Here is a 114894-nt window from a genome sequence, read left to right as displayed (position 1 = left end):
AAATATAGCTTTACCGAAATTGAACCCACTACCGATACTAGCCTGATCCTCCCCAAAAAGGCCCTGAACTTGCTTAAAAATGGCCTTTCTGACCATAACGGCAATGTCCGCATCGCCTTTAGCCGTAGCAATGCCTTTTTCTATTATGCCAACCAGATTATTATCTGCCGCCTAATCGATGCCCGCTATCCCGATTATAATTCGGTGATTCCCCAAAATAATTCGAAAACTATGCGGGTGGTGCGCCAAGATTTTCTCAATTCACTCAAACGGATCGCCAATTATGCCAATAAGGTGACCAACCAAGTGAAGCTGACCATCTCTGAGGAACATCTCAAAATTGAAGCAGAAGATATCGATTTCTCCAATAAGGCTTCTGAAAAAATGCCCTGCTACTATGAAGGCGAAACCCTAAGCATCGGCTTTAATGCCAAGTTTTTGGTCGAAATGCTCAATGTGATCGGTGGCGATAATGTTTTGCTACATCTCGAGTCGCCCAACCGGGCTGGCCTCCTCCGTCAAGAAGAAGAAAATCCCGGCGAAGATCTACTCATGCTCGTGATGCCCGTGATTTTGAATTACTAGGCCATAAATAGGCTAAAATATACAGCAGTAAGCTCTCCGAGTTTACTGCTTTTCTTTTTTGGGGCTGCCCCGCCTTGCAGGCGGGTCGGGCTGTTTCGCAGCTCGCAGGTCTGCTCGGCCCTGCGGGCTTTTTCGCTTCGCTTCAAAAGCCCTGGGTCTGGCGCTGCGCGCCACTGCTGTCCATCCCTCAGCCAAGGCGCTGCGCGCCTTCTGGACCAACACCCTAGCGCTTTTCTAATATTTCTAAACGCTCTACCGCTAGGTTTTGCCCCCATTGCAAATGCAAACTGTAAACACCTGCCGCTATTTCTGACCCTAACTGAATCTTAGCCCCTTTTCCCGCCCCTACTTTTTGTCCCCGCAGGTTGTATAAGGTCCAGCTATCAATGGCTTGAGCAGCCCGCCAAGTTCTGGGCCCTTCCACAATCAACTCAATCTGGACCAAAAAGGGCAGCTTGGCCGCAGGCCAAGCCGCCCGCTCCATTTTGGCCAAACCCGCAGCTTCACCCGCCAATTGCAAGCCCTTGGGCTGGGGCAAAATGCTCAATAAACGGCCCTCCTCCCAAGGCAAAACCAATTGCTCCATTTGTTCGCCCTCATAATGGACCAAATAAGGCGAATAGGGCTTGCCTTGGGCCAAATAAGTACTGTCGGCCAGCTGTAGGGAATCCTGAAAATAGCCGCCCAGAAATAAGCCTTTTTCTCCCCAATAGGCCGCTTGGATATAAATATTGCTTGGGCTGTTGCTCTGCCCCTTGGCCCAAATTTGCCCAGCCGTATCTAGCTCGGCCCAAAAGTAATCATAGTATTTATAGGCCGTTTTGAAGAGGGGAGGAGCCGATTTTGGCCCCAATAATCCCGTAAAATGCCCCAAGACCATAAAGCGATCTGCTTTTTGAGGGTGGGCCAAGAGCAAAGCCGGCCGATCGGAAAAAACGCCCTGCCAAGGCCAAACCTTCTTGCTTTGGCCCAAACTATCGAGCTGCAAAAGCAGAAAATCAGAGTGTACGGGATTATTAAAGAGCAGCTGCTGCTCTATCATTAGGCTGTCTCTATATTCTATGGCCCAAATGAGCTGCTTGCCTAAGGGCAAAATGGCGCGGCCCCAGCTTTCTCGACTTTTTGGGCCAGCTCCCCAAGCTAAAAGTTTTCCCGTTTTTGTACTGACTTTGGCCCAAAAGGCCTGACTCATTCCCGCCCCATACAAATTTTGGCCCTGCCAAAGCAAACTATCATTAAAACTGCCCGACAAATAGAGTTGCTCTTGGCCCAAAGCCAACTGATAAAGACTATTGCTGCCCTTGGGCGACCAACTTTGCTCCCAAAGCCAATTTCCAGCAGCATCTAGACCAAAAATAAGCAGGCTTTGCTTGGCCGATTGGGCCAGTAAACTATCCGTTCTCCATAAGCTATCTTGAAATTGCAAGGCCCCAAAAACTTGGCCCTCTGTCCCCGCAACTAGTCCCCGCCAAGCCAAATTTTTGCCCTCAAAAGACCAGCTTTTGCCGCTAGAGGATTGCAAGCTTAAAGAAACTTGGCCCGCCTTGGCTTGAGTTTGAGCTTGCCAAACTTGCTCCTTGCCCAAAACTTGAGCGTCTATTTGGCTCTTTTGGGCCCAAATCACCATAGGAAACAGCAAAAAAACATAATTTAGATAAGATCTAAATAGCTTGAAGGGAAAGAAGAAGATAAACGTCAAATAGCGCATAATGGTTAATCTATTGGGGCAAATAACCCTATTTAGGGGTTTTGCTGTACTTAACAAGGATTTAAAGATGAGGGGATGAACTGGCCCAACGCCTAAAAAATTGTACTTTTGTGGGCCAATTTGGGCGGCGCAGCCGCCTGGGCCGAAGGCCCATCGGCTGAGGGATGGACAGCAGTGGCCCGCAGGGCCAGACCCAGCCGCCAAAGGCGGCGCAGGGCCGAGCAGACTTGCGAGCTGCGATACAGCCCGACCCGCCTAAAAGGCGGGGCAGCCCCAAAACAAAATCATAGTAGAGATAAAAACGATAGGATATGAAAAAGATGCAAATTTTGGCTTTGATTGTCATTGCCGCCGCTATTGGAGTATTGATTACGCAGGCTAGCGATTACCAAAGTTATGGTGATTTTTCGGTAGCCATGAAAGAAATAGACCGCAACCATCAGATTGTGGGGCAGTTGGTGGTCGATGATGCCCGCCCGATTGTGTATAATCCAGAAAAAGATGCCAATGCCTTTTCTTTTTATATGGAAGATGAGCAGGGGACGATCAAAAAGGTGGTGGCGCAGATGGCCAAGCCGCAAGATTTTGAGCGTTCGGAGCAAATTGTATTGACGGGGCGGATGCAGGGCAGTCAATTTATTGCGCATGATATGCAGCTAAAATGTCCGTCTAAGTATCAGGACCAGGCGCTGCAGAGCCAAAAAGCAAGGCAGGTAGTAAGTAAATAAGGAGGCTTGAAGAGCTTTCTATTTTAGTAAGTTGATTTAGGGAAGATGAATTACGAAGGAGAACATTTGTGGCCAGGAATCATTGGGCACGGCCTGATTGTTTTGGCATTTGTGAGTAGCCTGTTGGCCCTTTGGGCCTATGCTGGGGCCACTAATAGCCGATCAGATTTGGCCACAAGTAGAGATTGGAAACGGATTGGCCGCTGGGGCTTTGGCATTCATGGCCTGAGTATTTTTGGCGTGATTGGGCTGTTGTTTTACATTATGATTGCTCGTTATTATGAGTATGAATACGTTTGGGGGCATACCTCCGACAGCCTGCCCTTTCAGTATATTTTTTCGGCCTTTTGGGAGGGCCAAGAGGGCAGCTTTTTGCTCTGGATGTTTTGGCATGTGGTTTTGGGCTTTGTCCTGATGAGCCGAAAAGACAAATGGGAGGCCCCCGTATTGGCCGTTTTTGGGCTGGTGCAGGCCTTTTTGACCTCTATGATTTTGGGCTTTTATTTTGGCGAGGGAGACGATCGCATCGGCTCGAACCCCTTTGTGCTGCTGCGCAATGTGCATGAGGCCCCCATTTTTAATATGCCCAATTATTTGCAATCGATTGAGGGCACGGGCCTGAATCCGCTTTTGCAAAACTATTGGATGACTATTCATCCGCCCACCCTCTTTTTGGGCTTTGCCTCGACCTTAGTGCCTTTTGCCTTTGCGATTGCGGGGCTTTGGACCAAAGAGCATAAGGCTTGGATTAAGCCGGCCCTAACTTGGTCGCTTTTTTCTGGTGCTATTCTCGGTACGGGTATTCTGATGGGGGGCGCTTGGGCCTATGAGGCCTTGAGCTTTGGGGGCTATTGGGCCTGGGACCCCGTAGAAAATGCATCTTTGGTTCCTTGGATTATTATGTTGGCGGGCACGCATACGGCCTTGGTGGCCCGCAATAGCCCGCATTCGATACGCTCGACTTATCTGTTTTTTATTCTGAGCTTTATCTTGATTGTCTACTCGACTTTCTTGACGCGCTCGGGGGTTTTGGGCGAAACTTCGGTGCATGCTTTTACCGAAATGGGCCTAGAGTGGCAACTCATTCTCTTTATGGGGGCCGTGAGTATTTGGCCTTTGGTCCTTTATGTTAAGGCCAAAAAAGAGATTCCTAGCGTAGAAAAGGAAGAGAGCAGCTACTCCAGAGAGTTTTGGATGTTTGTAGGGGCTTTGGTCTTGCTGTTTTCTTCTATTTTGATTACGGCCACCACCTCTATTCCCGTTTGGAATAAATTGGCCGATGCCTTTTCTGCTCTTGTAGGTGGCGGCGATATTACCAATATTGCCCCGCCCGAAGATGAGGTGGCCCATCATAATCGCTACCAATTGTGGATTGGCGTATTGATTGGCTTTTTGTCGGGAATTTCGGTGCTTTTGCGCTATCGTAGCCGAGAGATTTCGGCTAGTTTTGGCCGCTTTTTGGGCTTGCATTTGGGCCTTGCCCTTGTTTTGTCGGTTGTGATTACCGTTCCCCTGATGCTTTGGTCTTCTATTGTGGCTTGGCAATATTGGTTGCTGGTGGGCAGTGGAATTTTTACCGTGATTACGAATTTAGACTATATCGTTTCGGTCCTCCGGGGCAATATTAAGGTGGCGGGAGCGCCCGTGGCCCATATTGGTTTTGGTTTGTTGATGGTGGGTGTCGTCTTTTCTGGCGCACTCAAACGGCCCATTTCAGAGGGATTTACCTCTATTGAGGTCAATGATATCAATCCGCAATCGAATAAGAATGTTTTGGTGGTCAAGGGGCAGCCGGTCCCTATTGCCGATGGTTATACGGTAGAATACAGCCGCGATTGGGCCGAGGGAAACCAGCAGTTTTTTGAGCTGAAGTTTACCAAAAAGGACCCTCAAGGCAACATCCTTGAGGAGTTTAGTACCTCGCCCAATGTGATTCGGGATTCTTTGCCCAAGGGCAAGTTTAAGTTCCGTGCGGCCAATCCCAACACCCGGCATTATTTCGAGAAAGATATCTTTACCTTGGCCATTCCGCATTGGGCTTTTGAAGACCCAGAGGCCAGTAAAGAAGAGGAAGAAGCCGCCAAATGGGAGTCGCATATTATTGAGCAGGGCGATACCTTTTTTACGGCCAGTCATTATGTCGTTTTTGACCAAATTGGGACCGAATTGCCCCAAAATGAGGCCTATAAGTTTCAGGAGGGCGATATTCCCATTACGGCCATTCTCAAGGTCTACGAGCTCAATTCGGATAGCTTTTATTTGGCCAAACCCTTTTTGTACATCCGAGATAATCGGCCTCTCAACATTCCTTTTGAGCTAAAGGAATTGGGCCTCGATTTCCGTTTTGCGCAGGTATTGCCCGAAAGCAAAGATCGGATGAAAATGCAGTTTGATGTCCGTAGCCATAGTCCCGAAAAAGCCTATGTGGTGGTCCAAGCTCTGGTCTTCCCAGGCATCAATTGGGTCTGGATTGGCTCCATCATGATGATGATCGGCCTGCTGATGGGCATGTTTCAACGGATGGGAAAAATAAAATCCAAAAAGCTAGAGATTTAATCTTTAATTGATAGAGCGCAAAAGGAGTAGTAATTTTTTACTGCTCCTTTTTTGTTTTTGGGGCCTCCGCAGAATATATGGTAGCGGCGGTTACTCCCTTCGGTCGTCGAACTGCGAACTAAAGTCCTTGTTGTCAGTTCGCAGCTCGCTGATGTTTTGGGGCCTCCGCCTCGCTATGCTCGTCGGCGCTACGGTTCGCAGCTCGCTATTCGCTCGGCCCTTCAGCCCTTTGGGCTTCGGTCTGGCCTGCGGCCACTGCTGCCCATCGCTAGGCCGTTTGGCCTTCGGCCATACGGCGGCTTTGCCGCCAGACCTAACTGGTTTAGTTGCAGACACAACTAGTTTAGTTCTGGACCTAACTGGTTTAGTTGCAGACACAACTAGTTTAGCTCTGGACCTAACTGGTTTAGTTGCAGACACAACTAGTTTAGTTCTAGACCTAACTGGTTTACCTCCAGACACAACTAGTTTAGCTCTGGACCTAACTGGCTTACCTCCAGACACAACTAGTTTAGCTCTGGACTTAACTGGTTTACTTGCAGACCTAACTAGTTTAGTTCTGGACCCAACTGGTTTAGTTCTAGACCTAACTGGTTTACCTCCAGACACAACTGGTTTAGCTCTAGACCTAACTTTTGCCTTCTTTCATTTTGTTGCGTTTTTTCTATTTTTAACAAAATGCTAACAAATGGACCTAAAAAAAGGCGCAAAACTTAGGTTTTGCGCCTTTTTCAGTGGCTTGGGCTAAATCTCTAGCTATTTGGGCCGTTATTTTTTGCGTTATGCAGGCGCGAAGCGCCGCAGGCCCAGCGCTGCGGAGGGGTGGCGCCTAGCGCCAGACCAAGGCGGCAAAGCCGCCGCAGGGCCGAACAGACCTGTGAGCCCCGCAGCATAGCGGCGGCCGGCTAGGCTTCGCCTAGGTCGGCCGCGGGCCCCAAAGCAATAGTTTAGAGTAAATCCTTGCCCCATTGGTCTACGGCAGCTTGGCGAATCTCCTTGATATGTTGTTCTGCGGAGAGGGGGGCCAAGAGGAGCAATTGAGGCTCATCGACCACCAGCATATTATCTAGATCGTAGAGGATGACGGGGCGGTTTTGGCTACTATAGAGCAGATTATTTTTGCTATTGCTCAGTTGGCATTGCTTTTTATCGAGGCCGAGGACCAGATTATTATCCTCATCTTTATTGGGGGCCACTTGTTGGAGGGCCTGCCAGGTGCCCACATCAGACCAGCCGATATCGGCCGGTAGGGTATAGATATTATCGGCTTTTTCGCTCACGGCATAGTCAATAGAAATGCTTTCTATTTGCTCATAGATGGCTGCGCTGCCCTGAGGAACGGCCAATTTATTTTGGAGTTGGCCATTATAATTTTGGAAAGCTTGATAGAGGCTGGGGCTATGTTTGGCCAACGCTTTTTGGATGCTTTGGACCGACCAGAGATAGATGCCTGCATTCCAGAGATGTTCGCCACCGGCCAAAAAGGCTTTTGCTTTTTCTAGCTGGGGTTTTTCGGTAAACTGCTTGACCTTAGAGATATTTCCCTGAGCTTGGGCATCAAAATGAATATAGCCGTAGCCCGTATTGGGGTAGTGAGGTTGGATACCGAGAGTGAGAAGTGCATCATTTTGCCCTACGAAATCGAGACCTTCCTGTAGTTTTTTAACAAACTCTGCCTCATTGAGAATCAGGTGATCGGAGGGAGCGAGGATCACCCGGGCTTGGGGGTTAATTTGCTCTAGGAAGCGCATCCCCATAGCGATACAGGGCGCTGTATTTTTGCGGGCGGGCTCCATAATGATATTCTGAGGGGCGAGACCGGATTGCTCTAGGGCCAATTGGCCATGTTCCTCAGAAGTAACGATAAAGATATTTTCCTTAGGGATAAAGGCTTCAAAGCGCTTGATTGTCAGTTGTAGGAGCGTTTGGCCCACGCCCAAAACATCTAGAAACTGTTTGGGTAGGCTATGGCGGCTAGCGGGCCAAAATCGAGTGCCGAGCCCCCCAGCCATAATAAAGACATAGTCGTTAGATAACTGCATATAAATAAGATCTGATTGTAGGGCCTTGGCCCAATTGACTAGTTTTATTCCTCCTCCTCTTCCTCTTCAAAAAAGCCATAATCGGCTTCTAGGCGTTGGAGGCTATAAAGAAGGCTAGTCTTAAAGTAATTTTTGAGAAAGTAAGCTTGGTATCGTCCGAGGGGATCTTTGCTATTATGTGGGAGGTCGGCTTCTAGGCGCCAAGCGAGTTGGGTATAGTCTGGAATACTATTGTCTAGGGCCATAATGCCTTGAATTTTGAGTGGGGAGCGGTCCACCTCCAGTTCAAAATTGATTTGTTGTTCGTTGGCTTGGGTAATAATAAGTTTGGCCGAAATCTGCTTGCTTTTCCAGAACATCATAGCGCCAGGGCCGGCTTCTGGGCCTTCAAAAGAGAAGGAGTAGCCTTGTTCTTTGGTCCAGGCCGACCAATTGGGCCAATTGGCTGGGGTTTGGAAGAGGGCCAATAGTTCTTTGGGGCTAGCGGCTAGTTGGGCCACCTCTTCGATGCGCCAAGATTGGGGCAGCATAAAGGCGAAAACGGCAGCAACTAGGGCCAAGACGGCAATCAGTACGATGAAGGTAAATAGTATAGACATAGGGCAAAGGTGCATACATAAAAAAGGGCCGCAGTATTGCGGCCCCTAAAGTTACGTTATTTATGGCTTTGCGCCAATTCTTCTATAGGTGCAAAAGCTCGTTGAAGTATATCTTCTAGCTCTTGATTGTGTTGTTTTTTGTATCCCGTAGCTGGAGAAGCACTAGATTTGCGGGCAATGAGGCCCAAATCGTAGTTGCGGTAGAAGGCCAAGAGATATTGCCAAGATCCCATGTTTGAGGGTTCTTCTTGTACCCAGAAGAACTTGGCGTTGGCATATTTCTTAATCAATTCATTGACCTGTGCCTGAGGGAAGGGGTAGAGCTGTTCTAGGCGAACGATAGCGATATCGTCATGTCCTTCTTTCTCTTTCTTCTCTAATAGGTCATAGTAGAGGCGGCCTGTACAGCAAAGTACTTTTTTGATTTTGCTGGCATCTTTTACGCTAGCGTCATCAAAGGTTTCTTGGAAACCGCCAGCGGTAAAGTCTTTGAAATCAGAAATACAACTTGGATGACGGAGCAAACTCTTAGGCGACATCAGGATCAGTGGTTTGCGGAAGGGGCGGGCCAATTGTCTGCGGATGAGGTGGAAGAAGTTGGCGGGGGTAGTTACATTGGCTACGGTCATATTGTATTCTGCGCAGGCTTGCAAGAAGCGTTCTAGGCGAGCAGAAGAGTGCTCGGGGCCTTGTCCTTCATAGCCATGAGGGAGAAGCATGACCAAACCGCTCATGCGCGCCCATTTACTTTCAGAAGAAGTAATGAACTGGTCAATAATAGTTTGGGCACCGTTGACAAAGTCGCCAAACTGTGCTTCCCAAACCACTAGGCTATCGGGAGAAGCCAAAGAATAACCGTATTCAAAGCCCAAAACGGCAAACTCAGAAAGTAGAGAGTTGAAAATGCGGAATTCGGCTTGTTCTCCTTCTTTTAGGTGGTTGAGGCGGTTGTATTGCTCATTGGTTTTTACATCATAGAGGACCGCATTGCGGTGCGAGAAGGTCCCGCGCTTCACATCTTGTCCACTCATGCGTACAGGATGTCCCTCCAAAAGCAAAGAGCCATAAGCTAAATGCTCGGCCATTGACCAGTCGCATTTGTTTTCATTTATATAACCTTGGCTACGTTTAAGAATCCGCTTAAACTTAGAGAGCATATTAAAGTCCTTGGGAATCTCTTGTAGGTTGTTGAGAATATAGGTCAATTGCTCTTCAGAAATAGCGGTATCGGGAGATTTTAGATAGTCTTCCCAAGAGGTTTTCTTTTGCAATTGGCTCCAGGCAACTTCTGGGGCCTGAAGTGTATAGTCTACTTCTTTTTGTTCTACTCGGTCAAAGCGCTCTTGCAAGAAGGTGTTAAATTCTTTATCCATTTGCTCGGCCATTTCTTTTTCGATAGCGCCCTGTTCGATGAGGCGATCGAGGTAGATCGAGCGAGGATCACGATGATTTTTGATAAACTCATAGAGTTTGGGCTGTGTAAATTTGGGATCATCTCCCTCATTGTGCCCATGTTTGCGGTAGCAAACCATATCAATAAATACATCGGTATTAAACTTCTGGCGATACTCTGCGGCTAGGGTAGCGGCAAAAATAACGGCATCGGGATCATCTCCATTAACGTGGAAAACGGGGGCTTGCACCAAGGCCGCAGCTCCAGTACAATAGGTAGAAGAGCGAGCGTCTTCAAAGTCGGTAGTAAATCCAACTTGGTTGTTAATAACAAAATGGATGGTTCCACCAGTATAATAACCTTCTAGTTGGCTCATTTGTACCACCTCATAGACCACTCCTTGTCCAGCAACGGCGGCATCTCCATGAATGAGAATAGGCAGAATCTTATCAAAGTCAGAGGTATAAAGAACATCGGCCTGAGCGCGGGCATAACCTTGAACCACAGGGCCTACAGCCTCTAGATGTGAGGGGTTAGGCACCAGCTTCATATGGACCTCTTTGCCAGAAGGGGTGGGATACTTAGAGGCATAGCCTAGGTGATATTTCACATCGCCATCGCCAAAGGTTTCTTCGGGCATGACATTTTGGAACTCACTAAAGATATGGTCATAGGTTTTGCCCATAATGTTTACCAAAACATTGAGGCGACCACGGTGGGCCATGCCAATTACCACTTCTTCTACGCCTTCTTCTGCGCCTTTGCAGATAATCGCATCTAGGGCGGGAATAGTCGTTTCTCCACCTTCTAGACCAAAGCGTTTTTGGGCCACATATTTTTTGGCCAAAAAGTTTTCAAAGCCAACAGCTCCATTGAGCTTCTCCAAAATGCGGCGCTTTTGCGAAATGCTCAGGTCATAAGCCTTTTGAGGCTGGCTTTTTTCCATGCGGTCACGGAGCCACATGCGTTTGTCGCGGTGTTCAATATGGCTGTATTCTACGCCAATATTGCCACAGTAGACTTCAATTAGTCGGTTGCGGATATCCTTCAATTTGGCATTGGGCATTCCGATTTCGGCCCCCGCCATAAAACTTTGCTCCAAATCTTCCTCTGTGAGGTTGTAGTTGGCCAAGTCAACATTAGGGAAACGAAAACGTCTGGGCCGTACGGGGTTGGTTGTAGACAAGAGGTGTCCTCTCTGACGATAACCGTGAATCAGTCCCAATACAGCAAATTCTTTCTGAAGTTGGCTAGTAGACAGCCCACCTTCAATGCTATCGGTAGGCCCTGCGGCCCCCTGCTCAATGGCAAAATCAAATCCTGCAAAAAATTGTTTCCAGCCCTCGGCCACCTCTTCGGGGTTCTCCTTATAGGTCTTGTACAAGTTGTCAATATAACCTGGATGGGCATTGGAAATAAAAGAGTAGCTCATTTTCAGCTGCTTTATGCGTTGTTGATAATCATGTAGGCCCTAAAACTAGGCCTAGTCAATATCTTGTAAATATAGAAAATCATTCTCCTATTAGTAAGGCCCTTTTTGCTTTTCTGTTCACAAAAACTATTCAGTTTCCAAGGGTTTAGCTAATAGCTAAATGAATATATAAAAATCTATTTATAGATAGAAGGGGAGGAGGATTTTATTTTGCTTCTTTTCTATGCTATTTGTTGCTTTTTTTGGGGCTGCCCCGCCCTGCGGGCGGGTCGGGCTGTGTCGCAGCTCGCAGGTCTGCTCGGCCCTGCAGGCTTTTTCGCTTTGCTTCAAAAGCCTTTGGTCTGCCCCTGCGGGGCCCTGCTGTCCATCCCTCAGCCTGCGGGCGCTTTGCGCCCTGCTAGGCGCAGAGTTACTCGGTTACGGCTTGTTGGGCTTTGCTGCGCTCTTCGGCCAAAATGCGTTCTTCTCTAGGCGAGGGGCGGCCATCTAGGCGGGCCCGAACGGCGGCTTGGCTATCATTGGGTTTGCGTTTGCCCAGCAGCAGTTGGTTGTTGCTTTTGGCGTTGCTTTGGCCCGAACGGCGGCTGAGGGCCTGATTACTTTGTTGTAGTTGGTTAGAAGGTACTACCTTCAGTTGGTCGCCTTCTTGCATGGGGGCGGTTTTGTGTTGGGCAAAAATGGCCGAACTGCCCAAAAGGAAAAGGGCAATAAATAGGTATTTCATGATATTCTTGTTTTGGTCCAAAATAATAATAAGGGCGGGCAGGGCGAGCGCAGCGAGCCGGCTGAGGGATGGAAAGTGGGGCGGCGAAGCCGCAGACCCAGCCAGCTTGCTGGCGCAGGGCCGAGCAGACCTGCGAGCCACGACAGAGCCCGACCCAAGGCCGTAGGCCGCAGGGGCAGCCCCAAAAATACAAAAGAATTATTCTTTGGGCGTTGCCTGATTTTTTAGTTCGAGCAAAAGCAGCTCTTCTCGCTTAGAGGGGCGGCCATCCTCGCTGCTGCGTTGCTTGACCTCTTGCAGCTGCCGCAGAGGCCTAGGCGCCTTTACCGATTGATTAGTGCCCTGCTGATACATTTGCATGGTTGGGGCCGAACGCAAACTTTGTAGCTTACTTTTGTCTAGTTGCACCGCCGAGCTCTTGATCTGCTGGCCTTTTTCAAAGGCTTCTTGTTTTTCGGACTTTTGGGCCCACAAACTTAGGCTGAGCAACACAAAAAATAGAGTGGATAGAATACGCATAAGGCAAATTTTTAACTGATGAAGCCCAAATTTTGGCCCCTTAGGCCTATGAAAATTAGGCAGAATATAAAATTACAAAATTAAAGTTTAATCTAGGCGCTAGCTCCTTTTTTTCTTTTTTGGCCCTCTTCCTACAGCAAATATCCTCCCAATTTAGCCTTAAAATTAAGGCTTGTAAAGCCAATGTTAATTTGGAAGCCCACTTAAAATGAAAGTTGAAATAAAATAATATTTTGCACTACTTAACTAAGCTTCTTGTTTATATTTCTATTTGCTACTTTTTGGCCTAAAATTTCTTGGCCCTTCTTTTTGGCCCAAGAATCTAAGGTCTTTCTTTGGGCAAGCCATTGTAAATGAATGTTTTTTAGTGGATTTTGGTCGGAAAAAGGGGGCTTGAGGTCGAGAGAACTTGCCCTAGCTTTGGGCTTGCCCTATCTTTGTGTCAACAAAAGGGAGGAACAACTCCCAAAAATAAACAGATACAAATATCTCCAACTCAAATTTTCACCCTTATGAATTTTCGTAATTTCTTTTTCGCCCTTAGTTTGTTTATCGGTTTTCAGTCCGTTTCTGCTCAGGCCAATTGGGCCCTATACAGCAATGAGGATTTGGCTATTGAAATCACGGCTATTGGGGAAGAAACGGCCAGTGGGGCCGAGGTAGTTTCTGCCTATCAAGAGGGCGTAGCTTTGACCAAATTATACAATAAATACGGTCTTGTCAATGCACAGGGCGTAGAAATTATTGCTCCTCGCTATGAGGAAATCCGTCCTTTTGAGAATGGCTATGCGGCTATTCGCAAGGGCAACAAATGGAGCTTTATCAATAAGCAGGGCCGCAAGATTAGCAGTTTCCGCTTTGATTGGGTGGGCCGTTTTGAGCAGGCTGCTGCTGCGGTTCAGATCAATGGAAAATGGGGCTTTATCAATGAGCAGGGCGCTTTGATTGTGGCTGCAGAATTTGAAGCGGTCCGCAGTTTTGGCCAAAATGGCTTGGCTATGGTCAAAAAAGATGGCCAATGGTACAACTTGAACCAAAAAGGCGAATTGACGGCTTTGCCCAGCAATTTGGAGCAGGGGCTACAAGCTAGCCGCTAAGCAAAGAACATAAGAACAAGCATAAGTATATTTAGGATTTGTAATGAAAAAGCCCGCAGCCAAAAGCTGCGGGCTTTCTATTTATACACCATCGCCACGCAATTTCCTAAAGCGTTTTCGGGCTTCTACGGTAAAGTAGCTGCCCATATGCTCCATGAGGATTTGCTCGTAGAGGGGCATGGCTTTTTCTGGTTCATTAAGTCGCTCTTCATAAATTTGGGCCATTTGAAAGAGGGCGTTATCGACCAAAATGCCCTCGGGGTAGTTGGCCACAATTTGCTCCAATTCGCTTAGGGCTTTGCTATAATCTAGTTTTTGCAAAAAGACCTTGGCCCTGGCAAAATGGATGTCGTCTTCTAGTCCATGCCCCTTATAAAGCAATTTGATGCTATCCATCTGAGAGAAGGCTTCTTCAAAGCGATGCTGAAAGATTTTTAGTTCGGCTTGGGCAAAAAGGCGCATGCTGTTGGCGGTTGTATCCAAATTGTAATGCTCCATAATAAAGACCGAAACATCGATGGCATCGTTGGAGATGAGCTCAGAGGTGGCCCCTTTTAGGATTTCGAGCTGGTCTTGGGCCCACTCAAAGTCGCCTTTATAATAAGAGAGTTTGGCATTTTTATAACGGGCCATTTCGCCCAAGGGGCTATCTTTTTGGTCCTTGTCTACTTGGCTATAGAGCAGGCTGGCCTCCCAAACTTCTTGGTTCATCAAGAAGTAATCGCCCAGCTGGATTTTGGCTTCGGCTAGGCGCTTGCGGTCCAAACGAGGCATTTCTACGGCTACTTTTAAAATCTGAATGGCTTGATCCAAATCATTGAGGTAGAGGGCTTCCAATTCGGCTAGCTGTTTCATGATGCCATAGGTGCCCGCATTTTGCCCAAATTCCTTCAAAAAGGCTTTATACTCGCCCTCCAAAGTCTGGAGTTGTTCTTCGGTATAGGCAAAGCCCTTGCTGAGCTGCTTGCGCTTGGTATACAGAATTTGCTCTTTGGCATTGATGTAATAAATAGAGGTTTTGCCTTTTTCCTCCACAATGTAGGCAAAGGCATCTAAGGCGGCCTGATATTGCTCTTCATTCAGGGCCATTTGGGCCAATTTATAGACCCTAGAGCCATTTTCCTGCAAACGCAAATCTAGGGCCCGAGCTTGCACTAAAGCACTCTCAAAGTCTTCTTCTTGCACATAAACCCAAACGAGCATTTCGGGATAGAGGCTGTTGTTTGCATCTTTCTGGCTTCTCCGAAAGAGCTCTGTTTTTAGTGCGTCATAGCTGCCGGTCATCTCGGGCAAATATCGCTGCAAAAAGGCTTGTATATTGGTCAAGCGACCCGGCACAGCCTCAATGGCATCCAAGTAGGCTTTTACCATTTCCTCGGCATTGCCAGCCAAACGATGGGCATTTCCCCGCTGATAGGCAAAAATCCCTGGCTGCCCCAATAGTTTTTCCCCTTTTTCATAGGTGGCCACCATCTCGGCATGCCGGTCTTGCTTCTGAAAAGCATTGGCCAGGCGACTGATCTGAATTTGGTTGCCCGTTAGTTCCTTAATGGCCCGCTTATACTCTTTTTCGGCCTTTTCCATTTCTTGCTGCCGAGCATAAAGCCGTCCATAATCTACTCGCCGTTCTAGTTTTTCTGGACTCGCCTTGATGGCCCGCTTAATTACTTTTTCGGCCGTTTTATAGTCTTCCAACTCAAATAAAGCGCTCAAATAACGCTCATAGTAGTAGTCGTGGCTGCGGTCTTTGTTGTGCAGCTCCTCAAAGCAAGCTGCCGCCTTTTCAAATTCGCCATTGCGGTAATATTGTAGGCAAAGTCTGGCTTTTTGGGCATTATTAAAGCTTTGCCCAAAAGTAGGAGAGATGGCCGAAATAAAAAGGGCCAAAAAGAGATACTTATACATAGTCGTTCAAGATTCATAATGAGTTGGGGCTGCCCCTCGCTTCGCTCGGGTCGGGCTGTGTCGCAGCTCGCTGTTCGCTCGGCCCTGCAGCGCTTTCAGCGCTTTGGTCTGCCGCCTTCGGCGGCCCTGCTATCCATCCCTCAGCCTGCGGCCCTTCGGGCCTGTAGGGGCCCAAATAGGCCCTTTGTCTAATGTAAGCCTTTTGCCGCAAAAATTGTTCTGAATGCTTTGCTTATAGTGGCCCTTTAGTTTTTTATTAAGGGCAGAGGCGCCCGCTTTTTACTAGAAATGCCAAAAAAGGCCTAGTTTCGTCTTATTCTTTCATGCTGGATGCTCCAGTGTACAAAAATAATTGCATGACCTTAGAAGAACGTAAAGAACAATCGACCACCAGAATATTTAAGGCCATTTTCCCCAATACCACCAACCATTATAATACGCTTTTTGGTGGGGCGGCTTTGCAACTTATGGATGAGGTGGCCTTTATTTGCGCTACCCGCTTTTGCCGAAAAAGAGTAGTGACCATTTGCTCGGATCGAGTAAATTTTAATCATCCTATTCCAGCAGGTACTTTAGCCGAATTTGTGGCCAAGGTGAGCAAGGTGGGGCGCACCAGCCTAGACATTGATGTCCGCATTTACCTAGAAGAAATGTATGAAGACAGCCGAGAGCTAGCCATTAACGGTTGTTTTAGTTTTGTGGCCATAGATGAGGACCGCAACCCTATTCCCGTTTTAGATTAAGCGCTAGAAAGTCGTATTATTTTGCCTTAGGGCCAAGCTTCATTTCGGCCTAGCGATGCGGCGGGGTGGCCGCAGGCCAGACCAAGGCGGCAAAGCCGCCGCAGGGCCGAGCAGACCTGCGAGCCCCAAAGCGTAGCGCAGCAAGCGCAGCGCAGCTGAGGCCCCAAAAAACAAAACCTATGATTTCCCCTAAACTAATTATTTGTACCACTTTATTTCTCTTGCCTCAATGGATTTGGGGGCAAGGATTGCTGCGAGTGTTTTTTCCGCAGGCCAGTTTTGAGACCTATATGCAGACTCCTTTTCGGGCCAAATTGACCAAGGCCAGCAATAACGGCATGCAGAACCCCAACCCTAAAGATGGCAGCAACTGGACCAGCTGTCGGGTAGGGCAAGGGCAGTTGGTGGGCACCTTTAGAGATATTAGTGCCTGTGCGGCTAGCTTGCATCTGGGCCGGCCTGTGAGCAAAGAAGAGCTCAGTAATTTTAGTTATGAGCAGGCGGCGGCTGTGCTAGAAGGACTTTGGGAAGATATTTGGGCCCCAACTATTCCGCATCAAGCAACGGCCAATATTTGTATGCATGTAAAGGTGCATTATGGCAATATGCGGCCCGTAGAGCGCGCCCTAAATAGCTTGGGCGCCAATTGTAAGGTAGATGGCGTTTGGCGAAAGTGGGAGCTGCGTTGGCTACAGCATCTGAGTTATGCCAACTCGGGGGCTACTTATATGGCCATTCGGGCCGAGCTCTCTAAAAGTAAGAATTTCAGACGGCATGTTCGTCGCTATTTTAAGCCCATAGAGGGCCCAAAAACAGAGGAGGAGCAGCTATTGGCCTTGGGCAAAAAATGCCTATTTTTTTATATGGACCATTTTTGTAGGCCGCCCAGCAAGAAAAACCCGCCTCGGCCTTGGAGCAGCTACCCCTAAACAAAAAATGACCCCAGCCAACATAAAGCTGACTGAGGTCGGAAGCGTAGCCCATAGGGGAATCGAACCCCTCTTTCCAGGATGAAAACCTGGCGTCCTAACCGATAGACGAATGGGCCATAAAATGGCGTTCAAAAAAAGAACTAAAAAAATAGCCCATAGGGGAATCGAACCCCTCTTTCCAGGATGAAAACCTGGCGTCCTAACCGATAGACGAATGGGCCATAATGGCGTTCAAAAAAAGAACTAAAAAAATAGCCCATAGGGGAATCGAACCCCTCTTTCCAGGATGAAAACCTGGCGTCCTAACCGATAGACGAATGGGCCATAACTTTCGTTGTAGCGGATGCAAATATAATAAGCTATTTGAGATCTCACAACTTTTTCTAAATATTTTTCAAATATTCCTCTAAACGTTCTTGGCTGTGCAGTTGCATTTTTTGTCTTAGGCGGTATCTATTGCGGAGGGCAGACTCTGGAGAGATGTCTAGAATATCCATAATTTCCTTTTGGTCTAGGCCCATATAAATCAGGGTACAGTAGATGAGTTCTTCTTGGCTGATGTTGGGGTGGGTACTTTCTAGTTTTTTGATAAACTCTTGATGCAGGAGTTGGATGCGGTTTTGCAGTTCGCTCCAATTGCCTTCTACTTTGAGTTTATGTTTAATTTTTTGTTGGAGTTGGAGCAATGGGCCATGGCTTTCCAGTTGTTCTAGCTCGTCTAAAATCTCTTTGAGCAATCGTTTTTGCTGAGCAATTTGGATCAGGCTAGCCGAGAGTTCTTGTAGCTTAAATCGAGAGCGTTCTTCTTCGGCTTGTATGAGGGCCTTGTAATATTGGTCTCGGCTGAGGATAGATCGGCAGCGGGCGAGTAGTTCTATGGGGTCTGCGGGTTTGCGCAGAAAGTCGGCGGCGCCAGCATCTAGGGCCTCCCGCAAAGATTCGGGGCTAGTCATGATGCCGGTATACATAATAACGGGAATATTTTGCTGTTGAGGGTGGGCTTTGAGTTTTTGCAAAAAGCTAATGCCATTGGTGCCAGGCATCTCCCAATCGAGCAAGATAAGGTCAATGGCGTAGCGTTCTAGTAGTTTGTCGGCAATGGCTGCAGAGGGGGCGGCTAAAATCTTATAGGTTTCTTCTTGCTGCATGAGTTGTTCTACAGCAAGCAGACGATTTTGGGGGTTATCGTCTACAATCAGAAGACTATATTGGTACTCAGAGGGCATAAAGAGGAGTAGTTAGTTGTTCATAAAGGGACTCGTCGCTATTATAAATAGCCTGTTGTAGAAGGCTGCACCATTGTTGTAGGGCCAATTCATTTTCTGTTTTGGCCTGCAGCTGTTCCACTATTTTTCGCAAAGCGGAGGCTTCATAAACACTCAGGCTGTGAAGCTCGCTGAGGTAAGGCGAAAGGCAGTTTTTCAACTGATGCAAATGCTCCTGCATAAAGCTTTGGGCATCTGTGGCCGGAGAGGGGGCAATGGCCGTTTGCTTATGGGGCTGCATGCTTTCTGGAACGGGCACCTGAGCTTGTTCGCCAAGCGGAAGGCTAAGGCGGAAAATACTGCCTTTTTGCTCTTGGCTCTCAATGCTAATTTGTCCTTGCATACATTCGGTAAACTGCTTGGCTAAGATCAGCCCCAAACCCGAAACGCTTTTACTTTTGGTCTGTAGCTTTTGGGTCTGAAAGAGCTTACGAATGGCTTCTTTGCTCATGCCTTCGCCCTCATCTTCTACCTCAATATACAATAGATTTCTCGCCTCCCAACTACGAATATAGATATTTCCCCCTTCTGAGGAAAACTTAATGGCATTGGTCAGTAGGTTGCGCAAAACGGTCCGTAGCATATAGGGGTCGGCTTTGGCATAGGCCGATACATAGTCCTGGTAAATGTTTAGGTTTTTAAGTAAACGCATGCTGCTGAGCAAACGCAAGCTTTCTTCTACAATGGGCCGAATATCAATGTCTTGGCTGTCGGCTTCTAGTTTGCCCGTTTGCCCTTGTATCCAACCCAAGAGGTTTTCAAAAATCCAATAGGCCTGCTGAGAAGATTCATCCAAAATCTGAAAGGAGGTTTTGAGCTCTTGCCAACGGTTGTTTTGTATGTAGGTTTGCATGAGCTTAGAAAAACCAGTTAAGCTATTAAATGGCCCCCGCAAATCATGGGCAATGACCGAAAATAAGAGGTCTTTGGTTTCGTTCAGTTCTCTTAGCTCTTCCGCATTTTCACTAATAATTTGCTGCTTACTCGCAATGGTGCGGTTTTGCTCACTCAAACTGATGTTTTTCTGACTCACTTCTCGGCTTTTCTTATTGAGCAAAACCACAAATACTGCCAGCAGAACCAACAAACAAGCAATAACCGATAAAATCCACCACTGTATGCGCTGCTCTTTCTGCTCTTGGGCCAAGGCCTGCTCTTGCTGGGCTAGCTTTTCTCGGCTGTTGTAGTTTCGCCATTCGGCATGAAAACGCAACATGCTCTCGGAGGCTCCCGGCGTCTGCCGCTTGACCAAATCGTAGAGCTGTTCGTAGGCCGCCGCCATGGCCGCATAGTTTTCTTCTTCTCGATATAAGGAGATTAGGGATTTCCAAAGCAACTCTTTTTCATCAAAAAAGGAAAGGGCTTGGCTTTTCTTTAAGGCGTCTTTCCAAAGTTTTTCGGCCTCTTTTTTATCGCCTTTTTCTCTAAAAAGTAGCCCTAGACTGTAGTAGGATTTTAAGAAGTAGGAACTCAGCTGCGGATAGGGCTCTGCCAATTCTATAGAGCGTAAAAAATGATGCTCGGCACTGTCCATCTGCCGCTGCAAATGAAAGGCTTCTCCCAAAATGTAGTGCTGGGCAATGGGCAAAAACTCTAGGTCGTAACGCCCTGCCAATTGCCCGCCTGAACGATGCTCCATAGAGTTTCGGGCAAATTGCTCGGCTTGCGGCCCCTTTTTCTGGACCAAGGCCAAACGCCCCAAATAAAAATAGGAATGAGCCAGTAAAAAGGAGTCCTTAAATTGTTCTCTAGACCTTAACGCTTTCCGAAAATAGCTTTCCGCCAATTTGTACTCGCCCTTTTGCTCTGCCAATAAAGCCAAGTTGTTATAACAGGTCTCTATTCCCCTTGCCCCAGTCTCCTTTTTGGGGTCAAAAATGGCAATCGCTCCCTCATAGTAGGGCCGGGCTTCTTCATATTTTTTGAGGTCGTAGTATAGGTTGCCAATGTCAATCAATGAAAAACCCGCCGCCTCTTCTTCCCCCGCATTTTTCATCAAAATGTAGCTGTTGGTAAATAGCTCCGCCGCCCGATAGGTATAGCCCCAATGCCGATAACTATGCCCCATATTGTTGTAAATTCGAGCCAAAGCAAGACTGTCTTTGAACCCTTTGGCCTTGCTCTCCGCAAATCTCAAAATATCCATGGCCTTTCGCCGATCTTTCCGATATAAGGCATTCGCCTCGGCCAAATAGAGGTCCAACTCTTGCTCCCAAACTAAACTGTCTTGCCCCAGCAAAACAGAAGCCCACAAACAACAGTACAAGATGTATCTTAACCTTCTCATGTTTTTTTATTTTTTGGGGCCTCCCGCCTTCGGCGGGCGGTTACTCCCTTTGGTCGTCGAACTGCGGCCTAAAGGCCTTGTTGTCGTTCCGCAGCTCGCTGTTTTTTTGGGGCCTCCCGCCTTCGGCGGGCGCTACGTTCCGCAGCTCGCTGTTCGCTCGGCCCTGCAGCCCTTTGGGCTTTGGTCTGGCCCTTCGGGCCACTGCTGCACATCGCTAGGCCAGCTAAGGCCTAGCCAATTTTTCTTCTCTTGAGCTTATTGTATAGCTAGCTAAAATACATTTTTCTATGCGATTATCTTTATTCTTCCTCCTTTTCCCGCTTTTCCTTTTGGCCCAAAAAGGCCCCTACGCCCCCTACGGAGGAGTCTTTACCCCCAAAGGCCAACTCAAAGCGCTTTTGGTTCCCGTCTATTTTACCGACCAAGCCCAAACGAATCCCAATTTTAAAAATAAAGACCATTATTTGGCCCAATGGGATAGCCAAAACCTCAATATGCTGCCCAATCCTATTGACCCCAAAACAGGCCGATGCCCCAGCTTTATGGCTAATGATAGTAGCGATTTTGAAGCCGAGAATTTAAGCAAAATGGGCTTCAATGCCTCTTCGCTCTTTTTTCTCCAATCTCAAGGGCAGTTTCAATTTACGGTGGAGGTTTTTAAGGATAGTAGCGGCCAAGCCGCAGCTGTGGGCATCAACCCCAGCGGTGGCCGCAGCTGGTCCGATATGAACCGCAAAGCCCTTTTTGCCATGATGGCCGCCAACCCCAATTTGCCGCTTAGCCATTTGGACCAAAGAACAAATCGCCCCAATTTCCAGTTCGATAACCAAAATACAGCCCCCGATAGCTTAATCGATTATGTCATTTTTGTCTACCGCTACTCCCCAAATTGGAGCCAGCAACCCGCCCCCGGCATGAACCGCTGGCTGGGCTCTGGCGGCGGTTTTGCTAGCCCTGGCAGCATTGGGCTCGAAAGCTACCAAGGCTATAGCATCCAACAAGGGTTTACCATGATGTGGGGCTCCAATGTGTTTGTCCATGAATTGGCCCATAGCCTCTTTAATGCGCCCCACTTTTTTGGGGCCAATCAAACAGTAGGCGATTATTTTAGACGGCCCGCTATTGGCTGGGGCGCCACCAGCACCATCCCCATTTTTCAGCTTTTTAATGCCTGGGAAGCTTGGTATATGGGCTATTTGCCCAATTTGCGCAGCCTAGAGCTAGATTTTGGCCAAAAAGAGGTTTTGGCCCTAGGCGATTTTTGTACCGAACAGGAGGCGCTCCGCATTCGGCTGCCGCAGGGCCAGGGTCAATGGCTCTGGCTAGAGCTGCACCAAAAACTACATCCTTTTGATGAACACGCTTGGGCTGGGCAGCAGCTGGGCCAATTGCAACTGAGCGGAACCCCAGCAGGACTCTACGCTTATGTAGATGATACGGGCATCGATAGCCTGCAACAAATTGTTCGGGCACTTTCGCCAGCTTGCAATGCGCTCTATCCTATTAATGCGGCTGGAAATTACGATTATACTTATATTCAAGAAGAGCCTAAAAGCAATGCTTGGGGCAATCCACTTTATCGCTTTCAGCGATTAAGGCCCAATGCGGTTAGTGGGACCAATCCCTTTTTCTTTTTTCGGGCCGATTTGAATCAAGATGGCCGAATTGCTTACAACCGCAATTATAATGGCGCCAGAAATGAGGGGATGCCCATTATTTATGAGCAAAATGATACGGGGGGGTATAGCGAACTCTACCAAAGTTTTGGCATGCAGGCGGTAGCACCTTTGCCCCAAGGCTACCGAAACCAAGCCTTTGGTCCAGGCGATCAACTTTGGGCGGGGGGCAACCCCGCTTTGGTCCACTATCCCAAATATGATTTTAGAAAGGATCTTCAGGCGCCTTACCGCTTACAGGATGTCCATATTAAGGTCTTGGCCACAGAAAACCAGCGCTATATTTTAGAAATTGAGCGCAAAGCCATTGAGTTAAAGGAGGGCCAAGATTGGGCGGGAGAAATTGTGTTGCCCAATTGCAGTGAAGATGAACAAGTAGATCTCATTTTGGCCAAAAAACAAGTTTTGCAATTGCGTCCTTCAGGCACCGCCAATCGGAGTCGACAACAAGCCAATGGCAGCTTTGTGGGGCCTACGGTTTTGACTTTAGCGCAGGGGAGCAGCTGTTATTTGGCCAAAAAGTCTAGACTCTATATTGCTAAAGGTTGCGAACTGAAACTAGAAAAGGCCGCCAAAATCATTTTGGGACCCAAAGCTAAAATTATCATTGAAAAAGGGGGAGCGCTAATGGCCGAAGAGGGGCAAATAGAATTGGGCCGCAGGGCTAAAATCATCAAAAAGTAGAGTTGGTCCAAGCCTTTGCTGGCCAGAAGAAAGGGCTGCCTTAGGCTTGTATAGATAGATCATGGCGCAGCCGAACGGCCCTCTCGCTGGCTGAACAGCCAGCGAATCGGCTGAGGGGCTGTAGCAGGGCCGCCGCAGGCGGCAGACCAAAGCCCGCAGGGCTGCAGGGCCGAGCAGACCTGCGAGCTGCGCAATGGCCCGACCCGCCCGCAGGGCGGGGCAGCCCCAAAAAGAAATAGTGAAAGCTACCCCCATAGCTTTTCAGTGCGCCAATTATTGGGGAAGCCCATTTGTGAGAGTTGCTCTGGTTTTAATGGAGCCAAAAGGTGGAGTAAGGGCAGAGATATCGTTGGGGCATAAAAAAACCCGCCAAAGGTGCGCATCAGAAGCCTAATCTTTAAATGAACAGGTTGAAAGTCCGGAGGCAATAACCTTATAAAAATTAAAAATATAGACAGCTTCGAGAGGCGAGGCGGGTGTTGATAGTTTAAAAATACAAACTTTTTGAAAATAATTCCATTAAATCGCATTTTATTTATTCCCCCAAAGCCTGATAACAAAGCTCATGAATTCTAGTCCGAATATCTAAGCGGATAAGCTGCATATTTTCGCTATCGGGATAAGTTCTATTGGATAAAAATATATAAATCAGCTCATTATCGGGGTCGGCCCAAGCGCCAATGCCGGTAAAGCCCAGATGGCCAAAAGTATTGGGCGATGCTTGCTTGGCTACATTAATGGAAGCGTTGGGGTCGGTAATCTCTTTGCGATCAAAGCCCAAGCCTCGGCGAGAGCGGGGACTATATTGCTTAGTAAATAGGGCAATTGTGCTCCCTTTGAGGTATTGACGGCCCTTATAGCTGCCTCCATTGAGCCAAAGCTGATAAATGGCGGCCAGCTCTTGGCCCTGAGAAAATAGTCCCGCATGTCCAGAAACCCCAGCCAGCATAGCCGCGCCCATATCATGTACATCGCCCTGGACCTTTTGGTAGCGGTAGTATTTATCTTCTTCGCTGGGAATAATCTGGCTTTTGCTAATGTTTCGATTTAAGGGGTTGAAGCCCGTGTATTCTAGGCCCATAGGCGCATAAAAATGCTCCTGTACATATTCATCTAGGGTTTGCCCACTCACTTCTTCCACCAAACGAGCAAATAAATAGAAGCCCAAATCGCTGTATTTATAGTTGGTCCGCCCCCGAAGGTTTTGCTCAATAATACGGTCCCACAAATAGGGCTTTACCTTATCTTTATGGAAATATAGCCCCTCGGCAATCCGAACCTGATAAGGACCTTGAGGTTTTTTGCGATAGAGGCTATCCATTGGGCGCTTATTCTCATCCAAGGTTTTGGCATAAAAGGGAATCCAAGGCTTGAGCCCCGCCTGATGCGCCAAAACAGCCCGAATTTTCAAATTGGCTTTATTGCTGCCTTTGAGCTCTGGAATATACTGGCCCAATGGAGCATCCAAATCAATTAAGCCCCGCTCATAAAGGTGCATGAGGGTCATGGTGGTAGCGGCTACCTTGGTCACAGAGGCCAAGTCATAAACATCATCTAAGCGCTGTGGACGTCTTTTGGCGTAGGTATGATGACCGTAGGCCTTATGAAAAACAATTTTTCCCGATTTAGCCACCAAGATTTGGCAACCTGGGGTGGCCTTTTTGCGAATCGCTTCTTCGGCAATTTTATCAATCTGATTTAGAATGTCGCTGCGCATGCCCATAGATTCGGGACTCTCGGCATGGGGCATACGGAAAATCTGCGTTTTTACGCCTAAGCCCGCTCTTAATTTTTTGCTGGCCGAAACAGGCAGTTGGCCCATAAAAGATTGTGCGCCAACCATAGCTCTTGCGGCCTGAATTTGGGCCGAACGATCGTTTACATAAGCACAAGAAAGGTAGGGAACTTCTTCAAAGTAGCCCAAGCTATAAGGGCTGCCAAAGGCGATAAGGACCACCTTGGTCTTTTTACTTAGCTTTTTGACAAAGCGCTCCACAGAAGTGGATACCCCAAAACGATCTTTTTGCTTCCGACGAAGACGGTCAAGGGCTATAAAGACAACTTCTTGCTGCCCCAATTGCTACAATAAACGCCGCTCTTGTCCTGCCGAAATGCTTGTGCCTGCATAAAAATGCTGCTGAATCCCATAGCGCTGTAGTTCTAATTGAAAGCTGTTTTTACGGCCAGAACCAATGCAAAGACTCGCTAGTTTTCGTCCCTTGATTTGACGAAGGGGGAGCAGGCTATCGGGATTGGCTACTAGGGTCAAACTCTGCCCCAATATTTTTTTGTATAAGTCTTGAGCCGCCTGATTATTGATGTTTTTGACCACATTTTTGGTCGATACGGGCTTGTAATTTGCCAATCCCGCTCGATATTTGGCCCTTAAAATCTTGCGGATGCGCTGCTCGAGGTCCTCCCAGCTCAAATCGCCTTTTTTCAGGGCGGCCAAAATCATTTTTTTAGATTGTGCCACTCTTTGAGACATTAATAGGATGTCATTTCCCGCTTTTAGGGCTTCTACATCGGCTTGGCCGGGCCCATAATGTTTGGCCACTCCTTGCATATTCATGGCATCGGTAATCACTAGGCCCTTAAAGTTGAGCTCTTCTTTGAGGAGCTTTTGGATGGTGGCATAAGAAAGGGTGGTGGGCCGCTTATCTCTAGGGTCTAGGGCCGGAATATTGAGGTGGGCCACCATAATAGAGCCCAAACCTTGGGGAATCAATTGCCGAAAAGGGTAAAGCTCTAGGCTATCCAATCGACTTCTAGGGTGTTTGATTTGAGGCAAATCGTAATGAGAATCGACATCCGTATCGCCATGTCCCGGAAAATGCTTGGCGCAGGCCATTAGCCCGTTGTCTTGCATGCCTCGCATATATTGGTAGGCCTTGGCGGTCACCTTGCGTTTTTGCTCGCCAAAAGAGCGGTCGCCAATCACGGGATTTGCGGCATTGTTGTTAATATCAACCACTGGCGCAAAATTGATATGAATGCCAATATGCTGGGCTTGTCGGGCCACTTCTTTGCCAAAATCATAAATCAGGCGATTGTCGGGCAGGGCTCCAAAAAGCAATTGTCGGGGGTAATTAATGATAGAGTCTAGCCGCATAGCTAGGCCCCATTCGCCATCAATGGCCACCAAAAGCGGGACTTTAGGCGCCCAAGCTTGGTATTTATTACAAAGGCTAGCGGCTCGAGTGGGCGGGCCTTTAAAGAGCACGACCCCGCCCAAATGTTCCTTTTGGATGAGGCGTTTCATGCGGGCCTCATCATTTTTGCCCTGCAAAGGGTAGGCGGCCACCATAAAAAGTTGGCCGAGTCGCTCTTCGGGGCTCATGCTTTCCCACTTCTGATTAATCCAAGTTTCTTCTTGGGCCAAAATGCGGTCTTCTAGGGCTTGCAATTGCTTTTGTTGAGGAAAAAGCTGGGGGCCAAGAGCGGGCGCATTGGGCGGCAGGCTCGATTGGCACATCAAAAAACTAAAAAAGAGGAGGGAGATAACAGCCAGATAGCCAATACGAAAGGGCATAAGTAGGATGATTTAAGGCGATGAATATTTTTTTGGGGCCTCCGCTGCGCTGCGCTTGCGGCGCTACGTTTCGGGGCTCGCTGCTCGCTCGGCCCTTCAGCGCTGCGCGCTTCGGTCTGGCCTTCGGCCACCCCTCCACATCGCTAGGCCGATAGCCGCTTGGCTTTGGCCGCAGTAGGAGAGGGGGCGGAGATTGCTTTTAGCGCAAAATAAGGCAGTGTAAGGAGTTTTGGAGAGCAGAGGAAGGAAAAACTTTGTTTTGGGCGCAAAAAGGGCCGAAGAAGGGGCCAAAAAGCGAAGAAAAAGGGCGAGCGGCCTAGCTGCCCGCAAGGGGGGCCGCAGGCCAGACCCAAGCGGCGGCTTTGCCGCCGCTGCGGGGCCGAGCAGACTTGCGAGCCCTGAAGGGGAGCGGCGGGCGCAGCCCGCAGGCCCCTAAAAGCAATTGATAATCAGCTATAAAGCGTTTTTTGAAAAAAGCCCCCTAAAAAGTTTAAAAAACTGCCTAAAAGTTTAAAAATCATTTTAATAAAACTAGAATTAGTATTACCTTTGCAAACGCTTAGGCAAACCCTTAGTCCAACTAAGGGCAGTTATTTATTGTCTCTGTTTATCTGTAAAAATAATTATTAGATGCCAACTATTAATCAATTAGTACGCAACGGAAGGAAGCTTATCGTCAAGAAGAGCAAGGCCAGAGCGTTGGACGCATGTCCTCAGAAACGCGGTGTCTGTACTCGTGTATACACGACTACACCCAAGAAGCCTAACTCAGCTTTGCGTAAAGTAGCCAAGGTACGTTTGACCAATGGTATCGAGGTAATTGCTTACATTCCTGGAGAGGGTCACAACTTGCAGGAGCACTCAATCGTATTGGTACGTGGTGGTCGTGTGAAGGACCTTCCTGGTGTACGTTATACAATTGTACGTGGTGCTTTGGATACTGCGGGTGTAAACGATCGTAAGCAAGCTCGTTCACGTTATGGTACCAAGCGTCCTAAGGCTGCGAAGAAGTAATTCGCACTTAGACGAAGATCCTTATTTGTTGAGGTAAACCCTAGAAAAGCTGGGGTTGAAGAGTGGACCAGCCCTTAGGGGGCAGTTACTTTTCGAAGTTCACGCAACGACATTAAAATTTAAGAAATGAGAAAACGTAAACCGAAGGTGCGGCAAATCGAGCCCGATCCGCGCTATGGAGACAACACGATCACAAGATTCGTGAATATGATGATGTTGGATGGCAAGAAGAGCACGGCATTCCGTGTATTCTATGATGCCATGGACATTGTAGGCGAGCGCTCTGAGGGTGAGGAAACTGCTCAGGAGGTATTTCACAAAGCGCTTAAGAACGTAATGCCTCAGGTAGAGGTGCGTTCTCGTCGTATTGGAGGGGCTACCTTCCAAATTCCCACAGAAATTCGTCCGGGTCGCCGGATGTCTATTGCCATGAAGTGGATGATCAAGTACGCCCGTGCGCGTTCTGGTAAAGGGATGGCAAACAAACTCTCTCAAGAAATTTTAGCTGCAGCTAAAGGTGAAGGCCAGGCTGTGAAGAAGAAAGAAGATACGCACCGCATGGCTGAATCTAACCGTGCATTTGCCCACTTCGCACGCTAATCAACTCTATATATTTTATTTTAACCTTTTTCAAAAGCCACCAAAGTCATGGCAAAGAAAGACCTAGTATTCACTAGAAACATTGGTATTGCTGCACACATTGATGCCGGTAAGACCACTACCACTGAGCGGGTATTGTTCTACACTGGTTTGACTCACAAGATTGGTGAGGTTCACGATGGTGGAGCTACCATGGACTGGATGGAGCAAGAGCAGGAGCGTGGTATCACGATTACTTCTGCAGCGACGACCACCAGTTGGAATTGGAAAGACAAGTCTTACCACGTAAACATTATTGACACACCCGGTCACGTAGACTTTACGGTAGAGGTGTCTCGTTCTTTGCGTGTATTGGACGGACTCGTATTCCTTTTCTGTGCTTCTAGTGGGGTACAGCCTCAGTCTGAAACTAACTGGCGCCTAGCCGACGGTTTCAAAGTTCCTCGTATTGCATTTGTAAACAAAATGGACCGCACAGGTGCTGATTTCTTCGGTACTGTTCAACAGATGCGCGACATGTTGGGTGCCAATGCTGTTCCTCTTCAGGTGCCTATCGGTTCTGAGGATGATTTCAAAGGTGTAGTAGACCTTATCACGGGTCAAGCTATCGTTTGGAATGAGCACGATATGGGTATGACTTATGAGGTTGTAGATATGCCTGCTGACTTGGAGGATACTGTAGCCGAGGCTCGTGAGCAATTGCTAGAAGCTGTTGCTGATTATGATGAGTCTTTGTTGGAGAAATTCTTTGAGGATCCTGAGTCTATCTCAGCTGAAGAAATCCGTGCAGCAATTCGCTCTGCTGTATGTGATATGAGCATTATTCCTGTAATGTGTGGTTCTGCCTTTAAGAACAAAGGGGTACAAGCGGTACTAGATGCAGTATGTGCATTTTTGCCTTCTCCTTTGGATGTAGAGGAAGTAAAAGGAACTAACCCTGATACAGAAGAAGAGGAGCTCCGCCCCGCTTCTTATGACGCTCCTTTTGCTGCTTTGGCCTTTAAGATTGCCACTGACCCCTATGTAGGTCGCTTGGCTTTCTTCCGCGCCTATTCTGGTGTACTCGAAGCTGGTTCTTACATTCTCAATACTCGTTCTGGTAAGAAGGAGCGTATCTCTCGCCTTTACCAAATGCACTCTAACCAACAGAATGCAATTCCTGAGGTAGGTGCTGGTGATATTGCTGCTGCTGTAGGATTTAAGGATATCAAAACTGGTGATACCCTTTGTGCTGTAGACAACCCGATCATTTTGGAAAGTATGACTTTCCCCGAGCCAGTAATTGGTTTGGCGATCGAGCCTAAAACTCAGAAGGATGTAGAGAAGTTGGGTATGGCTCTGGCCAAACTCATGGAGGAAGATCCTACTTTCCGTGCTACATATAATGAGGAAACTGCTCAAACCGTAATTAGCGGTATGGGTGAGTTGCACTTGGAAATCATCGTGGACCGCCTCAAGCGCGAGTTCAAAGTAGAGGTGAACCAAGGTGCTCCTCAAGTAAACTATAAAGAGGCCCTAACTACTTCTGTTACTCACCGCGAACGCTTGAAGAAGCAGTCTGGTGGTTCTGGTCTATTTGCCGATATGGAGTTCGAACTCGGACCTGCTGATGAGGAGTTCCTCGAAAGCGAAGAGTTCAAGTCTGGTAAGGCACGCTTGCAATTTGAGTGGGCTATCGTAGGGGGATCTATCGATAAGGCTTATGTCAACCCCATCACTAAAGGCTTTGAGTCTATGATGGATAATGGCGTATTGGCTGGTTACGGTATGGACTCTATGAAGGTTCGCGTTTATGATGGATCTATGCACAACGTTGACTCTAAGCCTATCGCTTTTGAGCTTTGTGCTAAGGAAGGTTTCAAGGCTGCTGCTCGTCAGACTAAGCCTGTAATCATGGAGCCCATCATGAAATTGGAAGTAATCACTCCTGAAGAGTACACCGGTACCGTTATTGGTGACCTTAACCGTCGTCGTGGCCTCCTAAAAGGTCAGGAATCTCGCGGTGCGGCCATCGTTGTAAAAGCCGATGTACCTCTATCAGAAATGTTTGGTTATATCACTGAACTACGTACCCTAACTTCTGGTCGTGCTTCTTCTACCATGGAGTTCTCTCACTATGCTCAGGCTCCTGAGGGAATCGCCAAGAAGGTAATCGAAGACGCCAAGGGTGTCGCTGGTTAGTCATAAATTATAAAAGCCGCCGCTTTCCATTTGCTGGAAGGTGGCTGGCTTTTTTTTGTTTTTTTGGGGCCTCCGCTGCGGCTACGCCTTGCGGCGCTACGTTTCGCAGCTCGCTGTTCGCTCGGCCCTCGCTATGCTCGGTCTGGCGCTTCGCGCCACTGCTGCACATCGCTAGGCCAAAACAGCCGGTACCCAAATCAACAGCTATTAGAAATCTTATTTATCTATTTTTTTAAATCATGTAAGAGGCATGAATCAAAAAATCAGAATCAAGTTACGTTCCTACGATCACAATCTCGTGGACAAGTCTACTGCTAAGATTGTACAAACTGTTCGTAACACCGGCGCAGTTGTTACCGGTCCGATTCCGCTGCCCACCGAGAAGAAGGTATTCACTGTTTTGCGTTCACCGCATGTGAATAAGAAATCACGGGAGCAATTCCAACTGCGTACTCACAAACGCTTGATCGAAATCTATAGCTCTACTGCAAAGACAGTAAGCGCCCTAGAGAAGCTGGAGCTTCCTTCAGGGGTAGATATCCAAGTGAAATTGATGTAAGCAGAATTTGTTAATCTAGAATTCCAAAAAGTTAAAGAACCGTGGAAGGATTAATTGGAAGAAAAATTGGAATGACCAGCATCTACACTGAAGGCGGCGCAAACGTTGCTTGTACTGTAGTAGAGCTGGGGCCCTGCACCATTACTCAGGTGAAGACGCAGGAAACAGATGGTTACGATGCTCTGCAGCTAGGCTTCGGCGAGCGCAGATCAAAAAATGTTAGCCAACCTTTGAAAGGTCACTTTGAAGGCCAAAAAGCCCATAAAGAAGAGGGTGCTAAGGCGGCAAGTGCTGTAAAACAAAACAAGCGTGGACAAGAGGTAACAGTTTACCCTCGTCACTTGGTAGAATTCAGAGAGTTTTACACAGAGAAAGCGCTTGGCGAAACCCTAACTGCCGAGGAGGTATTTGCTGAAGGCGATACAGTACAGGTAGTAGGTACTTCAAAAGGAAAAGGATTTCAGGGTGTTGTAAAACGCCACGGATTTGCTGGTGTGGGTATGCGTACGCACGGTCAGCACAACCGCGGACGTGCACCTGGAGCGATTGGAGCTTGTTCTTACCCTGCAAAGGTATTCAAAGGTATGCGTATGGCTGGCCGTATGGGTGGCAAGCGTGTAACTGTGAAGAAGCTCAGCGTAATGAAAATGTTTCCTGAGAAAAATATTTTGCTAATCAAAGGAGCTATTCCTGGTCACAAGGGCTCTATTGTAATCGTGAAGAAGTAAAATGAAACTAGAAGTATTAGATATCAACGGAAAAGGCTTGGGTAGAGAGGTAGAACTCTCTAGTGATGTCTTTGGTTTGGAGCTGAAAGAAAATCACGAGCACGTAGTTTACTTGGCTGTAAAGCAGTACCTTGCTCATCAGCGCCAGGGCACCCATAAGTCTAAAGAACGTGCAGAGATTGCAGGTTCTACGCGCAAGCTACACCGCCAGAAAGGTACGGGTGGAGCGCGTAAGGGTAGCATCAAGAACCCTTTGTTTAGAGGAGGAGGACGTGTATTTGGTCCCCGCCCTCGTAACTATGGCATTAAGCTAAACAAAAAAGTTGGCCGTTTGGCTCGTAAAGCTGCTTTGAGTAACAAGGCCCAAGACAACCGTATTTTGGTGGTTGAGGACTTGAAGTTTGATGCGGCTAAGACCAAGAACTACATCAAGTTTTTGGAGGCTTTGAATATTGCGGACAAGAAAAGTTTGTTGTTGGTAGATGCTCCTGTAGCGCCTGCAGCACCTAAGGCTCCTCGTTTGCAAAAGGGCCGTGGACGTAAAGCGGCTCAGCAAAAAGAGTTTAATCAGGCTTATGTAGCGGATTTGAAAGCTTATGAAGCAACTGTAGCGGAATATGAAAAAACGCTAGAGGAGCAGGATAAGGTTTATGATGAGGTGTTCACGAATGTGGCCTTATCTGCCCGCAACCTCTCTCAGGCTGATGTAATCAATGCTCGTGACTTGAATGTTTATGAGACAATGAATGCAGAATGCTTGGTAATTACGGAGAGTGCATTGGCTGCTATTACAGCTCTTTTGACTAAATAATATTATAAAGCTTGCTAAAAAACGGCTAAAATGGCAAAGAAAGCAATCATCATTAAGCCGCTTCTTTCTGAGAAGAGCACTGAGTTGGCTGACAACCCAATTTCTACGAAGTACACTTTTGTGGTGGCAATGGACGCTAACAAAATTGAGATCAAGAAAGCGGTTGAGGAGCAGTTTGGTGTAACTGTAGACGACGTAAACACTTCTATTCGCCCAGGTAAGCGTAAATCACGCGTAGTAAAGGGACGTATGGTAAGTGGACGTACTAGCCCTTATAAGAAAGCAGTTGTTACTGTTGCTGAGGGAGAGTTCATTGAAGGTTTCTACGGTATTGACACGGAAGAGGAGTTGGAAGAAGTAGATGGAAATGAAACTGAGGCTGCAGAAGCCTAGAGTTTAAGAGAGACAGACATTTTATTTTCTGCGTAAAGCAGGCGGCGGAGCCGCCGCAGGCCTAGTTGCCTGTAGCGGTGCCGGCTTTGCCGGCAGCCCGAAAGGGCCGAGCAGGCTTGCGAGCTGCGGAAGGGAACGGCCTGAGCGAAGCGAGGGCAGGCCCCAAAAAAGATAGAATAGTCTGGAAATTATATTATTCACCTATAGTTTGCGAAACTGATAAATTCGTAGTTTAACATGCCAGTTAAGAAGTATAATCCGATTACGCCTGGTACTAGAACTCGGCTTGGGAACACTTTTGCGGAAGTGACCACAGACAAGCCAGAGAAGAGCCTGATTCGTAAGAGCTCGAAGTCTGGGGGTAGAAATGGACAAGGACGCATGACTGTTCGTCACAGAGGTGGTGGACACAAGCGTCGTTATCGTGTAATTGACTTTAAGCGTAACAAGGATGGGATTCCTGCTACTGTAAAGAGCATTGAGTATGATCCTAACCGTACAGCTTTTATTGCTTTGTTGGTATACGCTGATGGAGAGAAGCGCTACATTTTGGCGCCTCACAAATTGAAGGTAGGCGATGTTCTATTGTCTGGGGTAGAGATTGCTCCTAACTTGGGGAACAGCTTGCCTTTGAGCAAAATTCCTTTGGGAACAACTATTCATGCTATTGAGACTCGTCCTGGTAAGGGAGCCACATTGGTAAGAAGTGCAGGTACTTCTGCTACTTTGGCTGGTCGTGATGGCAAGTATGCGATCATTAAGATGCCTTCTGGTGAGACGCGCTTGGTTTTGTCTGAGTGTAGAGCTACAGTGGGTACAGTATCTAACCCTGACCATGGTTTGCAGGTATTGGGTAAGGCTGGTCGCAAGCGTTGGTTGGGCCGTCGTCCTCGAGTACGTGGTGTAGCCATGAACCCTGTAGATCACCCCATGGGTGGTGGTGAGGGCCGTGCTTCTGGAGGTCATCCTCGTTCTCGTGGCAACATTATGGCCAAGGGACAGAAGACGCGCAAGACCAAGAAGTACTCAGATAAGTTTATCATCACGCGTAGAAAAACAGGTAAAAATAAGAAATAGATATGGCACGTTCACTGAAAAAAGGACCATACGTTTACCACAAGTTGATCAAAAAATTGATCAAGGCGAAGAGTTCAAAGAAGAAAGGGGTGATCAAGACCTGGTCACGTTCTTCTATGATTATTCCTCAGATGGTAGGCGAGACCATCGCTGTGCATAATGGTCGTACATTTGTACCCGTATATGTAACAGAGAATATGGTAGGTCATAAGTTGGGAGAGTTTGCTCCTACACGTACTTATCGCGGGCATTCTGGAAACAGAAAGAAATAGCCCAGGATCTAATTTTAATAAAATAAAAGCAGCATAAAGTCATGCAATATAATAATGAGACGGTACAGGCGACGGCGAAGTTGAAAGGCTGTCGGATGTCTGCGCGCAAGATGCGTTTGTCTGCGGATATTGTCCGTGGTCTACCTGTATCAAAGGCTTTGGGTATTGTAAAATTTACCCGTAAGGAAGGTGCTCGTCATTTGGAGAAGATGCTATTATCTGCAGTAGCGAACTGGTCTGTATTGACTGGTGAGGAGGCAGATGAGTATGGCTTGGTCGTGAAGGCTATTTGGGTAGACCAAGGGCCTCAGCTCAAGCGTTTTCAGCCTGCGCCACATGGTCGTGCGCACCGTATTCGTAAACATTCTTGTCACGTAAGTTTGGTGGTAGAGAATACCGTAGCTCTTCCTACTGATTTTGTAGTAGAGGAAGAAGTGGCAGAAGAAATTGAAGCATCAAACGATTAAAATCTTAAGTCAAAACTTATGGGACAGAAAACTAATCCAATAGGTAACCGTCTAGGGATTGTACGCGGCTGGGATTCTAACTGGTTTGGCGGCAAGGACTATGCGGAGAAAGTAGTAGAGGATGAGAAGATCCGTGCCTATCTACGTGTTCGCGTAGAGAAAGGTGGTATTGCACGTATTGTGATTGAGCGTACGCTCAAGCGCGTAACTGTAACTATTCATACATCACGTCCTGGTATTATTATCGGTAAGGGTGGTCAAGAGGTTGATCGCATTCGTGAGGAGTTGAAGAAGTTGACAGGCAAAGAAGTGCAGATCAACATTTTTGAAATTCGCAAGCCTGAGTTGAACGCACAGATTGTTGGTGAGACTATCGCTAAGCAGTTGGAGGCGCGTATCAATTACCGTAAGGCAACAAAAATGTCTATTCAATCAACTATGCGTGCAGGTGCCGAGGGTATCAAAGTGCGTTTGTCTGGTCGTTTGAATGGTTCAGATATGTCTCGTTCTGAGGAGTATAAAGAGGGGCGTTCTCCTTTGCATACTTTCCGTGCGGACATTGACTATGCTATTGTTGAGGCACAGACTGTATATGGTAAGATTGGGGTAAAAGTATGGATTTGTCGTGGAGAGATTTATGACAAAGTAGACTTGTTCCCTACTCAGCAGAGCCGTAGCGGACGTGGCGGACGCGGTGGACGCGACAATAATCGTCGTGGTGGCCGTGGTAGTCGTGACAACCGTCGTGGTGGTCGTGACAACAACCGTCGTGGCAGAAAGTCTTAAAAAACCTCCTGTAAATAAGGAGTTTTGCAAGAAAAAACTTATTTTTGCAGCCACTTTTGGCCTTCCTTATGAGTATAGGGGAGGCCAAATAGGGCTAATTTTATTTGAACGTAGCACAATACATTAATAATGTTACAACCGAGAAGAACCAAATACCGCAAGCAGCAGAAGGGCCGTATCAAAGGTATTGCCCATCGCGGTTCTAAAATTTCTTTCGGGACATTCGGCATTAAAACCTTGGAAGAGGGTTGGATTACCAACCGTCAGATTGAGGCGGCTCGTATTGCGATGACTCGCTATATGAAACGTGAAGGAAAGGTATGGATCCGAATTTTCCCCGATAAGCCTATCACTAAGAAGCCCAACGAAGTACGTATGGGTAAGGGAAAGGGAGCTTTGTCTCACTATGTTGCTGTAATTAAGCCAGGTCGTGTTCTATTTGAAATCGATGGAGTTAAGCGATCTATTGCTGAAGAGGCTTTGCGCCTAGCGGCTCAAAAGTTGCCCGTCAAGATGAAGTTTGTCGTGCGCAACGATTATGTAGAACAATAATAGATTTATAGGTAATGGACAAGATTAAGGCAACGTCTATGACAGACGAGCAGCTGAGAGAAGCCCTTGAGCAAGCAGAGACTGCTTTGCACGAGATGGTTTATCAGCACAATGTTTCTGCTTTGGCCCGTCCTAGCGATCTTAAGCTGGCTCGTAAGAACATTGCGAGAATCAAGACGGAGCTTCGTGCTCGTGAATTGAAGCAGCTAGAAGAAGCTGGCGACCTCAAGCGGGATCGCATCCGGGCTCGTAGAAAGAAGAAATAGGAATAGAAAAATTTTAAATCTAATCTAATGGCAACAGAATCAACACGCAATCTGCGCAAGCAACGTGTAGGTATCGTGACCAGCAACAAGATGGATAAAACCATCACTGTTTCTGTTGAGCGCCGGGTGAAGCACCCCATCTATGGTAAGTTTGTAAAAACGACCAAGAAGTTTAGCGCTCATGATGAGAAGAACGACTGCAACACAGGCGATGTCGTTCGCATTATGGAAACTCGACCCTTGAGCAAAAAGAAGCGCTGGAGACTGGTTGAGATTATTGAACGTGCGAAATAATTATATTTTATCATGATACAAGCAGAAAGTAGACTGCGAGTAGCTGATAACACGGGAGCCAAAGAAGTACTTTGTATTAAGGTGCTTGGTGGCTCTAAACGTCGTTATGCCTCTATCGGTGACATCATTGTAGTTACGGTAAAGGATGCAGCTCCTGGCGGTCAGGTAAAAAAAGGCGTTGTTTCTAAGGCGGTAATCGTACGCACGAAGAAAGAAATTCGTCGCCAAGACGGTTCTTATATTCGCTTTGATGACAATGCAGTTGTTCTCCTCAATGCCTCGGAAGAGCCAAGAGGAACTCGTATTTTTGGCCCAGTAGCCCGTGAGTTGCGCGAGCGCGACTTTATGAAAATTGTTTCACTCGCTCCTGAAGTACTATAATCATGGCAAACAAAAAGCAAACTAAGGTGAAACTACACGTTAAAGTGGGAGACACCGTAAAAGTGATCTCTGGAGACGAAAAAGGCAATACTGGTAAAGTAGTAAAAACCTTTCCTCTAGAGCAACGTGCAATTGTAGAAGGCCTCAATAAGGTGAAAAAACATATCCGCGCTACTAACGAACGCGCAGGTGGCATCATCGAAAAAGAAGCCTCTCTTCACGTTTCTAACCTTATGCTCGTAGACGCTGAAGGCGTAGCTAGCAAGGTGAAAATGGAAATTCAAGACGGCAAAAAGGTCCGCATTTCTAAGAAAACAAATCAAGTTATTTAATAATGAGCTATCAACCTAGATTAAAGCAGAAATACCAAGAAGAGGTGGTTGCTAAGCTGAAAGAAAAGTTTCAGTACAAAAGCATCATGCAAGTACCCAAGCTGGAGAAAATCTGCGTAAGCCAAGGTGTAGGAATGGCTACCTCTGACAAAAAGTTGGTTGATAATGCTGTCGAGGAGCTAACTCTTATCACTGGTCAGCGTGCCGTGAAAACTAGAGCCAAGAAGTCTATCTCAAACTTCAAACTCCGTGAAGGTATGCCTATCGGCGCTCGCGTAACGCTACGTGGCACCAATATGTATGAATTCCTCGATCGCCTAATCAATGTTGCTCTCCCTCGTGTACGTGACTTCCGTGGTATTAGCAACAAAAGCTTTGATGGTAGAGGTAATTACACCCTAGGTGTAACAGAACAAATTATCTTCCCTGAGATCAACTTGGACAAAATTCCTCGTATCACAGGTATGGATATCACTTTTGTCACTTCGGCTCCAACAGATGAGGAATCTCTAGAATTACTCACTCTTCTTGGACTACCCTTTAAAACTAAAAGCTAATTATGGCCCGTAAATCCGTAATCGCAAGAGAAAAGAAAAGAGAGCGCCTAGTGCAAAAATATGCCGCTCGCCGCGAACAACTCAAAAAAGAAGGTCGTTGGGACGAACTAGATAAGTTGCCCAAAAACTCTTCTAAAGTCCGCTTGCACAACCGTTGCAAATTAACAGGACGCCCCAAAGGTTATATGCGCCAATTTGGCCTCTGCCGTGTGAAGTTCCGCGAAATGGCTCTAGCTGGCAAAATTCCTGGTATAACCAAGGCTAGCTGGTAATTTCTACTCTCTACGCTTTCGAACTAGAATTCAAAATTTATTCATCAGCTAAAAGATCTCTCTTCACTGAGATAATTTTAGCGATAACATTGCAATCATGGCAGTAACAGATCCTGTTGCGGACTACCTAACTCGAATCCGCAATGCCCAGATGGCTAAACATCGCGTCGTCGAAATCCCAGCCTCTAATCTGAAAAAAAGAATTACTGAAATTCTTTATGATCAGGGCTATATCCTCCGTTACAAGTTTGAAGAAACTTCTAACAAACAAGGAGTTATCAAAATCGCTCTCAAATACGATGCTTCTTCTAAGCAACCCGTTATTCGTAAAATGAAGCGCGTTAGCCGCCCAGGCCTCCGTCACTATGTGAAGGCCGATGAGCTACCCCGCATAATTAACGGCCTAGGCTTGGCAATCATCTCTACCTCTAAAGGGGTAATCACAGACAAAAAAGCTCGTGAAGAGAATGTAGGTGGTGAAGTACTCTTCTATATCTACTAAGCCCTTTTCTCAGATTTAATAAGATTTAAAAAATAATAGCATGTCTCGTATAGGAAAACTGCCTATTGAAATTCCAGCGGGCGTAGAAGTTAATATCAAAGGTAATCTCGTAGAGGTTAAAGGCCCTAAAGGCCAACTCTCTCAAGAAATTGCCTCTTCTGGTATCTCTGCCAAAATTGAAGATGGTCAGGTACTAGTATCTCGCGCTACCGAGCAAAAACGTCATAAAGCTATGCATGGCCTCTATCGCCAGCTGATCGCTAACATGATTGAAGGAGTTTCTCAAGGCTATAAAGTAGAACTGGAATTGCATGGTGTGGGTTACCGCGCTAGCAATAAAGGCCAACTCCTAGAATTGGCCCTAGGTTACTCTCACCCCGTTATGTTCTACCTCCCAGAAGAAGTAAGTGTAACTACAGAAACCAAAAAAGGTACAGCCCCCTTGGTGACTCTAGAGTCTTTCGATAAACAACTTATCGGCCAAGTAGCTGCCAAAATCCGTAGCTTCCGCAAACCCGAACCCTACAAAGGTAAAGGTGTACGCTTCAAAGGAGAACAAATCCGTAGAAAAGCCGGTAAAACCGCTGCCAAATAATCGCAGCCTCCTTCATCTAATTTTTTCATTTTTTGCGAACAGTTTTATAGCTCTCTATTATGGCTTCAAAACAAATGACTCGTCGTCAGCGCATTCACAGAAGAATCCGCAAAAAGCTTAAAGGTACTGCCGAGCGCCCACGCATGACAGTATACAGAAGCAACTCTCATATATATGTCCAGCTTATCGATGATATCGCTGGCACAACCTTGGTCTCCGCTAGCTCTAAAGAAGACGGAATTGATGGCCAAAATGTCAATAAATCTGAAAAAGCTCGCCTCGTTGGTGCCCTAACCGCTAAAAAAGCAATGGAAAAAGGGATCAGCACGGTTGTCTTCGATCGTGGTGGCTATCTCTACCACGGCCGCATCAAAGCCCTCGCTGAAGGCGCTCGCGGTGCACAAAAAGAAGATGGTAGCAATGAGCTCCTTCAATTCTAAATCATCTAGCGAAAACCAATATTAACCATGGCAAAGAAATCTAATCGCGTAAAGCCAGTAGATACTGAATTCCAAGATAAATTGGTCGCCCTCAACCGTGTCTCTAAAGTGACCAAAGGAGGCCGTACCTTCAGCTTCGCCGCTATCGTTGTAGTTGGAGACGGAAACGGACAAGTAGGCCACGGCCTCGGTAAAGCCCGCGAAGTCTCTGCAGCTATCACTAAAGCCGCAGATGAAGCTAAAAAGAATCTCGTTAAAGTGCCCGTACTAAACGGAACTATCCCGCACGAACAACACGGTAAGTTTGGCGCAGGTAAAGTACTTATCCGCCCCGCTGCCGACGGTACAGGGGTAATCGCTGGTGGTGCTATGCGCGCCGTCCTAGAAGTAGCCGGCGTCCATAACGTACTCGCCAAATCTCTCGGTTCTTCTAACCCTCATAACGTAATCAAAGCTACTATCGACGCTTTGCAAAAACTACGTACGCCAGCTCAAGTAGCTAAAACTAGAGGAATCAAACTCGAAAAAGTTTTTAACGGATAGTCCTTAACCTCTCTGATATCATGAAAAAAGTACGTATCACGCAAATTAAAAGTGTTATCGATCGTCCTAAAGACCAAAAAGCAACTATGGTGGCCCTAGGTCTGCGCAAAATCAATCAGTCTTCTGAGCAAGTTGTAACTCCTCAGGTAGCCGGAATGATCAATAAAGTTAAACACTTGCTAAAAGTAGAAGAGCTCTAATTTAAGCTCCTCCTTTTCTCATCAGTAAAACATTTCACATAATGAAACTGAGTAACCTCAAACCCGCTAACGGTGCCGTAAAGAATCGCAAACGCGTCGGACGTGGGACTAGCTCAGGCCGTGGTGGAACTTCTACTCGCGGTCATAAAGGTGCAAAATCTCGCTCTGGATTCAAAAGCAAAAGAGGCCATGAAGGTGGCCAAATGCCTATCCAAATGCGCCTGCCTAAACGCGGATTCAAAAATACTGCCCGCCGCTATCAATCTTACCAACCCGATAGCTTCACTGTAGTAAATTTGAACGACCTCCAAGATGCAGCCAACAAAATGAATACGACTACTGTCGATATCAATACGCTAGTCGCTGCTGGCCTCATCAAAAAGAATGAACAGTTCAAGGTCCTCGCTGAAGGTGAACTAACTGCCGCTCTTCAAGTTTCTGCCTTCCGCTTCTCTAAAGCTGCCAAAACAGCTATCGAAGAAAAAGGAGGTAGCTGCATGCTTATCGTTAAAGCTAACCAAATCCAAGGTGTCGCAGAAGCTGCTAAGCTCTCTGCCGTAGGCGCCAAAGAATTGGCCGAGCACTTTAAGCACGTTAACGAAGATGATAAGTTGCACGTTATCGCTGAAGGTAGCCTCAAAACTAAATTTGACCTCCAAGCTACTAAGGTAGACGATGAAGTCAAAACTCAAATCGAAGCCTTAGGCGCAGCAGTCTCTCTGCTCGGCTAAAATCGGTACAAGCCCAAAGGAGAAATTCTACTTTCTCCTTCTTTTTTGTACCCCAAGTGTCTAATGCTTTAGCTCCCCTTATTAAGGTTTTTTTGGGGCCTGCCGCTTTCAGCGGCCGCTCCCTTGCGCAGCTCGCAAGCCTGCTCGGCCCTCAGCGCTTTTAGCGCCTCGGTCTGTGGCTCCGCCACACTGCTTCAGGCAGCTAGGCCATTGCATACCGCTCCGCAAAAACAGAAAACCCCCAAAAACAGGGAGAAATACTTACTAAAATAGCCGCATTAGCCCAAAGCTTTGCTGCCCAGGATAAAAAACCCCAGCCTATTTTTCAGAATAGGCTAGGGGTTACTAGGGCTTTTATACCCCTTTTTGTCCTTTTTCGCAGATATAAAGCCCCACTAAGCGCTATTTATTTCCTTCCCTAAAATAATTCTCTTAATTTAGGGGCCGCAAAAGTCAATCTAGACACCTCTTTTAGACTATAACAGAGCTGATCCATGAAATCCTTTATAGAAAAAATGAAAGAGATCTGGGCTATCCCAGAACTCAAGAACAGAATCTTGCTTACCCTAGGTTTGCTTGCAGTCTACCGCTTCGGTAGCTTCGTCATTCTTCCCGGTATCGATACCGCCGAAATTCAAAAACAACTCAGTAGCGGAGGAGATGATGCTCCCGGCCTGCTAGACCTACTCAACACCTTCTCAGGTGGGGCCTTCTTTAACGCTGCCGTTTTTGCCCTAGGTATTATGCCCTATATCTCGGCATCAATTATCGTCCAATTACTCGGATTCGCAATTCCTTACTTTCAGAAATTGCAAAAAGATGGAGAAGCCGGCCAACGCCGACTCAACCAAATTACTCGCTATATCACTATAGCAATTACCCTAGTGCAAGGCTCTGCCTACCTCAACTATATGCATGCCTCTTTCCCAGAAGCTATATCTAGTGAAGTAGGTCTACCCATTTTCTGGTTCTCTAACATTATTATCCTGACCGCAGGTACCGTATTCTGTATGTGGCTAGGAGAACGCATTACCGATAAAGGTATCGGAAATGGTATCTCACTTCTCATTACTGCAGGTATTATCGCTACCCTCCCTCAGGCTTTTGTCGGAGAAATGAACCTCAAGTTTAGCGCAATGGCCGGTGGCCCGGTAATCTTTATCGTAGAACTCGCCCTCTTCGCTCTTGTCGTTCTAGCTTCAGTCGCTCTGGTTCAAGCTGTTCGCAAAATCCAAATTAAGTTTGCTAAACATATGGTGGGCCGTGCCGACGGCGCTAGCCGCGTCGCCGCTATGGGTGGCCAGTCTGGCCTCGACCATATTCCAATCAAACTTAATGCAGCAGGAGTAATGCCTATCATTTTCGCCCAAGCCCTCATGTTTGTTCCCGGTGCCATCGCTGGCTTCCTCGGAGCTCCCGCAGGCGCAGATACTATCTGGGGCCAATTGGCAGACTTTACCTCTATCCCTTACAATGTCCTCTTCTTCTTTTTGGTCGTTATCTTTACTTATGTCTACACCGCGCTGATCGTTAACCCACAGCAACATGCAGACCAACTGAAACGCCAAAATGCTTTCATCCCTAACGTCAAGTCTGGGGCCGATACGGTAGAGCATATTGATAAGGTCGCCTCTCGTGTTACTCTTCCCGGATCTGTCGCCCTCGGCGCTATCGCTATCTTACCCGGTATCGCAGCTGGCGTACTCCAAATTGACCTCGGATTTGCTATCTTCTTCGGAGGTACTTCACTACTCATTATGGTAGCCGTAGTCCTCGATACCCTACAGCAAATTGAAGGCCACCTAGCCATGAACTCTTATGGCGGATTTATCCAAGGTGGACGCCTCAGAGGCCGAAGAGAAAACCCCGCCGTAGATGCTACATCTACTACGGAAAATCCCGCTGGTTAAAACATCAGCTTGAATAAACAGTCTAATTATTAGGTATTTACCAAGAATTTAAAGATATTTGCAGTCCGAAAAAACAGTCTAATGGGAAAAAAGAATCTTATTCGTCAAGACGGCGAAATTACTGAAGCGCTTTCTAATGCGATGTTCCGCGTAAAGCTAGAAAACGAACACGTAATTATTGCTACCATCTCAGGAAAGATGAGAATGAACTACATCCGAATCCTCCCTGGTGATAAAGTAGCCGTCGAAATGTCTCCCTATGACCTTAGCCGCGGACGTATTATCTATCGCTACAAGTAGTAAAAGTAACCTTAATCATGAAAGTTAAGCCTTCTATCAAGAAAAGATCGGCCGACTGCAAAATCGTCCGCCGCAAAGGAAAAGTTTACATTATTAACAAAAAGAACCCTAAGTTCAAGCAACGTCAGGGATAATTTAAAACATATATTATGGCTCGTATAGCAGGTGTTGATCTACCCAAGAATAAAAGAGGTGTTATCGGCCTAACCTATATTTATGGTATTGGATCTACTCGCGCTAAGCAAATCCTAGCTAAAGCGCAAATTGATGAAAGTACTAAAGTAAAGGATTGGTCAGACGATAATATTAAAGCAATCCGCAACATCCTTTCTGATGAGTTCCTCGTAGAAGGACAACTCCGCTCAGAAGTACAGATGAACATCAAACGCCTTATGGATATCGCTTGTGTTCGCGGACTCCGCCACCGTCGTGGTCTTCCCGTTCGTGGACAACGTACCCAGACTAACGCTCGTACTCGCAAAGGAAGACGTAAAACCGTTGCGAACAAGAAGAAAGTGGGTAAATAATTCTAATTTTTTGTCAAGCTTAATATCTCAAGGCAGTTATGGCTAAATCATCTAAGAAAGTCAAAAAGAAAAATGTAAAAGTAGAAGCACAAGGCCGTGCTTATATTCAAGCTACTTTCAACAATATTATTATCAGTATTACCAATAAAGCAGGTCAAGTTATCTCTTGGTCTTCTGCTGGTAAGCAGGGTTTCCGCGGTTCTAAAAAGAATACGCCTTATGCAGCGCAGGTTTGTGCTTCAGAAGCAGCTCGCGAAGCTTATGACCTTGGCCTACGTAGCGTAGTTGTCTACGTTAAAGGACCTGGTTCTGGCCGTGAAGCCGCTATTCGTGCCATCGATGGTGCTGGTGTTCGTGTAACTACTATCCAAGACACAACTCCACTTCCCCACAATGGCTGTCGTCCACCCAAAAAGCGCCGCGTATAATGCCTCCTGGCATTGGCTTTTATTCAAAAAACAACCGTTAAATCTTAGGAAACAATGGCAAGATATAGAGGACCAAAAACAAAAAAGTCTAGAGCTTTTGGTGAATCTATCTACGGATATGATAAATATTTCGAGCGTAAGAAATACCCCCCCGGCCAACATGGCCTAGCTAAACGCCGTAAGCAAAAATCTGACTACGGTAAACAGCTTATGGAAAAACAAAAGGTCAAATATGCTTATGGTGTGCTCGAACGCCAGTTCCGCCGCATGTTTGAAGCCGCTAGCCGCAAATCAGGCGTTACCGGCGAAATCCTTCTCCAAATGCTAGAAGCACGCCTCGATAATGTAGTCTACCGCCTAGGTATCGCTCCTACTCGTCGCGCAGCTCGCCAACTCGTTACTCACGGCCATATCGCCGTTAACGGTGTTGTTACTAACGTACCCTCTTACTCTGTTCGCCCAGGCGAAGTTGTAGCCGTACGTGGTAAATCTCAAGGCCTAGTTACTATCCAAGAGTCTGTTGCTGCCAATAGCAAAGAAGCTCAAAAATATAGCTGGCTAGAATTTAACGCCGAAAAACTAGAAGGTTCTTTCGTTGCTTATCCCAACCGCGACGAAATTCCAGAGCCTATCAACGAACAACTTATCGTTGAACTCTACTCTAAATAATCTGCATCTTATGCAGATCGCTAGCTTAGGACAACCCCCAAGGGTTCGTCCTAAGCTTTCTTTGTTGCCTTCCTACACTTTCATAAGGCTCCTAGTCTGATTATTTTATCTAATCGCCACATCTCTATTTTATTTATGAGCTTGCTGAACTTCCAAAAACCTGATAAAATTCTTCTCCAAAAGGCCGACGACTTCGAGGGCTCTTTTGAGTTCAAACCGCTAGAACCCGGCTTTGGCCAAACTATCGGTAACTCTCTACGCAGAATTTTACTCTCTTCTCTCGAAGGTTTTGCCGTTTCTGCCGTCAGAATTAAAGGGGCCGAACACGAATTCTCTACTATCGAAGGCGTGGTCGAAGATGTTGTCGATATCGTACTCAATCTAAAACAACTTCGCCTGAAGTACCTTCTAGATGATCCCGATATCACCTCTGAGAAAATTTACCTCAGTGTGTCTGGAAAAAATCAACTTCTCGCCTCCGATATCAACGAACATACTAACGTTTTCCAAGTTACTAACCCCGATTTGGTGATCTGTAACCTCGATGACGAAATTACTTTCGAAATGGAACTTACCGTAACGAAGGGCCGTGGATATGTTCCCGCTGAGGAAAATATGCCCAAAGATGCTCCCATCGGCTATATTCCAATCGACGCAATTTATACGCCTATCAAAAATGTTCATTATTCTGTATCCGCTAGCCGCGTAGGCCAGCATACCGATTATGAAAAATTGAACATCGATATCAAAACTGATGGCGCTATCCACCCAGAACAAGCCATCAAAGAAGCCGCCAAAATCCTTATCCAACACCTGATGCTCATCACCGATGAGAATATCAAGTTTCCCGATGAAACCGATAAGGAAGACAATATCGTCGATGAGCATATTCTGCACATGCGCAAGTTGCTCAAAACTTCTTTGGAAGATCTCGACCTTTCTGTCCGCGCCTATAACTGCCTCAAAGCCGCCAAAATCAATACCTTGGCCGACCTCGTGCAGTACGAAACTCACGAACTACTCAAGTTCCGCAACTTTGGTAAAAAATCTCTAGTCGAAATCGAAGAGCTGCTCCAAGACAAAAGCCTTACTTTTGGTATGGACCTCAGCAAATACAAACTCGACGAAGAGTAAATTATAATCTTTCATTTTTGTAGTAACCGAGCCCTTCGCGCTTAGTGCTACGATGTTAAAATTACCATCATGAGACACGGTAAAAAGTTTAACCACCTTAGCCGCAAATCTGGCCACCGTAAGGCCCTTCTCCGTAATATGGCTATCGCCCTTATTACGCACAAACGCATCAAAACTACTTTGCCCAAGGCCAAAGCCCTTCGCAAGTTTATTGAGCCTATCCTTACTCGCGCCAAAGATAATACTACGCACTCTCGTCGTGTTATCTTTAGCTACCTCCAAAATAAAGATGCTGTCAATGAGCTCTTTGATCAAGTAGGTCCCAAAATCGCTGAGCGCCCCGGCGGATACGTACGTATCCTCAAAATGGGTTTCCGCCCCAGTGATGCCGCCGATGTAGCTATTATTGAGCTAGTGGATTATAACGAAACCGCTGAAGCTACTCCAGAAGCTGACAAAAAACGTACTCGCCGTCGCCGCAAAAAGAAAAGCAGCGAAACTACCGAGGCCGTAGCTACTGAAGAAACTACAGAAGAAGCCACCGAAGAGGCGGCCGACAATGAAGAAGAAAAGACTGAAGAATAGGTCTAGCCCTTCTCATCTCTCATATAAAACCCTTTTTCCTTTTGGAGAAAGGGTTTTATTTTTTTGGGGCTGCCCCGGCCAAAGGCCGGGTCGGGCTGTATCGCAGCTCGCAGGTCTGCTCGGCCCTGCAGGCTTTTCGCTGCGCTTCAAAAGCCTTGGGTCTGCCGCCTGCGGCGGCCCTGCTGCCCATCCCTCAGCCTGCGGCGGCTTCGCCGCCTGCTAGACGCAGAACATCAAACGGCCGAAGCAATAGGCCAAAAGCTAGCCCCAAAAGAGGAGCGGCCTAGCGATGTGCAGGGGGGCGGCGCAGCCGCAGACCAAGGCGCTTTGCGCCGCAGGGCCGAGCGAATAGCGAGCCCCGAAACGTAGCGCCGCAAGCGTAGCGCAGCGGAGGCCCCAAATTATTCATCAACCTATAAATTTTAAAAAATGCGTTTAGTCATTCAAAGAGTGAAAACTGCCCGAGTAGATGTGGCCGGCAAAACCGTAGGCCAAATTGATCAGGGGCTTTTTGTGCTGCTCGGTATTCATCAAGAAGATAGTAGCAAAGATGTCGATTGGCTCATCCAAAAGCTAATTAAAATCCGTATATTCAATGACGAGCAAGGCAAAATGAATTATTCTATTCGAGATGTTCAAGGGCAGCTCCTTGTTGTGAGTCAATTTACGCTTTATGCGGCCTGCAAAAAAGGCAATCGCCCCTCCTATACTCGAGCTGCTAGGCCAGAGCAAGCCATTCCGCTCTATGAGGAATTTATTGCCAAAGCAGAGGTGGAATTGGGCCAAAAAGTAGCCACTGGGCAGTTTGGCGCCGATATGCAAATTGAACTAAACAACGATGGGCCTGTTACCATCATTTTAGATAGTAAAACTCCCGAAATTTTTTAACCTCCCCCTCCCAAAACTTAATTTTATGAGAAAATCTTTCCTCTTTTTCCTTTTTGGCCTCGGGCTACTTTATGCGGGCCTGCAAAGTAGTAGTGGCGGACGAGCCGCTGGCGGCAATGACAATAGTGGTTCGCCCTTATCTAGCGCCACTTGTTCGGCCTGCCATGGGGCGGCCTCCTCGAATACCGTAGTGAGCGTGACCTTATTGGACCAGAGTGGAAATGTCGTGACCGAGTATATTCCGGGCGAGCATTATTCCATTTTTGTCAATGTGAATAACCCCAACTATAGCCAATATGGGGCCCAGGCCGTTATTTTGGATGCGGCCAACAATCAGGCGGGGACATTGGATAGCGTGATTACGCCAAACACGCAGATCTCAACCGTCAATAACAGAAGCTATTGGGAGCATCAGGGCCGCTCGAGTACAGGCAACTTTACGGCTGCTTGGACCGCCCCCGCAGCAGGTACAGGAACCGTAACCGTTTATGCGATGGGCAATGCAGTAGATAGCAGCGGCAGTACTTCTGGGGATGCCCCTTCTAGTCCAATTAGCATCAGTTTTACGGAGGTGGTGAGCAGTGGTTTAGCTAGTTTGCCTAGCAAAAGCCTAAGCGTTTGGCCAAATCCTAGCCCCAATGGGCAGTATTTTTTCCGTCAAACTAGCGATGCCCCATTGCAGTCGCTACGGATATTTAATAGCCAAGGGCAGCTTATTCGCCAAGAGCAGCTCCAAGGTTTTGAGGGACAGATTTCCTTAGAAAATGAGGCCAAAGGGCTTTATTATTTAGAGCTGCAAACGGAGAAAGGGCGTTGGCAGAAAAAATTGGTCCGTTAAAAGAAGCCTAACCGACTAAAACGAAAGCAGTCCTCTAGCTTAAAGGCTAGGGGGCTGCTTTTTTTTGGCCCAAAAGAAGAACAAACAGCGCTTTGAAAACTGCTTAAAAATGTGTTTTTTAGGGGTCTTAAAGCAAAAAAATATGATGCATCAGAGAATGCGAAACAATGCTAAAACGCTTAGCCGAGAACTCAATTGGTTAAAGTCGGTATTGAAACTTCGCTATAAAATATCTATAGAAAGCCAGCGGCCCAACCAAGACATCTATGAAATCTTGCCGCCAGACATTAGCCAAGACAATTCGGTTTATGCGCAGTGCATACGGCATTTTGCCATGAGCTCTGATGAGCGTTTAGTCTTGATTTTAAGTCTTTGTCCGCATATTCGGCCCGAGATTTTGGATCTTTTTTTTACTAAAAACAAGAGCTACGAGCGCATTTACACGCAATTTGGGGGTTTGGTGGGCAAGCGCCACAGCGGATTTCTTCCCACAGGAGAAACGGCGGCCTTTATCATTGCGGGAAACAATGTGGCCAAGCGCATAGAAGTCTTAGAGCTTTTTCGGCCCAGCCACTATTTTTCTAAACTAGGCATTCTCAAGCTCGACCTACAAAAGGGCCAATACCGAGAGCCCGTATTGAGTAACCCTTTAGAGATTTCTGAGGAATACCTGATGCGGCTTACGAGCGGGCAGCCCTACAAACCTGATTTTAGCACAACTTTTCCGGCCAAATTGCTCAGCACACGTTTAGATTGGGCCGATTTGGTCCTAGACCCCCATGTTTTGGCCGAGGTTTCTGAAATTACGGCCTGGCTAGAGCATGAAGATAAAATCATGAACGATTGGGGCCTTAAAAAGCTACTCAAAAGAGGCTATCGGGCCCTTTTTTATGGCCCTCCAGGTACGGGTAAAACCCTAACCGCTTGCTTATTGGGCAAAAGTATGGGCCTAGATGTCTATAGAGTAGACCTCTCTCAGGTGGTCTCTAAATATATTGGAGAAACCGAAAAAAACATGGCCAACATCTTCGATCAGGCCGAAAACAAAAACTGGATCCTCTTTTTTGATGAGGCCGATGCTCTATTTGGCAAACGGACCAATGCCTCCGATTCTAAAGATCGACATGCCAACCAAGAGGTGGCTTATCTGCTCTAAAGAGTAGAAGACTACTCTGGGGTGATTATTTTGGCCACCAACCTCAAGGCCAATATGGATATCGCCTTTACTCGCCGCTTCCAATCCATGATCTATTTTCCCACGCCCAACTACGAACAACGCCTCCGCCTTTGGCGCAATAGCTTTGAAGGCCTACAGCTAGAAGATGATGTAGATTTTCACCAATTGGCCAACGACCATAAAATTGCAGGGGGTAGTATCATTAACATCCTGCGCTATTGCTCGCTCTCGGCCCTAAGTAGAGGCCAAGATAAAATAGCCATGGAAGATATAGAAGAAGGCTTGCGCAAAGAATTACGCAAAGAAGGGAAAACACTCTAAATATTAAATTAAAAGCCTCGGAATACAAGCCTTATATAATAAATTACTAATTTTAAGTTCTGTGCTACACCTACCTAACACTATTGAACCAATCACACTGCTAAGCAAAAAAGAAACAGCCCTATGAGCAGTTCCTCTAAAGGATTACAAGAGTTCGCACGCTCCATTATCCGTACCAACCTATTTAATTTTAGCATTCTCGCAGCTATCGTGATCAATGGTCTCCTCATTGGTATCCAAACCTATGAATGGGCTCCAGAATGGTTGCATTATGTGCAGCTCTTTATTCTCTTTGTCTTTTTTGTAGAGATCTGGCTGCGCTGGGTGGGTAGAACAAGCACAAAGCAGTTCCTCTCCGATGGCTGGAACTATTTCGATATCATTATCCTGGTGCTGGGCGTCGTTCCCGAAGTCGCCGATATTATTATGGCTAGCGAAAAAAGTGGCCAGAATAGCGTCTGGGCCACCCTGCGGGTGCTCCGAGTCGTGCAACTTACCCGATCTATCCGAGCCGTAGAAGAAATGCAGGTGCTGGTGGCCGTTTTGGTCCGCTCCGTTCGCTCGCTTTCCTATATCGCGGTCCTCTTTTTCTTGATAATGTACATCTATGCCATCATCGGCGTTTCGCTCTTCAAGAATCCAGATTATGCCGAATCAGACCACCTAGCGCTGACTATCAGCAACCCCGATCCCTATAAGGATATGGGAGAGGCCTTTTTTACGCTCTTTAGAATCCTAACTGGAGAAGACTGGACCGACCTGCGCTACAATATGCTCGATAATGAGTATACCAAAGCCAATGGCCGAAATGTGGTCGCCCCCGATGTGCCCAACTGGGTCAAAACACTCTATCATGTCTCCTGGATGATTATCGCCGCCTACCTCCTGATGAACTTGGTCGTCGGTGCTATCGTCAATAATTTCCAAATGGTCCTCGATGCCAAAAAAGAAAAAGAAGAGGGCGGAAATGGTGGAGATGGCGGAGACAAACCCAAACGAACTCGCATCAATAAAAGACCCAAGGTCTAAATAAGGCCATCTTTTGAAAAAAACCTTATCTTTAAGATATACAAAAGCCCAGACGCTATAGGTGTTGGGCTTTTTTTTGGCCAACTTTGTTCTTATTTTTTGGGGCCTCCGCCTCGCTGCGCTCGTCGGCGCTACGCTTCAGGGCTCGCAAGCCTGCTCGGCCCTGCGGCCTGACGGCCTGGGTCTGCGGCTTCGCCGCCCCCTTTCGCATCGCTAGGCCGTTTGGCCTCCGGCCATAGGGCCAAACATCAGACTTTTGCCTAAATTACACTAGCCGCTAACTTTCTTTGAATACCCAATTTTATATGATGCTCATGAAAAGCTTTTATCGCCTACTTCTGCTCTTTGCTTTCAGTTCTATGGCTCTCCAAATGGCCCAAGCTCAAGGTAGCCTTATCCGAAAACTCCCTATGTATCTCAATACTGCCGCCGATACTATGGCCTTTTGGGAACACCGAAACTATGCCTACCAAGATGCTATTACTTATTATAGCATAGAAACCGCTATGGAGGTTAAGGACCGAGTGCATCGCCTAGACCTTAGCAATGACTCTTTGGTTAGCCTAGGCGATAGTATCCGAGAGTTTCGCCATCTGTTCTTTCTCAACCTAGAAAATAATTACCTCAAAGAATTACCCGATGGCCTCTTTGATTTACCCTATCTAGAAGAGCTCCGCCTCTCTAATAATCAACTCCAATATCTGCCCGAAAAAATTAAGGGCCTGCGCAACCTGCGCCGCCTATACATTGATGGCAACGAACTCCGTATGCTGCCCAATAACTTGGCAGAAATTAGAAAACTGGCCTTCATCGCCGCAGAAAATAATCAACTGCAGTCTATTCCAGAAACCCTAGGCAAACTCAAACGCCTGCGTAGCCTACTGCTAGATAAAAACCAACTACAGTACCTGCCCGAAACCCTTAGCGGCGCCTCGGCCCTAGAGGTCCTTGCCGTAGATGATAACCGCCTCAAAAAATTACCCGAGGCCCTCATCTATCTCAAAAAATTGACCTTCCTTTTTGCCGCCCATAACGAATTGCAAGAACTACCGCCCCAAATTGGTAGCAGCCGCAACCTCGTTAAACTCTGTGTAGAACATAATCAACTCCAAAGACTCCCAGAAAGCATTGGTCAACTCCAAAAACTAGAGCTGCTCCGCCTAGAACACAATCAGCTGAAACAATTACCCAAAAATTTTGGCCAACTCAAAGCTCTGCGCAAACTCTACCTAGACTCTAATCAATTGACTGTTTTGCCCATAAACTTTGGCGAGCTAAGGGCCCTAGAAAATCTATACCTCAACGATAATCAATTAACTAGCCTGCCCTCAGGGATCGGAAATTGTAAAGAGCTCCGAGAACTCTTCCTTAATAATAATGCAATGACTAGCCTGCCCGATAGTATGGGCACGCTCTACCAACTGGAAGAACTCTATATGAATGATAACCAAATTGCTAATCTACCTAGCAGCTTTGGCGGCCTAAAAAACCTTAAACTCCTCTTCCTAACCAATAATAAAATTAACCGCCTAAGCGAAGATTTAGATTGTAGCGGCTGGAAACGCCTATCCGCTATTTATCTAGAAAATAATGCCTTCCAAAAATTACCCAAGGCCCTAGAAACCGCCCCCCAACTCCAAACACTCTACCTAGATGGCAACCTGATTAGCGAAGTCAATGACTCCATCATTATTAAAATGCCCAAAATTGAACATATTAGCCTAAATGATAATCAACTCTCCGAATTACCCGATAATATGGGGAGCTGGCCCATTCGCCACCTGGCCCTAGAACGCAACGGGATCATGGACCTACCCGAAAGTGTTCGCTACTTTAAGAATTTAGAACTCTTGGACCTAGCAGGAAATAAAATCACCAAAAAACGTCTCAAGAAAATTCAAGAGAATATCGCCTCAGAGTTCGTTATGGCTAAACAACCTATTCTAACGGGCCTAAGAGAACAAATTAAGCCCACTAAAGAAGAGGAAAAAGCGCTCCGCCTCCGTAAAAAAGAAAAACGCCTAGAAGCTAAGCGCAAAGCCAAAGAAGAAGAACGAAAACGAAAAGAAGCCCAAAGAGAATGGGAACGAAATAGAGGAAGACGCTAAATGAAAAAGAGGCCGCCAGATTACTGGCGGCCTCTTGCTGTTTTAGACCCATAAAATTAGTCTACAAGATAATAAAGCGAACGCTTGGCAAATGGACCACTGCCCTCTATCTGAAAAATAGCTCTTTGCTGCTGAGCATCCCAAGCCAAAACATAACTAAAGAAAATGCCTTTGATGTCTTCGGCTTGCTTGGCCTTTAGGTTCTTGATGCTTGCCGCATCAAGAGGCTCACCATAAAATAAAGGATATTTAGTGTAGGCCTTTTTCGCCTTGGCCATTTTTGTTAGTTCCTCTACCTGATCCATGATGGCCTCCGCTACCGTTTGCTTTTTTACTATGCTTTGTCCCTCATTGCCCTTAAAGGTCCAACTAAGCTGCTGCTTTTGTATCCAGTTAATGGCTTCTTGCTTGGGGTCTAGCTGCTTTTTGCTTTCTACCGGAATCCAAAAGGTTTCTACTTCTTCAGCTAGTTGTCCCTTGGCATCAAAACGACCCACAATTGGCGCCATAGAAATCGGGTAGATCTCTAATTGCTTACTTTTGCTGTTGTAGGCGTAGCAAAGAAAAAGCTTAAAATGCGTAATATGACTGTTGCCGTAAGTAGTAGGGACCAATTCAACAATTTCTGTAAAATCTTTGGGGTCAAAGGTAACAACAGTATCTATTGTCGCTATCTTTTTAGCTACTTGGGCCGGACTAAGCAGATGCTGTAGCTGAGGATCTTTATAGCACTTGTTCTTGGCCTGCCCCCAAAAGTCTTTTGTGGCTATCTTGCCCGCAAAACTATGAAAGCTGAAATCCTCATAGCTGTTTTTTAAACTTAAGGGCATCTGATGCTTGACCACCAAGTTTTGACTCATGCCCCCAGATAGTTTCATGTTCTGATAGCCCACCTTTGTATGAAATTCTAAGGTGGTCGTTTGCGCCCAACTAATATCAGGGTTTTGCTTAATTTTATTCAAAATATCTTGGGCATAAGTTTGGGCAAAGCTAGCGCAGAACAGCGCTGTTAAAAGCAGTTTGTACATAGGGATTTATTTAAATTATAAATAGGGAGTTATGTCTTTTTTAAGTAGCTTCCCCCCAAAAGTTACAGGCGCAAATAAAAAAAAGCGGCAATTATTTTTGCCGCTTTTCCATCTGACTACTTTTGAATAAAGTAAATTGGACCATTATGGGCAAGAGGAGCATGCCCTTCTATTTCCATAATTAACTGCTCTTTTTTCTTGTCCCAAGCCAACAAATAACTAAAGTAAAGTCCCTGGATATCTTTGGCTTTTAGCTTTTGGAGCAGCTTTAATCGCTCTGGGCTAATGGCTTCTCCATATCGCATAGGCGCCTCTGTTTTGGCCTGCCCAGCTTTGACCTTTGCTGGCAAATTAGCCAATTGTCGCATCCCTACTTTGGCCAAGCCTTCCGTATCTTTAAAGTAACAGCCCATTTCCTGCCACTGAATCCATTCTAGGTTTTTCTGATTGGGATTGATCTTCTGCTGAAGGTTTACAGGAATCCAAAACATTTCTTCTTCACTAATGAGTTTGCCCAAACTGTTAAATGAGCCATCTACAGGAGCAATGGAGATCGGGTAGACCTCAAAGTTTTCTGTTTTGCTGTTGTAAGCATAGCAGACAAATAATTTGAAGTGACTAATGTGATTCGCCCCTTTTGTGGTCTGATGAACATGCACAATTTCTTTTCCCGTCTCTTGGTCAGAAACGATCATGGTATCAATAACCGCTAGCTTTTTATTCAACTCTTCTACCGAAATTAACTGGCTGAGCTGAGGATCTGCATAGCATTTGTTTTGGGCCTGCCCCCAAAATGCTTCTGTCATCATTTTACTAGCAAATTTATGATAACCAAAGTCCTGAAAACGCCGATCTAGTCGTCTGGGCATTTGATGCTTGATGACAACATTTTTTCTCGAATCCTTGGAGAGCTGTATGGCTTTGGCGGCTTGCCCCAACTCTGTATGAAAACTAATTACTGTAGTTTGATGCCAACTAATGTTAGGATTCTTTTTTAAGTTCTCAATTACATTTTGAGCGTTCATTTCTAAATTTAATGCTAGAAATGTGAAAACAAAAAATAACTTGTACATAATCTAGGAGGTTTTTGATATGTAATATTTAAATTCATCTATATAAGCCGAATCCTAGACTAAGGTTACAGGCCTCAATAAAAAAAAAGCTAGTTAGCGCTTTTAAACTAACTAGCTTCCAATAGCTTAGCCACCTGAAAAAAATAAAATATTTTATTCTTCTTCTGCCGCCTGTACCTCTAAAAGCAACTCCAAAATAGAAATAGCCGCCTGAGCTATCTGAGTGCCTGGCCCAAATACACCCACTACTCCCGCTTCATAGAGTGCCTCATAGTCTTGGGCCGGAATAACACCACCCGCAACAACCATAATGTCCGGACGACCCAAAGCTTCTAGGGCCGCAATGCTTTCAGGCACCAAGGTTTTATGCCCACCCGCCAAAGAGGAAAGGCCCAAAATATGGACGTCATTTTCCGCCGCCTGACGAGCAGCTTCTTCTGGAGTCTGAAATAATGGCCCCATATCCACATCAAAACCTAAATCGGCAAAACCAGTTGCTATGACTTTGGCCCCACGATCATGCCCATCTTGGCCCAATTTGGCAATCATAATACGAGGACGGCGACCCTCTGCTTTGGCGTATTGGTTGGCCAAGGCCTGCGCCCGCTCAAAGTATTCATTACCCGATGCTTCCTGAGCATAAACTCCAGAAATGGTGCGGTTGGTGGCCTGATAACGACCAAAAGTTTTTTCCATGGCCGCCGAGATCTCGCCCAAACTAGCCCGCAAACGCGCAGCTTCTACCGCCAAGGCCAAAAGGTTGCCTTCTCCGCTTTCTGCCGCTGCCGTGATTTTGGCCAAAGCTTCTTGCACGGCCGCCTCATCTCTACTAGCTTTCATGGCTTCCAAACGCTTGAGCTGTGCCTCTCTTACGGCTTTGTTGTCTACTTCCAAAATGTCTAAGGGGTCTTCTTTTTCCAAACGGAATAAGTTAACGCCCACCAGTTGCTCACGCCCGCTATCAATTCTAGCTTGCTTGCGAGCCGCCGCTTCTTCAATGCGCATTTTGGGCAAACCGGTTTCTATGGCCTTGGCCATCCCCCCCAATTCTCGCACTTCCTGAATGTGCGCCCAAGCTTTATTGATCAATTCTTGAGTCAAATATTCTACATAATAAGAACCTGCCCAAGGATCAATGGCATCGGTTACTTTGGTCTCTTCCTGTATGTAAATCTGCGTTTCCCGAGCAATTTTAGCCGAGAAGTCCGTAGGCAAGGCAATGGCCTCGTCAAAGGAGTTGGTGTGCAGGGATTGTGTACCTCCCAAAACGGCCGCCATGGCCTCAATACAGGTCCGAGCCACATTATTATAAGGATCTTGCTCGGTCAAACTCCAACCCGAAGTTTGACAATGCGTTCTGAGCATCAGTGATTTAGGATTCTTTGGCTCGAATTGCTTGACCAATTTGGCCCAAAGCATCCGACCCGCACGCATTTTCGCAATTTCCATGAAATGATTCATCCCAATGCCCCAAAAGAAGGATAAACGAGGCGCAAAATCATCTACTTTTAAGCCCGCCTTAATCCCGGTCTCAATATATTCCAATCCATCGGCTAGGGTGTAGGCCAATTCCAAATCTGCCGGAGCTCCCGCCTCATGCATATGATAACCACTAATCGAAATGGAGTTGAATTTGGGCATTTTGCTAGAGGTGTAGGCAAATATATCCGCAATGATGCGCATAGAAGCCGCCGGCGGATAAATATAGGTGTTGCGCACCATGAACTCTTTCAAAATATCATTCTGAATGGTCCCACTCAGTTTTTCCTGCGCCACGCCCTGCTCTTCTGCCGCCACAATGAAAAAGGCCATAATAGGAATTACCGCCCCGTTCATGGTCATCGAAACCGACATCTGGTCCAAGGGAATCTGATCAAAGAGGATCTTCATATCTTCCACGCTATCAATGGCTACGCCCGCCTTGCCCACATCGCCTTTTACTCTGGGGTGGTCCGAATCATAGCCGCGGTGGGTGGCCAAATCAAAGGCTACAGAAAGGCCCTTTTGCCCCGCCGCCAAGTTGCGGCGATAAAAGGCATTCGATTCCTCCGCTGTCGAAAATCCCGCATATTGCCGAATGGTCCAAGGCCGCAAAGGATACATGCCCACATAAGGCCCTCCAATAAAAGGTGCCTTGCCAGCCCCAAATTTATGATGCTCGTTTCCCGCAATGTCTTCCTCGGAAAAACGAGTTTTTAAAGGGATTTGCTCGGCATTTTCCCATGTCGATGAAGCCGCTTTTTCTTGCTTGTAGTAAGGCGTTTGCGCACAAATGTCTACGTCTAAATAGTTCATAGCTATTATTTTTTAAGGGCGGTAATCTGCTTAATTGTTTGTTGGCCTTTTTTTCTGCTGCTATTTTGGGGCCTCCCGCCTTCGGCGGGCGCTACGCTTTGGGGCTCGCAGGTCTGCTCGGCCCTTCGGCGGCTTTGCCGCCTCGGTCTGGCCTGACGGCCACCCCGCCGCATCGCTAGGCCGTTTGGCCTTCGGCCATGGCTGCCAAAGGCAGCTATTTTTTGGCTAGCTAGCCAGCAAATTAAGGATTTTAGGCCAAAAAATTAAGCCGGCCAAGCCTAAAGTGGCTAGGGCAAAAATCAATACGGCCGCCGCAGCCATGTCCTTGGCTTTCTTGGCCAAAGGATGAAAATCAGGCTGAACCAGATCAACTACATATTCTAAAGCGGAGTTGAGGGCCTCTAGGGCCAATACACCCCCAATAGCCAAAATAATAAGGCCCCATTCCCAAGGCGATAGGGCAAAGTAATAGGCGGCTAGCAAAACCGTAATGGCCGCAATAAGATGCAAAATAGCGTGGGGATGCCGACCCGAAAAAAAATCAAAAAGGCCCGCAAAGGCATAGCCAAAGCTGGCCCAACGGGCTTTTATATAGTTTTTCATGCTTTTGGTCCCTAAGATAGGGGAGAACAGCTTTTTTTATGGACCAAAAAGAAACAAAAAGCCTTGTTTAGCGCTTAAACTGCTGGTCCAAAACAAAATATATAGGTCCTACAGGCCCGAAGGGCCGCAGGCTATAGCCAAATTTAAACGCACTCACTTTTATAGTTTGCAGCAATTTCCCGCTAGTCGGTCCTATTTTTCTCGACCATAGCGAAGGCTATGCCCTCAAAAAATAGCTGGCCTAGCAGAAAATTCATAGCAAACTATGGTCAAAGCAGCGCGATTAAATCTGGCTGAGGGATGGACAGCAGTGGCCGAAGGCCAGACCCAGTTTTTTTGAGCGCAGCGAAAAAAAACGCAGGGCCGAGCGAATAGCGAGCTGCGAAACAGCCCGACCCGCCCGCAGGGCGGGGCAGCCCCAAAAAATAGAAATCAATCCATTAGAGCACCTTTGAAAATAAGTTATTAACTTGAAGGGTTCTATCAAAACAAACCACTATGCTAGCTCGAATTATAGGTTCTTCTATCTTTATTATGCTCTTTCTTTCTCTAGAGTTTTATGTTTTTTATGGCCTCAAAGGGCATTTTAAAGATCAGTTTAAGCTCTGGATGAAAATCAGTTATTGGCTTTCTGCTGCGGCGCCAGTGGCTTGGCTATTTTTTATGGGCCGTGCAGCCTCCGCCCAACCCCTAAGTAGCTTGCAATTGGTCCACCACCTGATGATTGGAATTTGGGTGACCTTGCTGGTGACCAAGTTGGTCTATGCTGGCTTCCTTTTTATTGAGGATTTTTATCGCTTTACGCATTATGGGGGGCAAAAACTGGCCAAATTGAAAGATGCAGAACGAGAAGTGAACCTGCAAAGTCGCCGAACTTTTATGCGCCGTTTGGCCCTTTTTGTGGCGGCGGTTCCCTTTGCTTCTTTTCTCTATGGCATTAGCCGCGGAAAATATGCCTATACCGTGGACAAGGTAAAAATTAAGGACCCCGAACTGCCAGAGGCCTTCCATGGCCTGCGAATGGTCCAGATTTCTGATGTGCATGCGGGCAGTTTTGATAACCGAGAGGCCGTGGCCAAAGGTCTGCAAATGATACAGGACCTAGAAGCGGACCTGATCGTCTTTACGGGCGATTTGGTGAATAATCGCGCCCATGAAATTGTTCCTTATATCGACCTTTTTGCCAATTTGACGGCTCCCCTCGGTAAGTTTTCTGTATTGGGCAACCATGATTATGGCAGTTATGTCCGCTGGCCCTCCGATGCGGCCAAGGAACAAAATCTCGATAAACTCAAGCAATATCAGGCCGATATGGGCTTTAAAATGCTAAATAACAGCGCCCTAGTACTGGAAAAAGAGGGGCAGCAAATTTGTTTGGCTGGAGTAGAAAATTGGGGCCATGGTCCCTATCCCAAAGAAGGCGATTTGGCCGGCTGCTTTGGCGAAGAAAATAATGGATTGTTTACCATTTTGCTCTCTCATGACCCCACACATTGGCGGCATAAGGTGCTAGAACATCCCCAAAAAGTGCATCTGACCCTCAGCGGGCATACGCATGGCATGCAATTAGGCGTGAAAATTCCTGGCTTCCAATGGAGCCCCGCCAAATGGCGCTATAAAGAATGGGCCGGACTTTATGAAGAGTTGGGCCAACGCCTCTATGTAAATAGAGGGTTTGGCTTTTTGGGCTTCCCCGGTAGAGTGGGCATGCTACCCGAAATTACCCTTTTTGAACTCACTAAGGCATAGGAATTTGCTCGCTATAAAGCAAAATTTCTCCTCTACCATTAAAGCCAGGAAAATGAAAGACGCACTTCTTGTTTTTAACGTCTAGCTCATAAGGAAACTTAATTTCTTTTTGCTTCTTCTTATCGTAGATAAGCAGATAATCCTCATGTCTTTCGATGATTTTAGCATCTATTGTCTCTTTAAGGGTGGTGAGGTAAACCATGCTGTCTTGCAAAAGAATACGCCCATTATTTAGATGCTGGATGATAGCCCGCTCCTGTATATGTATAGGGGTTTTATCTGAGGAAGGGTTCTGCAGTTTGCATTCATAAATTGTCCAATGGCTGTCCTGAATAATGTTATTCTTTGCTAGCTTTTTACTGCTCTGACAAGCGAATAGAAGGCTGGCCAAGAGAAAGATGCTTAGGATCTGTTTCATAGAATTACTTTTAGCTTGCTGTTTTGTTCTTGAGCTAAGATAGTTTTTTTTTGATTGGCAAAGATTTTTTAAAAGTATAGTATGGAAAATTACCTCTACACCTTTTGTTGTTTATTTTTTACTTTTCCTTTAGCCGCTCAAGAAAGTTGGATTGTCCAATTCGCCTATGGCCAAGAGATAGAGGAACAGAACTGGCCCAGCCATTGGGACCTAAGAGTGCTTCGTCCTTTGGTCCCCGCGCTCAATATTTGGGAACTGCAACTAGGACCAACTGCCGCCCAAGAACTAGCCGATTGGCCTAGGGTGGTGGCCCTACAAAAAAATCATTCATTGCGCTCTCGCCTGATTCCTAATGATCCCGATTTTAATCAACAATGGCATCTGGAAAATAATGGCAGTAATGGCGGCTTAGTCGATGCCGATATTGATGCCACCACCGCTTGGGATTTGGCGCAGGGCGGCCAAACGGCCTTGGGGCAACAGCTCGTTTTGGCTGTTATTGATGATGGAATAGATACGACGCTAACAGAATTGCAAGGCCGCCTTTGGACCAATACCGCCGAAATTCCAAACAATGGCTTAGATGATGATAGAAATGGATTTATTGATGACTTTAAAGGCTGGTCTAGCTTCAAGCAAAATGATGAGATTTCAGGCGGAACCTTTGGCGCTAGCCATGGTAGTCCCGTCAGTAGCTTGATTGCAGGCCAAGCCAATAACAATAGCTTAGGCACTGGCATTGACTGGTATAGCCAATTGCTGACGGTGGTCGGTGGCGGCAGCAATGAGGCCGAAGCCATAGCCGCTTATGCCTATCCCTTGGCCCAAAGAAGAGCCTATAACCGCTCTAGCGGCCAAAAAGGAGCCCTAATCGTTGCCATAAATGCCTCTTGGGGCGTAGATGAGGTGCTGGCTACTGATTTTCCCGTCTTGACTAATCTTTTTGACTCTTTGGGGCAAGCGGGTATTTTGGTCGTGGCTTCTACCTCTAATGCAAATAATAATGTGGACCTAGTAGGCGATCTGCCCACACATAGCCCCAGCCCTTACCTGATTGCGGTGACTAATAGTAACCGCAGCGATCAAAAGGTAACCGCCGCTGGTTTTGGTCGCCAAAGTATTGATTTAGCCGCCCCCGGCGATGGCCTATATACCCAAATGAAAGGCGGAAGCATGGGCAGTTTTTCGGGTACTTCGGCAGCAGCGCCCTTAGTCACTGCAGCGATTGGCCTGATTTATAGCCTGCCTTGTCCCCGCCTGGCTTATCTGGCCCAATTGCAGCCCGCAGCCACCGCCCTTTATGTCAAAAATGCCATTTTAGCAGGAGTAGATAGCCTGCCCCAACTCGATACTTTTTGCCTTTCTGGCGGTCGCCTCAATTTAGCCCAAGCCCTAGCCGCTGCGGAATATAGCGATTGCCAATTGCCTGGCTGCACGGCCCCCTATAATCTATCTTTTTTGTCTAATCAGCCCGATAGCCTGCTGCTTTCTTGGAGCAGCCAAGCCGATAGCAGCTTTTTGCGCTACCGCCTTTTGGGCCAAAGCAATTGGCAGTTGCTCAGCACTACAGATAGCTTTTTGCTTCTGGACCAACTGCAGCCCTGCCAAACTTATGAGCTCGCCCTTTGGTCGAGCTGTAACGGTCAAGCTTCTGCCGATACCAATTATGTTTTTTGGGAGAGCCAAGGCTGCTGCAATGCCCCGCAACTTTGGCAACTGGATAGCAGCGGCAGCGATTTCTTGGCCCTCTCTTTTTCAGAGATTGCCGCCGCCCAAAGCTATACACTAACTTATGGCCCAATAGGGCAGGGGAGTAGCCAAACGCTCCAAAGTAGTCAAAACAATTTTACCTTGCCCAATCTAGATAGCTGCCAAGCCTATGAGATTCGCCTTTGGTCCAACTGCGCTAGCCCTAGCTTAGATAGCCTAAATCTACAATTGAGTACGGCGGGCTGTGGCAGTTGCCGCGACCTAAATTATTGCGCTCCTTTTGCCAATAACAACTTTGAATGGCTGAGGGAGTTGCAATTAGGAGACAGCAGTTATGCTTCTTCTCCCGCCCCAAATGGCTATGCGGCCTACGATAGCAGCTTCTTTTTGCAAGCGGGCCAAACTTATCCCATGCACTGGAGCTGGGCCACGGGCAGCAGCCCTTTTCCCAATTGGCGGCTGGGCTTTTGGGTAGATCTGGACCGCAACGGGCAGTTTGATAGCCTCGAATTGGTTTGGAGTTCTCCCACAATTAGCCAGATGCAAACGACTTATGTAGACCAATTGACCATTCCCGCTCATTGGCTGGGCAATTACCGCAGCCGCTGGCAACTCAAATGGGGTTCTGGCGCCTTTAGCAGCTGTGGCGATACGGGCTTTGGCGAGACCAAAGATTATTGTCTGCAGGTTGATCTGCCCGATGGCCTAATTCCCATTGCCCAAGCCCAAATGCAGCTTTATCCCCAACCCGCTCGGCAGGCCCTCTACCTCAAGTCGCCCCCAAATCTAGGCGAGCTCTGGATCATCTACGACCTACAGGGCCGCCAACTAGCCAGCGGACAGTGGTCGGGCCAAATCTCTTTGGACCAATGGCCTGCAGGACTTTATATTTTGCATTGGCCCAATTTAGGCCTACAAAATCGCTTTCTGAAGGAGTAGGTTTTGGGGCTGCCGACGAGCGAAGCGAGGCGGCGGTTACTCCCTTTGGTCATCGAACTGCGGACTAAAGTCCTTGTTGTCGCTTTGGGGCTCGCAGGTCTGCTCGGCCCTTCGCAAAATTTCGCTACGCTCATTTTGCTCGGTCTGGCCTGACGGCCACCCCGCCGCATCGCTAGGCCGATACTGTAGGTTGAAACCTACAGCAAGGACGGTATTGCTTCGCAATGTTTTTATGGAATGCGGGTTTTAACCCGCATTGAATTGTACCTCAGGGCTAAGACTCATCAGCAAACAAGGGCTTTAGCCCGCCAGTTTGCACAGACCCACAACCATGGGCTTCAGCCCATGGCCCTAAACAGCTTCCTGTCCCTAGGGCAGGAAAGGGTGTAGATTGGGTATAAAGGCGGCGCAGCCGCCGCAAATGGCCGAAGGCCAAACGGCTGAGGGGCTGTAGCAGGGCCGCCGAAGGCGGCAGACCAAAGGCTTTTGTAGCGAAGCGAAAAAGCCTGCAGGGCCGAGCAGACCTGCGAGCTGCGCAATGGCCCGACCCGACCAAAGGGAGGGGCAGCCCCAAAACAAAAGTCGAACTATCTAGAAAAGCCTGCTTTTTATCGAAGTTGTTGCAGAACTCTTATCTTTAGTCTTAAATTGAAGCAAATAAAAGAATCCCTTATGCGTCAACTTTATGGAGTTTTAGTTTTGCTCATCTTGGGGGGCAGCCCTCTTTTTGGGCAAGATAGTCTTGATTTGGCTGCTTGTATTGATTATGCCTGGCAGCATAACCCCCAGATCAAGCAGGCGGGTATACAACAACGGCAAGCCGAACTGAACCGCAAACAAGCGAGTTAGGCCTTTTACCCTACCTTAAATGCCTCTTTTCGGCATGGTTTGAACCTGGGCCGCTCAATTGATTTTACCTCTTATCAGTATGTCAATCAGAGCACACAGTCTTCTCAGCTTTCGCTCAATACCAATTTTCCGATTTATCAGGGTTTGCGTTTGCGCAATCAGCTCAAGCAAAGCCGATTGGATGTTCAGGCGACTGCGCAGGACTTGGAGCAGGCCAAACAGACCAACGCCCTTTCTGTGGCTCAGGCCTATTTGCAGGTTTTGCTGGCCGAGGAAAACTTGCAGGTGTTGCAGGCCCAAAAAGCCCTAACCGAAGAGCAATTGGCCCAAACCCTTAAGCAGATTAAGGCGGGCAATTTGCCCGATAACAGCCGTCTGGAGCTAGAAGCGCAGCAGGCCAGAGATGAACAGGCTATTGTCAATGCAGAAAATACCATTGAGCTGGCTTATGTCAATCTTAAGGTCCTCATCAATATGCCCATAGATGAAAAGATCCGTCTGAAGGTGATTGAGCTGCAGTTGCCCGAGGCCAGAGCGCTGGAAACCCTAGATGAGCTTTATCTAGAGGCCGCAGCCAATATGCCCAATATGGCCGCCAATCGCTTGAGAGAAGAAAGTGCAGATTTGGCTATTAAGGTGGCTGAAGGGGCCCTTATGCCTTCTTTGGGGGGCTATGTTTCTCTAACCTCCAACTACTCTTCGGCAGCTAAGGAACGTACCACCGAGCAAACTACTCAAACCCTCTTTTTAGATGTCAATGGCACCCAAGTCCCCGTAGAATTTCCTACAGTGCGGACCATAGAAGGGGGAACCACGCCTTATTTTGAGCAAGTGGGCAATAACCTCTACACCAACCTAGGCATTAGCCTTTCGGTCCCTATCTTTAACGGTTTTCAGAGCCGTATTGCCATTGAGCGGGCCAAACTCAACTTAGAATTGGCCAAACTGAATAGCAGTCAGGCCCAAAATCAACTCAAAGCCGATATCCAAAGAGCTTTAACCGATGTCAAAGCGGCCCGAAAAAACCTAGAAGCCGCCCAAAAGAGCCTAGCCGCTACCTCGGCCTCTGCGGCTAATACCCGCAAACGCTTCGAGCTGGGTATCGTCAATAGCTTTGAGCTGAGTTCTGTGCAAAATATGCTGACCTCCGCCGCTTCTTCGGTGGTGCAGGCCAAATATGATTTACTTTTCAAACTAAAGGTCCTTGATTTTTATAGAGGAATTGGACTGAATACCCCCCAAGAAAATTAAAATGCTATGGCAAAGAAGAAAAAGGGCATTAGTCCCATTATCTGGATTGTTGGTCTATTGCTGATTGCTACGGCCCTGATCGTAATTTTCCGTAAGGATAATAAGGCCAAAGCCATTCGAGTGGTGCTAGAAGCTGCCGAAAAACGACAAATCGTGGAGTCGGTTTATGCTAGCGGTAAGCTGTTTCCCGCCACGGAGGTCGAAATTACCTCTAATGTATCGGGAACAATCGTCGAGCTTTTAGTAGAAGAGGGCGAAAATGTAAAAGAAGGGCAGCTATTGGCCAAAATTGACCCCGAAGCCCTGGCCTCGGTGGTGGAAAGAGCCTCGGCTAGCGCTAAGTCAGCTAGGGCGCAATTGGGCAATATCAAGGCCCAAAAGGATCAGCTTTTGGTGCAGTTGGCCCAGGCCAAAGCCAATTATGACCGCAATAAAACCCTTTTTGATGAGGGCGTGATTTCTAAGGCGGAATTAGAAACCATCGAGACCAACTTCCGCTCTACAGAGGCCAATATTGCAGCCCTAGACGAGAGTATCCGCTCGGCTAAATTTAATGTGGAAAGTGCCGATGCCACGGTGCGAGAACAGCAGAAAAATCTCTCGCAAACCTCTATTTATGCGCCTATGGCGGGGGTGGTCTCTAAGCTCTACAAAAAACAAGGCGAGCAGGTGGTGGGAACCATCCAGATGGCGGGAACGCCCATTCTGAAAATCTCTAACCTCAGCTCTATTGAGGTCCGCGTAGATGTAAATGAACGCGATATTTTACAACTCAACCGAGGCGATTCAGCCGATATTGAGCTAGATGCTTACCCCAACCGCAAGTTTTTGGGCCTAGTGACGCATATCGCCAATACCGCCACGGGCCTGAGCACCATGGCCCTCACTTCAGACCAAGTGACCAACTTTGAGGTCCGCATCCTGATGTCGCAAGAGAGCTATAAGGACCTACAACTAGATCCCAATAAACCACCTTTTAGAGCTGGACTTTCAGCTTCTGCCGAGATTCGCACCAATAGCATTTCCAATGCTTTGTCGCTGCCTATTGCCGCGGTCACTAGCCGAGAAGATGAACAGGCCGAAGAACAACTGAAGAAAGGGGAGGAGATTGGCCTAAAAGAGTATGTTTTTGTCCAAATGGCCGATTCTGTCCGCCTTCAAGAGGTGCAAACGGGCATCCAAGACGACCGCTATATCCAAATTACTAAGGGCCTAAAGACAGGCGAGCAGGTGGTGGTCGCTCCCTTTGATGCTATCTCGAAAAAATTGGAGCAGGGCAGCATTATTGAGGCGGTGGCAGAAAAAGAACTCTATAAAAAGACAAAGGAGAAGTAGGAGGATTTGGGGCTGCCCCGGCCTGCGGCCGGGTCGGGCTGTGCCGCAGCTCGCAGGTCTGCTCGGCCCTGCGGGCTTTTTCGCTGCGCTTCAAAAGCCCTGGGTCTGGCGCTTCGCGCCACTGCTATCCATCCCTCAGCCAGTCGCTGCGCTCCTATGCGGCGGCTTCGCCGCCTGCTAGACGCAAGAGAAAATCTTTGCGTATTATCCCGCTTAAAGCTCAAAAAATGAAGGCTTAAGGGCTTTTTTGCAGATATAATTTGCTCGGCCCTTAAAAAAATGTTTATTTTTGCAAGCATTTTTAGGGGCCTTTTGGGCCAAATAGAGCAGAAAAACCCCAGAAAAAAGCGCCTTTTGAGAGAAAGGAAGAAAGAAAATTATTTACATAAAAATCTGTTCAACCAACGCTAAGTAGAACAAAGTTATGGCAGTATTAGGAAAGATTCGCAACCAGTTTGGTTGGGTGATGATGGGGCTAGTGATTCTCGGGATCGGTGGCTTCCTCTTTATGGATGTAAGCTCGGTGGGCCGCGGAATGGGCGCTCAGCAGCGAATTGTAGCAAAAATTAATGGAGAGGATGTCCTTCGCGAAGACTTTGATGTCTACATTAAAAATTATGAAGGGGCCCAAGCTAGCCAAGAGCAAATCCGCGAACAGGCTTGGAAGGACCTCTTGAGCAATGTCATTTATAAGCAACAGGCCAAAAAATTGGGCATCGTTGTTACAGATGAAGAATTGACGGACCTCTTTACTGGGCAAAATATTAGCCCTTTGGTGGCCCAGCAGTTTGCCCAAATGGGCGCTGGCGTAGACCGCAATATGATTGAGCAGCAACGCAATGCTTATTTTCAGGCGAAAGAAAAAAGTGCCTCTGAGCTAACTAACCAAGAAATTCAGTTCCTGAATGCTTGGGAGGCCCTAGAAAAATCAGTAGCCGATGAGCAGCTCTCTGCTAAGTATATTGCTATGCTCCAAAAAGGAGTTTATGCCCCCGCTTGGATGGTCAATGCAGAATATGCCCGCAAAAACAGAACTTATGACTTCAACTTCAGCCGTGTACTCTATGCTGATGTAGATAATGCAGAAGTAAGCATTTCTGATGCAGACCTTAGCGCCTATATTCAGGCGAACCCCAAGGCCTATGAGCGCAAAGCCAATGTCTCTATCGAGTATGTTGTTTTTGATGTACAGCCTTCTGCTGCAGATACTGCCAACTTTGAAAAAACTTATGCCTCTATGGTGGCCGACTTTGCCAAAACTTCTGGCCAAGGCGATACCACTTATGCACAAACTAACCGCATCCAGCTAGATCCTATTTATTATACAGAGGAAAAATGGCAAGATGCAAGTATTAAGGATACTCTCTTTAGTATGGATAAAGGCCAGGTTTATGGCCCTTACTACGACAATTTGGGCCAAATCAAAATGGTCAAGGTGATGGATCGCAAGATTATGCCCGATTCTGTGGCTTGCCGCCATATTATGAAGCCCGTCAACCGCCGCGATATCAATACGATGCAGGCCGCTTATGTAGAGCTCGACTCTTTGCGCAAGTTGCTTGTTGCTGGTACCGCCAATTTTAATGACTTGGTTGCTGCACATAGCATGGATATGTCTACTAAAGACAAAGGAGGTAAAATGGGTTACCGTGGCCGTGGCGATAGCTATGGCGCTCCTTTTGAAAACTTCATCTTTGATGTAGGGCAAAAAGATAGCTTTGAGATCATTCAGACGCAAAATGCTATGCACTTGATCCAAATTACAGATTATAAATTTGGAGAAAATAAGGTAGGTCTTCGTCTAGCTTATAAGAGTGAGCCTATTTTGCCTTCTGCCGAAACAGAAAGAACAGCAGAGGCCAAAGCCAATGAGTTTATGGCTAACAACCGTACGCTAGAAGAGCTCAAGGCTGCCGCTAAGAAAAATCCCAATCTTCGTTTGAGCAATGCTGCTGGTCTAGAAATCAATGACTATGTATTGACTCAAGGTTTGCAAGGTGCTGAGGCTGCCGAAATCATCAAGTGGGCGCATAAAGAGGCCAAAGATGGCGAAGTAGCTGGACGCATTTATCCTTTTACTGACCCTAAGTACAATACGATTGCTGCAGTGGTGGTCCCTGCCTTGGCTAAAAAATCGCCTGAAGGCTTGGCTAGCATTGAAGACAATAGCGTTCGTGCAGAAGTAGAGCGCATTGTTCGTAATGAGAAGAAAGCCGAGATTATCCTCAAGAAACTAGAAGGCGTAACTTCTCTAGAAGCTATGGCTGGCAAATATAGCAGCGCTAAGGTAGAAACAGCCAATGGCGTACGCTACGATGCCCCCTTTATCCGTGAAGTGGGTGGGGTAGAGCCTAAGCTTACTGCTGTTGCCGATGTATTGGAAACAGGAAAAGTATCTAAGCCTTTTGCTGGAGAGCAAGGTGTTTACATGATCCAATTGATCAATAAGCAGGATGGTCCTTCTATGGAAAATATGCCCAATGCAGTACAACAGAAGCGCAACTTTGTGATGCGTAGCTTGTTGCCTGCAGCCGCAGCTAGTCCTGCTGGTTTCCGCGAAATGCTTTTGGGCGCTATCCAAGATGATATGAACATCAAGGATAATCGCGCAGATATGTACTAGGCCATTTTTGAGCCGATAGTGACAAAGCAGCCAATTCTCTAGCTAGAGGGTTGGCTGCTTTTTTGGTCCAGCAAGGCAAGGCGGCAAAGCCGCCTTGGGCCCTTTGGGCCAATGGCCCAGCGCTGCGCAGCCGTGGCCGCAGGCCAGACCCAGCCGCCGAAGGCGGCGCAGGGCCGAGCAGACCTGCGAGCGGCGCAGCCTAGCGGCGGCCGCCCCAAAATAAAGGGCGGCCGCGGGCCCCAAAAAAAGAAAAACTTTGTTCAGCTTTTGGCCCTGAAAAGCAGGGAATCACTCCACAAAAGGCCCTAAATATTAGTAAGATTGATAATTCTGGGCTATATTTGTAACAGCCAAGCTCAACCAAGCATTGGCTTTTTCTGTTAATAGGCAGATCAGAAAATATTTTTTAGCGGCCTTTAGCCAATCCACCCCTCAAAGCATACATCATTTTGGCTACCTATTCGATTCGTGACCTTGAAAAACTGTCTGGCATCAAAGCCCATACGATTCGGATTTGGGAACAGCGATATAATATAATTGAGCCCAAGCGCACGGCAACCAATATTCGGTATTATACGGATGAAGATTTGCAGTACTTGCTCAATATTGCGTTCCTGAACCGAAACGGTATGCGTATTTCTAAGATTGCCCGTTTGACGCAAACAGAGGTTTTGGAGCGGGTAGAAAATATTGCGGAGGAGAGCGAGGAGCAGAGCAATTTATTGCAGCGGCTCACCATGGCGATGATGGAATTTAATGAGCTGGAGTTTGAGCGAATTTTGAACCAGGAAGCGGAAAAGTCGGGCTTTGAGGCTTTATTGACCAAGCTTTTGCTGCCCTTTTTGGAAAAGCTCAGTTTGCTTTGGCTAACGGGGGCGGTGCGTATTGTGCATGAGCAATTTGTGCATCATTTGATTCGGCAGCGCTTGGCCCATCAGTTGTATTTGTTGGGGCATGAGCCTGCAAAAGAAGATCGGCCAAGGGTGTTGTTATTTGAGCCCTTGGGCGAGCAACAAGAGATTTTATTGCTATTGTACCATTATTATTTGCGCTCTAGAGGCTGTGCGAGCTGCTATTTGGGCAGCCAGATTCCGCCCAAGGAGCTAGAAGTGGCGGTAGAGCAATTTAAGCCAACTTGTATATTTACCACCAGCTCGACGAACAACGGGCAGTTGTCTCCACAGGAGTTTTTAGGGGCGCTTTGTCAGCGTTATCCCGATATTCAGATATTTTGCTCGGCCCAACCCATTATGCACCCTTTAGAGGCGGCTCCCAACCTCAGTTTGTTTGAGGATTTTAGTGAATTTATCGACTTTTTGTCAGAACTCTCCTAATTATGCAGCTAGCGGCTTTTCTGCAGTTTTTGCGCTACGAAAAGCGCTATTCAGAGCATAGCTGTCGGGCTTATGCTACAGATTTGCGGCAGTTTAATGCCTTTTTGAAGGAGAAATATGAGCTAGAAGAGGCCAAAGCCGTCAATTTGGGCATTTTGCGCTCTTGGCTGGTAGAGCTGATGCAGCAGGGCCGAGCAAGCAGCACCATTCACAGAAAGGCTAGTAGTTTGCAGCGCTATTTTAAGTTTTTGATGCAGGAGGGCCAATTGCAAGAAAACCCTATGCAAGCCCTACAGCTGCCCAAAAAAAAGGCGGCCCTGCCTCACTTTTTGGCCGAACAGCAATTGGCCAAGCTCTTTAGTGGACCTTATTTTGAGGCCGATTTTCCAGGCCAAAGAGACCGCCTGATGTTGCAGCTTTTTTATCATACGGGCATGCGCCGAGCCGAATTGTTGGGCCTGCGCTGGACCGATTGGGATGAAGGGCTCGAACAACTGAGAATTTTGGGAAAAGGCCAAAAAATGCGCATTATTCCCATTTTACCCCAACTCAATACCGCCCTAGCCGCCTTTAAAGGCCTAGCTGAAGAGAGTTTAGCCAATTTTGACCCCAAAGGACTCATTATCCTCAATGACCAAGGCCAAGCTCCCTACCCCAAATGGGTGTATAATAAGGTGCGGCAGTATTTGGGCCTCGTTACTACCCAAGAAGAACGCAGCCCGCATAGTCTGCGCCATAGTTTTGCCACCCACCTGAGCAACCAAGGGGCCGACCTACAAGCTATTAAGCTGCTTTTGGGCCATAGCAGCCTGGCCGCCACACAGGTCTATACCCACAACTCTTTAGAACAGCTCAAGAAAGTATATGCCCAAAGCCACCCTAAAGCCAAAAAAAAGAAATAATTTTGCCCGCTAAACTAGAGTATACTATGACGGATCTTGCAAAACAACAATTTCAACTCAAACTCAAACTCGAAATCATCTTCTGGGCACTTACGCTCTTGTTGGTGGGCCTGCTCACTTACCCGCTTTTTAGCATTATGCAGGACTGGAGCTTTGTCTATGCCAATGCCCTCTTTATTATCATTTTTGTTACCTATACCCGCCACCTTTTTTTGCTCAAATATAGCTTTCTGGCCTATGCGCAATGGGCCAAGTTTGTAATTATTTTTGCTAGTATTCCCCTGATTTTTAAGCTAATCGAATATACCTTCAATTTTCAGGACTTTATGGAGTCTGAAGGCCTGCCTAGCTTTACCCCCTATTTTTATCCCGAGGTAGGCATCAAACAACAGCAACAACTTCTAGATTATATGAAGGGCGAGTACCTCTTTTTTGGCGTGGCTAGCATTATCGCAGCCATTCTGCTCCCTTTTCGCCTGCTCATTTCCTATTGGCGGGTGTACAATAAACAAGGAACAGTATAAAACTGCTGTTTTTTTGGGGCCTCCCGCCTGCGGCGGGCGCTACGGTCCGCAGCTCGCAGGTCTGCTCGGCCCTGCGGCCTGACGGCCTTGGTCTGCGGCTGCGCCGCACTGCTTCCCATCGCTAGGCCAGTCGCTTCGCTCCTTTGCGGCGGCTTCGCCGCCTGCTTGCCGCAATAAATAGAGCAGCAGTTGGCCAACTTATAGCTAAGTTTTCAGAAAAAGCTGTAACTTATTTTGCGTTTTAATCGTTTTGAGTTTGTAAGTACTACCCATTCTATGAAAAACAAATTTGTTGCGGCCATTTTGGCCTTCTTTCTCGGCTTTATCGGCATTCATAAGTTTTACCTGAATCGCCCAGTGCAAGGAATTCTTTATCTGCTGTTGTTTTGGACCGGAATCCCGGGCCTCATTGCCCTCGTTGATTTTATTATGCTGTTGTTTATGTCTCAAGATACCTTTGACCATAAGTACAACTATGATACTACTGCAGGGGTGGGCCGCATGTTGGTCCGAGAAAAACAAGCGCTTTACCGCGAAAAACTCCAACTAGAGCGCCTGCGCCTAAAAGAAGAGCGAGAAAAAACTCAAAACCGCCTGAACAATAAAAAAATTGCGGTCAAAAAGATTACGGGCGAGCAGGCCGATACCCTAGCCGCTTGGCAAGACCTACTCGATAAGGGAATTATTGACCAATACGAGTTTGAAGAAAAGAAAAGAGTCATTTTAGGCCGAGACGATTAAACCTAATGGCCCTAAAACCGTCATAAATAAGCCAGTAGATATATAAGCCAAAGCAATTTTAGCTGTTAATGTTTAATTAACTATTGTTTTAGTTCAATCTTTTTCAGTAGTTTTGGCTGCGCTCTACTAAAAGTGTATCATTTTTGTACATACATTTTCATTACTTACTTAAATTTCACAGCATGAAACAAATCATGATGCTTTTCGCTATGCTAATGTTTGCTGGCATGGCTCACGCACAATGTCCTCACGCTGCAGCCAAGGCTGCCAAGTCTGAAGCTACAGCAACTACAAAAACTTGCACAAAATCTAAGAAAGCTTGTACCAACAAAGCCGCTTGCAAAAAAGGCGACAAAAAAGGTTGTTGCAAGTCTAAGGCTTCAGCTACTGCTGCTGCCAACACAAAGTCTTGCTCTAAGGCTGCAGCTGGCAAATCTTGCTGCAAGTCAAAAGCTGCTGCTACTGCTACCGCTAATGGTGGTAAGAAAAGCTGCACAAAGTCTAAAAAAGCTTGCACTAAATCTGCCGCTGCTTGTACCAAGGGAGGCAAAAAGTCTTGCTGTAAGTCTAAGGCCAAAGCTACTGCTGCTGCCGCTGCTGACAAAAAGACCAAAGCTGCCCAAAAAGGCTAAGCTTTTGTGCTAAATAATCTTGAGGCCGGCTCCCAAAGGGAGCCGGCTTTTTTTTGGCCCAAAGGGCCTTTTGGCTGGCCCATTGGGCCAGGGCCAGGCCTAGCGCTGCGGAGCGGGTGGCCGAAGGCCAGACCGAACAAAACGAGCGCTAGCGAAGTTTTGTGAAGGGCCGAGCAGAGCTGCGAGCCCCGCAGCATAGCGCCGCAAGGCGTAGCCGCAGCGGAGGCCCCTAATCCAAGGGCTTAGTGAGCAGCAGAAAGAGCAGAAATGGGGCCCCAAACAGAGAGCTAATGAGATTGATGGGCAGCAATTGCTCGAGGCCAGGAAGCTGGGCCAAAATTTGGCAGGCCAGCAGCAAAACCGCCCCCAAAAGGGCCGTAAAAGGCAGTAAAACTTGATGGCGCTGGCTGCCTAAAATCAATCGGGCCAAATGCGGTACGGCCATGCCCACAAAGCCAATAGGGCCACAAAAAGCCGTGATGCCCCCAGCCAAAAGAGAAGAAATGAGAAGAATTTGCCAGCGCAGGCGGCTGGTATTGAGGCCCAAAGAACGGGCTTCGGTAGAGCCTAGGAGCCAAATATTGAGTCCCTGAGCCAGTAAAAAGGCCAAAAAGAGGGCAAAAAAGACCAAAGGCGTGAGCAAGGCCAGCTCGCTCCAGCCCAGGCGGTTGAGGTCGCCCATGCTCCAAAAAATAAAAGACTGCAATTCTTCTTTGGGGCTAAAATATTGGAGAAAAAGAATAAAAGCATTGGTAAAACTGCCTAGCATCAGGCCCATCAGGAGCAGATGAGCGGGCCGTTGGCCCAGGCGCCAAGCTAAAAGCAACAAAATAAAGAGGCAAAAGGCGGCCCCGCTGGCTGCGGCCGCTAAAAGTCCCCATCGGCTAGCGGCCCAAAATGAGCTTAGGCCCAGTAAGCTGCCACCCATAATCCAGAGCGCCGCTCCTAGTCCAGCTGCGCTACTAATACCCAAAACAAAGGGGCCCGCAATGGGGTTTCGGAAAAAAGTTTGCAGTAAAAGTCCACTAACCGACAAGCCCGCACCGGCCAAAATGGCGGCCAGACTTCGGGGGAGGCGCAGCTGCCAAATGATACTCGCCAGCCCTTCGGTAGATTGAGGGCCAAGAGAAAGCCCTTGCCACAATTGGCTGATGGAAATAGGGCTAGAGCCCAGCGCCAAACTTAGGGCGAAGAGCAGCAGCAGGGCCAGAAAGAGCGAAAAAAATCGGTTAAAATGCATCATCCGCCCAATCATAATAATAATGAAGCTGCCAATTGGGCAAAAGCTCTGGGTGGAAAATATGGATCAGGTCGCCAAGCACTTCATCGGGATAAATAGTGCCTGATTCAAAGAAACCGTGGCGACCTGTGCCACAGAAACGATAGCCATAATAATTATAGATCTTTTTTTGCTGAAAGGCCTGGAAAAGGGCATATCGGGGGTTATTGGCCCTTAGCTCCTCGAAGCTCCTGTAACTCCCCACATTAAGCCAGTAATCGGCCTTTTGTCCTTTGGCCAAAACGGCCTCAAAATCTAGGGGAACCCCCTCTTTTCCGGGCAAGTCCTTCCAGAGATAATTGGCTTGTGCATCGGCTAGATATTGGGCCATAAAGCTTTTTCCTCCAGCCAAATACCAGCCACCGCCAAACTGGCTACCTAGCAAAACTGAAGGCCGTGTTTGGGCCTTTTGGGCTAGTTGTTTTAATTCTTCGTAGGCGGCAAAACGCTCATTTACAAAGTTTTGGGCTATCTCATCTTTTTCGAAGAGCAGACCAAACAAGCGAATCCATTCCATCTGGGCGAGGGGAGAGGCTTCTGCATATTCTTTAAGGCGAAGCTCGGGAATATTTAGGTCGGCTAGTTTGGGGTCGGCTTTGGCCCCATAACCAACCACCAACTCCGGCGATAGCAAAAGCAAAGCCTCATAATTAAGCTGTTCTCGGCCCAATTCGGGGAGATACTTAACATAAGGGCTTTCAAAATCTCTAGCATCAGAAATGCCCACTACACTTTTACGCTCATCGAGGAGTTCGATCATGGCCCAGGCGGGACTGCTTTTGCAGACCACTCTTTTTAGGGGGTAGGGCAAATACTGGTAGTTTTCCAGCCTTTTGCTGATTTTCAACGTCCTAGGATAAAGGCAAAAGCGCTGTTCGTCAATTTCTACTAAATATTGTCCATTTTCTATGGCCCTGACCTTAAACCCTTGGGCCTGCCGAAGCTCTAGAGAAGAAGAGCTTTGCGTTTCTTCCTGACTAGAAGTTGGTGCTTCTCCTTGGCAAGCAAAAAGTAAAAGGGCTAAAAAAGGGAGAAAGTATCGCATAAAAGGCTTTTATGTAGAGAAATACTAAAGGCCCAAAGTTAGGGAAAAAGCGGGCAGTCTAAAAAACTAAGCTTTTGTTAAACTGTTTTTGAAAAGGGGAAAATGAGTCAGAAAAATAAACTAAAAACTTAGTCTTAAGTAAAGCAATTATTAACAGCTAGTTAGCTGCTGACCAATGAAAAAAGGGAAAACGAAAGACTTCAAAATATAATTGATCTTCGCTAAAGATAGGGGCCAAATAAAGTCTAAGAGCCTGTTAAATGCCTAGCAAGACTTAACAAAGGCTTAATAATGGGCTTGTATTCTATAATAATTTGCCTATTTTTACCGAACTGAAGCTATTGTTCTAATTACACAATTTTAAATCTATTTTATGTTTAACCAAAAACTTACACAAGTACTGGTTGCACTTGTCTTCTTGCTTTCTGCAGGAAGCTTGTCTGCACAAACAGTTCTATGGGGTGCTGGATCTTCAGATCCCCAAATTGACTCTATTGGCCGTTTTGCTGCCGATACGATCACTGGCCTAGATGGTTTGGGCTGGACCGTAGATAGCGTTGCTGGTGAATGGGTCTACTCTGTAGACGGAATTTCTCAGGGGGCTTTCTCTTCTGGTACTCCCGGCCTAACTTCTCCTTCTGTTGGAGATGGTGTGGCTTTCTTGGATTCTGATTTCTGGTATGGTGAAGGGGTTGTTCCTCAAATAAGTACTATTACCTCTCCTGCTTTTGACTTGACTGGATACGAGGATTCTATTGTTGTTCTTGAGTTCTATGCTGGTCTTCGTGACTTTCAATCTACAGATAATAGCGCTGGCTTTTCTGTAGATGGTGGTACAACTTGGACAGATTTTGACGTGATCGCTGCTCTTGGTATTCCTAATGGTGATGCTGGTGAAGGTATGGTTACCTTCAATGTATCTAGCATTATTAATGCGGCTACTAGCTTGACTAACTGCCACGTTCGCTTCTCCTTTGAAGGTGATTCTTACTACTATGGTGTAGATGATGTTACCGTCCGCACTTCTGAGGTAACCTATGACATTGCTATTGATGATGAGTACAATCCCCCCAAAGTGGTAGGTTCTACTCAGTTGCCTCTACGTATGGTAAATGCCGACGAAATGGGCTGGGGTGCCAATATCGTAAACAACGATATCGGAGATATCAACGCTGGTGAAGCTATGCTTTATGTGACTGTCTCTGAAGTAAGTAGTGGTACTGTTGCCGTTATGGACTCTATGGCCGTTCCCGCTATCGCTCCTGGTACTGATACTGCACTTTATATGCCTGGATTTAGCAACGGTTGGATGCCCACTGCTGCTGGTGACTACCGTGTAGATTACTCTGTATCTTATAGCGCTAACATGCAAACGGATACCACTAATGATGTTTATACGGACTTCTTTACGATCACTGCCGATGATTACCTTTCTAAGGTGGGCCGTGACCTAACAGGTTTCCCCACTGCTGACAACGGTACGCTTCCAGGTGTGCGTACTGCAGATGGTTTCCTACCTGCAGAGCACGAATGGGGTTCTATGTACTACATTCCTAACTATACAGTCACTAATGGTGATTCTATCGTTGCGGATTCTTTCCTTTATACTGGAGCTACTGCCAATGCAGCTACAGGTGTAACTGAAGCTGTTGTTCAAGTTCGTCTCTATAAGTTTAATGATGATGATGGAAGCGGTTTCTGGACAGTTCAGCCTACTGGCCCTTCTGATCCCGAATTGCCTATTCAAGCTTTGGGTGTAGATACTTTCGCGCTTGATCTTGCTCCTACTTTCCGCCAACGTGCCGTTGCACTTAGCAACCTAAACGGGGGAACTGGCGCTGTTCTACAGCCCAACTCTTTCTATGTAGCTACGATTCTTTGCAGCGACCAAATTAACGGTCTGCGTAACGCCGATAATACTACTCGTCATATCTTTATTGGTAACTCTGAAGATAAGTATGACTTTACTATCGACTCTATGCCTAACTACTTCATTCCTGCTTCTATTGTTCGTTCTGCCTACATCGATCCTACTGGAACGGTAACTGGCCTACAGGACAACCAATGGTATGGCGCTGGTTATGCTTCTGGTATTGTTCCTTCTATCGGTCTTACTTTGACTGATGCAATCACAATCAACGTAACTGCTAACGAAGCAGTAACTACTGAGTTCAACATCTTCCCCAACCCCGCTACTGAGCAGATTTCTGCCAAAGTAGAGTTGACGGAGATGAACAGCAATGTAGAGTACATCATCACTGATGCTACTGGACGTGTTGTAATCAAAGAACAAAAGGCTGATCTTCAGTCTGATGTAGTGACTTATGACGTAAGCCAACTACCTGCTGGCGTTTACTTCTTCACGGTTCGTACCGCTCAAGGTGCTAGCTCTCAGAAGTTTGTTAAGCAGTAAGCTTAGTTAAGCTATAATTTTTTGCAGCTCAGACAGTCTTTCTGTTTGGGCTGCTTTTTTTTGCCCTTTTTTCTTTTTTTTGGGGCTGCCCCTTCCGCCGGGTTGAAACCCAGCGCAAAGCGGTATCGCTTTGCGAAGCTATACAAAATGAGGGTTAAAACCCTCATGAATTATCGGACGGGTCGGGCTGTCTCGCAGCTCGCTGTTCGCTCGGCCCTGCAGCGCTTTCAGCGCTTTGGTCTGGCCTGCGGCCACTGCTGCCCATCCCTCAGCCGCGTCGCTGCGCTCCTTTGCGGCGGCTGCGCCGCCTTTTCTTGGTCCAAAACCTTTTCCTTATGTCTATTGCTGTAAATGCTCGTTTCTTATTGGCCAACAAACTAGAGGGCATCGGCTGGTATAGCTATGAAATTCTCAAACGCTGGGTAGAACAGCATCCCGAAGAAGAGTTTGTCTTTTTCTTTGATCGCCCCTATGATCCTCAGTTTGTTTTTGGGCCCAATGTGCGGCCTGTGGTGCTTGGCCCTCCGGCCCGACACCCCATTTTGTTTTATCTCTGGTTTGAGTGGAGCCTGCCCGCCGCCTTTAAAAAATATGGCTGCGATCGCTTTTTTTCTCCCGATGGCTTTTTGTCCTTGCGGGCCAAAATTCCCACGCTTTTAGTGATTCATGATATTGCTTGGAAGCATTTTCCAGATTTGGTCCCTTGGGCCCACCGCAAACATTACGAATACTTTATGCCCAAATTTATTGCGGCTGCCCAAAAAATTGCCACGGTCTCTGATTACTCCAAACAGGATATTTTGGCCCAGTTTCCGGCAGCCCAAGGCAAAACCTTCTATAGCTACAATGGCTGCCACCAAAGCTATCAGCCTTTGTCGGAGGCGGAACAAGAGGCGGTTCGGCAGCAGTATGCGGAGGGCCAAGATTACTTTTTGTACCTCGGTTCTATTCATCCCCGCAAAAATATGCTAAGGCTTTTGCAGGCTTTTGAGGACTTTAAAGCCAAAACCAACTCGCCCATTTTGCTTTTGGTGGCGGGCCGCCTAGCTTGGCAAAATGATGAGCTCAAAAGCTATTTGGACCAAATGAAGTACCGCTCTTCGGTCCGTTTGCTGGGTTATTTGCCCCAAGAAGAGCTGCCCAAAGTATTGGGGGCGGCCTATGCGCTGCTCTACGTCTCTTTATTTGAGGGCTTTGGTTTGCCCTTATTGGAGGCGGCAGCGGCGGGGGTGCCTAGCCTGGGCGCCAACACCTCCTCTATGCCCGAGGTGGTTGGAGAGGCTGGCCTTTTGGCCGATCCTTACTCTCTAGCGGAGATCAGTGCGCAAATGCAGCGGCTGGTCCAAGACCAAGCCCTCTACCAAAAACTGAAAGCTGCCACGGCCCAGCAAGCCAGCCGTTTTTCTTGGCAACAAGCCGCCGAAGAGCTCTGGACCGAACTGATGGCCCTGAAGGTTTAGGCGGCGAAGCCGCCCTTTGGGCGCCCCAAAGGGGCGCTTTTTTCGGCCTAGCGATGGGGAGCAGTGCGGCGCAGCCGCAGACCGAGGCGCTGTAAGCGCCGAAGGGCCGAGCAGGCTTGCGAGCTGCGGACCGTAGCGGCCGCCGAAGGCGGCAGGCCCCAAAAAATCATTAAAATGAGCATTCTAAAAAAAAGATGAATAGAGTTCTGTATTTTTGAGAAAAAGAAAAGATGAAATACCCCCTATTCTTGGGCCTTTTGCTCTTATTTTGCGCTTGTGAAAACAGCATGAAAGACGTAAAGCGCTTTGAGGGCATGGCCAATTCGAGTGTAGAAGAAGCCACCGAAGTAGAGATGCTATATAGCGATTCGGCCGTGGTTCGGATGCGTCTGCAAGCGCCTTTAATGCAAGAAGACCGAGATGAAAAAGAGCCCAAACGCATCTTCCCGGATGGGGTAGAGGTAGAGTTTTATGGGCGTGATAAGCAGATTAGCAGTCAGTTAACGGCCCTTTATGCAGAATACTCGGAGAAAAAACGCTTTATTGTGCTGCAGGATAGCGTAGTGATTCATAATAGCCAAGGCGAGCAACTCGAAACCGAGGAGCTCTTTTGGGATGAGCGCAAAAATGAAATCTATTCTGATAAATTTGTTAAAGTAACTACCCCCACCGAAGTCATGCAAGGCTATGGTTTCCGCTCAGATATTGAGTTTAAGAACTGGGAAATTGATTCGCTTAGTGGTATCTTTGAAAGCAGTAGTTTGTTGAAAAACCCCGAATTTTAGGCCTAGGCCAGATTATATATATTATGTATACACAGCTTTTACTCATCTTAGCCTTTCTTTTTGCATCAGGCTTTTTCTCTGGAATTGAAATCGCTTATGTATCGGCCAACCGTTTGCGGATTGAGCTAGAAAAGAAAAAGGGCAGCCGCCGAGGGAAAATCTTGGCCCAATTGATTGAGGAACCTTCCGAGTTTTTGGGCACCACCCTGGTCGGTAATAATATCGTGCTGATCATCTTTTCCATTTTGGCCGAGGAGTTTATCTTGACCGAAAGCTATATGAATTTGGCCGCTAGTTTTCCGGATACCACCGCCCAACTATTGTTGGTCACGCTCTTGAGTACCCTAGTTGTTTTGGTGTTTGGAGAGCTAATGCCCAAGGTCATTTTTCGGGCCACGGCCACGGCTAGCCTCTTCTTTTTTGCCCTGCCATTTTCTATCATTAAGTGGTTGCTTACGCCCGTGGTTTGGGTGATGGTCCAAAGCTCTTATGCGCTTTTGCGCATCTTTTTGGGCATTCAGCCCGAAGATGAAGAGCAGGTATTTACCAAGCTAGACCTAGAGCATTTTATGAAGAGCATCAAGCCCTCCAATTTGGAAGGCATTGACCAGACGCTTTTCCAAAATGCCCTCTATATCAATAATGTGAAAGTGCGGGATTGTATGATTCCTCGCAACGAAATTCAAAGTATCGAAATCAATAGCACGATAGAGGATTTGCGAGAGAAGTTTATTAGTTGCCGCAACTCTAGAATCATTGTCTATGAAGATAATATTGATGAAATCAAGGGCTATGTGCACCACCAAAAGCTACTGGAAAAACCCGACAGCATCCAAAGTATGCTCTTCGATATTCCAATTGTGACCGAGTTTATGCCCGTTCGAGACCTGATGAACTCCCTGATCAAAAATAAGGTAAATATTGCTTGGGTGGTCGATGAGTTTGGCGGCACCTCGGGCATTGTGACCTTAGAAGATATTTTGGAAGAAATCTTTGGCGATATCTCTGATGAATATGACCCAGAGCCCGAGCATCAGCAAATTTCTGATTCGGAGTATTTGCTAGCGGGCCGCCTAGATATTGATATGATCAATGAAGAGTATGAACTCAATCTGCCAGAAAGTGAAGACTACCATACCCTTTCGGGCTTTTTGGTCACGCAAATGGAGGCCATTCCCGAACAGGGCGAAAGCTTCCACCTCCAAAATTATGAGTTCATTTTTGAGCAGGTAAGCGACACCCGGATTGAATTGGTCCGCCTGATTCGACTCTATGAACTGGAAAATGAAGATTAAGATAAAGGGCATTCAAACCATTGCGGCACAGTAATAGTCTATAAAGTAGAAAAATAACTCCCCCTTTATTAAAAAAAATAGGACTATGAAAATCAATTTGCTGAGCGCTGCACTCTTTGTTTTTGGCGCCTCTCTGCTCCTGAGCTCTTGCTTCAAAAGAGATAATGCCGACTGGACCTTTACGCAGGATAATGCCGTTTCTTCAGAGCTCTTTCAAGATGTCTACAAACAGGTAGATGAAACCGCCCAATCTGATGGTAACCTCAAGAGCTGCGCTAATGTGACGCTCTCCGACACCTTGGGCAACTTCCCCAATACTGTAACAATTGATTATGATTCGGCTTGCTTGGGCAGCGATGGCCGCCTGCGCTCCGGAAGCATTCAGGCCGTATTTACTGGCCGCTGGAGAGATGCAGGAACTACCGTTACTATCGATCTGCAGAATTATAGCGTAAATGATTATGCCATTGAAGCCGATGTAACCGTGACCAATAATGGCCGCAATACCGCCGGCAATATGTCTTATTCTGTAGAGGTGGATAATGGCCAAATTATCGACCCCGATGGCAATACCATTTCTTGGGAAGGAACCACTAGCTACGAATGGACCGAAGGCGAAAGTACTACCTTCTTTAGCGATGGCCTAGCCGGTATCCGCGATGATGTCTATAGCATTACAGGCAACTCTTCTGGCGTAAACCGCAATGGCTCTGCTTATACCTCAGAAATTACCGAGCCCCTAATCCGCCGCCTCAATTGTAAGTGGATTACCGCCGGAGAAATTGAATTGACGCCCAATAATGGCGACCCTAGAGTGATTAACTTTGGTAATGGCGATTGCGATGCCGCTGTCACATTTAGCTTTAATGGCATTAGCTTTAATTTCCTATTGCCTTAATTAAGGACTGAAATCGTACCTATTAACGGCCAGTGCTATAAATTAGTGCTGGCTATTTTTTTGGGGCTGCCCCTTCCGCCGGGTTAAAACCCAGCGCAAAGCGGTATCGCTTTGCGAAGCGATACAAAATGAGGGTTAAAACCCTCATGAATGATCGTCCGGGTCGGGCCATTGCGCAGCTCGCAGGTCTGCTCGGCCCTGCAGCGGCTGCGCCGCTTTGGTCTGCCGCCTTCGGCGGCCCTGCTACAGCCCCTCAGCCGCGGGCCTTCGGCCCTTTTAAAAACGGTATTGCTGCGCAATTATTTATGAATGAGGGCTAAGCCCCTCATGAATTTAACCGCCGAAGAAGAAAGCCAAAAGAAGAAAAACTGTGGAGCGGCCTAGCGATGCGAAAGGGGGCGGCGAAGCCGCAGACCAAGGCCGCAGGCCGCAGGGCCGAGCAGACCTGCGAGCCCTGAAGCGTAGCGCCTGCCGCAGGCAGGAGGCCCCAAAAAAAATAAAGAGAGCTCCCAAAAAAGAAAAAAATCAACCTATTTTTGCCCCGCTTGTTAAAATCAAAAAGCAAGACGAAATATGGCATATAAAAGCATGAAACAGGCCCTCCTGGATTTAGAACAAACAGGGCAGTTGGTTCGGATAAAACAAGAGGTAGACCCTTATTTGGAAATGGCAGAAATCCATTGGCGGGTATTTGATGCTAAGGGGCCGGCTATCCTTTTTGAAAATGTGAAGGGCAGTAAATTCCCCGCTGTATCTAATTTATACGGCACTTTTGAGCGAACCCGTTTCTTGTTTCGCCATACTTTGGCCAAGGTGCAAAAGGTCATTGAGCTGAAAATTGACCCCATGCAGCTCATGAAAAAGCCAGGCCGTTATCTCGGTACGCCCTTTACGGCCCTAACGGGCCTGCCCCGAAAAGCTTGGCGCAAACCCGTAAAATATGGCGAGTGTAAAATCTCGGACCTGCCACAAATTCAGGCTTGGCCCATGGATGGCGGGGCCTTTATTACCCTGCCGCAGGTGTTGAGTATGCCGCCCAAAGACCGCAATGTGATGCACTCTAATTTGGGGATGTACCGCATTCAGCTGTCGGGCAATGACTATAAAATGGATGAGGAAATTGGTTTGCACTACCAAATTCATCGGGGAATTGGGGTGCATCATAGCCAATACAATCAAACAGATGACCCTTTTAAGGTCAGTATTTTTGTGGGGGGACCGCCCTCTCATGCTTTTTCGGCCATTATGCCTTTGCCCGAGGGTTTATCGGAAATGACCTTTGCGGGCCTGCTGAACGGTCGGGCTTTTCGCTACTTTTGGGAGGATGATTATTTACTTTCTGCCGATGCTGATTTTTGCATTACGGGAGAGGTCGTCAAGGGCAAAAAGAAGCCCGAAGGGCCTTTTGGCGATCATCTGGGCTATTATAGCTTGACGCATGATTTTCCCTATATGAAGGTGGACAAGGTTTATCATCGCAAAGATGCCGTTTGGCATTTTACGGCAGTGGGCCGCCCACCAGCAGAGGATTCTAGCTTTGGTTATCTGATTCATGAGCTGGTCAAGGAGCTGACGCCCCAAGAGTTTCCGGGCCTCAAAGACATACATGCCGTAGATGCGGCGGGGGTGCATCCGCTTTTGTTGGCCGTGGGCAGCGAGCGCTATATGCCCTTTAGAGAGCGGCAGCCAGAGGAAATCTTGACCATCGCGAACCGAATTTTGGGCAGTGGGCAAACCTCATTGGCCAAATTTCTCCTCATTGCCGCCGATGGCGATCGGCCACAGCCCTTAGATACGCATGATATGCCCGATTTTTTCCAGCATGTGCTCGAGCGGATCAATTGGGAGCGGGATCTGCATTTTCAGACCAAAACCACCATCGACACCCTAGATTATTCGGGTTCTGGCTGGAACCAAGGTTCAAAAGTCGTTATGGCTTGTTGTGGACCAAAATTGCGGGAGCTTGGGCGCGAATTGCCTAGACATCTGCGTTTGCCGCAAAACTTTAAGTCGCCTCAGCTTGTTTTGCCGGGAGTACTGGCCATTCAAGCTGCCGCTTTTAAGGACCAAAGCAGCGCCAAGGCCGAGCTCGATCAATTGACGACAGAACTGGCGGGTCAAGATTTAGAGCAGTTTCCGCTCATCATTTTGGCCGATGATTCGGCTTTTATGGCCCAAACGCTCAACAACTTTTTGTGGGCCGCTTTTACCCGGACCAACCCCTCGCATGATATTTATGGGGTCAATAGTTTTGTGGAGTTTAAGCATTGGGGCTGTAAGGGACCTTTGATTTTGGATGCCCGCATCAAGCCGCATCATGCGCCAGTACTAGAAATGGATCCAGCCGTCAGTAAAAAGGTGGATCAATTATTTGCAAAAGGGGGCGTTCTCGCTCATATAAAATAAAAGCTATGGGATTTTTTGATCAGTTATTTGGAAAGCAGGAGGGCGAAGAGCAACAAGCGGCCCTGCCTTGGCAGCCTTTGCGCAGCCTAAACGATTTGGAGGCCGCTTTGGCCCAATCGGAAAATGAAAAGATCGTTTTGTTTAAACATAGTACCCGCTGTTCCATCAGCTCGATGGCCAAAAGACGCTTAGAGCGAAGCTGGGATTATGCAGAAGGGCAGGGGCCCAAGATGTACTTTTTGGACCTCATCGCCTACCGAGAAATCTCTAACGCCATTGCCGAAGAATTGGGCGTGATGCACCAATCTCCGCAATTGATTGTGGTCCAAAATGGGCAGGCCCTGATGGATTGCTCTCATTCTGATATTCACTGGGAAGAATTGCAGGCAGTACTTTAGGTTTTGGGGCTGCCCCGGCCTTTGGCCGGGTCGGGCTGTGCGGGGGCTCGCTGCTCGCTTGGCCCATCGCTTTTTTCGCTTTGCTCAAAAAAGCTCGGCCTGGCCTTCGGCCACCCCCTACCATCCCTCAGCCGGGCGGGCTTCGCCCGCCTCTGGACCATAAAAAAGGCCAAACCCTTCTGGGTTTGGCCTTTTGCTTTAGTCGAGTGGACGGGGAGGGATGATTTTCCAGTCATAGTCATCTATTTCTGCATCATCTTGAATATCCTCCTCTTCATAGTAAATTTGTTGCTCTTGAATGAGCAGCCCCAATTTATTCAATTGCATAGCAATTAGGGCTTCTACTTTAGGCTCTAGCTCGGCTAACTGATAGCCTTTTAGGCTTTGCTCTTGCTCTAGAGCGGCTAAAGCTGCTTGGAGGCTAATGTTAGTCATAGCAATTTATTTTTTACTTAAAAGCCAGCCTTAGCCGAAACCTCTAGCATACGATCGATACATTTTCTGCCTTCTACGATCTGTTTTTCTTGCAGATGGATTTCGGGGAGTTCGTGTTTCATGCAGAGATAAAGTTTTTCCATGGTATTGCGCTTCATGTGGGGGCACTCGTTGCAGGCGCAAGTATTATTGGGCGGAGCGGGAATAAAGGTCTTTTCGGGATTGGCCTTTTCCATTTGGTGGATAATGCCCACTTCGGTAGCGACGATAAACTCCTTAGCTGTAGACTCGGCGGTAAAGCGGAGCAAAGAGCTAGTAGAGCCTACATGATCGGCCATATCGAGGAGGTGGGCCTCACATTCGGGATGGGCAATAAGCAGGGCATCGGGATGGCGTTCTTTGAGCTTAACGATCTTTTCTTGAGAGAAAATTTCATGGACCATGCAGGAGCCGTTCCAGAGAATCATGTCGCGGCCCGTTACTTTATTGAGGTAAGCGCCAAGATTTTTATCTGGAGCGAAGATGATAGGTTTATCTTCTGGAATGCTATCAATAATGGCTTTAGCATTGGTAGAAGTACAGCAAACATCGGTTAGCGTTTTGAGGTCTGCGGTACAGTTAATATAGCTCACGACCACATGATCGGGATGTTTTTCCTTAAACTTAGCGAAAATGGGAGCGGGGCAAGAATCGGCTAGAGAGCAACCTGCTTTGAGGTCGGGCAAAAGCACCTTCTTGCTAGGGTTGAGCATTTTGGCGGTTTCGGCCATAAAGTGGACCCCCGCAAAAACGATAATATCGGCATCGGTATTGGCGGCTTGTTGGGCCAAACCGAGGCTATCGCCAATATAATCGGCAATATCTTGGATTTCGCTTTCTTGGTAATAGTGGGCCAAAATAATGGCGTTCTTCTCCTTTTTGAGTTTTTCGATTTCTTGGACGAGGTCCAAAGTGGGATCTACTTCTAGATCTAGAAAACCATTAGCGTTGAGGTTTTCTTGGGCATTTTGCAAGAGTTGGCTCATAATCAGTGTCAATTATATTGAAAAGTGGAAGCCTGAATTCAGGACAAAAAAAGCGATCTACAGGGCCGAAGGCCCGCAGGCCTAGCGATGTGCAGCAGTGGCCGTTAGGCCAGACCCAGCCGCTGAAAGCGGCGCAGGGCCGAGCGAACAGCGAGCTGCGTAACGACAACAAGGCCTTTAGGCCGCAGTTCGACGACCAAAGGGAGTAACCGCCGCAAGGCGAAGCCGCAGCGGAGGCCCCAAAGGGCAAACAAATATAAGCTTATTTTTAGAATTAAACTAAGCTTTGCTTTAGTTCTAAACTAAGTGAGGGCTAAGGGGTTCAAGAAAAGAGGAAAGAATTTAATAATTCTGAAAAAGTTGTATCTTGAAAATAGAAATGAGCGTCAATTTTACTGCAATTGGGCAAAATGAAATCCTTAGACTATGCAAGCAAAAACGAGGGCCGAGCAATCGGCTTTGACCGATGAGGAACTGGTGCAATTGATTGTGCAAGAGGGGCAGAGTGATTTATTTGGGATTTTGTATGATCGTTATGCGCCTTTGGTGTATCGGAAGGCGGTTTCTTTGGTCAAGCGAGAGGCTTTGGCGGAAGATTTGACGCATGATATTATGCTAAAGATCTTTACCAAATTGTCGCAATTTGAAGGGCGGGCCAACTTTTCTTTGTGGGTCAATACGATTTCCTACAACCATTGTATGCAGCATTTTCGGAAGAACAAGCGGAGGAAAGAAGAGGAGGTGCCCGAAGAATTTGATATAATGAGCGAGGATGACATTGAGGCCGAGCAGCAAGAATTATTGGAGGCCAATGTGAAAGAATTGCAACGTTGTCTGGCCAATATCAAAAAGGATTATAGCGTAGTGTTGTCTATGCGCTATTATGCAGAGATGAGCATAAAGCAGATGGCGGAGGCCCTAGAAATGGGCGAAAGTGCTATTAAGATGCGATTGAAAAGGGGCCGAGAGTGGTTGGCCTCCTGTATTTCTCCAGCTAAAAAATAGGAAAGATGAAAGATTTGTTTAAAAATATGCATTTGGACAAGCAGCCGCCCGAGAAGCTCAAAAAGGTGGTCATTTCGGAGCTCGAAACCCTAAAGTTGGTGGGGGAGTTTCTCGATTTATTTGGGCCAACTTTTTTTAAGGCCAATTTTCAGCTCTTGGGAGATTGCAGTGAAAAGCTAGAAAAAAAGAAAAAATAATGTGACTAAGGCCAGGCTTTGGCCTCTATTAGTAGATTGGGCTACTGTTGAACAATAGCCTCAAATTTTTGTTAATCATGGGAGATATTAGTAAGTGGACCGAGTTGTTTTTTGCTTCATTACAAGCCACCACCTCGGCCATTATGTCGGCTTTGCCTGCTTTATTTGGGGCGCTATTTGTTTTTTTGGGCGGGCTCTTTATGGCCAAGTTGCTCAATAAAGGGCTGAGTAAATTGCTCAAAAAGGCTCGTTTTGATCAATTGGCGGAGCGGATTCAGCTTTCTTCTTTTTTAGAGAAGGCCAATATTAAGAAAACGCCAAGCGAGCTAATGGGCAAAATGGCCTATTGGCTAGTGATGTTGTTGGTGATTACCACGGCCTCAGATATTTTGGGCTGGACCGTTATCTCTAAGGAAATTTCTAAGCTAATTAGCTATTTGCCCACTCTCTTCTCGGCCATTGTCCTCTTTGTGATTGGAGGCTTTGCGGCGGGCTTGGTTCGCGATGTAATTAAGGGGGCTACGGCCTCTTTGGGCATTGGTGCAGGCAAGATCATTAGCCAGATCGTGTATTACATGATTTTTATCATTATTAGTCTGACGGCCCTCCAACAGGCCGGGATTGATACCTCTATCATTAGCTCTAATCTCTTTATCATTTTGGGGGCCATTATGGGCTCGGCGGCCATTGCCTACGGTTTTGCCTCCAGAGATGTTTTGGCCAATATTTTGGCGGGCTTTTATGGCAAGCGGCTGTTTGAAGTAGGGCAGGAGGTCGAGGTTAAAGGCATTCGCGGCCAAATCATCGACATTAGTAGCATTGCCATTACCCTACAAACCGAAAATGAAAAAGTGGTGATCCCCAGCCAAAAATTTATTCAAGAAGAAGTAAAAATATATAAACAAGCTAGTAGCGACTAGCCCAAATAACAAACTATGAAGTACTTGTACCCCTTCCTATTCCTTTCTTTTTTTGCTGCGCCTTCTCTTTTTGGGCAGCATAAAGCCGTTAGTTTTGACTATGAAAAGGCGGCCTTTAATAATAACCAACCCCTGCCTGCCGAAACCCATATTTTGCTGCAGGGAAAGGCCCCGCAAGAGGTCAATTATGTAGAAATTGCGGTCTATAATGATAAGGGTAGCGAAAAACGCCTGCCGCTTTATGTGGCGGCCTGGAAACGCCCCTTTGATAAGCTCACCACCGAGTTTAATCTCCCCATTAACTATAAGTTGCGGGGAAGTACGGAATACGATTTTAAAATTAGCTTTTTTCGGCCCATCACGGCCCAAGAACAAAAGGCCCTGCAGAGCCAACTCTACCAACATCTAGATGCCTATTTAGAACAAACTTTTGGCCTGAGCAAGAGCAGCATTCAGCTCAATAGAAGCAATCATCAGGTGATAACCGACCTGAATAAGATTGTCAAAACGGGCCTAAAACACTACCGCAGCGCTACCAATATTCAGTTTGAGGGCTTTTCTGATATTATCAAACAGACGCTCCGCCGAATCGAAAAGGCCAAGTTGTCTAAGGGGAAGTTCCTCTTTTTGGGCAAAACTAAGGATGAGGCCCGTGCTGAATACCGCAAAAAACTGATCGCCGATCTCAAAACCCTTATTCATGGCGAATTGGACCAAATTCTACAGACCAATTTGGCCAAATTGAGCGATAGCCGCTATATCAACGACTATGAAACCGAGAAAACCGACCGCCAATTGTCTATCCAACTCGGCTATGGCGGCACTTATGTCGATGGCGATTTTTCTAATCTTTCAATCGGCAATGCGGCCTTTATTGGCCTAGCTTTTCCCTTGGGCAAGCGCGCTTTTGCCCCCCGAATTCTCAGCAATACGGCCATCACGGTGGGCGCCTATGTCAATAACTTTAAGGACCTAGGCCAAAATGGCAACGACCTCAGCGGCCCTATCTTCAAACGCCCAGTATATCTAGGGCTCAGCCATAAATTGTATCAGTTTATTTACCTCAATGCGGGCGCCACTTTCTTGGAGGAGGCCAATACGGCAGGCCAGATTTCGGGCCTAGGTAGCCGCGTGTATGTGCGTCCAAATTTTGGCATTAGCGTCCAAATTAACCTGACGGCAAAGTTAGAGCGTTAAGTATTTTTTTTGGGGCCTGCGGGCTGCGCCCGCCGCTCCCTTTCGGGGCTCGCAGTTCTGCTCGGCCCTGCGCCGCCTTCGGCGGCTGGGTCTGGCGCTTTGCGCCACCCTTACAGGCAGCTAGGCCTGCGGCGGCTTCGCCGCCTGTCCACCGCAAAACTTCCTCCCTCAACTAAACGCTTCTTCCTATGTCTAGATATTTCCCTTTGCTCACGGCTTTTTTATTCTCTTCGCTCTTTTTACAGGCCCAACAAACCGATTTTCACTGGAAAATTGGCGCTTCTACGGGCTTTAGCCAATATTATGGCGACCTCAACGAGCGCCCCTGGACCTACCAATCTGCTTATGGCAATGCCGAGGAGATGGCCCGCTACTTAAGTTATCAAATTGCCCTAGAAAAACGACTGTCTGCCGCCTGGACCCTCCGCTTTTCGGGCAGTAGCCACCTCATGCAGGCCAATGACCGCTACCAAAACCGAGCAGGCGAGCTGCAAAGCGATGACCCTTACTTTGACCGTGCCCTCAATGCCGAAATGCAGCTCTATAGCGGCCAAGCCGATCTGGTGTATTATACCGATAATGGCCGCATTTTTGGCCCCAATGCTTTTTGTACGCCCTTTTTCTCTTTGGGCCTCGGCTTTAGCCACTTTAGCAGCAAAGCCGATTTGTATTTGGCCAATGGACAGCGCTACCATTATTGGTCCGATGGCCGAATTTATAATTTAGCCGAAAATGACCCTAATGCTCATCTCGCCTTTGAAATAGAGCAGGATGGCATCTTTGAAACCGATCTGCAAGAACTAGAAACAGAGGGCCAAAATTATTCGCCTTGGACCTGGCAGGCCAGTTTGGGCCTAGGGCTCAAGTTTCGCCTGGCCCAACGCCTAAGCCTACAGCTACAAACGCAGTTCTATTATACCTTTAGCGATTATTTGGATGACGTCAGTGGCGATTATCCCGACAACTATAATAGTACGGCCCAAGCCTATGCGGCCAATCCTAGCAACCAACAGGGCCAAAAAAGAGGATCGGATAACCGTAATTTTGATGCCTTTAGCTACAACTCTTTGGGGCTGTATTACAGCTTTGGCTGGAGCAGTAGCGAATTTGATGCCCCCATCATTTTTACCAATGAATTGAGCTTACTCCAAACCAGAGAAGCCGCCCAAGCCGCAGATAGCAGCCAAGCTAGCAGTCAAAAAACGAAGACAGAAAAAGTAGGAGAAACACAGCCAGTAGAGACCTATGCCGCTACTCCCGCAACTAATCACTTGGCCAATCGCTTGGCGCTTTTGGAGGCAGAGCAACAACAACAAGAACTTTTATTGGCCCAAGAACAAGAGGCCCAAAATATAGAAAAGCTTAGAAACGAGCTGCTACGAGAACAAGCCCTATTGCGAGAACAGCTCGAGCATGAGCAGGCCCTAAATGAAATCCGTTGGAGATGGTTGCGGCAGCAAAAAGGGGGGCAAAATATAGAAATTAGGACCATAGACAGTTTGCCTACGCTCATCAAGCGAGATACCATCTATCAAGTAGATACGGTATATCGAGAGCAGCAATTGGTCCAAATAGATACTGTAGTAGAAGCGGGCCAAAGTCGAGTAGATACGGTTTATCAGCAAGAGCAGAAAGTAGAAGTGATCCGAGACACCTTGGTCCAAATAGATACCGTTTATTTGACCAAAACAGAAACCGAAATCATTGAGCGGGATTCTATTATTATCATAGAGCAGCAGCTGCCTCGTTTTGACAGTACGGTCCAGGCTGAGCTTTTGGGGCTCAACAAGCAATTGGAGCTCATCGATATGCAGATGCAGGACAGCAGTCAGCAGTTGTTGGACCTACAAGTAAGTTTGGCCAATTTGGGGTTGGCTATGCGGGCCATCAATGAGGGGGCCAATGACAGTCTTTTGGCTGCTGCCGAGGCCAAGCGTTTGGCGTTAGAGCAAGAACTACAGCAAGCCAGAGACCAGCGAGATACGACCATCATTTATTATGATAACAAGGAAGAGCTACAAGAAAAATTGGCCCAATTGCGCTTAGATTTGAAAAAAATGCGCCGAGATTCTGTGACCCAAGCCGAAGAACAGCGTCTAGTAGTTGTTGATACCGTTTACCGCCAACTAGCCGATTCTGCGGCCCTAATGGACCTAGCTTTGAAAACCAAAGAGTTAGCTGACTTAAAAGCGGCTTTGGAGCAAAAAGAAGCAGAACTGGCGGCTTTGCCTCAACAACAAAATGAGGCAGAACTAGCGGCCTTGCAGGCAGAAAATCGCCGATTGAAGCAAGAACTGCGAGAAATCAAGCAATCTGTAGGCATGCTAGGCGACCTCAATCGGCAGCTAAAAGAGCAGCCGAGGGCCAAGGCGGGGCAATACAACAGCCGAATTTACTTTGCCAATGCTTCTGCGGAGCTTAGTATTCAGGCGCAGCGAAGTTTGGACCTTATTGGCAGCATTATGCAGCAGCAGCCCAACTTAAAGTTGGACATTGCGGGCTATGCCAGCAAAACGGGCAACAGCCAAAAAAATGAGGCCCTATCTGCGGCTAGAGCCGAGGCGGTAAAGCGTTATTTATTGGAGCGGGCTCAGCTAGGGGCCGATCGGATAACGGTAGCGGCCTTTGGGGAGCGGAAATCGGAGGGGAATGCCTTGGAAGACCGCCGAGTAGAGCTTCGGCTCTATTAGTGGTCCAGCTTTGGCGCCCGCAGGGCGCCCACTACCGGCCCTTGGGCCGGTTTTGAGCCGGGCCGAAGGCCCGGCAGCCGGCTGAGCTGCCCGCAGCAGGGCCGCATCGCGGCCGACCCAGGCAGCACAGCTGCCGCAGGGCCGAGCAGAGCTGCGAGCTGCGGAGGGGAGCGACCCGAGCGAAGCGAGGGGCAGCCCCAAAAAAAGAGAAAAAGAACTTAAAATCCGCTTAATTAGAATGAGTCTAAAGACTTAACTTAAGGCAGCTTTAAATTGGCATTTGAACAAATCCTTACCAATTTGTTAAGGTCTAATTTTAACATAATTGCTGCTTTTAGATATATAGAAATTTTATAGATTTGCACAGCATTAAGATGAGTTGCTAATTAAGCGCTTAACTTATAGCGAAGAACAACTTATTAACCTTATGAGATCCCTGTACTTATTATTTATTGCCTTGCTTTGGTCTGCTGCTGCATTTGGGCAGTTAGAGGCGAGCATAGTAGACGAGTTTCGGACGCTTTCGGAGGGCAGTCAGTCTGCTTTTGTGATGACTTTGCCGACGGGGGATAGTAAGTTGGTAAAAAAGGCTTGGGCCAAATACAGCAAGAAAAAGTTTAAGAAAAAGGCCAAGTACGAGAAGGGGGAGGATCGGATGTTTACGGATGATGCGCGGATTAAGGACATGAGCACCAACACCGTTGATTTGTATGTTCGGACCGTGATCGTGGGGGAGGACAGTTTAGAATTTGTGCTTTGGTGTAATTTGGGGGCGGTATATTTATCGGCCAAGGAGTATCCGGATCGGGCCAATTTGGCTAGGGGGTACATGCAAGAATTTGCGAGCCTTATCTTTTTAGATATTTTGAAAGCGAGGGAGAAGGAAGAAAAAGCGGCTTTGAAGCTGCAGGAAAAAGAGGCAAAAAAGCAGGAAAAGGCCATCGCTAAATTGGCCAAGAAGATTGAAAAATACCAAGAGGAGATAGCGAAAATAGAGGCAAAAATAGGAGAAGTAGAGGAAGAAAAGGGAAAAGAGGAGGAGATCCTATTGGAGCAAGAGGAGGCTATAAAGGCTCAAAAAGAGCAGATTAAGCAGAGTCAGCAGGCCATACAGCTGCAGAAAAGAAAGACATAATTCCCTATAATTATATACGACTCAGTTTTCTGAGTGGAAGAAATACTTGAAGAACGAGTATACTACTGAGCTGCTGAAATAATGCAGTAGGATAGAACAGGCCCTCCCTAAGGCCTTGCACAAGGCTGTTTTCTGAAAGGCCCTCCCTAAAGGTCTAGAAAAGAGCTAGTGAATAATAGAAGAAACAAGTTCTTATAGTTGGTTTTTGAGTTTTGGAATTGGTTGATGGGGGTAGCTTTTGGGCTGCCCCCATCTTTTTTTTTTTGTTAGACTAGATTGTATCGTTTGGGGGCGATTAAATTTTGGGGATCTAGGCTATTTTTAATTTGTTTGACAGTTTGCCAGAAAGCATCCTCTTTATCTTGGCAAAAAAGGGCCATTTGTTCAGTAGATAGGCGATAGGGGAAAATGGCTAGTTTTTCGGCTGCTTCTTGGAGGACCCTTTGGCTCCATTTCTTTGCATTTTTGCTTGCTTCGGGGTCATTCCGGTCAAAATATACGCGGAAAAAGCCTTCGAAGGTAGTTTCGTCTAGGCTAGCAAGATTATAGAAAGGGCGAACTTTCATATCGAGGCTAATCTTATAAATAAGCTCCATAAGTTCTAGACAAGAGGGGCCGTGAAAAGGAACTGCAAGAAGGGCGACGGCCATACCTGGAAAATTTTTATTGCTGTCTACTTCATGAGCTGATTGCACAGAAGTTTGTTGGAGTTTGGCCATAGTTTGGATACTATAATCTGAGGGGCAGCCATTATAGAGGTCTCTTAGTACTTCTTGGTAGGGGTGGCTACAGCTTGTTGTGCTATTGCTGGAAACGAACTCAATTTTTTGACAATATTGGGCGAGTTGTAGGGATAACTCTGTTTGTAAAAACTGAAGAAGGCTAGCACTGCCCGAAAAAGAGCCTATAAGTGTCCATTGTCCATTGTAGTCAAAGGGGTTGCCTTCAGTGGTTCGAGGGTCATTTTTATTGGTGAGTAAAATTCCCTCATTGAGCATATTATCTTGTCTGAGCTTTCTGAGCTTTTGGATCATAGGAATTAGCAGCTCCTCTTGGAAGTCGGCAAAAAAAAGAATTCCGCTGCTTTGCGGTTGTAATTGGATAATGGCTCTAGTTGTGATTCCTAGATTAGATTGCGTGAACAGTCCGTTAAGGTCGGGGCCTAGGCCAGCGGCATAATAAAGTGGTGGTGGGGAGCTAGAGGTTTTGTGAAAATGCCAGAGGCCTGTTTGTAGCCATTTGCCTGAAGGGAGCAAGATTTCTAGGCCCAAAAGGCGTTGGCGTCTATGAAAAAAGGCAGAAGCGCCACGATCTAGAATATTGCCCAGGATACTTGTTGATTGAGAAGATCCGGTGAGTGGGAATTTTAGTGCTAGCTGATGTCTTTCTAGGTAGTCATGTAGGTCTTTTTGAGTTACTCCAGCGCCAATGATTGCATATTCTAGTTCCTCAGATACCTCTATAGACTTCCATTGATTAAGGTTAATCAAAATAGCGGGCCCCTCTACAGGGAGCTTTGACCCTAGCCCCCAGTTAAAGCCAGAGCTAATAGGGTATAGTTTAAGCCCTTCTTCTTGGGCTAAGGCTAAAATAGCCGCCAATTCTTCTTGGCTAGTTGGGCGCAGCTCGGCAATAATATCTGGAGCCTGGTATTCGGTGAGGTTTTCTTTGGCTGCCTTAGGCGCCATAGATATAGTAGTGGCTGGAAGAATACTTTTTAAGTATTCTTCTAGAGTAGAAGTAGAGTACATGTTTAGTTGAAGTTAGCTGCAAGTAGCCGGACTGGCTTGAGCAAGTTGAAGAGATAAATCTAGTTCCATTAAAGTAGACTTGTAGCGATCATCTGGATAACAATACTCGCTTCGGCCAAAGGCATTAGGGACAGGGCTAAAGCCATATTCCGTAAATATGCCCTTTGTATGCTCAGGAGGCATCGCTAACAAATAGTCTAGCTGCATTTTTTTTCCCTGATCTATACAAAGACCAATCAAATGTTGCAATAGTCCACACTTTCTTGCTGTAGTAGCTACCCAAGCTCCACAGATTTCAGCAAGTTGGCCTTTATGACGACCAATTTTAGGAAGTAAGTCGGGGCTGTCTACACAAATAGCATGGCTGAGCGGTAGCTCATAAGGTTGCTGCTCTAGGCGCTCTAAACGAATTCCAGCTAGCATTTCATCAAATTCATCATAAACAGCAAAAACAGTGACAGCTGGCTGATTATACCAAGGGGATAAAGTAGAACCCAAGGGGCCAACACCAAAAGCCGCTAAAACCTCCAAATGCTTCCGATGGTAGTCTCTAGACAACTCAGGTTCTGCTATAGCATTAAATTGCTTAATGCTATAACTTAAGTAGGGGGGATGGAAAAACATAGTAAATCGTGGTTCTGAATTAGCTAAGATAGGTAGTAGTTAATTATGCCTTCGATTTATGCTGATTTGCTTGCTAACTACAAAGATAGAAAAATATATAGTTGTGAAAAATAATCTAAAACTTTCCTCAAGTTTTTACTTTAAGCTTTAGTTATTTCCCCCCTTACTTTTAGCCCAAAACAATCTTGAAGCAGATAAAAAGAGGAGAAAACTCGGCGCTAAGGAAAAGTTTTTGCACTAAATGAGTGCAGCTAATAAAAAATAGAGAAGTCAAGACCGCAACTTTATAATTTAATCCGTAATTTAGCCCCCTAAAGGACAAATTTTGTCATTCAACACATAACTATATAGGCTATGAATTTAGCTGACGCTATAGAACATACTTTTTTAAAAGCAAATGCTAGTTCTTCTGACATCGAACAACTTTGTCAGGAAGCTATCGATCATAAATTTGCAGGGGTGTGCATCCCGCCTTTTTACGTTAATACGGCCAAGTACTTTTTAGCCAATTTTGAGCAACGTCCCAAAATTGTTACCGTCATAGGCTTTCCTATGGGCTACTCGACCATCTCTGCAAAAGTAGAAGAGGCCAAAAGAGCTACCGCCGAAGGAGCCGATGAGGTCGATATGGTCGTCAATCTTGCCGCCGTTATGGATGGCGAGTGGAGTTATGTGCAAAATGATATCGACTCGGTTACTCGGGCGGTGCACCTACACGGCAGTACCCTCAAGGTGATTCTAGAAACTAGCCTGCTCGATAATATCCAAATGCAGCGCCTCTGCGATATTTGTATGGAAATTGGCGTAGATTATGTCAAAACATCTACCGGTTTTCAAGGAGGAGCTAGCCCCGAGGTGGTCCGCCAACTCAAAGGCTTTCTCAAAGGATCTACAGTGAAAATTAAGGCCTCTGGCGGAATCAAAACCCCAGAACAAGCCCAACAACTTATTCAGGCCGGCGCTAGCCGATTGGGACCTCTTCTGGCCTCGAATTAACTCAAGCCGCCAAAAAATAAGCTTATGCGTCCCTTCTTTTTACTCCTTTTTAGCCTTTTTTCCCTAAATCTACTCAGCGGCCAGCAAGCCATCGAAAAAAATGAGGAGCCTAGCATCCGACGATTACTCGACCTCCGAAAAGAACTCAACTTTGAAGAAGATCGAGAAATTAAGGCCTGGGGAATCCAACTTATGGTGAGCCGCGATAAATACGATTTGCTGGAAAAACAAACGCGATTTAACCGAAAAGAAGAAAAAAAAGCCAACTGGACCTACAAACAACCTTATTACCGACTCAATTGGGGCGCCTACTACACTAAATTAGAGGCCTATATGCAGCTCCAAAAAGTTAAAGAAGATTTTCCAGGCGCTTTCGTCTATAAAAATAATCAGGCAAAGGCTAGCGAGTTCTAAACCCGTTATCCTAAAGCTTTTAGCCACTCTCCTCTGGACGAGTGGCCTTTTTTTTGTCTTTTTTTAGCCAAAACTTGACAATACCCTTTTTTGTGTTTATACTTGATTTATATCTGTGGTAACTAATTGTTTTATTTGCCTAATCTATACTGTTTAGGGTTTATTACTGCTGTTATTTTGGGGCTGCCCCTCGCTTTGCTCGGGTCGGGCTGTGTCGCAGCTCGCAGGTCTGCTCGGCCCTGCGGCGGCTTTGCCGCCTGGGTCTGGCCTTCGGCCACTGCTATCCATCCCTCAGCCGGGGCGGCTTCGCCGCCTAACTAGCGCCAAGTCATCAGCCTAAACAAGTTCAGTACAGCTGGCTGCATGGGCCAGAAAATTAGTTACTTGCTTTAGTGTATACATTGAATGAGTTGAAAAACAACGAAGCATAGGCCTGTCGTTTAGGGCCTGTTGTTGGCCAATTCGTTCTGCATTCATAAATCTATAAACATGAAAACGAATTCTTATTTCTTGGCCTTTGTATTCTTGCTCTTGGCCAGCTTACCCATCTTGGCCCAAGAAGATGGAGAGTACTACTCTTTAAAAGATGCCCTAGCCGCTAACCCCAAAGAAGTCTATGGCCTCTACCTTTCACAAGAGAACTTTAGCAGCGGCCTTCCCAAAGGCCTAGAGGCCTTTACTAATCTCAAGGAATTGATGATAAACAATAGTAAACTGAGCAAGTTGAGCGATATCTGGGGCGCTTTTCCCAATTTGGAGTATTTGGACCTAAGCGATAATCGTATTGAAGAACTCCCCCCCAGCTTTAGCCAGTTGAGCAAACTGAAAACGCTTTCTTTGTCTCATAGCAGAATTGGTTCAGCTTCCCTCAAGCAAATTGCAGCCCTTAAGAACCTAGAAGAACTCAGCTTGTCTAATGATACAACATTTCGTTCGGCCAATTGGGATGCCTTTGCTAGCCTGAAAAAACTCAAAAAATTAGAGCTGGGTGGCTGCTGGCTTAAAGACTTTCCTAAAGTCTTTGCTCAACTGCCTGCCTTGACCTATCTAGACCTACACATGAATCTTATTGAAGAAATTAACGTCTCTTTTGGCCCAAACTTAGAATACTTAGACCTAAGTGAGGGGCGTTTAACACATCTGGATATTGAGGCTAAAGGTTTAAAGAGTTTATTGATCGGATTTACTCCAATTCGCAGTTTTCCTAAGCGATTGGATCAACTGACTTACCTCAATTTGCAGGGCTCTATACACTCCAATATACCTTCTCAAGTTATGGCTTATAGCCAACTTAAAGAATTAGTTTTTCGTGGTACTATTATGCGTGAAGTATCTGCAAATTTAACTCAACTTCAGCATCTAGAAAAACTAGACCTAAGTGGTAATGAAATAGAAGAACTTCCTGCCTTTTTTTCCGAACTCCCTAACTTAAAAGAGTTAAATTTAGATAGTAATCTTTTGAGGGTTAATAGTTTAAAGGAGCCAATGAGGAAGCTGAAGGTACTTAGTATTAACCAATATATGGTGACAATGAAGGAAACTTTCTTTAAGGGGAAGTATATGCCAGCCTTAGAAGAGCTTTATATGAGTCGAGGCAACTGTTATAATACGCCAGATTTTACTGGGGCAAATCAGTTGAAAATTATTTATATGGATGACCATAGTGTAAGTAATGTTCATCCTTCTTTGGCAGAGCTCCCATTACTAGAAGTATTGGATCTCTCTGGTAATGATGAGTTAATTTTTCCAGCAGGGATGGAGAAGCTCCCCCTCACTAGCCTTAATATTTCTTCTTGTATAGATGCTTTTGAGGAGGAGGAGGCTATCTACGAATTTCCGGCCTTTATCGCCAAATTACGGAATCTAGAATTCCTAGAAATAGCCAATGTTCCTTATGCTGAATTACCTGATAATTGGGCCTCTAAAGCGATCCTAGACTATTTGGATGTTTCTGGAACAAAGCTGCCTTATAAAGAGATCAAAGAGATTGGAGTTGATCTAGAGGAATGCACGATTGTTAGATAATAAACGCTAATTAGTTTAAAATAACAGCCCCAACTGCCTCGCTAGTTGGGGCTGTTATACTTTATTTAAGGCCAAAAAAAGAGGCGCTCTGCGCTAAAAGTATACTATTTTAACAACTTGGAAACAGTTGGCACAATTATCAGTAAATTAGCTCATTAGTAACATTTAAAATCTATAAACATGAAAACGAATTCCCTTTATTTACCCTTCTTGTTTTTGCTTTTGGCCAGTTTTCCCATCTTGGCCCAAGAAGATGGAGAGTACTACTCTTTAGAAGAAGCCCTAGCCGCTAATCCAAAAGAAGTCTATATCCTCGACCTTTCAGAAGAGAGCTTTAGCCGCCTTCCCGAAAGCCTAAAGGCCTTTACCAACCTCAAGGAATTGAGCGTGAATGGGATTGAACTAAGCGAAATCGGCGACATTTGGGGGGCGTTCCCCAATTTGGAATATTTGGACCTAGACGATAACGCCATACAGACGCTTCCCTCTAGTTTTAGCCAATTGACTAAGCTGAAAACGCTTTATTTGGCCAGTAACCAACTTGGTCCAGAGGCCCTAAAGCAAATTGCAGCCATCCCAAGCCTAGAAGAACTCAATTTATCTAAAAATACAGCCATGGCCAGCGCCGATTGGAACGCTCTTGCTAGCCTGAAAAAGCTCAAAACATTAGAGTTGCTTCGCCTTAATCTTAAGGAATGCCCCAAGGTTTTGGGCCAACTTCCAGCTCTAAATTACCTAGACCTAGGCGAAAATAAAATTGAAGAGATGAAGCTTTCTTTTGGGGGCAATTTGCAAAACCTAGATTTAAGCGACAACCCCCTGCATACGCTAGATATTCAGGCCGAAGGCTTGAAGGACCTGTTTGTAAATCGCACAAAAATTCAAAAATTGCCCAAACAATTGGCCCAACTCCATTACCTGAGCTTGGATAATTGCGGCATGACGGAGATCCCTAGCTAAATTATGGCCTACAGCCAACTTAAAGAATTGAGCCTTATTGGAAATGAAATTGGCGAGTTGCCCGAAAGCTTAACGCAACTTCAACAATTAGAAGAGCTATTGCTGAGCAATAATACCCTAGGGGAAATTCCCGCCTTTTTTGCCCAAATTCCCAACTTAACAGAGCTACACCTAGATAACAACCTGATTGTTGTGAATAATTTGGAGGCGCCCATGAAAAAGCTAAAGCTCCTTTATCTTAGTGAAAATATTATGGGCCCCAATTTCTTTAAGGGCCAATATATGCCCGCCTTAGAAGAACTCTATATGAGTAGTTGCCTGCTTTTTAGTACGCCAGATTTTACCGGCGCCACAAAGTTGAAAAGCATTTACTTGGATGCCAATATGATTGATAAAATTCATCCTTCTTTGGCAAAACTCCAAGAATTAGAAGAATTGGACCTCTCTAATAATGAAAAGCTGGTTTTTCCTAAAGGAATGGAAAAACTCCCCCTCACTAGCCTCAATATTTCTTCTTGTACCAGTATTGATGACCTTTTGGAAGATGATCTGGTCTATGAGTTTCCCGCCTTTATTGCGCAGCTCCCTAAGCTAGAATCACTAGAAATAGCCAATATGCCTTATAATGAATTGCCCAAGGTTTGGGCCTCTAAAGCCAGCCTATTGTATTTGGATGTTTCTGGAACAAAGCTTTCCTATGAGCAGATCAAAGAGGTAGGGCTTTATCATGACCAATGTGATATTATTTGGGAATAACCGCCCATTGGCCTAAAAACAACAGCCCCAACTAGCACGCTAGTTGGGGCTGTTTTGGTCCAGAAAGGCGGCGCAGCCGCCTTGGCTGAGGGATGGAAAGCAGTGGCCGAAGGCCAGACCCAGGCGGCGCAGCCGCCGCAGGGCCGAGCAGACCTGCGAGCTGCGGCACAGCCCGACCCGGCCAAAGGCCGGGGCAGCCCCAAAAAAATTAAATCACTCTTTTGTAGAATCGAATAAACCAAATGCGGGCCACCTGCAGCTTTAGGCTCTTGATTTCGGGCTTGAGCAAATTGTTGCCGATCTTCATTTTAAAGCGGTAATTGCCATTGCCCAAAGCCTTGCCCGGCTTGTCAAATAAAACGGTGCCCTTGATTTTATTATAGTCTTCTCCGGCTTTGGTCGACTTAAACTGAATGTCTTTGATCTTCTCGTTTTTCTTCCGCACCTTCGGAATATATTCTTTGAGAGCGGCCTTAACGACCCGCTGAACAATGGGATGGTCAACAGAAAACTTGATCTTTTGGGCCGAGGCCGAGCTGGAAAAAAGGAGCAGTAAGAGGCCCATGAACAAACTGATACGCATAAGATTTGTTTTTAAAATAAAAGATAGGATGAATATTGATTGCGCCTAAGGCAAAAGTCGTATTTTTGCCCCTCATTAATGCCCAAAGTTATGCAGTTTGAGATCCACTCTCCATTTTCGCCAGCTGGCGACCAACCCAAGGCTATTGCAGAATTGGTAGAAGCCGCCCTCAGAGGGGAGCGCTACCAGTGTTTGCTTGGGGTAACGGGTTCTGGAAAGACCTTTACTATGGCCAATATGATTCAGGAGTTGCAAAAGCCTACCCTGATCTTAACGCATAATAAAACCCTGACGGCCCAATTGTATGGCGAGTTTAAGCAGTTTTTTCCAAATAATGCGGTAGAGTACTTTGTTTCTTATTACGATTACTATCAGCCAGAAGCTTATGTGCCTTCTACCGACACCTATATTGAGAAAGATTTGGCCATTAATGATGAGGTGGACAAACTTCGCCTAAGAGCTACCTCTCAGCTATTATCGGGCCGCAGAGATATTGTGGTGGTGGCCTCGGTTTCTTGTATTTATGGTATGGGAAACCCCGAAGACTATAAAAAAGGCGTGATGCGCCTAGAAGTTGGCCAAAATATTAGCCGAAATAGCCTGCTTTACCAACTGGTAGACAGCCTGTATGCCCGTAGTGAAAATAGCTTTGAACGAGGAGAGTTTCGGGTGCGAGGCGATACCCTAGATATTAACCTCCCTTATACCGATTATGGTCTCCGCCTTAGCTTTTTTGGCGATGAAATCGACGAAATTGAACGTATAGATACCGAAACAGGCAAAAAATTAGAAGACCTTAGCGTGGTCGCTATCTTTCCCGCCAACCTTTATGTGGCCCCCAAAGATCGTATGCAGCAAATCATTCGACAAATTGAGGATGAACTCCGTGAACATTATGAATATATGGAGGATGAAGGCAAGCATATAGAGGCCAAACGCCTGCGGGAAAGGGTCAATATGGACCTAGAAATGATGCGCCAATTGGGCTATTGCTCTGGCGTAGAAAATTATTCTCGCTACTTTGATGGCCGCCAAGCTGGCGCCCGCCCTTTCTGCCTACTCGATTATTTTCCAGAGGATTTTCTCATGATTGTGGATGAGAGCCATGTGACGATGCCGCAATTTAGAGCCATGTATAGCGGCGATAGAGCCCGAAAAATGTCTTTGATCGAACACGGTTTCCGTCTGCCCTCGGCCCTAGATAACCGCCCACTCAACTTTATGGAGTTTGAAAGCCTGATGCGACAGGTGGTTTTTGTGAGCGCTACGCCCGCCGCTTACGAATTGGAAAAAACAGAGGGCGAAGTGGTGGAGCAAATCGTTCGCCCCACGGGCTTACTCGATCCGCCCATTGAGTTGCGGCCCAGCATCAACCAAGTGGATGATCTTATGGACGAAATCCGCAGCGCGACCCGCAAAGATCAACGGGTGTTGGTCACGACCATTACCAAACGGATGTCGGAAGAACTCGCAAAATATTTGGCAAAATATAATATCCGCTGTCGCTATATTCACTCGGATGTAGACACTTTGGAAAGAGTGGAAATCTTGAGAGATCTCCGCCTAGGCGAGTTTGATGTGCTGATTGGAATCAACCTTCTCCGTGAAGGTTTGGACCTACCCGAGGTGGCCCTAGTCGCTATCCTCGATGCCGATAAAGAAGGCTTTTTGCGCAATGAACGCTCACTCACACAGACCGCAGGACGGGCCGCCCGTAATGCCAATGGCCGTGTAATTTTTTATGCCGATAAGATGACGCCTTCTATGCAAAAAACGATAGATGAAACCAATCGCCGCCGCAGCATTCAGATGGCTTATAACGAAAAACACGGCATTACGCCCACTACGGTCCTCAAATCTAAGGATGAAATTCGCCGCCAAAGCTCGGTCCTAGATGGCCGCCTGCAAGGCAAGGAATATGAGCAAAACGAGCAGCAAAATATGGTGGCTGAAGATCCGATCCTCAAAACGATGTCTAAGGAACAGCTAGAAAAAGCGATCGAAGAGGCCCGCCGTAAAATGAAAGAGGCGGCCAAGGCCACCGACTTTTTGTCCGCCGCTCAATATCGCGACCAACTTTTTGAATTGCAAGCTTTATTGAAGGAACGCTTTGGCGCTTAACCCTCATCTAGGCCCAAAAAGGCAGCTAATTCCTCATTTTTGGGCCTAAATACCCTTTCTTCGGGCAGCAGCAATTCGCTGAGCTGCCCCGCATCAATTTTTGCTTTTTGGGCCAAAACAAAGGGCCGCAAATCTAGAATTTCTACGATCATTTCTTGATTGAATTGTTGCAATAGCTCGCCTTTAATGCCCAATTGGATGGCTCGGCGTTCTTCTTTGCCGCCATAAATATTATGGTCGGGATCCCATTGCAAACGGGCTTTTTTCTGCTCCAAATCTTTGCGCCAGCTTTCTCGATCGGCATAAATTTCGGCCTTAAAAGAGCTATAAGCCGATTGGGCCAAAATCTCTTCAAAACCCGATTTTTTGATCCAAATGCCCAAAATATATTCTTGGCCTGCTTTGCTGGCCCAACCCGCCCGAAACATCATCCACAAAAAGTTGGGCTTGATCCATGTCATTCTCGAAAAGCTGTAATGCGCTCCCCCAAACTGCTGATGCGCCAAAGCATACTGGGCAATTTCGGGCCGAAATGCCTGATACACCAAAATTTCATTGCCTCTTTCTTGGGCCAAAATATGCTGCCCCTTTGGCGGAATCCCCGCCAGATAATCCTGATAATTTACTGTTTTCATTTTTTTCTTTGCTAAAGCTCGCTCGGCGGCCTATAGTTCCCATTGAGAACTAGTTGTTTTTGGGGCCTCCGCAGCAGAGCTGCGGCGCTACGTTTCGCAGCTCGCTATTCGCTCGGCCCTGCGGCCTGACGGCCTTGGTCTGGCCTAACGGCCACTGCTACACATCGCTAGTCCAGGCGCTTCGCGCCTTCTAGATGCAGAAGGACCAGTTTGGAAAGAAAAATGAAAAAAGGCTCAACCTTTTTTGGAGAGTGTAGTTTACTAATAGAACTTAAGCAACTTAGACAGCTCCTGATGGAGCGGTTAATTTAAGTCAGCTCATGCGCTTATGACGCATTTAAAGTTTATTCATGGGTTTTAGGGTTTAGTTTTCGACTTTGGTCCTCTTGAAGAGGGCCAAAGTTTTTTTTTAGCGCATTTGGCCTAGCGATGTGGAGGGGTGGCCCAAAGGGCCAGACCCAGGCAGCTTTGCTGCCGCAGGGCCGAGCGAGCAGCGAGCCCCGCAACGTAGCGCCCGCCGCAGGCGGGAGGCCCCAAAAACAAAAAAAATGAAAGATATTAAGGCCTATTTGGATGAAAAAGTGGCGCAATACAACCGACCAAATTTTATCAAAGATGATCCGATTAGTTTGCCGCATAGTTTGAGCAAGGCGGCTGATCGGGAGATTATTGGCTTTTGGGTGGCTGTTTTGGCTTGGGGGCGTCGGGCCAGCATCATTAAGAGTGGAAAGCGTTTATTGGAGTTGATGGATTATGCGCCCCATGATTTTATTGTCAACCATGAGGAGGCGGACCGCAAGGCATTTTTGGACTTTAAGCATCGGACCTTTCAGCCCACGGATGCCCTTTATTTTTTGCATTGGTTGCAGCAATATTACCAAAAAGAGGATAGTTTGGAGCAGGCATTTGCGCGGCATCTTGGGCCAGAAGATGAGCATGTTGGGCCGGCTTTGCTCGGCTTTGAGCAAGACTTTTTTGCCTTGGAAGAGGCCCCTCAGCGGACCCGAAAACACATTGCTACTCCTGCGCGGAAATCGGCTTGTAAGCGTTTAAATATGTTTTTGCGTTGGATGGTCCGCCGAGATGAGGCGGGTGTAGATTTTGGGCTTTGGCGGCAAATTTCGCCTGCGCAACTACTGCTTCCATTAGATGTGCATGTCGGTCGGCAGGCGAGGGCCTTGGGGCTTTTGCAGCGAGAAAAAGACGATTGGGCGGCTTGTTTGGAGTTGGGGCAAGCTGCTAGAACGCTTTGTGCTGAAGATCCTGCAAAGTATGATTTTGCTCTGTTTGGGATGGGGGTAGAGGGGGAGTTGTTGTAGGCAACAAAACAAAAAAGGCCAAGGGAGAATCCCCTTGGCCTTTTCTACAGCCCTACTTTATTACCCGCTCCAATGTATTTTCATCCATAGTTTCTACGGAAAAAATATCTCGTTCACGGCCATAATTAAAGTTATACTGCAACGAAAGCGTCAGGGTCTGTACATCTCGATAATGCTTAACCTGCATTTTCTGCTGATAAAAATCAACGCTATTGCGCTCTACATTGGTCCCGAAAATATCAGCTAGATAAAGCGAGACCGATAGTTTGTCTTGCAAAAAACGCTTGCGCAGATTGATGTCCATATAAAAAAGATGCTTGCGCTCATAAATGGCTATTGCCATAGGGGAACTATAATTGGCCACAATATCCACCTGTATCCAGTTCCAAAGGCTAAAACTATGCATCAAATAACAGTTGGTGTTAAAGGATAAGGTCTTGAAGTTTTCTCCCTGAGCCATCCCGCGACTATAAATTCCTGTTGGACTGACCTTAACGCTAAGCTGTCCATATTTTTTTAGCGGCAGTTGTCCTCCAATAGAAAGCCCAAAGGTTGAATTCTGAAAGTTGATGTTTTGAAAACGCTCTAAACTGCCTTCTCGCTCAGAAATTTGATTGATATAGTCAATCATTTCATTCTGAAAAAGAGTAAACATAAACTGGCCATTCAGAATATAACTCAAACTTCCGCTATGTGTAATTTGTGGACGAAGATTGGGATTCCCCAGAAATTGAGTGTACAAACCGGTGTAATATCGATAAGGACTGCGGTCAAAGAAACCTGTCCGCTGAATCGACTTACTATAAGCAAATCGAAAAATATGCTTATTGGATTTGAACCAAAGAACAGAGGCCGAAGGAAATAAATCAAAACGCTTTTGCTGGCTAGCCAGCCCTAAACGGTCGGCTCCTGCCAAATCACTATGCTCTGCCCGCATACCTAAACTCCACTGCCATCGCTTCCAAGAGGATTTCCAGCTTATATAACTAGCATAAATACTTTGGTCGTACTCAAACTGGTTGTCTTCTCCCGTAAAATTGATGTCGTTGTTCTTAAAAAAGAGACTATAGTAACTATTGATGTAACTATGCTTGGCTCCAAAGGAAATGCTATGCGCATTTTTATTCCAATCAAAATCTAGCTGACTAATGAGCAGTTTAGCCCGACTCGTATCGGCCAACTGATAACTGAAATTAAAACTTTGGCCAGGATCAAGTTGATTGATAAAATCAAAATTATACTGATTAAAACTCAAGGGTTGAAGCTGCATATAGTTTATAGCAGCGGTCATCCCCCAATGTTCGCTGAATTGATTATGGTAATTGAGCTGGGCCTGGTAGTTATTAGACTGACTTTGAGTATGGGTTTGATTCTGTAAAAAGGAATCAGCAGTACTTAAAGAAACAGTTGGATCTCCACCAAAATAATCACTTTGATTGTTTACATTTTGCTCCGCAGGCGCATTGTTGGTAGAATATTCCCCCGATAGAGTCAATTGATGCTGAGGCCCAAAATTCCAACTCAAATCAGCATTGACATAGAAGTTATTCGCGCATTGGTCTTGCTGTAAATAGGTATTAGAATAATAATAGGGTAAACTAACTTCAAAGGCTCTCTGGCCTTTTGTTACGGATCGAATTTTATTGTAGTCATAGCCCGCATTAAGATTAGCACTAAACTTATTCTTGTTATAATTAATGGAGGCACCAAGATCAGTTCTCGGATATATTCCCTGTGTATATTTACTGTAAACGCTAGCCTGTACTCCCTCTAAAGTCCCCTTCTTCAATAAGATATTGATTACGGCATCCACATCCGCATCATATTTGGCAGAGGGGTTACTGATGATTTCTATCGCCAAAATAGTGTTGGGCTGAATGTTCTCTAACTTTAAATTGGTTCGCTTGCCATTGATGAGAATACGAATGTTTCCCTTGCCCAAAACCGATATGGCCCCGTTTTGTACACTCACCTCAGGAGCCAAAGCTAAAACTTGCGCTGTAGACGGAAAAGTAGACAAAGAATTATCCGCTACATTCAAAATAGTTTTGTCTACATCAATCTCTAAAACAGGCTTTACTTTTTTGGCCTGAATAACTACGCCCTCCGCATATTCTATCTTCAATGAACCAAGATTTACGGAAATACTATCACTCACCAATAAAGAGTCAAACTCATAACTCTTAAATCCCACCCCACCATCTATTGCTATTTTATAATAGCCCTGAGCCAAATCTTCATACTTAAACTGCCCATTTTTATCTGGAAACCCACCGTTGATTAACGCTCCATCTGCCTGATAAAGGTAAACTAGGGCAAAGTTCATGGGCTCATTTTCCGCTGTAGTTAATTGACCCGAAATATTTTGCGCATAGCTATAAGAACTAAAGAAAAAACTAATTAGAGAAAGGTAATATAGGGCTTTCATAAGGGCTAGGGGATTTGGTGATTAGAAAAATCCGTCCAAGATAAAATATCTTTTTAATTGCTAGTTATAATTTATTATTAGGTTGATATATTTAGAATATTTCTTTTTGGGGCCTCCGCAGCAAAGCTGCGGCGCTACGTTTACTCCCTTCGGTCGTCGAACTGCGGACTAAAGGCTTTGTTGTGGCCTGCGGGCGATTTGCGCCCTATCCATCCTAAAAAAACCTTCTCCTTCCCCCAAAAAGCTGTACTTTTGCAAAAAAAAGGAGCACTCAATGGGGTACATTTCAGAAAAGACGGTTCAAGAAATCTTCGATACTGTAAAGGTCGAAGATGTGGTAGGCGATTTTGTCCACCTCAAAAAAAGAGGGGCCAACCTGATCGGTCTCTGCCCCTTTCATGGCGAAAAAACGCCCTCTTTTACGGTCTCTCCAGCCAAAGGCATTTATAAATGCTTTGGCTGTGGCGCAGGTGGAAATGCCGTGAATTTTGTCATGGAACACGAAACTCTTTCCTATCCCGAGGCCCTCCGCTTTTTGGCCCAACGCTATAATATCGAAATTGAAGAGGAGGAAAGCTCCGAGGAATATAAGGAACAACAACGCCAAGCCGATAGCCTCTATATTATCAACGACTTTGCACAAAAGCATTTTGCCGCCCAAATGCAAACGGATTATGGCCGCTCGGTTGGCCTTTCGTATTTTAAGGAAAGAGGTCTGCTGCAAAAAACAATCGACCGCTTTGGGTTGGGCTTTGCCAATGGCCGAAATAGCGACCTGCTACAAACCGCAAAAGCTAAAGGCTACGATTTAGAACTACTCCAAAAAGCTGGACTCGCCACCCAATACGGCAATGACTTTTTTAGAACCCGCGTCATGTTCCCGGTCCATAATTTATCGGGAAAAGTCCTCGGCTTTGGGGGCCGAATGCTGGGCAACAATAAGAAACAACCTAAGTATCTCAATACGCCCGAATCCGATATTTACCAAAAGTCCAAAATCCTTTATGGAATTTACCAAGCCCGCCAAGCTATCGTCAAAGCGAAGGAGTGCTATATGGTGGAGGGCTATATGGATGTGCTGGCCCTCAGCCAAGCGGGTATCGAAAATGTGGTGGCTTCTTCGGGGACTTCACTCACCCCTGGCCAAATCCAATTGGTCAAACGCTATACGCCTAATCTGACCCTACTTTACGATGGCGATAAGGCCGGAATTAAGGCCGCTTTGCGTGGACTCGATCTGATTCTGGAGCAAGATATGAACGCTAAGGTGGTTCTGGTCCCTGAAGGCGAAGATCCCGATTCTTACCTGCAGAAGGTGGGCCTCAAGGCCTTTAGAGAATACCTAGAACAACAGGCTACCGATTTTATCCTCTTTAAGATGAATCTTTTGCTGGAGGATAAGGCCGATGACCCCTTGGCCCGTGCCGAATTACTGCAAGATATCGTGGGCAGTATCGCCAGAATCCCCGATAGCCTTAAACGAGCTACTTATGTCCGCAGCTGCGCCCAACGACTCGAAATTAGTGAGCAAATTCTTCATATTGAGGTCAATAAACGCATTGCTAAGGCACAGGCAGATGCCGAAAAAGATGCCCGCCGAGAGGAACGCCAACAGGCCCGCCGCCAACAAAAAAATCAGCAAAAACAACAGTTGGCCCCAGGCGAATTGCCCCCGCCTATGGAGGAGGACCAGTTTGGCCCCCATGCAGAAGGGGAGTACGCTCCCGATAATATGGCCGGCCCCGCTACAGACCCACAAACTGGTCCCGCTGCCGTTTTGGGCCATTTTCAAGAAAAAGATATTTTGCGCCTGCTGATCAATTTTGGCGATAGAGCCTGGCCCGATGCCGAGGAAGCCGATACTCTGGCCGAGTTTATTCTGCTCGATATGGGCGCGCTACTCGATGAGTTTGACCACCCCCTTTATGCCGAAATCATTGAGCTTTGCATTGATCGTTTGGAGGAGGGAGAGCCCATCAATTCTAACTATTTTACTCAACATCCCAAGGCCGAACTGGCCCAATTGGCCATCAATTTATTGGCCGATCCCTATATTTATTCGCCTGGTTGGGAGCGCTTAAATGTCTACCTCAACTCCCAAGAAATGCCCGAGCAAAACCATGTGGCCGATGCCAAAAGCGGTATTTTGCGCTTCAAACTCCACAAACAAGAGCGCCTTTTGGCCGAAAACCAACAACAGATTAAGCAGCTCCAAAGCCAGCCCGACAAAATGGAGGAGCTCATTCTACACCTCAAAATTCACCAAAAGCTTAAGGCCCAACAAACCGAACTAGCTGCTCAGTTAAAGACGGTCATTTTGCGTTGATGATTATTTTTTTGGGGCCTGCCGCCTTTGGCGGCCGGGCCCTTGCAGGGCTCGCAGGTCTGCTCGGCCCTGCGGGCTCATTTCATTTCGCCCTAGGTCTGCCGCTGCGCGGCCCCCTTTCAGGCCCCTAGGCCGAATGGAAGTTCTGCGCTTCGGCCATCCTTTGATAAAAATTTCAGGCTAGTCAAGGCATTTTTTAAAGGCATAGCCCTAGCTATGGCTGAGAAAAATAACGCAGAATAACAAGAAATTAAAGCAAAGGATAGAAGTGGCAGGGCTTCTATTTGGCCTTTGCCGGCGGGCCTTCGGCCCTTTTTACTGTAGGTTGAAACCTACAGCAACAACGGTATTGCTTCGCAATGATTTATAAATGAGGGTTAAAACCCTCATGAAGTTAAGGCCTCGCTAACAATTGGCCTACAAGCCGAAGGACCTGAAAATCAAATATTCCCTTTCCATAAACAAAGCAGGGGCTTTTAAGCCGCTGCGGCAAGAAAGACCTGGGCCCAAGAAGAATGGCTGCAGCCAAACGGCCTAGCGATGTGCAGCAGTGGCCCGAAGGGCCAGACCAAAGCCGCCAAAGGCGGCTGCAGGGCCGAGCAGACCTGCGAGCTGCGCAACGACAACAAGGCCTTTAGGCCGCAGTTCGACGACCGAAGGGAGTAACCGCCGACGACCGAAGGGAGGCGGAGGCCCCAAGTCCTAATCTGTTGTCCATAAATTGATATAGACATGCGTATGCAGTAATCCCCCGCTTAGTTGCCGCATATCGGGGCTTAGGGCATTGACATAGCTGCCCTTGAGCTCCCAGGCCCAGTTCTCGCCATGATAAATTTCTAGGCCCAAAAAGGGGCTCAAATGAGGGGCCTAATTGACATCATTGCGAGCGACTCCGCCCAGCTCTAGCCCAAAAAAGGGCAATAAAAAACGGCGGCTCAACTGACGTTCAAAAGAAAAACGGCCCCCAAAATTTACCAACAGCATGCGGATATCGCTTTGTTCTAGGCTTTGCAACTGGCTAAACTGCGCAAAAAAGGCAAATTGAGCGGGGGCAAAATCATTGTCGATCGTTTGGTTAAAGAGCTCAAAGCCAAAAGCAGGACCATGAAAAGGCCCCGTTTGATCGTATTGGGTAGGGAAAAAAGCATTGTAGCCAAGGGCCGGGGCAAAGAGGCGGCCAGCCTCATCCAGATACTCTTTTTTAGGGCGTTTATTGATTTGCTCCTGGGCGCTGGCCCAATAGGGGAGGAGCAGCAAAAAGAGAAAAGAAAGCATTTTCCTATAAAGGGGATTTACCAAAAGTTAAGTTGTATGCTACTGCCTAGGGTCCAGCCACTTAGAGAGCTATTGTGCTCGCCAGCGGCAAAGCTATAGCGGCTATTGATGCGCCAAGAAACGCGCTTATTGTGCAAAATATTAAGGCCTAGTACGGGGCTAAACTGAAAGCTACTGCCCAGATCAGAGCGGCCCATATTTCCTAAATCGGCCCCAAAATAAGGCACGAAAAAAGAGCGATATAAGCCTGTTTCAAAAGAAAACTCTGCACCAAGTCCCCATAAAAATTGCTGACTAATGCCTTTTTCTGTTTCATATAAACGCTGCAAACGAACATACAAATTTAGGTAGGCGGGCCCCCAGCTTTCATCATCATAACTATACTGATAGAAGCTAAAGCGAAAACTTGGGCCATGATAGGCCTGTCCCAAACTATCATTGAGTGGGGTGTAAAAATCATAACCTATTTCAGGAACCGCATAAGCTTCCCAGGAATAATCTGGACGCAGTTTACAAATGGCTAAACTATCTTGTTTTTGAGCTTGCAAGGCCCAGCCGCTACACAGAAAGAGCAGCAATAAATATAATCGCATAAATAGGGGATTTTACCAAACGGCCACCGAAACGCCCGCCTGAAGTTGAAGACCACTGTATTGGTCAAATTCTTTGTTGTTTACATAAGGATATTGGGCCTGAATATGGACCAACACTCGCTCGGCCTGATAAATATTACAACCCAAAAGTGGACTAAACTGAAAGCCCTGCTCCGCCGAACTTCTCGATATGCCGCCTAGCTCCAAGCCATAATAAGGCACCATAAAATGCCGGCGAACTCCCCGCTCAAAAGAACCCAAAACCGAAAATCCCCAATAACTGAGGTTTTCGCCCCCTTGCTTGCTACTGCCCAACTGGCTGTAGCGCCCCTCTATCCGAAGATGCCCCGGACTATACTTATCGGAGCTCCCAATGCTGAAAATCACAATCTGGGCATTGATACCATGAAACAAGCCTAGGCTATCTAGACCATGTTGGGGGATAAAACTGGTATAGCCCACTCCAGGCATAAAAAAACGCTCCCAATCCAAACTGGGGTCGGGCTTTTTGTCTTGGCCCAAAACAAAGAGGGGAAGGGCCAAAAACAAGATCCATAGGAATTTTTGCATAATATTCTGTTTTCCTCAATTTAAGAAAAAAATAGGAGCTTGTCTCGCCCCGCAGGCCCATATTTAAAAGGCCCAAAATGGGAGAAATAAAAGCGCTTGCTTACCTTTGCCCAAACTTCAATCTACCAGCATGCTAAAAACAATGATTAAGGCCTCTCAAATGGCCAACCTGACAGACGCCCGCTATTTTGCCGCCTGGGGCGTAGAATATATGGGCTTCTGTATTGACCCCAATGCTGCCGAAGCCCTTTCTATTACGGAGTTTAAAGCCATGAAGGAATGGCTGGTGGGCCCCCAAATCGTTGGGGAGTTTATGGGCCTCAACCAAACCGAAGAACTCTTGCCCTGGATCGAAAAACTAGGCCTGCAAGCTATTCAACTTGGCCCCTTTTCTAGCCTATCCGCCGCCAAAGAATTGGCCCAACATACCCAAATTATTAAGGAGGATGTTTTAGAATCCCTAGACGATCTCTCTAATTTGGCTAGCACTTATGCCGAATGGCAAGCCTATACCACCCTCTTCCTGCTCGACTTAGAGCGCAATAATATGCACTGGAAGGACCTCACCCCCCAACAAAAAGCCCAATTGGCCGAGCTGGCCCAAACTTATCCGCTCTGCCTCAGCCTCCCTTTCGAGGCCTCAGAGCTAGACGATATTCTGGCCCTGGGCATTAAAGGCCTCTCCCTCAAAGGAGGCGAAGAGGAAAAAGTCGGCTACAAATCCTTTGATGAATTAGACGATATTTATGAGGTCTTGATGGAAGACTAAAGCAAAATGGGAGTATAGCTTGGCGCTATACTCCCATTTTTTGATTCTCGCTTTTTAGCGCCTATTTTTCAGGCTTTTCCCAGCCTTCAATGGGGTCTACAGCAATCATCTGTAGCTCCAAACGCTCTTTTCCCTTGGCATTGATGGCCTCAATCTGCTCGTACCAATCATAAGCCGATTGGTTGATGCGGCCCATAAATTTGCCCCAGAAAATAAAAAATACATAGTCGCTATCTTCAGCCATGCTATAGCTCTTTTGGCTAAAAGCCTGCTGAAAAAAAGGGGCCCAATCAGACAATTGCAAACTGCTATCAATGTCTAGCTTATCCATTTGCTCCCACTCTTCCAAAAATAAGGTCAATCCCCCAGAACAATCTATGCTATCTGGCTTATAGCGCAAGCGATAGCCCTCCCGATTGAAGATGTACACCTCTGGCGCCTCTGGTTCAAATTCCGCATACTGCTGATAACCAGCAAAATGCGCAATCTGCTGGCTATCGACCGCTATTTTTTTTCGCAAATAGTCGTATAAACTGCTGGCGGTCTCCTCTTTGGGCTGCTTCACCCCATAATAACGAAGCATAATTTTCTGACAAGAAGAAAGGGAAATAACTAAAAGCAGAAAGAAAAAGAGCTGTTTCATAAGTGGGTTTTAGTAAAAAAATAAGTGTGCTCAAGATAGTTTTTTTAAAAAAAAAGTTTGCTGTTTTGAGGCCTCCGCTGCGGCTTCGCCTTGCGGCGCTACGTTTCAGGGCTCGCAGGTCTGCTCGGCCCTGCGCGGGCTTCGCCCGCTGGGTCTGGCCTGACGGCCACCCTTCCACATCGCTAGGCCGCTCCACGGTCTTTTTACTCTTGGGGCGTTTCTTCGGCCCGTTTATTCATTTCGTTTTTTCTAAACGGTTTTGCAGGCGGCGAAGCCGCCGGCTGAGGGGCTGTAGCAGGGCCGCCGAAGGCGGCAGACCAAGGCGGCTTGCCGCCGCAGGGCCGAGCAGACCTGCGAGCTGCGAAATGGCCCGACCCGAGCGCAGCGAGTGGGCAGCCCCAAAACATCCAAAAATATAGCGTTCTCCTCTACTCCTTGGCGGGGATGGACCAAAAAGCGGCCAAGATGAGCCGCTATTGCATTTTGTTTTGTACTTTGGCAGCTTTGCCCCCCAACCCCAGTTATTTAGTCTTCACTAATTTGCCCAAATGGGCCTGAAAATGAAAGCATTTATAGCCGTTTTAGCCTATCTGAAACCCTACCGTTTCCTAGGCGTTCTCAATGTGATTTTTAATGCCCTAAC

Annotated in this window: 109 protein-coding genes, 3 tRNA genes and 2 pseudogenes (2 of these 114 cut by a window edge); 81 read left to right on the top strand and 33 right to left on the bottom strand. The window is 46.8% G+C overall.

Going from position 1 to position 114894, the window contains the following annotated elements:
• A protein-coding gene (gene dnaN / locus OP864_RS07345; RefSeq protein WP_270100570.1) for a DNA polymerase III subunit beta crosses the window boundary here: on the top strand, positions 1-585 show its 3' portion. Its footprint begins 534 nt before the window's first position; the window shows 585 of its 1119 coding nt (coding positions 535-1119); its start codon lies off the left edge, out of view; its stop codon occupies positions 583-585.
• A 223-nt stretch (positions 586-808) separates the two neighbouring features.
• Here the strand turns inward: dnaN and OP864_RS07340 are convergent, their stop codons facing one another.
• Positions 809-2293, bottom strand: a complete 1485-nt coding sequence (locus tag OP864_RS07340; RefSeq protein WP_270100569.1) for a hypothetical protein — start codon at positions 2291-2293, stop codon at positions 809-811.
• Between the two features lie 311 nt (positions 2294-2604).
• Between OP864_RS07340 and OP864_RS07335 the strand changes: the two genes are divergently transcribed.
• A complete protein-coding gene (locus OP864_RS07335) occupies positions 2605-3021 on the top strand; it encodes a cytochrome c maturation protein CcmE domain-containing protein (protein ID WP_015692229.1) in 417 nt (138 codons plus the stop codon).
• Between the two features lie 45 nt (positions 3022-3066).
• Positions 3067-5577, top strand: coding sequence for a cytochrome c biogenesis protein CcsA (gene ccsA / locus OP864_RS07330; protein WP_270100568.1), 2511 nt, complete (start codon positions 3067-3069; stop codon positions 5575-5577).
• 947 nt (positions 5578-6524) lie between these two features.
• Here ccsA and OP864_RS07320 read toward each other — a convergent pair.
• From OP864_RS07320 to OP864_RS07295, 5 genes are all read right to left on the bottom strand, one after another.
• The gene (locus OP864_RS07320) at positions 6525-7619 is read right to left on the bottom strand and encodes a mannose-1-phosphate guanylyltransferase (RefSeq protein ID WP_270100566.1); all 1095 of its coding nucleotides are present in this window, start codon (positions 7617-7619) and stop codon (positions 6525-6527) included.
• A gap of 44 nt (positions 7620-7663) precedes the next feature.
• Entirely contained in the window at positions 7664-8218 is a 555-nt protein-coding gene (locus OP864_RS07315) for an SRPBCC family protein (RefSeq protein ID WP_148268307.1), read from the bottom strand.
• A 56-nt stretch (positions 8219-8274) separates the two neighbouring features.
• Complete coding sequence (locus OP864_RS07310; RefSeq protein ID WP_270100565.1) at positions 8275-11043, bottom strand: 2-oxoglutarate dehydrogenase E1 component; 2769 nt, start codon at positions 11041-11043, stop codon at positions 8275-8277.
• Positions 11044-11452: 409 nt separating this feature from the next.
• On the bottom strand, positions 11453-11767 hold the full coding sequence (locus OP864_RS07300) for a hypothetical protein (protein WP_270100564.1): 315 nt from the start codon (positions 11765-11767) through the stop codon (positions 11453-11455).
• Positions 11768-11965: 198 nt separating this feature from the next.
• Entirely contained in the window at positions 11966-12286 is a 321-nt protein-coding gene (locus tag OP864_RS07295) for a hypothetical protein (RefSeq protein ID WP_270100563.1), read from the bottom strand.
• A 512-nt stretch (positions 12287-12798) separates the two neighbouring features.
• On the opposite strand from OP864_RS07295, the gene OP864_RS07290 reads away from it, so the two are divergent.
• Positions 12799-13383 (top strand): WG repeat-containing protein, encoded by a 585-nt coding sequence (locus OP864_RS07290; protein WP_270100562.1) that lies wholly within the window; start codon positions 12799-12801, stop codon positions 13381-13383.
• Between the two features lie 81 nt (positions 13384-13464).
• Here the strand turns inward: OP864_RS07290 and OP864_RS07285 are convergent, their stop codons facing one another.
• The gene (locus OP864_RS07285; protein ID WP_270100561.1) at positions 13465-15288 is read right to left on the bottom strand and encodes a tetratricopeptide repeat protein; all 1824 of its coding nucleotides are present in this window, start codon (positions 15286-15288) and stop codon (positions 13465-13467) included.
• Positions 15289-15644: 356 nt separating this feature from the next.
• On the opposite strand from OP864_RS07285, the gene OP864_RS07280 reads away from it, so the two are divergent.
• Both OP864_RS07280 and OP864_RS07275 read left to right on the top strand, forming a co-directional pair.
• A complete protein-coding gene (locus OP864_RS07280; RefSeq protein WP_015692218.1) occupies positions 15645-16031 on the top strand; it encodes an acyl-CoA thioesterase in 387 nt (128 codons plus the stop codon).
• A gap of 179 nt (positions 16032-16210) precedes the next feature.
• On the top strand, positions 16211-16960 hold the full coding sequence (locus tag OP864_RS07275; protein WP_270100560.1) for a hypothetical protein: 750 nt from the start codon (positions 16211-16213) through the stop codon (positions 16958-16960).
• Between the two features lie 47 nt (positions 16961-17007).
• Here OP864_RS07275 and OP864_RS07270 read toward each other — a convergent pair.
• From OP864_RS07270 to OP864_RS07250, 5 genes are all read right to left on the bottom strand, one after another.
• A tRNA-Glu gene (locus OP864_RS07270) sits at positions 17008-17079 on the bottom strand.
• A 33-nt stretch (positions 17080-17112) separates the two neighbouring features.
• Positions 17113-17184 (bottom strand) — tRNA-Glu (locus tag OP864_RS07265).
• A gap of 31 nt (positions 17185-17215) precedes the next feature.
• A tRNA-Glu gene (locus OP864_RS07260) sits at positions 17216-17287 on the bottom strand.
• A 59-nt stretch (positions 17288-17346) separates the two neighbouring features.
• Entirely contained in the window at positions 17347-18189 is an 843-nt protein-coding gene (locus OP864_RS07255) for a DNA-binding response regulator (RefSeq protein WP_015692216.1), read from the bottom strand.
• On the bottom strand, positions 18179-20515 hold the full coding sequence (locus tag OP864_RS07250) for a tetratricopeptide repeat-containing sensor histidine kinase (protein ID WP_270100559.1): 2337 nt from the start codon (positions 20513-20515) through the stop codon (positions 18179-18181). Before OP864_RS07250 ends, OP864_RS07255 begins: the two co-directional genes overlap by 11 nt.
• Before the next feature lie 287 nt (positions 20516-20802).
• On the opposite strand from OP864_RS07250, the gene OP864_RS07245 reads away from it, so the two are divergent.
• A complete protein-coding gene (locus tag OP864_RS07245; RefSeq protein ID WP_270100558.1) occupies positions 20803-22875 on the top strand; it encodes a hypothetical protein in 2073 nt (690 codons plus the stop codon).
• Between the two features lie 535 nt (positions 22876-23410).
• Here the strand turns inward: OP864_RS07245 and OP864_RS07240 are convergent.
• Positions 23411-24952 carry a serine hydrolase domain-containing protein gene (locus OP864_RS07240; protein WP_270100557.1) on the bottom strand — a complete coding sequence of 514 codons (1542 nt, stop codon included), beginning with the start codon at positions 24950-24952 and terminating at the stop codon, positions 23411-23413.
• Positions 24953-24955: 3 nt separating this feature from the next.
• Complete coding sequence (locus OP864_RS07235) at positions 24956-26407, bottom strand: glycoside hydrolase family 3 protein (RefSeq protein ID WP_270100556.1); 1452 nt, start codon at positions 26405-26407, stop codon at positions 24956-24958.
• 630 nt (positions 26408-27037) lie between these two features.
• Here OP864_RS07235 and rpsL point away from each other — a divergent pair.
• The 39 genes and pseudogenes from rpsL (at position 27038) to OP864_RS07045 (ending at position 52874) form a co-directional block, all read left to right on the top strand.
• Complete coding sequence (rpsL, locus tag OP864_RS07230; RefSeq protein ID WP_270100555.1) at positions 27038-27421, top strand: 30S ribosomal protein S12; 384 nt, start codon at positions 27038-27040, stop codon at positions 27419-27421.
• A 126-nt stretch (positions 27422-27547) separates the two neighbouring features.
• On the top strand, positions 27548-28021 hold the full coding sequence (rpsG, locus tag OP864_RS07225) for a 30S ribosomal protein S7 (protein ID WP_002659004.1): 474 nt from the start codon (positions 27548-27550) through the stop codon (positions 28019-28021).
• A 48-nt stretch (positions 28022-28069) separates the two neighbouring features.
• On the top strand, positions 28070-30202 hold the full coding sequence (gene fusA, locus OP864_RS07220; protein ID WP_270100554.1) for an elongation factor G: 2133 nt from the start codon (positions 28070-28072) through the stop codon (positions 30200-30202).
• 250 nt (positions 30203-30452) lie between these two features.
• Positions 30453-30761, top strand: a complete 309-nt coding sequence (rpsJ, locus tag OP864_RS07215) for a 30S ribosomal protein S10 (protein WP_015692206.1) — start codon at positions 30453-30455, stop codon at positions 30759-30761.
• A gap of 41 nt (positions 30762-30802) precedes the next feature.
• Entirely contained in the window at positions 30803-31489 is a 687-nt protein-coding gene (gene rplC, locus OP864_RS07210; protein WP_041329577.1) for a 50S ribosomal protein L3, read from the top strand.
• A 1-nt stretch (position 31490) separates the two neighbouring features.
• Positions 31491-31970 (top strand): annotated as a pseudogene (gene rplD, locus OP864_RS16995) (50S ribosomal protein L4); the annotation flags it as partial.
• Positions 31971-32147: 177 nt separating this feature from the next.
• Entirely contained in the window at positions 32148-32300 is a 153-nt protein-coding gene (rplD, locus tag OP864_RS16990; RefSeq protein ID WP_425358656.1) for a 50S ribosomal protein L4, read from the top strand.
• Positions 32301-32330: 30 nt separating this feature from the next.
• Positions 32331-32693, top strand: a complete 363-nt coding sequence (rplW, locus tag OP864_RS07200) for a 50S ribosomal protein L23 (protein WP_015692203.1) — start codon at positions 32331-32333, stop codon at positions 32691-32693.
• Between the two features lie 237 nt (positions 32694-32930).
• On the top strand, positions 32931-33770 hold the full coding sequence (gene rplB, locus OP864_RS07195) for a 50S ribosomal protein L2 (protein WP_015692202.1): 840 nt from the start codon (positions 32931-32933) through the stop codon (positions 33768-33770).
• A gap of 2 nt (positions 33771-33772) precedes the next feature.
• Entirely contained in the window at positions 33773-34042 is a 270-nt protein-coding gene (gene rpsS / locus OP864_RS07190) for a 30S ribosomal protein S19 (RefSeq protein ID WP_002659016.1), read from the top strand.
• Between the two features lie 41 nt (positions 34043-34083).
• Complete coding sequence (rplV, locus tag OP864_RS07185) at positions 34084-34509, top strand: 50S ribosomal protein L22 (RefSeq protein ID WP_015692201.1); 426 nt, start codon at positions 34084-34086, stop codon at positions 34507-34509.
• Positions 34510-34527: 18 nt separating this feature from the next.
• The gene (gene rpsC, locus OP864_RS07180) at positions 34528-35295 is read left to right on the top strand and encodes a 30S ribosomal protein S3 (protein ID WP_270100553.1); all 768 of its coding nucleotides are present in this window, start codon (positions 34528-34530) and stop codon (positions 35293-35295) included.
• Positions 35296-35424: 129 nt separating this feature from the next.
• Positions 35425-35847 carry a 50S ribosomal protein L16 gene (gene rplP / locus OP864_RS07175; RefSeq protein WP_002659020.1) on the top strand — a complete coding sequence of 141 codons (423 nt, stop codon included), beginning with the start codon at positions 35425-35427 and terminating at the stop codon, positions 35845-35847.
• Positions 35848-35861: 14 nt separating this feature from the next.
• A complete protein-coding gene (gene rpmC / locus OP864_RS07170) occupies positions 35862-36113 on the top strand; it encodes a 50S ribosomal protein L29 (RefSeq protein ID WP_015692199.1) in 252 nt (83 codons plus the stop codon).
• A gap of 27 nt (positions 36114-36140) precedes the next feature.
• On the top strand, positions 36141-36407 hold the full coding sequence (rpsQ, locus tag OP864_RS07165) for a 30S ribosomal protein S17 (protein ID WP_015692198.1): 267 nt from the start codon (positions 36141-36143) through the stop codon (positions 36405-36407).
• Positions 36408-36419: 12 nt separating this feature from the next.
• A complete protein-coding gene (rplN, locus tag OP864_RS07160) occupies positions 36420-36788 on the top strand; it encodes a 50S ribosomal protein L14 (protein WP_002659023.1) in 369 nt (122 codons plus the stop codon).
• 2 nt (positions 36789-36790) lie between these two features.
• Positions 36791-37120: a 50S ribosomal protein L24 gene (gene rplX / locus OP864_RS07155; protein ID WP_015692197.1), complete on the top strand. Its 330-nt coding sequence runs from the start codon at positions 36791-36793 to the stop codon at positions 37118-37120.
• A 2-nt stretch (positions 37121-37122) separates the two neighbouring features.
• Positions 37123-37677, top strand: a complete 555-nt coding sequence (gene rplE, locus OP864_RS07150) for a 50S ribosomal protein L5 (RefSeq protein ID WP_270100552.1) — start codon at positions 37123-37125, stop codon at positions 37675-37677.
• 2 nt (positions 37678-37679) lie between these two features.
• A complete protein-coding gene (gene rpsN, locus OP864_RS07145) occupies positions 37680-37949 on the top strand; it encodes a 30S ribosomal protein S14 (protein ID WP_270100551.1) in 270 nt (89 codons plus the stop codon).
• A gap of 97 nt (positions 37950-38046) precedes the next feature.
• Entirely contained in the window at positions 38047-38451 is a 405-nt protein-coding gene (gene rpsH, locus OP864_RS07140; protein ID WP_270100550.1) for a 30S ribosomal protein S8, read from the top strand.
• 40 nt (positions 38452-38491) lie between these two features.
• A complete protein-coding gene (gene rplF / locus OP864_RS07135; RefSeq protein ID WP_270100549.1) occupies positions 38492-39046 on the top strand; it encodes a 50S ribosomal protein L6 in 555 nt (184 codons plus the stop codon).
• Positions 39047-39105: 59 nt separating this feature from the next.
• A complete protein-coding gene (gene rplR / locus OP864_RS07130) occupies positions 39106-39486 on the top strand; it encodes a 50S ribosomal protein L18 (protein ID WP_270100548.1) in 381 nt (126 codons plus the stop codon).
• A gap of 27 nt (positions 39487-39513) precedes the next feature.
• Entirely contained in the window at positions 39514-40029 is a 516-nt protein-coding gene (rpsE, locus tag OP864_RS07125) for a 30S ribosomal protein S5 (protein ID WP_015692191.1), read from the top strand.
• A 20-nt stretch (positions 40030-40049) separates the two neighbouring features.
• Positions 40050-40229, top strand: a complete 180-nt coding sequence (rpmD, locus tag OP864_RS07120; RefSeq protein WP_015692190.1) for a 50S ribosomal protein L30 — start codon at positions 40050-40052, stop codon at positions 40227-40229.
• 41 nt (positions 40230-40270) lie between these two features.
• Positions 40271-40960 carry a 50S ribosomal protein L15 gene (gene rplO / locus OP864_RS07115; protein WP_270100547.1) on the top strand — a complete coding sequence of 230 codons (690 nt, stop codon included), beginning with the start codon at positions 40271-40273 and terminating at the stop codon, positions 40958-40960.
• A gap of 494 nt (positions 40961-41454) precedes the next feature.
• The gene (gene secY, locus OP864_RS07110) at positions 41455-42870 is read left to right on the top strand and encodes a preprotein translocase subunit SecY (RefSeq protein ID WP_270100545.1); all 1416 of its coding nucleotides are present in this window, start codon (positions 41455-41457) and stop codon (positions 42868-42870) included.
• Positions 42871-42951: 81 nt separating this feature from the next.
• On the top strand, positions 42952-43170 hold the full coding sequence (infA, locus tag OP864_RS07105) for a translation initiation factor IF-1 (protein ID WP_002659038.1): 219 nt from the start codon (positions 42952-42954) through the stop codon (positions 43168-43170).
• 17 nt (positions 43171-43187) lie between these two features.
• Positions 43188-43304 carry a type B 50S ribosomal protein L36 gene (gene ykgO / locus OP864_RS07100; RefSeq protein WP_002659039.1) on the top strand — a complete coding sequence of 39 codons (117 nt, stop codon included), beginning with the start codon at positions 43188-43190 and terminating at the stop codon, positions 43302-43304.
• Between the two features lie 15 nt (positions 43305-43319).
• Positions 43320-43697, top strand: coding sequence for a 30S ribosomal protein S13 (rpsM, locus tag OP864_RS07095; RefSeq protein WP_015692187.1), 378 nt, complete (start codon positions 43320-43322; stop codon positions 43695-43697).
• 38 nt (positions 43698-43735) lie between these two features.
• Positions 43736-44125, top strand: a complete 390-nt coding sequence (rpsK, locus tag OP864_RS07090) for a 30S ribosomal protein S11 (RefSeq protein ID WP_015692186.1) — start codon at positions 43736-43738, stop codon at positions 44123-44125.
• A gap of 54 nt (positions 44126-44179) precedes the next feature.
• Positions 44180-44794, top strand: coding sequence for a 30S ribosomal protein S4 (rpsD, locus tag OP864_RS07085; protein WP_015692185.1), 615 nt, complete (start codon positions 44180-44182; stop codon positions 44792-44794).
• Between the two features lie 135 nt (positions 44795-44929).
• Entirely contained in the window at positions 44930-45928 is a 999-nt protein-coding gene (locus OP864_RS07080) for a DNA-directed RNA polymerase subunit alpha (RefSeq protein ID WP_002659046.1), read from the top strand.
• Positions 45929-45997: 69 nt separating this feature from the next.
• A complete protein-coding gene (gene rplQ, locus OP864_RS07075) occupies positions 45998-46513 on the top strand; it encodes a 50S ribosomal protein L17 (RefSeq protein WP_349294437.1) in 516 nt (171 codons plus the stop codon).
• A 429-nt stretch (positions 46514-46942) separates the two neighbouring features.
• Positions 46943-47401, top strand: a complete 459-nt coding sequence (gene dtd, locus OP864_RS07070) for a D-aminoacyl-tRNA deacylase (protein ID WP_270100544.1) — start codon at positions 46943-46945, stop codon at positions 47399-47401.
• A 25-nt stretch (positions 47402-47426) separates the two neighbouring features.
• Positions 47427-48239, top strand: a complete 813-nt coding sequence (locus tag OP864_RS07065) for a choice-of-anchor V domain-containing protein (protein WP_270100543.1) — start codon at positions 47427-47429, stop codon at positions 48237-48239.
• Positions 48240-48381: 142 nt separating this feature from the next.
• Entirely contained in the window at positions 48382-49395 is a 1014-nt protein-coding gene (locus OP864_RS07060; RefSeq protein ID WP_270100542.1) for an ATP-binding protein, read from the top strand.
• Between the two features lie 21 nt (positions 49396-49416).
• Entirely contained in the window at positions 49417-49737 is a 321-nt protein-coding gene (locus tag OP864_RS07055; RefSeq protein WP_270100541.1) for an ATP-binding protein, read from the top strand.
• 123 nt (positions 49738-49860) lie between these two features.
• Positions 49861-50766, top strand: coding sequence for an ion transporter (locus OP864_RS07050; RefSeq protein WP_270100540.1), 906 nt, complete (start codon positions 49861-49863; stop codon positions 50764-50766).
• A 305-nt stretch (positions 50767-51071) separates the two neighbouring features.
• The gene (locus OP864_RS07045) at positions 51072-52874 is read left to right on the top strand and encodes a leucine-rich repeat domain-containing protein (protein WP_270100539.1); all 1803 of its coding nucleotides are present in this window, start codon (positions 51072-51074) and stop codon (positions 52872-52874) included.
• 56 nt (positions 52875-52930) lie between these two features.
• Here OP864_RS07045 and OP864_RS07040 read toward each other — a convergent pair whose 3' ends face one another.
• The 4 genes from OP864_RS07040 to OP864_RS07025 form a co-directional block, all read right to left on the bottom strand.
• Complete coding sequence (locus OP864_RS07040; protein ID WP_270100538.1) at positions 52931-53902, bottom strand: hypothetical protein; 972 nt, start codon at positions 53900-53902, stop codon at positions 52931-52933.
• A gap of 116 nt (positions 53903-54018) precedes the next feature.
• The gene (locus OP864_RS07035) at positions 54019-54975 is read right to left on the bottom strand and encodes a hypothetical protein (protein ID WP_270100537.1); all 957 of its coding nucleotides are present in this window, start codon (positions 54973-54975) and stop codon (positions 54019-54021) included.
• A gap of 153 nt (positions 54976-55128) precedes the next feature.
• A complete protein-coding gene (gene scpA, locus OP864_RS07030; protein WP_270100536.1) occupies positions 55129-57270 on the bottom strand; it encodes a methylmalonyl-CoA mutase in 2142 nt (713 codons plus the stop codon).
• A 225-nt stretch (positions 57271-57495) separates the two neighbouring features.
• Positions 57496-57873, bottom strand: a complete 378-nt coding sequence (locus tag OP864_RS07025) for a diacylglycerol kinase family protein (RefSeq protein ID WP_270100535.1) — start codon at positions 57871-57873, stop codon at positions 57496-57498.
• A 498-nt stretch (positions 57874-58371) separates the two neighbouring features.
• Between OP864_RS07025 and OP864_RS07020 the strand changes: the two genes are divergently transcribed.
• A complete protein-coding gene (locus tag OP864_RS07020) occupies positions 58372-59622 on the top strand; it encodes a metallophosphoesterase (protein WP_270100534.1) in 1251 nt (416 codons plus the stop codon).
• On the opposite strand, the gene OP864_RS07015 is transcribed toward OP864_RS07020, so the two are convergent.
• Positions 59612-60040 (bottom strand): hypothetical protein, encoded by a 429-nt coding sequence (locus OP864_RS07015; RefSeq protein ID WP_270100532.1) that lies wholly within the window; start codon positions 60038-60040, stop codon positions 59612-59614. The genes OP864_RS07020 and OP864_RS07015 overlap by 11 nt on opposite strands.
• An 81-nt stretch (positions 60041-60121) precedes the next feature.
• Here OP864_RS07015 and OP864_RS07010 point away from each other — a divergent pair, with 81 nt between their 5' ends.
• From OP864_RS07010 to OP864_RS06960, 11 genes and pseudogenes are all read left to right on the top strand, one after another.
• Positions 60122-62689 carry a S8 family serine peptidase gene (locus OP864_RS07010; protein WP_270100531.1) on the top strand — a complete coding sequence of 856 codons (2568 nt, stop codon included), beginning with the start codon at positions 60122-60124 and terminating at the stop codon, positions 62687-62689.
• 672 nt (positions 62690-63361) lie between these two features.
• Complete coding sequence (locus tag OP864_RS07005) at positions 63362-63538, top strand: hypothetical protein (protein WP_270100530.1); 177 nt, start codon at positions 63362-63364, stop codon at positions 63536-63538.
• Positions 63539-63550: 12 nt separating this feature from the next.
• A pseudogene (locus OP864_RS07000) lies at positions 63551-63997 on the top strand (TolC family protein); the annotation flags it as partial.
• A gap of 15 nt (positions 63998-64012) precedes the next feature.
• Positions 64013-64789: a TolC family protein gene (locus tag OP864_RS06995; protein WP_349294452.1), complete on the top strand. Its 777-nt coding sequence runs from the start codon at positions 64013-64015 to the stop codon at positions 64787-64789.
• A 6-nt stretch (positions 64790-64795) separates the two neighbouring features.
• Positions 64796-66124, top strand: coding sequence for an efflux RND transporter periplasmic adaptor subunit (locus OP864_RS06990; RefSeq protein WP_270100529.1), 1329 nt, complete (start codon positions 64796-64798; stop codon positions 66122-66124).
• 424 nt (positions 66125-66548) lie between these two features.
• The gene (locus OP864_RS06985) at positions 66549-68747 is read left to right on the top strand and encodes a peptidylprolyl isomerase (RefSeq protein WP_270100528.1); all 2199 of its coding nucleotides are present in this window, start codon (positions 66549-66551) and stop codon (positions 68745-68747) included.
• A 449-nt stretch (positions 68748-69196) separates the two neighbouring features.
• Complete coding sequence (locus tag OP864_RS06980; protein ID WP_270100527.1) at positions 69197-70081, top strand: MerR family transcriptional regulator; 885 nt, start codon at positions 69197-69199, stop codon at positions 70079-70081.
• A gap of 2 nt (positions 70082-70083) precedes the next feature.
• Positions 70084-70983 (top strand): tyrosine-type recombinase/integrase, encoded by a 900-nt coding sequence (locus OP864_RS06975; protein WP_270100526.1) that lies wholly within the window; start codon positions 70084-70086, stop codon positions 70981-70983.
• A gap of 26 nt (positions 70984-71009) precedes the next feature.
• Positions 71010-71507: a hypothetical protein gene (locus tag OP864_RS06970; protein ID WP_270100525.1), complete on the top strand. Its 498-nt coding sequence runs from the start codon at positions 71010-71012 to the stop codon at positions 71505-71507.
• 276 nt (positions 71508-71783) lie between these two features.
• Complete coding sequence (locus tag OP864_RS06965; RefSeq protein WP_270100524.1) at positions 71784-72248, top strand: NINE protein; 465 nt, start codon at positions 71784-71786, stop codon at positions 72246-72248.
• A 219-nt stretch (positions 72249-72467) separates the two neighbouring features.
• Positions 72468-72893 (top strand): hypothetical protein, encoded by a 426-nt coding sequence (locus OP864_RS06960; protein ID WP_270100523.1) that lies wholly within the window; start codon positions 72468-72470, stop codon positions 72891-72893.
• A 216-nt stretch (positions 72894-73109) separates the two neighbouring features.
• Here the strand turns inward: OP864_RS06960 and OP864_RS06955 are convergent, their stop codons facing one another.
• The gene (locus tag OP864_RS06955; protein ID WP_270100522.1) at positions 73110-74123 is read right to left on the bottom strand and encodes a FecCD family ABC transporter permease; all 1014 of its coding nucleotides are present in this window, start codon (positions 74121-74123) and stop codon (positions 73110-73112) included.
• A complete protein-coding gene (locus OP864_RS06950) occupies positions 74110-75204 on the bottom strand; it encodes an ABC transporter substrate-binding protein (protein WP_270100521.1) in 1095 nt (364 codons plus the stop codon). Before OP864_RS06950 ends, OP864_RS06955 begins: the two co-directional genes overlap by 14 nt.
• A gap of 436 nt (positions 75205-75640) precedes the next feature.
• Between OP864_RS06950 and OP864_RS06945 the strand changes: the two genes are divergently transcribed.
• The 7 genes from OP864_RS06945 (at position 75641) to ytxJ (ending at position 84859) form a co-directional block, all read left to right on the top strand.
• A complete protein-coding gene (locus OP864_RS06945; RefSeq protein ID WP_270100520.1) occupies positions 75641-77617 on the top strand; it encodes a T9SS type A sorting domain-containing protein in 1977 nt (658 codons plus the stop codon).
• A 335-nt stretch (positions 77618-77952) separates the two neighbouring features.
• The gene (locus OP864_RS06940) at positions 77953-79077 is read left to right on the top strand and encodes a glycosyltransferase family 4 protein (protein WP_270100519.1); all 1125 of its coding nucleotides are present in this window, start codon (positions 77953-77955) and stop codon (positions 79075-79077) included.
• 230 nt (positions 79078-79307) lie between these two features.
• Positions 79308-79862: an LPS export ABC transporter periplasmic protein LptC gene (gene lptC / locus OP864_RS06935; RefSeq protein ID WP_270100518.1), complete on the top strand. Its 555-nt coding sequence runs from the start codon at positions 79308-79310 to the stop codon at positions 79860-79862.
• A gap of 23 nt (positions 79863-79885) precedes the next feature.
• Complete coding sequence (locus OP864_RS06930) at positions 79886-81157, top strand: hemolysin family protein (RefSeq protein ID WP_270100517.1); 1272 nt, start codon at positions 79886-79888, stop codon at positions 81155-81157.
• 85 nt (positions 81158-81242) lie between these two features.
• Complete coding sequence (locus tag OP864_RS06925) at positions 81243-82055, top strand: hypothetical protein (RefSeq protein ID WP_270100516.1); 813 nt, start codon at positions 81243-81245, stop codon at positions 82053-82055.
• Between the two features lie 573 nt (positions 82056-82628).
• Entirely contained in the window at positions 82629-84461 is a 1833-nt protein-coding gene (locus tag OP864_RS06920; protein WP_349294436.1) for a UbiD family decarboxylase, read from the top strand.
• Positions 84462-84466: 5 nt separating this feature from the next.
• Positions 84467-84859, top strand: a complete 393-nt coding sequence (gene ytxJ, locus OP864_RS06915) for a bacillithiol system redox-active protein YtxJ (protein WP_270100514.1) — start codon at positions 84467-84469, stop codon at positions 84857-84859.
• 198 nt (positions 84860-85057) lie between these two features.
• Here the strand turns inward: ytxJ and OP864_RS06910 are convergent, their stop codons facing one another.
• Both OP864_RS06910 and nadA read right to left on the bottom strand, forming a co-directional pair.
• Entirely contained in the window at positions 85058-85294 is a 237-nt protein-coding gene (locus tag OP864_RS06910; RefSeq protein ID WP_002659120.1) for a hypothetical protein, read from the bottom strand.
• 17 nt (positions 85295-85311) lie between these two features.
• On the bottom strand, positions 85312-86319 hold the full coding sequence (gene nadA, locus OP864_RS06905; protein ID WP_002659122.1) for a quinolinate synthase NadA: 1008 nt from the start codon (positions 86317-86319) through the stop codon (positions 85312-85314).
• Between the two features lie 426 nt (positions 86320-86745).
• Between nadA and OP864_RS06900 the strand changes: the two genes are divergently transcribed.
• The 6 genes from OP864_RS06900 (at position 86746) to OP864_RS06875 (ending at position 93463) form a co-directional block, all read left to right on the top strand.
• Complete coding sequence (locus OP864_RS06900) at positions 86746-87324, top strand: RNA polymerase sigma factor (RefSeq protein WP_270100512.1); 579 nt, start codon at positions 86746-86748, stop codon at positions 87322-87324.
• A 5-nt stretch (positions 87325-87329) separates the two neighbouring features.
• Positions 87330-87521: a hypothetical protein gene (locus OP864_RS06895; protein ID WP_002659125.1), complete on the top strand. Its 192-nt coding sequence runs from the start codon at positions 87330-87332 to the stop codon at positions 87519-87521.
• 77 nt (positions 87522-87598) lie between these two features.
• Positions 87599-88441 (top strand): mechanosensitive ion channel family protein, encoded by an 843-nt coding sequence (locus tag OP864_RS06890; RefSeq protein ID WP_270100511.1) that lies wholly within the window; start codon positions 87599-87601, stop codon positions 88439-88441.
• Between the two features lie 15 nt (positions 88442-88456).
• Positions 88457-89638, top strand: coding sequence for a hypothetical protein (locus OP864_RS06885; RefSeq protein WP_270100510.1), 1182 nt, complete (start codon positions 88457-88459; stop codon positions 89636-89638).
• Between the two features lie 188 nt (positions 89639-89826).
• Positions 89827-92328, top strand: coding sequence for an OmpA family protein (locus tag OP864_RS06880; RefSeq protein WP_270100509.1), 2502 nt, complete (start codon positions 89827-89829; stop codon positions 92326-92328).
• A gap of 427 nt (positions 92329-92755) precedes the next feature.
• Positions 92756-93463, top strand: a complete 708-nt coding sequence (locus tag OP864_RS06875; RefSeq protein ID WP_270100508.1) for a ValS family protein — start codon at positions 92756-92758, stop codon at positions 93461-93463.
• 266 nt (positions 93464-93729) lie between these two features.
• Here OP864_RS06875 and OP864_RS06870 read toward each other — a convergent pair whose 3' ends face one another.
• Both OP864_RS06870 and OP864_RS06865 read right to left on the bottom strand, forming a co-directional pair.
• Positions 93730-95214 (bottom strand): FAD-binding oxidoreductase, encoded by a 1485-nt coding sequence (locus OP864_RS06870; protein ID WP_270100507.1) that lies wholly within the window; start codon positions 95212-95214, stop codon positions 93730-93732.
• Between the two features lie 12 nt (positions 95215-95226).
• Positions 95227-95838, bottom strand: a complete 612-nt coding sequence (locus tag OP864_RS06865; protein WP_270100506.1) for a hypothetical protein — start codon at positions 95836-95838, stop codon at positions 95227-95229.
• Positions 95839-96192: 354 nt separating this feature from the next.
• Here OP864_RS06865 and deoC point away from each other — a divergent pair, with 354 nt between their 5' ends.
• From deoC to OP864_RS06840, 5 genes are all read left to right on the top strand, one after another.
• Entirely contained in the window at positions 96193-96834 is a 642-nt protein-coding gene (deoC, locus tag OP864_RS06860) for a deoxyribose-phosphate aldolase (protein ID WP_270100505.1), read from the top strand.
• 24 nt (positions 96835-96858) lie between these two features.
• A complete protein-coding gene (locus tag OP864_RS06855) occupies positions 96859-97248 on the top strand; it encodes a sporulation protein (protein ID WP_270100504.1) in 390 nt (129 codons plus the stop codon).
• 489 nt (positions 97249-97737) lie between these two features.
• On the top strand, positions 97738-99273 hold the full coding sequence (locus OP864_RS06850; protein WP_270100503.1) for a leucine-rich repeat domain-containing protein: 1536 nt from the start codon (positions 97738-97740) through the stop codon (positions 99271-99273).
• Positions 99274-99453: 180 nt separating this feature from the next.
• Positions 99454-100233 (top strand): leucine-rich repeat domain-containing protein, encoded by a 780-nt coding sequence (locus OP864_RS06845; protein WP_270100502.1) that lies wholly within the window; start codon positions 99454-99456, stop codon positions 100231-100233.
• A 3-nt stretch (positions 100234-100236) separates the two neighbouring features.
• Complete coding sequence (locus OP864_RS06840; RefSeq protein ID WP_270100501.1) at positions 100237-100989, top strand: leucine-rich repeat domain-containing protein; 753 nt, start codon at positions 100237-100239, stop codon at positions 100987-100989.
• A gap of 208 nt (positions 100990-101197) precedes the next feature.
• Here the strand turns inward: OP864_RS06840 and OP864_RS06835 are convergent, their stop codons facing one another.
• Positions 101198-101572 carry a hypothetical protein gene (locus OP864_RS06835; protein ID WP_015692121.1) on the bottom strand — a complete coding sequence of 125 codons (375 nt, stop codon included), beginning with the start codon at positions 101570-101572 and terminating at the stop codon, positions 101198-101200.
• A gap of 90 nt (positions 101573-101662) precedes the next feature.
• Between OP864_RS06835 and uvrB the strand changes: the two genes are divergently transcribed.
• A complete protein-coding gene (uvrB, locus tag OP864_RS06830; RefSeq protein ID WP_270100499.1) occupies positions 101663-103693 on the top strand; it encodes an excinuclease ABC subunit UvrB in 2031 nt (676 codons plus the stop codon).
• Here the strand turns inward: uvrB and OP864_RS06825 are convergent.
• Positions 103690-104328, bottom strand: coding sequence for a DUF4291 domain-containing protein (locus OP864_RS06825; RefSeq protein WP_270100498.1), 639 nt, complete (start codon positions 104326-104328; stop codon positions 103690-103692). The two genes, uvrB and OP864_RS06825, sit on opposite strands and share 4 nt — an antisense overlap.
• Before the next feature lie 548 nt (positions 104329-104876).
• On the opposite strand from OP864_RS06825, the gene OP864_RS06820 reads away from it, so the two are divergent.
• Positions 104877-105647: a TIGR02757 family protein gene (locus OP864_RS06820; RefSeq protein WP_270100497.1), complete on the top strand. Its 771-nt coding sequence runs from the start codon at positions 104877-104879 to the stop codon at positions 105645-105647.
• 52 nt (positions 105648-105699) lie between these two features.
• Here OP864_RS06820 and OP864_RS06815 read toward each other — a convergent pair whose 3' ends face one another.
• Entirely contained in the window at positions 105700-108075 is a 2376-nt protein-coding gene (locus tag OP864_RS06815; protein ID WP_270100496.1) for an outer membrane beta-barrel protein, read from the bottom strand.
• A gap of 274 nt (positions 108076-108349) precedes the next feature.
• Between OP864_RS06815 and dnaG the strand changes: the two genes are divergently transcribed.
• Positions 108350-110401: a DNA primase gene (gene dnaG, locus OP864_RS06810; protein ID WP_270100495.1), complete on the top strand. Its 2052-nt coding sequence runs from the start codon at positions 108350-108352 to the stop codon at positions 110399-110401.
• Between the two features lie 702 nt (positions 110402-111103).
• On the opposite strand, the gene OP864_RS06805 is transcribed toward dnaG, so the two are convergent.
• From OP864_RS06805 to OP864_RS06790, 4 genes are read right to left on the bottom strand one after another with little or no spacing between them, the layout of a single operon-like run.
• Positions 111104-111259 (bottom strand): hypothetical protein, encoded by a 156-nt coding sequence (locus tag OP864_RS06805; protein WP_270100494.1) that lies wholly within the window; start codon positions 111257-111259, stop codon positions 111104-111106.
• A gap of 9 nt (positions 111260-111268) precedes the next feature.
• Positions 111269-111676: a hypothetical protein gene (locus OP864_RS06800; protein WP_270100493.1), complete on the bottom strand. Its 408-nt coding sequence runs from the start codon at positions 111674-111676 to the stop codon at positions 111269-111271.
• A gap of 17 nt (positions 111677-111693) precedes the next feature.
• Complete coding sequence (locus tag OP864_RS06795) at positions 111694-112269, bottom strand: hypothetical protein (RefSeq protein WP_270100492.1); 576 nt, start codon at positions 112267-112269, stop codon at positions 111694-111696.
• A gap of 12 nt (positions 112270-112281) precedes the next feature.
• Complete coding sequence (locus OP864_RS06790; protein ID WP_270100491.1) at positions 112282-112839, bottom strand: hypothetical protein; 558 nt, start codon at positions 112837-112839, stop codon at positions 112282-112284.
• Positions 112840-112945: 106 nt separating this feature from the next.
• On the opposite strand from OP864_RS06790, the gene OP864_RS06785 reads away from it, so the two are divergent.
• Positions 112946-113608, top strand: a complete 663-nt coding sequence (locus OP864_RS06785; RefSeq protein ID WP_270100490.1) for a beta/alpha barrel domain-containing protein — start codon at positions 112946-112948, stop codon at positions 113606-113608.
• A 61-nt stretch (positions 113609-113669) separates the two neighbouring features.
• Here OP864_RS06785 and OP864_RS06780 read toward each other — a convergent pair whose 3' ends face one another.
• The gene (locus OP864_RS06780) at positions 113670-114251 is read right to left on the bottom strand and encodes a hypothetical protein (RefSeq protein WP_270100489.1); all 582 of its coding nucleotides are present in this window, start codon (positions 114249-114251) and stop codon (positions 113670-113672) included.
• 560 nt (positions 114252-114811) lie between these two features.
• Here OP864_RS06780 and OP864_RS06775 point away from each other — a divergent pair.
• On the top strand, positions 114812-114894 hold the 5' portion of the coding sequence (locus OP864_RS06775) for an ABC transporter ATP-binding protein (protein WP_270100488.1). The gene runs 1735 nt beyond the window's last position; 83 of the gene's 1818 nt are visible here — the first part of the coding sequence; it begins with the start codon at positions 114812-114814; its stop codon lies off the right edge, out of view.

The organism is Saprospira grandis (assembly GCF_027594745.1).
Taxonomy (GTDB): Bacteria; Bacteroidota; Bacteroidia; order Chitinophagales; family Saprospiraceae; genus Saprospira; species Saprospira grandis.
Note: the sequence above shows the minus strand (reverse complement) of the source record. Positions and strands in the feature narration are given on the sequence as shown.

Bases quoted from the DNA above. Each gene is read 5' to 3' on its own strand.
- OP864_RS07340 (WP_270100569.1), bottom strand. From the start codon at position 2,293: ATGCGCTATTTGACGTTTATCTTCTTCTTTCCCTTCAAGCTATTTAGA.
- OP864_RS07335 (WP_015692229.1), top strand. From the start codon at position 2,605: ATGAAAAAGATGCAAATTTTGGCTTTGATTGTCATTGCCGCCGCTATT.
- ccsA (WP_270100568.1), top strand. From the start codon at position 3,067: ATGAATTACGAAGGAGAACATTTGTGGCCAGGAATCATTGGGCACGGC.
- OP864_RS07320 (WP_270100566.1), bottom strand. From the start codon at position 7,619: ATGCAGTTATCTAACGACTATGTCTTTATTATGGCTGGGGGGCTCGGC.
- OP864_RS07315 (WP_148268307.1), bottom strand. From the start codon at position 8,218: ATGTCTATACTATTTACCTTCATCGTACTGATTGCCGTCTTGGCCCTA.
- OP864_RS07310 (WP_270100565.1), bottom strand. From the start codon at position 11,043: ATGAGCTACTCTTTTATTTCCAATGCCCATCCAGGTTATATTGACAAC.
- OP864_RS07300 (WP_270100564.1), bottom strand. From the start codon at position 11,767: ATGAAATACCTATTTATTGCCCTTTTCCTTTTGGGCAGTTCGGCCATT.
- OP864_RS07295 (WP_270100563.1), bottom strand. From the start codon at position 12,286: ATGCGTATTCTATCCACTCTATTTTTTGTGTTGCTCAGCCTAAGTTTG.
- OP864_RS07290 (WP_270100562.1), top strand. From the start codon at position 12,799: ATGAATTTTCGTAATTTCTTTTTCGCCCTTAGTTTGTTTATCGGTTTT.
- OP864_RS07285 (WP_270100561.1), bottom strand. From the start codon at position 15,288: ATGTATAAGTATCTCTTTTTGGCCCTTTTTATTTCGGCCATCTCTCCT.
- OP864_RS07280 (WP_015692218.1), top strand. From the start codon at position 15,645: ATGACCTTAGAAGAACGTAAAGAACAATCGACCACCAGAATATTTAAG.
- OP864_RS07275 (WP_270100560.1), top strand. From the start codon at position 16,211: ATGATTTCCCCTAAACTAATTATTTGTACCACTTTATTTCTCTTGCCT.
- OP864_RS07255 (WP_015692216.1), bottom strand. From the start codon at position 18,189: ATGCCCTCTGAGTACCAATATAGTCTTCTGATTGTAGACGATAACCCC.
- OP864_RS07250 (WP_270100559.1), bottom strand. From the start codon at position 20,515: ATGAGAAGGTTAAGATACATCTTGTACTGTTGTTTGTGGGCTTCTGTT.
- OP864_RS07245 (WP_270100558.1), top strand. From the start codon at position 20,803: ATGCGATTATCTTTATTCTTCCTCCTTTTCCCGCTTTTCCTTTTGGCC.
- OP864_RS07235 (WP_270100556.1), bottom strand. From the start codon at position 26,407: ATGCCCTTTCGTATTGGCTATCTGGCTGTTATCTCCCTCCTCTTTTTT.
- rpsL (WP_270100555.1), top strand. From the start codon at position 27,038: ATGCCAACTATTAATCAATTAGTACGCAACGGAAGGAAGCTTATCGTC.
- rpsG (WP_002659004.1), top strand. From the start codon at position 27,548: ATGAGAAAACGTAAACCGAAGGTGCGGCAAATCGAGCCCGATCCGCGC.
- fusA (WP_270100554.1), top strand. From the start codon at position 28,070: ATGGCAAAGAAAGACCTAGTATTCACTAGAAACATTGGTATTGCTGCA.
- rpsJ (WP_015692206.1), top strand. From the start codon at position 30,453: ATGAATCAAAAAATCAGAATCAAGTTACGTTCCTACGATCACAATCTC.
- rplW (WP_015692203.1), top strand. From the start codon at position 32,331: ATGGCAAAGAAAGCAATCATCATTAAGCCGCTTCTTTCTGAGAAGAGC.
- rplB (WP_015692202.1), top strand. From the start codon at position 32,931: ATGCCAGTTAAGAAGTATAATCCGATTACGCCTGGTACTAGAACTCGG.
- rpsS (WP_002659016.1), top strand. From the start codon at position 33,773: ATGGCACGTTCACTGAAAAAAGGACCATACGTTTACCACAAGTTGATC.
- rplV (WP_015692201.1), top strand. From the start codon at position 34,084: ATGCAATATAATAATGAGACGGTACAGGCGACGGCGAAGTTGAAAGGC.
- rpsC (WP_270100553.1), top strand. From the start codon at position 34,528: ATGGGACAGAAAACTAATCCAATAGGTAACCGTCTAGGGATTGTACGC.
- rplP (WP_002659020.1), top strand. From the start codon at position 35,425: ATGTTACAACCGAGAAGAACCAAATACCGCAAGCAGCAGAAGGGCCGT.
- rpmC (WP_015692199.1), top strand. From the start codon at position 35,862: ATGGACAAGATTAAGGCAACGTCTATGACAGACGAGCAGCTGAGAGAA.
- rpsQ (WP_015692198.1), top strand. From the start codon at position 36,141: ATGGCAACAGAATCAACACGCAATCTGCGCAAGCAACGTGTAGGTATC.
- rplN (WP_002659023.1), top strand. From the start codon at position 36,420: ATGATACAAGCAGAAAGTAGACTGCGAGTAGCTGATAACACGGGAGCC.
- rplX (WP_015692197.1), top strand. From the start codon at position 36,791: ATGGCAAACAAAAAGCAAACTAAGGTGAAACTACACGTTAAAGTGGGA.
- rplE (WP_270100552.1), top strand. From the start codon at position 37,123: ATGAGCTATCAACCTAGATTAAAGCAGAAATACCAAGAAGAGGTGGTT.
- rpsN (WP_270100551.1), top strand. From the start codon at position 37,680: ATGGCCCGTAAATCCGTAATCGCAAGAGAAAAGAAAAGAGAGCGCCTA.
- rpsH (WP_270100550.1), top strand. From the start codon at position 38,047: ATGGCAGTAACAGATCCTGTTGCGGACTACCTAACTCGAATCCGCAAT.
- rplF (WP_270100549.1), top strand. From the start codon at position 38,492: ATGTCTCGTATAGGAAAACTGCCTATTGAAATTCCAGCGGGCGTAGAA.
- rplR (WP_270100548.1), top strand. From the start codon at position 39,106: ATGGCTTCAAAACAAATGACTCGTCGTCAGCGCATTCACAGAAGAATC.
- rpsE (WP_015692191.1), top strand. From the start codon at position 39,514: ATGGCAAAGAAATCTAATCGCGTAAAGCCAGTAGATACTGAATTCCAA.
- rpmD (WP_015692190.1), top strand. From the start codon at position 40,050: ATGAAAAAAGTACGTATCACGCAAATTAAAAGTGTTATCGATCGTCCT.
- rplO (WP_270100547.1), top strand. From the start codon at position 40,271: ATGAAACTGAGTAACCTCAAACCCGCTAACGGTGCCGTAAAGAATCGC.
- secY (WP_270100545.1), top strand. From the start codon at position 41,455: ATGAAATCCTTTATAGAAAAAATGAAAGAGATCTGGGCTATCCCAGAA.
- infA (WP_002659038.1), top strand. From the start codon at position 42,952: ATGGGAAAAAAGAATCTTATTCGTCAAGACGGCGAAATTACTGAAGCG.
- ykgO (WP_002659039.1), top strand. From the start codon at position 43,188: ATGAAAGTTAAGCCTTCTATCAAGAAAAGATCGGCCGACTGCAAAATC.
- rpsM (WP_015692187.1), top strand. From the start codon at position 43,320: ATGGCTCGTATAGCAGGTGTTGATCTACCCAAGAATAAAAGAGGTGTT.
- rpsK (WP_015692186.1), top strand. From the start codon at position 43,736: ATGGCTAAATCATCTAAGAAAGTCAAAAAGAAAAATGTAAAAGTAGAA.
- rpsD (WP_015692185.1), top strand. From the start codon at position 44,180: ATGGCAAGATATAGAGGACCAAAAACAAAAAAGTCTAGAGCTTTTGGT.
- OP864_RS07080 (WP_002659046.1), top strand. From the start codon at position 44,930: ATGAGCTTGCTGAACTTCCAAAAACCTGATAAAATTCTTCTCCAAAAG.
- rplQ (WP_349294437.1), top strand. From the start codon at position 45,998: ATGAGACACGGTAAAAAGTTTAACCACCTTAGCCGCAAATCTGGCCAC.
- dtd (WP_270100544.1), top strand. From the start codon at position 46,943: ATGCGTTTAGTCATTCAAAGAGTGAAAACTGCCCGAGTAGATGTGGCC.
- OP864_RS07065 (WP_270100543.1), top strand. From the start codon at position 47,427: ATGAGAAAATCTTTCCTCTTTTTCCTTTTTGGCCTCGGGCTACTTTAT.
- OP864_RS07060 (WP_270100542.1), top strand. From the start codon at position 48,382: ATGATGCATCAGAGAATGCGAAACAATGCTAAAACGCTTAGCCGAGAA.
- OP864_RS07050 (WP_270100540.1), top strand. From the start codon at position 49,861: ATGAGCAGTTCCTCTAAAGGATTACAAGAGTTCGCACGCTCCATTATC.
- OP864_RS07045 (WP_270100539.1), top strand. From the start codon at position 51,072: ATGATGCTCATGAAAAGCTTTTATCGCCTACTTCTGCTCTTTGCTTTC.
- OP864_RS07040 (WP_270100538.1), bottom strand. From the start codon at position 53,902: ATGTACAAACTGCTTTTAACAGCGCTGTTCTGCGCTAGCTTTGCCCAA.
- OP864_RS07035 (WP_270100537.1), bottom strand. From the start codon at position 54,975: ATGTACAAGTTATTTTTTGTTTTCACATTTCTAGCATTAAATTTAGAA.
- scpA (WP_270100536.1), bottom strand. From the start codon at position 57,270: ATGAACTATTTAGACGTAGACATTTGTGCGCAAACGCCTTACTACAAG.
- OP864_RS07025 (WP_270100535.1), bottom strand. From the start codon at position 57,873: ATGAAAAACTATATAAAAGCCCGTTGGGCCAGCTTTGGCTATGCCTTT.
- OP864_RS07020 (WP_270100534.1), top strand. From the start codon at position 58,372: ATGCTAGCTCGAATTATAGGTTCTTCTATCTTTATTATGCTCTTTCTT.
- OP864_RS07015 (WP_270100532.1), bottom strand. From the start codon at position 60,040: ATGAAACAGATCCTAAGCATCTTTCTCTTGGCCAGCCTTCTATTCGCT.
- OP864_RS07010 (WP_270100531.1), top strand. From the start codon at position 60,122: ATGGAAAATTACCTCTACACCTTTTGTTGTTTATTTTTTACTTTTCCT.
- OP864_RS07005 (WP_270100530.1), top strand. From the start codon at position 63,362: ATGCGTCAACTTTATGGAGTTTTAGTTTTGCTCATCTTGGGGGGCAGC.
- OP864_RS06995 (WP_349294452.1), top strand. From the start codon at position 64,013: ATGCCCATAGATGAAAAGATCCGTCTGAAGGTGATTGAGCTGCAGTTG.
- OP864_RS06990 (WP_270100529.1), top strand. From the start codon at position 64,796: ATGGCAAAGAAGAAAAAGGGCATTAGTCCCATTATCTGGATTGTTGGT.
- OP864_RS06985 (WP_270100528.1), top strand. From the start codon at position 66,549: ATGGCAGTATTAGGAAAGATTCGCAACCAGTTTGGTTGGGTGATGATG.
- OP864_RS06975 (WP_270100526.1), top strand. From the start codon at position 70,084: ATGCAGCTAGCGGCTTTTCTGCAGTTTTTGCGCTACGAAAAGCGCTAT.
- OP864_RS06970 (WP_270100525.1), top strand. From the start codon at position 71,010: ATGACGGATCTTGCAAAACAACAATTTCAACTCAAACTCAAACTCGAA.
- OP864_RS06965 (WP_270100524.1), top strand. From the start codon at position 71,784: ATGAAAAACAAATTTGTTGCGGCCATTTTGGCCTTCTTTCTCGGCTTT.
- OP864_RS06955 (WP_270100522.1), bottom strand. From the start codon at position 74,123: ATGATGCATTTTAACCGATTTTTTTCGCTCTTTCTGGCCCTGCTGCTG.
- OP864_RS06950 (WP_270100521.1), bottom strand. From the start codon at position 75,204: ATGCGATACTTTCTCCCTTTTTTAGCCCTTTTACTTTTTGCTTGCCAA.
- OP864_RS06940 (WP_270100519.1), top strand. From the start codon at position 77,953: ATGTCTATTGCTGTAAATGCTCGTTTCTTATTGGCCAACAAACTAGAG.
- lptC (WP_270100518.1), top strand. From the start codon at position 79,308: ATGAAATACCCCCTATTCTTGGGCCTTTTGCTCTTATTTTGCGCTTGT.
- OP864_RS06930 (WP_270100517.1), top strand. From the start codon at position 79,886: ATGTATACACAGCTTTTACTCATCTTAGCCTTTCTTTTTGCATCAGGC.
- OP864_RS06925 (WP_270100516.1), top strand. From the start codon at position 81,243: ATGAAAATCAATTTGCTGAGCGCTGCACTCTTTGTTTTTGGCGCCTCT.
- OP864_RS06920 (WP_349294436.1), top strand. From the start codon at position 82,629: ATGGCATATAAAAGCATGAAACAGGCCCTCCTGGATTTAGAACAAACA.
- ytxJ (WP_270100514.1), top strand. From the start codon at position 84,467: ATGGGATTTTTTGATCAGTTATTTGGAAAGCAGGAGGGCGAAGAGCAA.
- OP864_RS06910 (WP_002659120.1), bottom strand. From the start codon at position 85,294: ATGACTAACATTAGCCTCCAAGCAGCTTTAGCCGCTCTAGAGCAAGAG.
- nadA (WP_002659122.1), bottom strand. From the start codon at position 86,319: ATGAGCCAACTCTTGCAAAATGCCCAAGAAAACCTCAACGCTAATGGT.
- OP864_RS06900 (WP_270100512.1), top strand. From the start codon at position 86,746: ATGCAAGCAAAAACGAGGGCCGAGCAATCGGCTTTGACCGATGAGGAA.
- OP864_RS06895 (WP_002659125.1), top strand. From the start codon at position 87,330: ATGAAAGATTTGTTTAAAAATATGCATTTGGACAAGCAGCCGCCCGAG.
- OP864_RS06890 (WP_270100511.1), top strand. From the start codon at position 87,599: ATGGGAGATATTAGTAAGTGGACCGAGTTGTTTTTTGCTTCATTACAA.
- OP864_RS06885 (WP_270100510.1), top strand. From the start codon at position 88,457: ATGAAGTACTTGTACCCCTTCCTATTCCTTTCTTTTTTTGCTGCGCCT.
- OP864_RS06880 (WP_270100509.1), top strand. From the start codon at position 89,827: ATGTCTAGATATTTCCCTTTGCTCACGGCTTTTTTATTCTCTTCGCTC.
- OP864_RS06875 (WP_270100508.1), top strand. From the start codon at position 92,756: ATGAGATCCCTGTACTTATTATTTATTGCCTTGCTTTGGTCTGCTGCT.
- OP864_RS06870 (WP_270100507.1), bottom strand. From the start codon at position 95,214: ATGTACTCTACTTCTACTCTAGAAGAATACTTAAAAAGTATTCTTCCA.
- OP864_RS06865 (WP_270100506.1), bottom strand. From the start codon at position 95,838: ATGTTTTTCCATCCCCCCTACTTAAGTTATAGCATTAAGCAATTTAAT.
- deoC (WP_270100505.1), top strand. From the start codon at position 96,193: ATGAATTTAGCTGACGCTATAGAACATACTTTTTTAAAAGCAAATGCT.
- OP864_RS06855 (WP_270100504.1), top strand. From the start codon at position 96,859: ATGCGTCCCTTCTTTTTACTCCTTTTTAGCCTTTTTTCCCTAAATCTA.
- OP864_RS06850 (WP_270100503.1), top strand. From the start codon at position 97,738: ATGAAAACGAATTCTTATTTCTTGGCCTTTGTATTCTTGCTCTTGGCC.
- OP864_RS06845 (WP_270100502.1), top strand. From the start codon at position 99,454: ATGAAAACGAATTCCCTTTATTTACCCTTCTTGTTTTTGCTTTTGGCC.
- OP864_RS06840 (WP_270100501.1), top strand. From the start codon at position 100,237: ATGGCCTACAGCCAACTTAAAGAATTGAGCCTTATTGGAAATGAAATT.
- OP864_RS06835 (WP_015692121.1), bottom strand. From the start codon at position 101,572: ATGCGTATCAGTTTGTTCATGGGCCTCTTACTGCTCCTTTTTTCCAGC.
- uvrB (WP_270100499.1), top strand. From the start codon at position 101,663: ATGCAGTTTGAGATCCACTCTCCATTTTCGCCAGCTGGCGACCAACCC.
- OP864_RS06825 (WP_270100498.1), bottom strand. From the start codon at position 104,328: ATGAAAACAGTAAATTATCAGGATTATCTGGCGGGGATTCCGCCAAAG.
- OP864_RS06820 (WP_270100497.1), top strand. From the start codon at position 104,877: ATGAAAGATATTAAGGCCTATTTGGATGAAAAAGTGGCGCAATACAAC.
- OP864_RS06815 (WP_270100496.1), bottom strand. From the start codon at position 108,075: ATGAAAGCCCTATATTACCTTTCTCTAATTAGTTTTTTCTTTAGTTCT.
- dnaG (WP_270100495.1), top strand. From the start codon at position 108,350: ATGGGGTACATTTCAGAAAAGACGGTTCAAGAAATCTTCGATACTGTA.
- OP864_RS06800 (WP_270100493.1), bottom strand. From the start codon at position 111,676: ATGCTTTCTTTTCTCTTTTTGCTGCTCCTCCCCTATTGGGCCAGCGCC.
- OP864_RS06795 (WP_270100492.1), bottom strand. From the start codon at position 112,269: ATGCGATTATATTTATTGCTGCTCTTTCTGTGTAGCGGCTGGGCCTTG.
- OP864_RS06790 (WP_270100491.1), bottom strand. From the start codon at position 112,839: ATGCAAAAATTCCTATGGATCTTGTTTTTGGCCCTTCCCCTCTTTGTT.
- OP864_RS06780 (WP_270100489.1), bottom strand. From the start codon at position 114,251: ATGAAACAGCTCTTTTTCTTTCTGCTTTTAGTTATTTCCCTTTCTTCT.